Here is a 115,343-nt window from a genome sequence, read left to right as displayed (position 1 = left end):
GTCAGGATGCGCGCGTTATGCGCCTCGTTTTCAATAATCAGCAGGACGGCGTCGCCGGGATCGATGCTGTTGCGGTCGTCGGCGGCTTGATCGGAGATGCTATCGGCGCGCGTTGGGGTCTCCGGCGAACTCGATTGAGCGGAGTCCGGACCGTCGAACCGCGCGGACACTTGCGGCGCGGCATAGGCCAACGGCAGATAGAGCGTAAAGACGCTGCCCTCGCCGGGATTGCTGCGCAGTTGAATCTCTCCGCCGAGCAGATGCGCGAGATCGCGGCTGATTGCAAGCCCCAGTCCGGTGCCGCCATATTTGCGGCTGGTTCCTGCGTCGGCCTGCTGAAACGCCTCGAATATGATCCTCTGCTTTTCCGGCGGGATGCCGATCCCCGTGTCCGAAACTTCAAAGGCGACGACGCCTTGCGCATGCTGCAGCGAGACGTTGTCCGCGCTCCAGCCTTGCGTCGCCGGGACGACCGTCAGCTTGACTCCGCCCGAGCCCGTAAATTTGAAAGCGTTGGAAAGCAGATTTTTCAAAATCTGCCGCAAACGCTTGACGTCGGTCACGATGCTGCGGCCGAGCCCCTGCGCGGTCTCGACCTCGAACGTCAGCTCCCGGCTTTCCGCCTCGTGCCGGAACGGCCGCGCGATCGTCTGAAGCAGATGCGCGAAGGAAATCTCTTCCGCATCGACAGAGACCGTTCCTGATTCGATTTTGGAGAGGTCGAGAATGTCGCTGATCAGGTTTAGGAGATCGGTGCCGGCGGCGTGGATCGTTCGGGCGTATTCGACCTGCTTCGCAGACAGATTGCCGTCGGCGTTGTCGCTGAGCTGCTGCCCAAGGATCAGTATGCTGTTGAGAGGGGTGCGCAGCTCATGGCTCATATTCGCCAGAAACTCCGACTTGTATTTCGAGGTGAGCGCGAGTTCGCCGGCCTTTTCCTCCAGCGCGCGGCGGGCCTGCTCGATCTGTTGATTCTTCGCCTCGACCTCAATATTGCGCTCCTCGAGCTGTTGCGCCTTCAACTCCAGCTGCTCGTTGGTCTGTTGCAGTTCGGTTTGTTGCGACAACAATTCTGAGGCCAGCTGCTGCGATTGCTTCAACAGGCCTTCCGTCTGCATCGTCGCTTCGATGCTGTTCAGCACGATTCCGATGCCGCTCGTCAGTTGGTCGAGAAACGAAATCTGAAGCCCGGTAAAGGCGCTGAGGGAGGCGAGTTCGATGACCGCCTTGACCTGCCCTTCGAACAGAATGGGCAGCACGATAGCGTTTTTGGGCGCCGCCCGAAAAAGCCCCGAACGGATCGGAATCACATTATCGGGCAAATCGGAGAGCAACAAGCGGCGCGCATCCTTGGCGCATTGACCGATCAGCCCCTCGCCAAACTGAAGCCCGCGCGGATAATCGCCGCTTCCCTCGTCGGCATAGGCCGCAAGGAGCGTCAGCCAAGGCGCGCTTTCCCCGTCGACCTGATAGATCACGCCGTGCTGCGCGTCGATCAGCGAGGCGAGCTCGGACAACAGGAGCCGACCCACGGTGGTGAGATCGCGCTGGCCTTGCAGCAGGCTCGTGAAGCGCGCGAGATTTGTTTTCAGCCAGTCCTGCTCCGTGTTGCGGTCGGTGGTCAGCCGCAGGTTGCGGATCATCGTATTGATGTTGTCTTTGAGTTCCGACACCTCGCCGCGCGCATCGACCTGGATGCTGCGCGTAAGATCGCCCTTCGTCACGGCGGTCGCGACTTCCGCGATGGCGCGCACCTGTGTGGTCAAATTCGCCGCGAGAAGGTTGACGTTGCCGGTCAGATCCTTCCAGGTTCCCGCCGCGCCCGGCACATTGGCCTGGCCGCCGAGGCGGCCCTCGACGCCGACCTCGCGCGCGACGCTCGTCACCTGATCGGCGAAAGTCGCCAGCGTATGCGTCATATTGTTGATCGTCTCGGCGAGCGCGGCGACCTCTCCCTTGGAGGCGACGGTGAGATTTTGCTTCAGATCGCCGTTTGCGACCGCCGTCACCACCTTGACGATGCCGCGCACCTGCTCGGTCAAATTGGCGGCCATGACGTTCACTGTATCGGTAAGGTCTTTCCACGTTCCCGCGACGCCCGGCACCTGCGCCTGTCCGCCGAGCTTGCCTTCGGTCCCGACTTCGCGCGCGACGCGCGTCACTTCGCCGGCGAAGGCGTTGAGCTGATCGACCATCGTATTGATGGTGTTCTTCAGTTCGAGGATTTCCCCCTTCACGTCGACGGTGATCTTGCGCGACAGGTCGCCGCGCGCGACGGCGGTCGTCACCTCCGCTATGTTGCGCACCTGAGTCGTAAGGTTGGCCGCGAGCAGGTTGACGTTGTCGGTCAAATCTTTCCATGTGCCAGCGACGCCGGGCACGACGGCCTGCCCGCCGAGCCGCCCGTCCGTGCCGACCTCGCGCGCGACGCGCGTCACTTCGCCCGCGAAGGAGCGGAGCTGGTCCACCATCGTGTTCAGCGTTTCCTTCAGCAGCAGGATTTCGCCGCGCACGTCGACGGTGATCTTGCGCGACAGATCGCCGTTGGCGATCGCGGTCGCGACGCCGGCGATATTGCGCACCTGATCCGTCAGATTGCCGGCCATTGAATTCACGTTGTCGGTGAGATCCTTCCAGGTTCCGGCGACTCCCGGCACCTGCGCCTGACCGCCGAGCTTGCCTTCCGTGCCGACTTCGCGCGCGACGCGCGTCACTTCCCCCGCAAATCCGTTGAGCTGATCGACCATGGTGTTGATGGTGTTCTTCAGCTCCAGAATTTCGCCTTTGACGTCGACTGTGATCTTGCGCGAGAGATCGCCGCGGGCGACAGCGGTCGTGACTTCCGCGACATTGCGCACCTGCGCCGTCAGATTCGACGCCATGGAGTTGACGTTCTCGGTCAAGTCCTTCCAGGTTCCGGCGACGCCCGGCACCTGCGCCTGACCGCCGAGCTTGCCCTCGGTGCCGACTTCGCGCGCGACGCGCGTCACTTCGCCGGCGAAGCCGTTGAGCTGATCGACCATTGTGTTGATCGTCTCTTTCAGCTCCAGAATTTCGCCGCTGACATTGACGGTGATTTTTTTCGACAGGTCGCCGCTGGCCATGGCCATCGACACCGCCGCGATATTGCGGACCTGCGCCGTCAGGTTCGAGGCCATTGAGTTCACATTATCGGTGAGGTCTTTCCAGGTTCCCGCTACTCCCGGCACCTGCGCCTGTCCGCCGAGGCGCCCTTCGGTGCCGACCTCGCGCGCGACGCGCGTCACCTCGCCGGCAAATCCATTGAGCTGATCGACCATTGTGTTCATGGTCTCTTTCAGCGCAAGGATTTCGCCGGAGACGTCCACCGTAATCTTGCGCGAAAGATCGCCGCGGGCGACAGCCGTCGTGACCTCTGCGATATTGCGCACTTGGGCCGTCAGATTGCCGCACATGGCGTTGACGGAGTCGGTCAGATCCTTCCACGTTCCAGCGACGCCCGGAACGAGAGCCTGGCCGCCGAGCTTGCCCTCCGTGCCGACTTCCCTGGCGACGCGCGTCACCTCCGATGCGAAAGAGCGCAACTGATCGACCATGGTGTTGATCGCTTCTTTCAGCTGCAGGATTTCGCCGCGGACATCGACAGTGATCTTTTTGGACAGGTCGCCATTTGCGACGGCGATGGTCACTTCAGCGATATTACGCACCTGCGCCGTCAGGTTCGAGGCCATTGAGTTGACGCTTTCGGTCAGATCCTTCCAGACGCCGGTAACCTCGCGAACCTGCGCCTGGCCGCCGAGCTTTCCGTCGGTGCCGACTTCGCGCGCGACGCGCGTCACTTCGGAGGTGAAGACGCTGAGCTGCGCGATCATGGCGTTGACGATCGTCGCCGAGCGCAGGAACTCGCCTTGGAGGGGGCGGCCTTTGACGTCGAGGGGCATCGACTGGAGCAGGTCGCCCTTGGCGATCGCGGTGATGGTTTGCGTGACCGCCGTCGTTGGCCACAAGAGATCGTCGATCAGCGTATTGACCGAGCCTTCCATGTCGGACCAGGCGCCATCGCTCAGGCCAAAGCGAACGCGGGTCTCGGTCCGGCCTTCGCGGCCGACGGCTTGGCCGACGCGTTCGAGCTGCCGCGCTATCCGCTCATTGGCTCCGACGATATCGTTGAAAGCGTCGGCGATCTTGCCTTTGATGCCGGTTTCGTTGCGCGGCAGGCGCACGGAAAAATCGCCGCTTCGCATGGTCTGGAGCGCTTCGAGCAATTGATCCAGAACGACGGAGCAGGCCGAAGCATCAAGATCCGCGCTCTTTCCAGTCAATTGTCCGGATTTAGCCTTGGCGTCCTCTTTTGAAAACATCCTCGACATGGCGGCGCTCCCGTCTTCTGCCAGCAATGGCTCAGCAGCGTCAAAGTCTTGACTGTCCGAATATCGCCATTGTGTCGCAGCTTTCCGAGGTCAGCAAGGCGCTTATGCCCGCTCGCGCTTGCGCTCGCGGAGGGGAAAAATCAGGTTCGGGCGCGGCAGCGCTCGCAAGCGCGGGGATGACGCTCCTCATGTTTCTGCCGCTGGCGCGCGCCACCCCGTCCCGCGCAGCTCGGGCTGAGCGGGAGGCGCAAAAAGAGCGGCGCAAAAAGAGCGGCGAATGTCGCCGCTCTGTTCACCTGTCAGGCTTTTGTCGAATCACTCCGCCGCGAGCTGAACCCCCTGCTTGGCCAAAGCGGAGCGGACGCCGTCGCCATAGGCTTTGTCCGCCTTGTCGAAATGCGCAAGCTGGCGGTCGATGATGAATGTCGGCACGCCGGCCATCGCCTCGGCGATGTTCTGGCAAAGCTGCGCTTTCTGCGAATCCGACATCAGGCGGAAGAGATTGCCGGGCTGCGTATAATCATCATTCCCTTCGCGATGATTGTAGCGCGCGGCGGCGCCCGAGATCGGCAGCGGCGGCTCTTCGGCGACATTGGTCTGAACCGGACCATTGAAGGAGTTCGGCTCGTAATAAGCGTCGGGATTGTCCGAATAGTCGGACCGCATCGGACCGTCGAGGTGATAGGTGTTGACGGCGTTCTTCGGACGGTTGACCGGCAGCGATTCGTAATGGGTTCCGATCCGATAGCGATGCGCGTCGGCATAAGAGAATATGCGCGCCTGCAGCATTTTGTCGGGCGAGAAGCTGACGCCCGGGACGACATTGGAGGGCGAGAACGAGGATTGCTCGATTTCGGCGAAATAATTTTCCGGGTTCCGGTTGAGCTCGAGCACGCCGACCTCGATCAGCGGGAAATCCCCGTGCGGCCACACTTTCGTCAGGTCGAAAGGATTGAATGGCGTTTTATCGGCCTCCGCCTCTGTCATGATCTGAACGTAGAACCGCCATTTCGGGAAATCGCGCCGCTCGATGGACTCGAAAAGATCGCGCTGCGCGCTTTCGCGGTCCGTGGCGACCACGGCTTCAGCCTCGCGATTGGTCCAGTTCTTGATGCCTTGCATCGATTTGAAGTGGAATTTAACCCAGTGTCGCTCATTTTGCGCGTTGATGAATGAGTAGGTATGCGATCCAAAGCCATGCATGTGGCGCATGCCTTGGGGAAGGCCGCGATCCGACATCAAAATGGTGACCTGATGCAGGCTTTCCGGGCTCAGCGACCAGAAATCCCACATCGCAGCCGGCGAGCGCATGTTGGTCTTTGGATGGCGCTTTTGCGTATGGATGAAGTCAGGAAATTTCAAGGGATCGCGGACGAAAAATACCGGGGTGTTGTTGCCGACGAGGTCCCAATTGCCTTCTTCGGTATAGAATTTCAGCGCAAAACCGCGCACGTCGCGCTCGGCGTCGGCCGCGCCGCGCTCGCCGGCGACGGTCGAGAAACGCGCCAGCATCTCCGTCGTCTTGCCAATTTCGGAGAACAGTTTGGCCTTGGTATAGCGCGTGATGTCATGCGTGACCGTCAGCGCGCCAAACGCGCCGACGCCCTTGGCGTGCACGGTGCGTTCGGGAATGCGTTCGCGATTTTGATGGGCGAGCTTTTCGAGAAGCTTGTAATCTTCCATCAGTACAGGGCCGCGCGGTCCTGCGGTGATGGAATTCTGATTGTCGGAGACCGGCGCGCCGCCGGTGGTGGTCAGGATCTTGTCGCTCACAGGCTAACTCCTCAGTTGATGGAAACTAGGCTATAGAGGACGGCTCTCCGCGTCGAAGTGGTTGTCTCGATAGTCTCCATTGCCGCGGTCTATGGTCCGCGCCCCCGTGCAGACGGCGGTCCTTGCATGGAGCGGCAATGCGCGCCGCCCCTTTCCGGGCTCTCCGGCAAGGGTCAAGATAGTCCCTCGGTCTGCTGCATATTGTCGCGTTGGACGGCTTCCGGCAAGCGCGATTGCAGCGCCCCGCGCAGAGCCCCAGCTCCGGAGATGGTTGAGCTTGCATATTGCAATCGACAGCATAATTTGCTTTGTTGCCGCTCAAACTGGCGTTTTCGACGCGAGGGCGAGAAGCCGGACCGCGATGCAACCGGCTGAGATCTGCGCCGCCAACACCACGTCTTTCAAACCGCCGTGAATAAGCTTAATGGCGCCGCTCTTGCCAGATAGGCTGGCGCCGCTCGTTCATGACAGGGTCTTTGGAGTTTCACATGCGGGGCATTCGGTTTTCAGTTTCTCCTTTTGCGCGGGCGATCATTGTCTGCGGCGTCATCGCGGGGGTTCTCGCGGTCCCGCGAGGAGCCTTCGCGGAGGGACCGCCGCCGCCAGCCGTCACGGTCGCGCATCCGCTGGCCAAATCGGTGCCGCGCTGGGACGAATATACCGGCCGGTTCGAGCCGCTTCAGCAGGTCGAGGTGCGCCCGCGCGTGTCGGGGGCGGTCGATACGATCAACTTCGTCGACGGCCAGATCGTCAAGACGGGAGATCTGCTTTTCGTCATCGACCCGAGGCCCTATCAGATCGCCGTCGATAGCGCGCAAGCCGACGTCGCCAAAGCGCAGGCGCAAGTCGAAGTCGCCGCCAATGACGTGACGCGGGCGCAGCAGCTGGCCGAGACCCGGGCGATCACCTTGCGCGACGTCGATCAGCGCAAAGCCACTCTCGATGTCGCCCGGGCTCAGCAGCTCAGCGCGGAAGCCGCGCTGCACAACGCCGAACTCAATCTCGAATGGACGCAGGTGCGCGCGCCGATACCCGGCCGCGTCTCTGACCATAAGATCGACATCGGCAATCTGGTGCAGGGCGGCCAGTCGGGGGCGACCCTGCTCACGACGATCGTGACGCTCGACCCGATCCATTTCGTGTTCGACGCGTCGGAGGCTGACTACATCCGCTATGCCCGCCTCGCCACTGCGAAGGAGAGGCCTTCGTCGCGGCAATTCAAAAATCCCGTCATGGTCCGTCTCGCCGATGAAGTCGACTGGAGCCACAGCCACGCGGGCGTCATGGACTTCGTCGACAATCAGCTCAACGCCCGCGCCGGCGTCATTCGCGGCCGCGCCATCTTTGAAAACAAGGATCTGTTCCTCCTGCCCGGCACCTTCGGGCGGCTGCGGCTGTTCGGCGGCAACATCAATGCGCTCCTGATTCCCGATTCGACGATAGCGTCGGATCAGGCGAGCAAGATCGTTCTGACGGTCAACGCCGACAACAAGGTCGTGCCAAAAACGGTGACCCTCGGCGCCATGTATCAGGGCTTGCGCGTCATTCTCGCCGGGCTCTCCGAGAACGACCGCGTCGTCATCGAAGGCATCGCCAACCCCTTTGTGCGGCCGGGGGCGATGGTCGCTCCGAAGGAGGGCGCGATCACCCTTCCGGCGGAGGCAGCCTCGAACTGATGATCGAGTCTTGGTGATCGAGGCCTGACGAAGCGAAGCGCATGGCGGCTCGCTTCGGAGGAAATGCGGCAACATTGAAGGACGAGAGCATTTTTCCGACCGGAGAAGGCTCTGGCGTCAGCGGGCAAGGACGACCATGCGTTTCTCTCATTTCTTCATCGACCGGCCGATCTTCGCCGCGGTGCTTTCGATCATTTTGACGATCGCCGGCGCGATCGCGCAAAGGTCGCTGCCCGTTTCCGAATATCCGGAAATCGCGCCGCCGACGGTGAACATCACGACAATTTACCCAGGCGCCTCCGCCGAAGTTATCGCGGCGACCGTCGCGACGCCGATCGAGCAGCAGGTCAACGGCGTCGACGACATGCTTTACATCACCTCGCAATCGACGGGCGACGGGAAGCTCTCGATCAACGTCGTTTTCAAGCCGGGAACCAACGTCGATCAGGCGCAGGTGCTGGTGCAAAACCGCGTCGCGATCGCCACCCCGCGGCTGCCTCAGGAAGTCATCCGGCAGGGCGTGACCGTGCAGAAGTCCTCGCCCGACCTCATGATGGTCGTCCATATGATCTCGCCCGACGGCTCGCGCGATCAGAAATATATCTCGAACTATGCGACGCTCCATCTCAAGGACCAGCTCGCGCGGGTCGACGGCGTGGGCGACGTCCAGATTTTCGGCGCGCGCGACTATTCGATGCGCGTCTGGCTCGATCCGGGCAAAGTCGCGGCGCGCGGCCTCACCGCCGGCGAGGTCGTCGCCGCGCTGCAGGCCGCCAATCTTCAGGTCGCCGCCGGCGCTATTAACCAGCCGCCGGTGTCTTCGCCGGCAGCCTTTCAGCTGGCCGTTCAAACGCTCGGGCGCCTCAGCGATCCAGCGCAGTTCGGAGACATCGTGCTCAGATCGGACGGCGATGGTTACGTGCGGCTGCGCGACGTCGCCCGCATCGAGCTTGGGGCGCAGGACTATACGGTCAACGCCTATCTCGACCGTGACGTCGCAACGGCGATGGTGGTCTTCCAGCGGCCGGGGTCGAATGCTCTGGCGACCGCGGCGCTGGTCAAGGCCGCCATGGAGACGGCGAAAAAGGATTTCCCGCCGGGCATCGACTATACGGTCGTCTATAATCCGACGGAGTTTATTCAGCAGTCGGTCGATGAAGTCGTGCACACGCTTTTTGAGGCGGTCGGGCTCGTCGTCATCGTCGTCGTCGTGTTCCTGCAGACGTGGCGCGCCGCGATCATTCCGGTGATCGCCATTCCGGTTTCGCTGATCGGCTGTTTCCTGTTCATGAGCGGCGTTGGACTAACCTTCAACACGCTATCCCTCTTTGGTCTTGTGCTGGCGATCGGCATTGTCGTCGATGATGCAATCGTCGTCGTCGAAAATGTCGAGCGCTACCTTGAACATGGCATGGACCCGAAGGACGCGGCGCATAAGACAATGGATGAGGTCGGCGGCGCATTGCTCGCGATCGCCCTTGTGCTTTGCGCGGTGTTCATCCCGACGGCCTTCATTACCGGCCTGCAGGGCGCTTTCTACAAGCAGTTCGCGATCACCATCGCCAGCGCGACCCTGATCTCCGCCTTCGTCTCCCTGACCTTGTCTCCGGCCCTCGCCGCCATTCTGCTCAAGCGGCGCGACGGAGCGCCGAAGACGTCGGGGCTGATCTACTGGCTCTCGACGCCCCTGCGCTGGTTTTTCGCAGCCTTCAACTGGGCGTTCGAAAAGCTCAGCAATGGCTATGGCGCGTTGACGGCGAGGCTCATCAGGGTCGGCTTCGTGTCGCTGATTATCTACGGCGGCCTCATCTATTTCGCCTTCGACCTTTTGAACAAGACTCCGACGGGACTCATTCCGCCGCTCGATCGCGGCTATCTCATCGCCGCGTTCCAGCTGCCGCCCGGCTCTTCACTCGACCGCACCGACAAGGTGCTGCGCGACGCGACCGACATCATCCTGCACCGGGAGGGCGTTGAGCACGCCGTTGTTTTCGCCGGCTTCGACGGAGCGACCTTCACCAACGCCACCAACACCGGCGTTATCTTCGTCGGGTTGCAGCCCTTCGAGGAGCGCGTCAAGAAAGGTCTGACGGCGGCGAAAATCCTCGCCGACGTGCGCCAGCACATCGGCGTGCTCACGGACGCCTTCGCTTTCGTGCTGGAGCCGCCATCCGTTCCCGGCATCGGCACCGGTGGCGGCCTCAAGGGCTATGTTCAAGATCGCGCCGGCCGCGGCCTGCCGGCGCTGGAAAACGCGACCTGGGGCCTTGTCGGCGCGATCGCCGCCAATCCCGGCTTCGCTCAACCCTTTACGCTGTTCAATACGAAAACGCCGCAGATCTACGCCGACATCGACCGCACCAAGGCGGAGTTGCTCGGCGTTCCGATTTCGCGCGTCTTCGAAGCCCTGTCCGTCTATATGGGATCGGCCTATATCAACGACTTCAACATTCTGGGGCGCACCTATCAGGTCACCGCGCAGGCTGACAACCCGTTCCGGCTGACGACGCGGGACGTCGCGAATCTCAAGACCCGCAACGCCAGCGGCGATATGGTGCCGATCGGCTCGGTCGCGACGCTGAACGACACCACCGGACCGTTCCGCGTGACGCGTTACAATCTTTTCCCGGCGGCGGAAGTCCAGGTCAGCCTCGCCCGCGGCTTCTCTTCGGGTCAGGGCATTGCGGCTGTCGAGGCTCTCGCGAAAGAGAAGTTGCCGCAAGGCTTCGGCTTCGAATGGACAGAGATCGCGCTGCAGGAAAAGCTTGCCGGCAATACGGCGATCCTCGCTTTCGGCCTCGCCGTCGTCTTCGTCTTTCTCCTGCTCGCCGCGCTGTATGAAAGCTGGCTGCTGCCGTTCGCCGTCATCCTCATCGTGCCCATGTGCATTCTTGCGGCCATGCTTGGCGTCACCTATCGAGACCTCGACCGCAATATTCTGGTCGATATCGGCCTCGTCGTCCTTGTCGGTCTCGCGGCGAAGAACGCCATCCTGATCGTCGAATTCGCCAAGCAGGCCGAGGAGGAAGGCCACACGCGGTTTGAAGCCGCCGTCAGCGCCGCGCGGACGCGGCTGCGTCCGATCCTGATGACCTCCTTCGCGTTCATCTTCGGCGTGTTGCCGCTCGCCCGCGCCGAGGGGGCTGGCGCCGAGATGCGCCAATCGCTCGGCACCGCGGTCTTTGCCGGCATGTTGGGCGTGACTCTGTTCGGACTTTTGTTCACGCCGACCTTCTATGTCGTCGTGCGCGGCTTCGGGGCGTGGCTTGGCCGTTTCAGGAAAAAGCCGACGCCGGACGCGGGCGCGCGCGAGCGCTCCGCGCGGGGGGACGGTCATGGCAAAGCAAAGCAGGCGCCGACGGATGAAGTTCTGCCGGGGTAGACTTCGGAGACGCCGGCTCGTTCAACCAGCGCCGCCGATCGAAGCCGCTGATGCGCGCGGCGGCGCGCAGCGCGGCATTTCACCTTTTTTGCCCAACTGCGATTGTTCGTTCTCAAACGGCCAAATCGTAACTATCATGATGGAGGTGACTTAGACCGGCGGGAGCGAAGGGATTCAGGAAACGCCTGTTCAACGGTTCGGAGGATGCTCTCGGCCAATGCCCCGCGTTTCCAGACGCCGGCGGTGACGCAGATCCGCCGCCGTCCCACGGCCCCGCACGATCGCTTGCAACGGAAGCTTCGGGAGATGCCCATGGCCTACACAATCAAAGTCAATGGAGTGGAACGCACCGCCGATGTCGATGGAGACACCCCCCTTCTTTGGGTTCTGCGCGATGTTTTTGGAATGACCGGCACCAAATTCGGCTGCGGCGCTTCGCTCTGCGGCGCATGCACGGTGCATCAGGATGGAAACGCCATTCGATCCTGCATCACCTCGATCGACAGCATCGGCGAATCGTCGATCATGACGATCGAAGCCATCGGCGATACGCCGTCCGGCGCGAAAATTCAGAAAGCCTGGCTCGATCTTGAGGCGCCGCAATGCGGTTACTGTCAGTCGGGCCAGATCATGTCCGCCGCCGCGCTTCTCGCGGGCAACGCGCATCCAAGCGATAGCGATATCGACGAGGCGATGTCCGGCAATATATGCCGATGCGGCACATATTCGCGCATTCGGGAAGCGATCAAACTCGCGGCCGGCGAGAACGCCGTCAAGCAGGGAGGCTGACCCATGTTGCTCGATCATGTCATCATTTATGACGGGGACGCCGGCTCCGCTGCGTCCTCAAGCGGCCATTCGCGCCGGAACTTTCTGAAAATCGGCGCCGCGGCGGGCGGCGGCCTGCTCCTTGGCTTCCGTCTGTCAGGCTTTAGCGGCGCGGCCGCGGCGGCGGGCTCTGAAGATTTCGCGCCCAACGCCTATATTCGCATCGGTCGCGACAATGAGGTGACGCTGATTGTCGCGCAGGTCGAGATGGGCCAGGGCACGTTCACCTCCATGCCCATGCTGATCGCCGAGGAATTGGAGGTTGATCTCGGCCGGGTCCGCGTCGAACCGGCGCCTGCAAACGATAAGCTTTACGCCAATCCGTTGCTCGGCTTCCAGGCCACCGGCGGTTCGACTTCGGTGCGCGCGCTCTGGAAGCCGCTGCTGCAAGCAGGCGCGGCGGCGCGCGTCCTGCTGATCAAGGCGGCGGCCGAAACGTGGAATGTCGATCCGGCTTCCTTGCGCGCCGAGAAAGGCGAAGTCATCGACGCCGCGTCGGGCCGCAAGCTCTCTTATGGCGCGCTGGCCGACAAGGCGGCGACCTACCCTGTCCCGGACGCGCCCGCGCTGAAAGATCCAAAGGATTATAAGCTCATCGGCACGCCGGCGAAACGGGTCGACACGCCGAGCAAGCTGAACGGATCGGCGAAATACGGCATAGACGCGATGCTTCCCGGCATGAAATTCGCCGCCGTCGCCGCCTGTCCGACCTTCGGCGGCAAGCTCAAAAGCGTCGACGACAGCAAGGCGATGGCGGTGAAGGGCGTGCGCCAGATCGTCAGGCTCGACGACGCGGTCGCGGTGATCGCCGACCACAATGGCGCGGCGCGCAAAGGTCTCGCCGCTCTCGTTATCGCCTGGAACGACGGTCCGAACGCCCATGTGTCCCAGGCCGATCTCATCGAACAACTGAAGGAAGCCGCGAAGATGGACGGCGCCGTCGCTTCCAGGATCGGCGACGCGCAAAAGGCGATCAGCGGCGCCGCAAAAAAAATCGAGGCCGTCTATCAGCTGCCGTTCCTCGCCCATGCCGCGATGGAGCCGATGAATTGCACGCTCGATCTTCGCGAGGACGGGTGCGACGTCTTTGTCGGCACGCAGGTGATCACGAGAGCGCAAGCCGCCGTCGCCAAGGCGACCGGTCTGCCGCTGGACAAGGTCAAGGTGCACAATCATTTGATCGGCGGCGGTTTCGGGCGCCGGCTTGATGAAGACGGGATCTATCAGGCCGCAAGGATCGCCAAAGAGGTCGACGGCCCCGTGAAAGTGGTCTGGTCGCGTGAAGAAGACATCCAGCACGACGTCTACCGGCCCTATTATTACGATGTGCTCGCCGCCGGGCTCGACGAGAGCGGCGCCCCCATCGCTTTCAGCCATCGCGTCGTCGGCTCCTCCATCTTGGCGCGCTGGGCGCCTCCCCTGTTCAAGGGCGGCCTCGATTTCGACGCCGTCGAAGGCGCCGCGGGTCCGTACAGCTTTCCCAATGTTCTCGTCGACTATGTGCGTCACGAGCCGCCGCCTGGCATGACGACGGGCTGGTGGCGCGGCGTCGGCATGACCCACAACGCCTTCATGGTCGAAGGCTTCATCGATGAGCTGGCCGCCGCCGCCAAGAAAGATCCGGTCGAATTTCGCCGCGCGCTGCTCGGCAAATCCCCGCGCGCGAAAGCGGTGCTTGATCTAGCGGCGGAGAAATCCGGCTGGGGCTCGCCCCTGCCGGCAGGGCGCGGCCGCGGCGTCTCGGTCATCTTCGGTTTTGGAAGCTATCTGGCCCAGGTCGCCGAGGTCGCGGTCGACAAGGACGGAACGGTGCGCGTCGAACGCATCGTCGCCGCCTTCGATTGCGGCCGGCAGGTCAATCCGGACACCTTGAAGGCGCAAATTGAGGGCGGGTCCATCTTTGGCGTCACCGCCGCGCTCTACGGCGAGATCACGCTCAGGGACGGGCGCGTCGAGCAGGGTAATTTTGACACCTACCAATTGCTCCGGATCAATGAGGCTCCCAAAATAGAAGTCTATCTGGTGGACAGTGAGGAGGCGCCGGGAGGCGCTGGCGAGCCGGGGACGGCCGGAATCGCTCCCGCTATCGTCAATGCGATCTTCGCGGCCACCGGCAAGCGGTTGCGAAAACTGCCGATCGACGCAAATGCGCTGAAATCGGTGTAAAGGGATGCGGCACCCCGAAAATTAGCGCGTTGCGCTACCCGCGAAGGCCGCGCGGCCCTGTGGCGGGGGGAAAGCATCGCTTTGTGAGAGAATCATGCGCCGTAAGAGCTTTGAGACCATGGAATGCCCCATCGCCCGCAGTCTCGAAAGAGTCGGCGAATGGTGGAGCATTCTCATCCTGCGCGACGCTCTCAGCGGCATCACGCGGTTCGACGCCTTCGAGGCCAATCTCAAGATCGCGCCGAACATGCTGACGCGGCGTCTCAACGCCCTCGTCGAGGACGGCCTCCTGGAGCGCCGCCTCTATCATGAGCGTCCGAAGCGCTATGAATATGTATTGACCACAAGGGGGCGCGATTTCCTGCCGGTCCTTTTCGCTCTCGTCGATTATGGCAATCGCCAGTTCGCGACGGAAGGCGAAAAGGTTCAGATCGTCGATTTGGAGACAGGCCGCATCATTGATCCTGTGCTGGTCGACCGCGCGACCGGCGCGCCCCTGACGGGAGCATCGCGCTTCGGGTTCATCAAAAGCGCCCCTGATGGGGCTCCGCAAGCCTGTGAACGTGACGCCGCCACCCCGCTCCGGGCTTCGACGCGAGCTAGGGCATGACGCCGGAAAGTTGCAGATTTTTCGACATCTTGCTTTAAAACAAAGGCTTAATGAGCGGAATGCGATTCCGCCTGCGCGCATTCTGCTTTAAGCCCGTTCGTCGATGTCCCAGGTTGCGATCAGGTCCCGATGGGCGGGCGCCGGCGCGCGTTCGCCAAACAGCCGGCGTTTGCCGAGGCCGTAACGAATGAGCAGATTGGCGAACAGGCCCGGTCCGCTCGAGTAAATGCGCCAGCCCCCTTCGAGGCCGATCTCTCCCCTCCGGACGCGATCCCATTGCGCGCTGGCGCTTAAGCGATCGGCGAAGGCCGCGTCGCTGCTGCTGAAAAAAGCGTTGCGCTGGCGCGGCAACGCTTGCGCCAGCCTGTTTCCGACCGAGACTGGATTGACGATTTCGAGCGCCTCGAAAAGCGCGTCGAGATCGCCGAGCACAGCCACGGCCTCGCCATAGCGCAGATGCGAATGCGTATACATGAGGCCGATCTCGCGGCCGAAGAAAGAGGATGATTCGGCGCGCCGAAAGATCGTCTGCGGGCCGCCGCTATAATGCACCGGCCGGTCCATCAGCCTTGCTCCATCGGGAAAGATGAGATGATCACGGATAAGCCGCAGATGATGGCGCGTCTGTTCCGGCGTAAATAGACCGCCGATGATGCTGCGCGTCATCGGCAGCAGCGAATAGCTCAGGCCCGTGCGGGAATCGCTCGGATGCAGCAGCAGTTCGGGTTCGGAGCGTCCCGGGCCGAAAACGCCGTAACCCGCCACCGTCTCGTCGCGGATGAGATAGGCGTTGAAATCCGCCCGCATGGCCTCCGCGAGTTCGTCGAGCGGCTCGGCCTCCCACGCGCGGCTCGCCTCGCGCAGAACGCCAGCGTAGCGGCGCAGCTGCTGAAACAGGAGAGCGACCGTCCAGCTCGAGACCATCCAGTCCCGCATCAGAGGGTCAACGGGCTGAAGCGAATCGTTCCAGTCGCCTTCGCCATAGCGCACGAGATGCGTGCCGGGAATGAAGCGCAGTCGAACGGTCGAGATCAGCTTTTCAATATGCGCTGCGACGGTGTCCACGCGCTCCGTGTGTTCAAGCGTATCCTCGCGCCGCCATGCGATCTTCTCATCGAGAAAAGCGAAGTCTCCGGTCGCCTCGATATAATCATTCAGCGCCTTTAGGGGCCAGACGATGATGTCGCCATGGCTGACGCGGTCCTGGACGATCGCGTAAGGGTCGAGCATGAACCATTGCGGCCAGTCCCCGCTCGACTGATATTGCTGAGCGAAGACGAGGCGCAGAATCTCTTTGACGGGTTCGTCATGCTCCAGCGCCAGCAGAAACTCGACGGGTCCCTGACAGACGTCGCGCGCGCCCCAGGCGGCGCCGGTATATTGTTCGAGACCATGCGGCGCGGTGAGATGGATCATGGCGTTCTGCGCCAGCCACGGAAACAGGCAGTCGAGCGCGCTGTTCCCCTCGATGCGCAAACCGCGTGTGACCGAACGCCAGAAGCGCTCGGCTGGCGCCAGCAGATCCTCATCCGCGACGCCCCGCTCGAATTTTTCGGCGAGCGCGTCGGCCTCGGCCGCATCGGTCATGGAGCCGGCGACGGCGAAAGAGAAGTCGCGCGTCGGCCTCGTGCGGAGCGCCACGTAAGCGCCGCCGCGGAAACGGCCGTCCGTATAAAGCAGCTCATCGCCGCCGATCGCCTCGATGGCGTCCGGCGCGCTGCTCACAAGATGATAGACCGCATTCGGGTAGCGCTGGCCCCAGAGCCAGTTCGGATCGGGGCGCAGGCAAGCGCGCTTCGTCTCCGCGTTTACCTCGATCCGGCTTTCGTGGTCGAATTCGCGCTCGCCCAACGCCAGATGGCCGAAGACGAGAAAACGGCAGCGATCGCCTTCGACGTTGACGCGCCATTGCATCGCGGGATTTTGACCCGAAGCGATGGCGCTGATGGTGATCGTGCGTTTGCCCAGCGCATAGATCCAGCGGCAATGGGAGAGGCCGATCTCGAAGGCGGACGGGATCGCCAGCATCCGCCAGCCTTCGCCAAGGTCGGCCATGATCCGTAAACCGCTGGCGCGGGAAACGTTGTAAGGATCGCGCGAGACCGAAAACAGCTTGTGAAACGAGGTGTTGCCGATTGTGAGCTGGGCCCCGAAAACGCCGTGCATCCAGGCGGTGGCGCAAAGCGTCGCATCATCGGGAAGCATCGCCGCGCCGGAGCGCAGAAGCGCGCCATGACGGCGCGTTACTATCCGCTCCTTGTCGCGCAAGACGACATGAGAATTGTGCGGCGCGTTGGGGGTGAAAAATGACAGCAGGCGGCCGTCGGCCCGCTCCTCATGCAGCCGGTCGGGGAAGCGCCTGGCGATTTCGTCTTCCGTGAGGAGCGCCGCTTTCGCGGGGGCCGCGCCCTGGACGAGGCTGCGGACGGGCGTCGTCAGGGGCGGCGCTTCCAGCGCGACATCCCTCCACGCGATCGCGTCGATGCGCGCGAGATCCGCGTCGCCCGACGCGCGAGGCTGATCCGGCTCATAGAGGCCGAAGAAGCGCCAGGCCGCGCTTTGCCCGGGCGCCAGCGCGATGGGCGCGGACTGGATCGCGACGCAGGCCATCTCATGCTGCAGCCGCGCATTCGGCAGATCGACGCCGAAAGGAAAACTGAAAGCGGTGTCGTCACGAAAGGCGGGACCAAAAAGCTGCTTGCCGTCGGTCGCATAGCTTATCGCGCCATCGAGGCAGCCATGCATCACGAAGGGGCAGCGACCCTCTTGCGCCAGATTCTGCCGGCTCATCACCACGGGGCCGAAGCGCTCATGCTTCGCGGCGAAATGGTCGATATATTGCGAGACATAGGCTTCATTGTTCATAAGGAAGCCGCGCGGCCCAAGCCCGATGTCCTGAATCAAAATCGCATCCATGGCGCGAACGGCGCCGCGATTCTCGACGTCGAGCCGCCAGATCCAGGCGGCTTGGTGCGGCTGCGCAAAAAGCGTGACGCGATGGCGGACGCCCTGTGTTTCGCCCTCAAAGACGAAGCACTCTCGCCCGGCACCGAAACGAATGTCGGCGTTTGGCCCGACGACCTCGACCGGCGGCGCTCCCTCAAGGCGCAGATAGATGCGCCCGACGCCGCCGTCGATCGGGGACCCTAGCAGCTGATTGATCAGGATCGGGGCGGCGCCGTCGCGATGATGTTCGATCGAGAAGACGCATCCGTTCGGCAGCGCGCTGATTTTAAGGCCGCCGCCGTTCTCGATCCGGCTGAGGCCAAGGGCGCCGTCGCGCGGCGTCGTCCAATTGCGCGCCTTGAGGCCGGTCATCTTTTGTTCGCCCTCAATTGCGTGCAGGGAGCGCCGCCGCATGGCGCCGCAGGGGCGGCAACATAAAAGATGGTGCGCGCCGCCGCAAATCAGCCGGTCGGGATCCATCAAGCCCTTGCCGGCGTTGCGCGGGCGCGTTTCACTGCGTGTGTTTCGCCACTGAAACAAATCGCCTTGGCTGCGATGGAAGGGTTTGCGATGTCAGATCACGTTTATAAAGTCGTTGAGCTTGTCGGCTCGTCGCCCACGTCGATTGAGGACGCCATCAAAGGAGCGATCGAGCGCGCCAGTCAGACGCTCAGGAACATTCGCTGGTTCGAGGTGATCGAGACGCGCGGCCACGTCGAGGATGGCAAGGTGCATCACTTCCAGGTGATGCTGAAAGTCGGCTTTACCCTCGACGCCGAGTGACGCCTGCGGTTTCCGCCGACAGGTCGACTTTCGCGGCCGGGACGCGATCGGTTCAGGCGAGCGCTTTTTCGATTGCCTCCACGACTTCCGGCGCGTCGGGGGCGGTGCGCGATCCGAACGTCCCCGCGATCGCGCCTTTTTTGTCGATCAGATATTTATGGAAATTCCACTTTGGCGTCGCGGCCTCGCCAAGTTCGCTCACGACCCATTGATAGAAAGGATGCGCGTCGGGCCCGATGACGACTTCTTTCGAGGTCATTGGAAAGTCGATGTGGAATTTCACTGTGCAAAACTGCTTGATCTCGGCTTCCGTCCCCGGCTCCTGCTTGCCGAAATCATTGGCCGGAACGCCGAGCACGACGAGGCCGGCGCCCTGATATTTCCGGTAGAGGGCTTCGAGCGCCTCATATTGCGGGGTGAGGCCGCAGGCCGAGGCCGTGTTGACGACCAGCACGGCCTTGCCCTTGAACGTCGAGAGGGGCAGGGCTTCGCCGTCGATGGTCTTGAACGAATAATCATAGGCGCTCATCTCGTTCTCTCTCCTGTTTATTCCGGCCGCCGCGCGGCGTTTCCTGCCCCGCCCATGTCGCCTTGGGCGTCGCCGCGCTCAGCGTATCGCCCGAGCGCGTTTTGGATGGAGCCTTCGATCTTCTTCGGAGGAGTCAGGGGCGCGAAGCGGCGCAGAGGCGTCCCATCCCTTCCGATCAGAAATTTAGTAAAATTCAATTTGACGCTGCGCCCGAGCAGCCCCGGGAGCTTGGCGGTCAGCCAGGAAAAAAGCGGATGCGCGCTCTGACCATTCACGTCGATTTTCTCGAAGATCGGGAAGCTGATGCCGTAGTTGACGAGACAGCCGTCCGCGATCGCGGCGCTGTCGCCCGGCTCCTGATTGCCGAACTGGTTGCAGGGGAATCCTAAAACGACAAGTCCGCGGCTCGCATAGGCGCGGTGCAATTGCTCAAGCCCCGCATATTGGGGCGTAAAGCCGCATTTGCTCGCCGTGTTGACGACGAGAACCACTTGACCCGCATAGCGCGAGAATTGAATTTTCTCGCCGCGCAAGGTGTTGGCGGAGAATTGGTAAAACGCGCTCATGCTCGATGCTCCGATTGCAGTCGGGAGACGAAACTCTCAGGCCAGCACGACAGGGGCGCGCCAAAGAGCACGGCGCTTCCCGGGGCGGTCAACCCGGCGCGCGGCTCAAGATCATGATCGCGCCGGAGGCGCCATGAATTCCGGACCGACGGGGTTCTTGATCTCCTCGTGCAGAATGCGATCGATTTCGGCTTTGGCGGAGGCGTCGAGCGACCAGCCGAAAACGTCGTCGATGGGCTCCAACTGGCCTGGATGGCGCGCGCCCCATAGCGCCGAGGTAATGCCCTGGTCGAGCGCCCAGCGCACGGCGAGGTCGATGACTTTTTTGCCGAAACGCTCCTTCGCCAACTGCTCGAGGCGCGCGACGGCGGAAAGATACTGCCCGAAGCGGGGCTGCTGGAACTTCGGATCTTTGCGGCGCAGATCGTCTCCCTCGAAGACGGTGTCCGTCTTCATCCGGCCAGACAGAAGCCCGCGGCAGAGCGCGCCATAGCCGAAGGTCGCAATCTCATTTTTCAGGCAATAGGGCAGAATTTCCGCCTCGATCTCGCGCTCGAACAGATTGTAGGGGGGCTGCAGCACATGCAGCGGCGCGACCTTGCGGAACCGCTCCATCTGTTCGACGGAAAAGTTGCTGACGCCGATGGCGCGGATCTTGCCCTGATCGAAGAGCGCCTTCATCGCCTCCGCAGTTTCCTCGACGGGGACGCTCGGGTCCGGCCAATGCACCTGATAGATGTCGATATGGTCCGTCTTGAGCCGCGCGAGGGAGTCCTCGATCTCGCGGTTGATGCGCTCGCGGCTGGCGTTGCGGAAGACTTTTCCATCCTTCCAGTCGAGCCCGACCTTGGTCGCGATCAGGACGCGCTCGCGCAGCCCGCCTTCGAGAGCCTTGCCGACGACTTCCTCTGAACGGCCAAATCCGTAGACGGGCGCGGTGTCGATCAGCGTGACGCCATGGTCTAGAGCGGCGCGCAGCGTCGCGATCGACTGCGCGTCATCGCTGCCGCCCCACATCCAGCCGCCGATGGCCCAGGTTCCAAGCGCCACCCGCGAGACTTTCAGCGGCGTTCCTTTGATTTCGGCGAACTCGCCTTTGTCCGGCGCGAGAGCGGTCATTGGCTGGTTCCTTTGAAAATAAAATTGCGACCTGGCTTGTTGCGGCCTGGCTTCGCGCCAGCGGAAGCGGCGGCGCGCCGCGCTCAGGCTGAGGCCACCGTGACTTTCATGCCGTCCACCGCATTGGCGGGCGGACTGAGGATGATCTGATCGCCGGGCTTCAGGCCCGATTTTACTTCGACCGTTGCGCCATTGTCCAATTCGAGAACGATTTTGCGCATCTCGACCTTGCCGTTGCTGACGACGGCGACGCGCAGCCCGTCCTGGCCGAAAACCACCGCTTGCGAGGGAACGATAATGACCGGATTGATCCGCCGAGATTGCAGATGAATGACGCTGTAAAGACCCGCCGCCAGCTTGCCCTCCCGATTGTCGATATCCACTTCCATCAGCAGGGTGCGCGTCCCCGCGGCAAGGGCCTCGGCGTTGCGCGCGACCTTGCCGTGGAACACCTGGCCCGGCAGTTCCGATACCGTCGCGGTCGCGGGATCGCCATCCTTGAGGCCGAAGGTGAAAGCCTGCGGCACGAAGACCTGCACGCGCAGGACGTCGGTTCTCGCAACGGCGAACAGGGGCGTGCCCGAACTTGCATCGGCTGTGACAAGGTCGCCGACATCGACCAGCCGGCTGGTGACGACGCCGTCGTAGGGCGCCTTGATCTGCTCAAATTCGGTCAATTGCTGAAGCCGGTTCACCGCCGCCTGCTGCGCGACGACATTGGCCTTGGCGACTGCGACCGCCGCTACGCGCGAGGCAAAAGTCAGCCGGTCCGTGTCGCCTTGCTGTGCGCTTGACCAGCCTTGCGCAACAAGACGCGAGGTTCGCTGGTCGGTGACGCGGCCAAGATCGGCGTCCGCTTCCGCCTGTTGCACCGCGGCCTGGAACTGCACGAGCTGCCCCTTTGCCTGGGCGAGCTGCTGATCGAGATCAGGCGCGGCGATCACGGCGAGAACGTCGCCTTTCTTCAGCTTGGTTCCGATGTCGGCGTTGCGGACGCTGATATAGCCGGTGGCGCGCGCAAACAGCGTCGCGGCGTCGAACGCCGCCATATTGCCTGTGAGCTCGATCGTGCGGGGGGAGCTCTCCTCCTTGGCCAGCATGGTGCGCACTGTCGGCGCGGCGTTTTCTCGCGCCTCGACTTCCGCCTCAGCCTCGGCATTGCGGCTAGTGTGCGTCCACATGCCAAAACCAACGAGACCCGCGAGGACCGCGAGCGCGGCGAAGCCGGTCAGCCGCGCGGCGCTCCGCCGTTCGCCGTCGCCAGGTTTCGGATTGTGCGGCTCTCCACGCTCGTCCGGCGCCCGAAGATTTTGCGTTCTGAACGAAGGGTCTGGAGGAATGCTGTTCATGACGGCGATCCTTGATGGGTCACGCTCTCCGGGGTTTCGGCTTCGATGCGCTCAAACCGGCCGATAACGGAATAGAGGAAAGGCACGAAAAGCAAAGTCGTCATCGTGCCGACGATGACGCCGCCAAGCACGGCGCGCGCCAGCACCGCGTTCTGCTCCTCTCCAGGGCCGCCGATCGCCATTGGAATCATGCCGACGATCATCGCCGCGGCGGTCATCAGAACGGGCCGCAATCGCGTCGTGCCGGCCGACAGCGCGGCGTCGAAGGCGCTCATCCCCGCCTCGCGCTGTTCTCTGGCGAAGGTGACGAGCAGGATCGAATTCGCCGAGGCGACGCCGATCGCCATGATGGCGCCCATCAGCGAGGGCACGCTCAAGGTCGTGCCGGTGACAAACAGCAGCAACAGAATGCCTGCGCCCGCGCCCGGCAGCGCGAGGATGACGGCGAGCGGATCGAGGAAGCTCTGGTAGTTGACGACCATCAGCATGTAGACGAACACCGCCGCGAACAGCAATCCGAGCGTCAAATTCTGAAACGCCGACTCCATGCTGTCGATCTGGCCGCGGACGACGATGCGATTGCCCGGTTTCAGCTGCGGCTCGACTTCGGCGACGATCTTGCGGATTGCCGACGCCACTGCGCCGAGATCCTTGTTCTGGGTGCTGCCATAGACGTCATAGACGGCCTGAATGTTCGAGTGGTTGTACACGGATTGTACGCCGACGCGTTTCGACGTGGCGATGTTTCCGAGCACCGTCGGGATCGGCGTGCCGCTCGGATCTATGCCGCTGGTCAGGGGCGTATTGTCCAGCTGGTTCTTGCTGGCGATGCGATATTCGGGCGTTTGCACGGCCATGAAATAGGGGATGCCGCTTTTCGGATCGGTCCAGAAGTTCGGCGAGACCTGCTCCGATGAACTGAGGCTGATGTTCAGATTATTGGCGACGTCCTGCATCTTCAGCTGAAGCTGCTGGGCGCGCGTGCGGTCGACCACGTAATACATTTCCGGCGCGTCCAGCTCCTGCTGTATATGGGCGTCGACGACGCCTGGAACCTTGCTCATCTTCTGCTGCAGGAGAGCTGCGACCTTCTTGTTGTTTTCGCGGTCGCGACCTTGAATTTGGACGTCGATCTGGGTCGGAACGCCAAAGTTCAGCACCTGCGTTACGAGATCGGCGGGCTGGAAATAGAACAGGACGTCGGGAAAGGCGGCGGCCAGCTCAGCGCGCAGCTTCTTGATGATTTGCGCGGTCGGCTGGTGATCCTCGCTCAGCTCGATCTGGATGACGCCGTCGTTCACTCCGATGGCGCTGCCATCCGTAAAGGCGAGATTATAGAGCCGCTGCGGCAGGCCAATATTGTCGATGACGAGCTTTAGATCCTTGGCCGGGACCGAAGCGCGGATTTTGTCTTCGACCGCCTGAAAGATCTGTTCGGTCCGCTCGATGCGGGTGCGCGCAGGCGCCCGCACATGCAGCTGGATGAGGCCCGCGTCGACGCTTGGAAAAAAGTCCGATCCGACATGGAGCGACAGAACGCCGGCGCCGGCGATGACGAGCAGAGCGACCGTCGGCGTCAGGATCTTGCGCCGGAGAATCCCGGCGAGCAGCCAGCCGTAGAAGTCGCGGAAACGATCGAAGCGGGCGTTGAAGCCGGCGTGAAACCGCGCGAACCAGCCGGTCGCTTCGCCGTGCTGCTCGTGTTCCTTACGGATCAGAAGCGAGATCATGATCGGGGTCAGCGTGCGCGAGATGCCATAGGAGGCGAGCATGGCGAACACGACGGCCATGGCGAGCGGCGTGAACAGATAGCGCGCGGCGCCCTGCAGGAAGAACACCGAAATGAACACGCAACAGATGGCGAGCGTCGAAATCAGGGTCGGCACGGCGATGCCGGCGGCGCCCTCGAGCACTGCTTTGTCGAAGGGCTCTCCTTCTTCCAGCAGGCGATGGGTGTTTTCGATCGTCACCGTACTGTCGTCGACGAGAATGCCGACCGCGAGCGCCAGGCCGCCGAGCGTCATCGTGTTGATCGTCTGGCCGAGCGCCGACAGCACCGCGATCGAGGTCAGGATCGACAGCGGAATCGATACCATAACGACGATCGTCGAACGCCACGAGCCGAGGAAAATGAGGATCATGAGGGCGGTCAGCCCGGCCGCGATCGCGCCTTCGTGCAGCACGCTCTGGATGGCGTTCTGCACAAACACCGACTGATCGAAGAGCAGCTCGATGTTCATGCCGGGCGGCGCCGCCTTCTTGATCTCGGGAAGCGCCGCCTTGACCCGGTTGACAACGTCGAGGGTCGAAGCGTTGCCGTTCTTGATGATGGTCAGCAGGACGGAGCGCCGGCCCTCCGCGCGCACGATGTTCTGCTGCACCGCCCAGCCGTCGCGCACATGGGCGACGTCGGAGAGAAAGACGGTTGCGCCGCCAACCTGTTTGATCGGCACGTGATTGAGGTCTTCGATCGAGGGGGCGAGGCTGTTGACCTTCACGATGAACTGCTTGTCGCCCATCTTGGCGTCGCCGGAAGGCAAGGTCAGGCTTTGGGCGTTGACCGCGTTGACGATGTCGTTCGGCGAGATCCCGCGCGCCCGCAGAGCGTCGGGGTCGAGATCGATCATCACCTGGCGGTATTTGCCGCCATAAGGGGTCGGCAGCGTGATGCCAGGGATCGGCGCCAGCGCCTGGCGCATCTGATAGATGCCGTAATCATAGAGCTGCTGTTCGTTCAGCCGGTCCGAGCTCAAGCTCAACTGAAGCACCGGGACCGACGACGCGCTGTACTGGATGATGATCGGCGGCTGGATGCCCGCCGGCATGAGGGCGCGGATGGAATTTGAGCCCGAGACGATCTGGGCGATCGCGAGGTCAATGCTCACATTGGGCTGGAAATAGATCTTTTCGACGGCGATGCCGGAGAGCGTCTGGCTCTCAATGTTGCGCACGTCGCTCACGCTGGAGCTGATCGAATATTCGCTATAGGTGGTGACGCGCTGCTCCATTTCATCCGGCGTCAGGCCTGTATATTGCCAGATCACCGTGACGACCGGGATGTTGATGTTCGGAAAAATGTCTTTCGGCGTCGTGAAGATCGCCGCGCCGCCAAGGAAAAGCATCATAAAGGCCAGCACGTAAAACGTGTGGCGATACCGCAGCGCGAAGCCGACAATGCCCATAATGCTCTCCGGGGATTTGTCCTTGACGTATTGTATCGTACAGTACATATCAAGTGCATTATGCAAGTCTCACCTGCTTTTGAATGAAAACAGCCGCTGTAAAGGTTGACTTTTCCCAGGTTCCGGCAGGAAGCCGCCTCGCTGCGCGGCGTGCCGCCTTCCTGTCCGCGGCCCGGACGGTGTTCCAGGAGAAGGGCTTCGCCGAAGCGACGCTTGACGATGTGATCGCGCTATCGGGCGGATCGCGGCAGACGCTTTATTTGCTTTTTGGCGGCAAGAAGGGCCTTCTCGAGGCGCTCATCACCGAGACCGCCGAGACGATTTTCCGCGGCCTCACCCCTGAGAAACTGGCGCCGCAGCCGCCTGAACAGGTTTTGACCGAATTCGGCGTCCGCTACCTTGAGATCGTGACCTCTCCGGCGGCCTTGAGCATCAATCGCCTGATCATCGCCGAGGCCGCGCGCCTTCCAGACATCGCCGAACGCTACTGGCAATTGGGTCCTGGCCGCAGCCGGGATTTCCTCACCGATTTTTTCGACCGGCAAATCGAACGCGGGCGGCTCCAAATGCCCGATAGCCGCAGGGCGGCGGATCATTTTCTCGAAATGCTGTCCGGGACGCTGCGATTCCAGTGCCTGATCGGCGTGCGGACCTCCCCGGACAAATCGGAAATCGAGGAGATCGCAGTGGCGGCCGTGGCCCAGTTCTTCGTCGGCTGCGCCCGGCGCTGATCAGTCGCAGCCGATAAATGAAACGCCGGCGCGAGGGGCGCTTGTGGAAGCGCATTGGGGCGCGCTAAAACCGGCCGAAGCTCGGCCGCGCGGCGCGGGGACAATATCCGATCTCGCGAGACGGATGAAGGCGCAAGGACCGCCATCGAGCCGACACGAAGGGAAGAAAAGCCATGTTCACGAAAAAGAGCCTGACCCTTGCCGACGCCAAGGCCATCGCGGCGGCGGCGGAAGCCGAAGCGCTGAAAAACAACTGGAACGTCACGATTTCCATCGTCGATGATGGCGGCAACCTCATTTATTTGCAGCGTCTCGACGACGCAGGCATTGGCTCCGTCGCTGTGTCGCAGGAGAAGGCGCGCACCGCCTTCCTGTTCAAGCGGTCGACGAAAAGCATCGAAGAGGTTGTCGCCGGCGGCCGCGCGGTGATGCTGACGCTTCCGGGGGCGACGCCGATCCAGGGCGGCCTGCCTTTGCTCAACGAGGGCCGCGTCGTCGGCGCCATCGGCATTTCGGGAGTGCAATCCTCGGAGGACGAGCAGATTGCGCGGGCCGGGGTCGAGGTCGCGGCAAAGCTGTGACGTCAGGGCCCCTCGATCGCTAAGGCGCCGCTCCTCGCATCCATTTAAGAGCCGCGGCGTTTGACGGGCTTTCAACGTGTCTTTGGCCGGACGGAAATTGACAAACCGATTGGGGTCATCCACGACTTGCTTTCATAACAGAAGTCAAACGAGAACGTCGCTCGCAAGGGACAAAGGACCGGCGCGGCGACGGCATTGATCGGAGATGTAAATGGGTGAGGCGGATACCGGGCTGGCGGCAGCCAATCCATCAGTAAGAGCGGCGCGGGCGAAACGCGGCGGCCTGCTTGGCGTGATCTTCGCTTTTTCGGCTTCAGCCGCCTGCGCGCAGGGACTTGAGGGAACGCCTGAGGAGCGCGAGGCCTGCACGCCAGACGCGCTGAATTTGTGTCAGGCCTATATTCCGGACGCGGAGCGCATCAAGGAATGTTTGATCCAGCATGTCAGCGATCTCAGTCCTGCCTGTCGTGAAGTCTTCGAACCGAAGCAAAAGAAATCCGGGCTGGAGTATTTTACGGTTGCGCCGAACCGGAAAATTTCTCTAGCCTCTTATCCGATCCTGTTCTGACCAGGCGGCCCGGCGTCCCCTCGCATGAAAAGGCGCTGAGGCGGAGGCGGCCCGCGCGGTCGCGGGATAAATGCGATCTGAGCCGCTGGCCGGAGAAAGTTAAGGACACGTGCCGCCCTGGCCGCCGGTGATCGCCAACCATCCGCAGATCGCTGTCGCGATCGGAGCCCTTTTCGTCGCGGCGCTTTCCCTGCTCATATTATCCTTCCGGCGCGACGCAATGTGGCGGCTTGCCGGAAGGATCGGGCTTTTTATTGCGCTCACCGCCGTTCTCGTCAGTCAGGGAATCGAGCCTTATCTGCCAAGCGGCGAGCCCGCGCCAGGCGCGACGGGCCAGACCGGCGTTTATCTCCTCGAGATTTTATGGTGGGTCGCACTGGCGCGAAGTCTCGTCGGCATCGTCGACGCCTTTGTAATCTTTGAGCGAAGGCCGCACGAGAGCCGGCTGTTCCAGCAGCTGATCGCCGGCCTGATTTACCTCGGCGTTCTTTTGGCCATTGTCGGCAACGTCTTCAATGTTCCCGTCGGCGCGCTTTTCGCGACGTCGGGCGCCGTCGCCATCATCGCAGGTCTTGCCCTTCAGAGCACCCTCGCGGACGTTTTTTCAGGCATTGCGATCAATCTTGGACGATCGTATCGCATCGGCGACTGGATCATCATCGACGGCGGAATCGAGGGCAAGATCGTGGAAGCCAATTGGCAGGCCGTTCATTTCCTGACCGCAAGCCATGATCTTGCGATCATACCGAACAGCGTTCTCGCCAAAGCCAAGCTCATCAACGTCAGCTATCCCGACGAGGCGCATGTCGTCACAACCGCCGTGCGGCTCGAGCCGACCATTCCGCCCTCGCATTTCGTCGATATCGCCCTCGAGGTGCTGGCGAGTTGCAACGTCATTCTGCATGATCCCGCCCCTAACGTCGCGATCAAGTCGCTCAGCGCGTCCGCGATCGAGCTGGAGCTGAGATATCGCATTCCCAACCGGTCGGTTGTAGACGACGCGCGAAATGAAGTTCTGGATCGCGTCTTCCGGCACGCCGCGGCGGCTGGACTGAAGTTTGCTCCGGCCCTGGGGGACGTCGTGCCGCCTGCGACGGGCGCGGAGGCGACGCAGCCAATGCGGACGCCCGAGCGAATCATCAAGAATCTGCCGCTGTTCTCCTCGCTCGGCAATGAGCACATAACCTTGCTCGCCGAGAAGATGAAACGTACGGAATACGCGGCCGGCGAGCCTGTGATTGAGCGCGGCGCCGTGTCGCAAACGCTCGCCATCCTGCAGTCGGGCGCGCTTGCCCTTTATCATGAAGTGAACGGGCGCGAACATGAATTGGTGCGGCTCGCGCCCGGCGATTATTTCGGTGAAGGCGGTCTTTTGCTCGGAGAGCCGCAGCACGGCACGATCAGGGCGCTGACCCGCGCGGTCGTCTACGAAATCAAGGCGGACGATCTTGCTCCCGTTCTGCGTGAGCGCCTGACCCTTTCGCAGGAGCTGGGGCAGGCTCTGGCCCGCCGGAGCGCGATGCAGGCGGCGGACGAAGCCGCCGGGTCAGGCCGCGCCGAGCATTCCGCAAAGCGCCTGGCGGATCGCATCAGAGAATTGTTCCAGCTCGACCTGTCCTCCTCACGCTGAGGATGACAGGAGAAGCCTGCGCTGCCGATTACCGTGCCGGCGGCGGCAAGGCGAGCGGCTGCCGGAACCTGACGATCTGCCGGTTATCGTCTCCATCGACGATTTCGACGCTTGCCAGCGCTTCCTCTCCGGCGTCGACAAAAACATCGCGGGGCTTGGCGATCAGATGATCGATCCCATCGAGCGCGACTTCGATGATGTTATCCTTAGGGTCGTAGACGAGGCCGATGAGCGGCAGCCACGAGGCTTCAACCTGGTCGCCGAGCTTTAGGGATGCGACTTCGATCTCCGCCTGCGCGCCCTTCAGCGTCTTGCTCAGATGGTCGAAGTATGGACCCCATTCGGCTTTTTCGAGTTTTTTCGCGGTCATGACAATCTCCCTGACTGAATTATTCGATGCGTTTGATCCGAAGAACTTTTCGAATGTAGCGCCCGAAGCTCGCCCGCGTTTGCGATAAGACAAACCAACACGCAGACTAGCGCGCCAAACCGAGGCTGGCCAGCACAGGCTTGAGGTCGACGCCGCGTCATAAAAAGGGGAAAAATGAAGGATTGGGATTTGAGAGGCGCGCGCTCCGGGCGATAGTTGCGCGCCGCCATGAGTCCTGGGTGAAAACGGATGTTGCGCCGATGAAAGCGATGATTTTTGAAGGTCCCGGCAAACCCCTCTCTCTGAAGGAGGTTGCGCCGCCGCGGCCGGACGAGCATCAACTGCTGATCAAGGTGCGCGCCTGCGCCGTGTGCCGCACGGACCTCCATATCATCGACGGGGAATTGACGCGGCCGAAACTGCCGCTCATTCCTGGACACGAGATTACCGGCGTGGTGGCGGGCCTCGGCGCGAAAGTGACGCGCTTCAAGCTCGGCGACCGCGTCGGCGTGCCCTGGCTTGGCTGGACCTGCGGCGTTTGCGATTTCTGTCGGTCCGGCCGGGAAAACCTATGCGATAAGGCGCGTTTTACCGGCTACGACATCGACGGCGGCTTTGCGCAATTCACCGTCGCCGACGAGCGCTTCAGTTTTTTGCTGCCGGACGCTTATTCCGACGTCGCGGCGTCGCCGCTGATGTGCGCAGGGCTGATCGGCTACCGGTCTTTGCGACTTGCCGGCGAAGGGCGTCGCCTTGGCATTTACGGCTTCGGCGCCGCCGCGCATATCATCACGCAGGTCGCAAAGCATCAGGGCTGGGAGATCTACGCCTTCACCCGGCCGGGCGATGAGGCGGCCGAGGCTTTTGCCCGTGAATGCGGCGCGGTCTGGGCCGGCGGCTCCTTGACGGCGCCGCCCGCGCCTCTCGACGCCGCGCTGATTTTCGCTCCCGTCGGGGCGCTGGTTCCGGCCGCGCTGCGCGCGCTGGCGAAGGGCGGAACCGTCGTTTGCGGCGGCATTCACATGAGCGACATACCGGCCTTTCCCTATGCCGATCTCTGGGAGGAGCGGATGATCCGCTCCGTCGCAAATCTGACGCGGCGGGACGCTGAGGAGTTTCTCGCCCTCGCCCCGGAGGTTCCGGTCAAAACCTCGACCACCCTCTATCCGCTGGAGCGCGCCAACGAGGCGCTCGAGGATCTGCGCCATGGCCGCATTTCAGGCGCCGCCGTGCTCGCGCCGCCAGACATTTCCGCGTGAGACGCGAGCATGGATCATTCAATCATTGGCAGTCTCATTCGTCTCGTTCTGGTGAATTTCTCGAGCGTTCTCTTCATCGCCGCGCTGGCCTGCGCGGCATTGGATCGCAAAGGTCCGGCGGCGGAGCGCACGCTCTCCTGGCTGCTGCTTCTGCCGATCGGGATCGGCGGCTTGTGGAGCGCCTTCTTTCATCTCGCCTACCCAGAGATGACCGCCCGATTCATTGGCTGGGAGAACAGCCCTTTTCAGTTCGAGGTCGGCATGGCTGACCTTGCTTTCGGCGTCGCCGGCTGCGCCGCTTTTCGCGCCAGCTTCGGCTTCCGGGCCGCGACCGTGCTGGTCAATGCGATCTTTCTCCTCGGCGACGCCGCCGGGCATGTGCGGCAGATGATCGCCGCGGGAAATTTTGCTCCCGGCAACGCCGGCCCGGTCTTCTATCTCGACATTATCCTCCCGCTCGCCAGCATAGCGCTTCTTCTCATGTCGCGCCCGCGCCGTCCCGCCAAAGGGCAATAAAGCTCAGCTTGCGTCGGTGCGGTCCGCCATCGCGTCGAAAACCTCGTCGCGCGCGGCCTCAAGATGGGCGGTCTCTCCCCAGCTTAGCAAAAGCCAGCGGCCGTCCCGTCTCTCGATCCAGTTCAGCGCGGCGTTGAGCAGCGGGAAATCGCGTTTCGCCTGAAGCCCCTGGCCCGTCGCGAGCCGGCGCAAGACGTCGAGCACGCCGCCATGCGTCACGACAAGCACCGTCTCGCCGCGCCGCTGGTCAGCAGCGCTCGTGAAAGCCGCCTCGATGCGCGCTGAAAAATCGTGCAGGCTCTCGCCGCCGGGCGGAGCGTGGTCCGGTTCACGTGCGCGAAATCGGGCGTAATCGGATGGGTAGCGTGCTTGCGCCTCCGCGTGCGTCAGCCCTTGAAACGCCCCAAGACAGCGTTCCCGCAAGGCCGGCGTCGCCACGATATCGAGGCCAAGGCCCGGCGAAGCGTCCGTCGCCGTCTGCAAGGCGCGCGCAAGGTCGCTGCTGTAGATTGCATTAAAGCTCAGCGTCGCGAGCGTCCTTGCCGCCGCTTTTGCCTGCGCTCGTCCGACGTCGTTCAAGGGGATGTCCACATGGCCTTGCAACCTGCCGGCCGCGTTCCAAGCGGTTTCACCGTGGCGGATCAGGCAAAATCTGGTCGGCATCTAAAATTCCGTCTGACAGTGCTGTTGGATGGAGAAGGGCGTGTGTGAATTTGACTTTTCGCCAAATGAACTTTGGCTGAGAGGATCCGTTAATGCTATGCTGACTGCGTGTCGCTTCAATGGCCAATGCTCTAGCTGGAGCCGGGACGATCATGCTGATATTCGACTTTGCCTCGATCGGCGGTGACATCAGAATAGACGAGGAAGAGCCTCTCCGGCTGCGCGAATTGATCGCCGGCCTGCGGTCCGGGTCGCTGCCTGCGACGCTCATTCTTGATCGGGTTGAACCGGACCTTTCCGATGAAATCCGCGCCGTTGCAGCGCATAGAGGCGTCTCCGCCGAGAGTTTTATCGTCAACGCGCTGGTGAATTTCGCCTTGGACGCCGCTGATCAAGCCTGGCGCCGGATGTCGCGGCGAACCGCCCATTCCGAGGCCGATGGCGAAGCTGAGGCGTTAACCAATCTCCTTTCGGAAGCTTTGCGCCGGACTCTTGTTCGAGACCTTCGGATCGGGTCGGAGTGGCCTGCCGAGAAATCGGCCGCAACGCTCGGGCGTCGCGTCGGAACCGCCTGAGGCTGCTCCAACGGCCGCCGAATCTGAGCACCGCGAGCCGTGAGCTATCGTCCTCTTTCGATGAGGGGGTTGTCCGCTGTCATTCCAGCGAGAGCGCGGCTTCGGCGGGATGCGGCGGCTCATTCGGGAATGTCGACTCCCAGCCGCCGCCGAGCGCTTTGTAGAGCTGGATGAGATTGGTCGAGACGTTGGTCGTGCTTTGCGCAAGCTGCTGCTCCGCCTGAAGCAGAGTGCGCTCCGCGTCGAGTACGGTGATGAAGTCCGCGACGCCATTGTTGTAACGTGTGCGCGACAGCGCCAGCGCTTCGCGCGAATGATCGACCTCAGCCTTCAGGCTGTCGCGCCGCCGTTGTTCGGCGCCGTAGGCGTTGAATGCATTGATGACGTCATGCCAGGCCTGAAGCACGGTCTTGTGATAGTTGATGGCGGCTTCCTGTTCCTGGCTGGTGCGCAGCTGGAGGGTGGATTTCAGCCGGCCGCCCTCAAAAATCGGCAGCTCGACGGCTGGTCCAGCCATATATTGCAGCGAACTGCCTTTCCAGAGCGTTTTGAGGGAAAGCGCATTGAGTTCGATGTTGCCGTTCAATTTGACGCTCGGATAGAAATCGGCGACGGCGACGCCGATATTCGCGGTCGCCGCATGCAGCTGCGCCTCCGCCGCCCTGATGTCAGGGCGCCTGCGCGCCAGCTCCGAGGGAATGCCGAGCGGAGCTCGGGGCGGGGTCGGCGCCGCCGGCTTCACGCGGGCGAGTTCGCCCTTCAACGCGCCCGGCTGTTCGTCGAGGATCAGGCTGATCGCGTTGATATCGACGTCGACCTCGTTTTCGAGGCTGGGCAACTGCGCGCGGATGCTCTCAACGAGCGCGGCGGCGTTTTCGACATCGAGGCCGCTCGTCAATCCCTTGGCGGCGCGCGTGCGCGTGAGCCCCAGAATTTCGCTGGCGCTCTTCAGATTGTCGTTGGCGATGGCGATCTGCGCCTGCGCGCCGCGCAGCGCCACATAATCGCGCGCGACTTCGGCGAAGGCTGAAACGAGCACGTCCCGGCGCTGATATTCCGCCATCTCCACCTGCGCATCGGCCGCCTCCACCTGACGTCTGACATGGCCCCAGATGTCGAGCTCCCATGAGGCGTCAAAGCCGGTCTGCCAGACGCTCACGGGCGGTATGTTCAGATTGGGTCCGGCCAGGCTCAGGACGCCATTCTTGCTGTAGAGTTCGCGCTGGTAGGAGCCGTTGCCGTTGATCGACGGCAGCGCCGCTGAGGCGGCGACGCCACGCTGGTCGCGGCTCTCGCCGAGCCGCAGCGTCGCCGTCGCGACGTCAAGATTGGCGTCCGCGACGCGGTTGACGAGCGAGGTCAGCGTCGAATCATGAAACGTCTTCCACCAGGCGGCGTCGGCCGGCGCGCGGGCGGGGTCCGTCGTCGCCGCGTCGGCCGCTCTCTCTTCGGGACTGCGCGCCTCCGGCTTGCCGAAAAATGACGCGCGCGGCAGCAATGGATCGGGCGGCGTGAAATCCGGTCCGACGGAATAACAGCCGCTCGTCAAAAGAGAAGCCAGCGTCGCCGCCGCCAACCCTATGCCGTGTCTCTTGATCATAAAGGTCCCGATCATAAGGGTTCTGACGCGGTCCGCGCAGAAATCAAGTCCCGCCCGCATTTCTCTGCACTCAGAATGTCATTCATCATATCAAGAACGCGGTTTCGAAAAAGGGCGGCTTTGCCGCATTATCACAGCGATCAACATGAACTTCATTGTTGAAGCCGTCATGGTCTAGTGGACCGCGGCGGCCGGACCGCCGCCAGCCTTCTTGTTGGTCAGGAAGAAACAGAAGGGCACGACGCAGAAGGCGACGACGCCCACGTAAAGGAACACATCGGAATAGGCGAGGATCTGCGCCTGGACGCGGAAGGCCTGATAGACCATTCCGACCGCGAGGTCGTGCGCGGCGCCGGCCGCGTGTCCCATTCCGACAAGGGTTCTTTGGTAACTTGCGACCAGCTCGTTATAGGGTTGATGGAAGGGCGTCGCCCATTTCGAAAGCTGCGCCTGATGCGCTTGCGTCCGCTCGGTGATCATCGCCGTCGCGAGTGAGATTCCGACCGAGCCGAACACGTTGCGGAACATGGTGAACAGCGCCGTCGCATCACCGTTCAGGCGGCGCGGCAAGGTGATATAGGCGATCGTGCTGATCGGAACGAACAGAAAAGCAAGTCCCGCGGTCTGCGCGGCGCGCATCGTCACCAGCGTGAAGAAATCGATGTTCGGCGTCAGGCGGCTCGAATAGAAAAACGCCGCCCCCATGACAAAGAATCCGGCCGCGATGATGAGGCGGGTCTGAACGAAGCGCATCGCCACGCCGATGATCGGGATCAGCAGGATGATCGCTATGCCGCCTGGAGAGAGAATGAGGCCCGACCAGGTCGCGTTATAGTTGATCACCGTTTGGGCGAATTGGGGAATGACGACGGCGCCTGCGTAAAGAGTGGCGCCGACGGCGGAGATGCAGACGCACCCCATCGCGAAATTCTTGTCTTTGAAGACGTCGAGATTGACGATCGGATGCTTTGCGACCTTCAGCCAGACGATCGCGCCAATGATGCCGAAAATGGCGAGGCCCGCCATCACCTGGATGAAGGATGAGCTGAACCAATCTTCGTCCTCGCCACGGTCCATCATCACCTGCAGGCAGCCGAGGCCGAGCGTAATCAGAGCGAGGCCGATGACATCGATGCGCCGCGACATCCGTTTTGCCCAGGGCGGGTCCTCGACCAGAACGGAGACGAAGAACACGGTGATCAGGCCAACCGGCAGATTGGCGAAGAAAATCCAGCGCCAGTTGTAAGTGTCGGTGATGAGGCCGCCGAGAGTCGGTCCGAGCACGGGGGCGACGATGGTTGCAATCGCCGTCACGCCGAACGCGGCGCCGCGTTTTTCGGGCGGAAAGGTGTCGAGGATGATCGCCTGCTGGCTCGGCTGCATGCCGCCGCCGAAAAAGCCCTGCAGCAGGCGGAAGGCGACGAGCTGCGGCAGGCTGTCCGCGATGCCGCAGAGAAACGAGCACACGGTGAACATCGAGATGCAGATGATGAAATAGCGCTTGCGGCCGATGACCGAGCTGAGCCAGCCCGAAATCGTCAGAACGATGCCATTGGCGACGAGATAAGAGGTGAGAGCCCATGTCGCTTCATCGTTGCTCGATGAGAGGCTGCCGGCGATATGCGGCAGCGCGACATTGACGATCGTCGTGTCGAGGATTTCCATGAACGCCGCCAAGGTGACGACGACGGCGATCGCCCATGGATTGTGTCCCGGCTTCCATGCGGCCTCCGCCTCATGTCCGTGCGAATGGGCTGCCGCGCGGGACCTTGAGCCCTTTGCGCCAGCCTCGCGCGATCTTGCCCCGGGCGAGCCGGCGGCCCGCGCAACGGCCGCGCTCATTTTAGCTTCACCGTCGGCACGACGGAGACGCCGAGGGGAAGCGGCAGTTTTGGATCGAGGCCGCTGTCGATGACGATTTTGACCGGCACGCGCTGAACGATCTTCACGAAATTGCCGGTCGCGTTCTCCGGCGGGAAGGCCGTGAATTTCGATCCCGATCCGAGCTGAATGCTGTCGACGTGGCCCTTCAGATCAAGATGGGGATAGGCGTCGACTTCAATGTCGACCGGCTGGCCCGGACGAATGCGGTCGAGCTGGGTTTCCTTGAAATTGGCCGTCACCCATACCTCCGGCGAGACGATCGAGAAGATCGACTGGCCGGGCGTTACATAATTGCCGACCTCGACGTTGCGTTTGGTGATCCAGCCGTCCTGCGGCGCCCGCACGACAGTCCACTCGAGGTTCAAATTCGCCTGATCGAGTTTTGCCTGAGCCTGTTCGACCTGGCCATGGAGTTGGCCGACTTCCGCGTCGGCCTGGCCGATCCGTTGCGGCACGGGCTCTGCCTGCGCCACCTGCGCTTCCGCGAGCGCCACCTGAGCTTCGGCCTGGCGCAGCGCCGCGGTGGCGGCGTCGACTTCCTGCTGAGTTGTCGCCGGCTTCGGCAGGCTGCGCTGGCGTTGATAATCGGCTTGCGCCCTTGCGGCGGCGGCCTGCGCGGAGGCAAGCTGCGCCTGCGCCTGCTTCAATTGCGCGGGGAAATTCTTCCGCGCCACCTCGGCGCCGAGTTTGAGGCCAGCGAGCTGCGCCTTGGCGAGATCAAGCGCGCCCTGTGCGGAATCGCGATTCTGGATATATTGCCTCGGATCAATATGGATCAGCGCCTCGCCCTTGCGCACGAACTGATTGTCGCTGACATCAAGCGAGACGACGAGTCCCGAGATCTGCGGCGCAATCGTCACTGCGCGGCCGTCGGTATAGGCGTCGTCCGTTGATTGAATATCGCGCGTCGACAAATAGAGATAAGCGCCGCCCGCGACGAGCGCCGCGATGACAAGGAAACCGACAAGCAGGAAGGAGCGCTTCTTCTTGGGAGGCTGCGCTGTGTCTTCAGATTGGGTGTCGTCCTCTTCCTCTTTCGGACGATCCTCCTCGGCCAGTTCGGGGGCGTCGGCCTCGGGGGCCTTCTCACCGTATTCGCGCAACAGCTCAGTCTCTGATTGTCGATCCATCTTGCAATCCGTCGAACCTGGGGGATGCTGCTCAAACCAATAAGGCTTGCGCGAAGGGCCTATTCCGGTGCATAGCATCTATCAACCGAACTCTGTGGTACGGTTACAGCGTGAAAGCATGCAAGTCAACGATGTCCATTCTCTGTCAAGCAAAGCGGGTGCCGCGCGGCGACAAACGCCGTGACGAGATCGCCGCTGTTGCTGAAGATGTGTTTCTTGAGCGCGGTTATGCTGAGACGACGATGCAGATCATTGCCGCGCGCGCGGGCGCCTCAAAGGAAACGCTCTACAGGCACTTTGGCTCCAAAGAAGCGATGTTTTCCGAGGTCGTGCGGCGCCGCTCTTTGCGCATCACAGGCGGCGAGGAGAGCGAATTATCTGGTCGGCCCGAGAAGGTTCTCCTCGATTTAGCGCTGAACCTCCTGCGCTTCCTCAACAGCGCGGATTCGCTTTGTCTCTATAGGGTCGTTGTGGCGGAGGCGCCGAGGGAGCCAGACCTTGGCCGCATTTTCTATGCGCAGGGTCCAGGCCGCGTCCTTAATCGGATCACGGGCTATCTCGAGGCGGCGACCAAACGCGGGGAGCTGCGTTGCGCCGATGCCGATCTGGCCGCGAGGCTCTTTCTCGGCGCCGTCATCGCCCATCACCAATGTCTGAGCCTGGTTGGGGGGGCAGTGTTTTCCGACACGCAGCGGTCGAGCCACGCAAAAGAGGCCGTCGCTCTGTTTATGGCGCGCTATGGCGTCTGAATCGAGGCCCGCGCATCTATGATGATCGCGTGAAGAAACTTGGGGCCATGCGCGCCTCTGACGAGCGTCCCCTCGATGTCAGCCGTGCCGCTCGCGCCGGTGATGAGATTCACATTGCGAGGCGCCCCGGCGCCCTTTTCGGCCAGCGCATAATCTTCGAGGTGGAGGAGGATCCGCTCGCGTTCGATAACGCAGATGTGATGCAGCGGCAGGAAGGACAGTAAGGTCGCAGATGTGGGTCCCGAGTGGAACACGAAGGTTCCAGTCTCTGCGATGGCCCAGCGCGCCTTTGCGACGGCGAGCCTTTCATCGCCGGCGATCGCCGTCTTGAGGGTAAAGCCGCTCCAGTCGAGCCGCCGCAAATCCGGATCGGGCTGCAACGCCAGCGCATGTTCGAGGCCGTGAGCGTCACAATAGCGGGCGACCGCGGCCGGCGTGTCTTCAAGCTTGCCGATGCGATCGACGCTGGCGCCGACGACCTTGGCTGAGACGAGCCGCGCGGCGAAGGCGTCCACGACATCGCCGCCGGGAAGGCGGGGGCGGCTCTCGTTCGATTCCAGCGCCAGCGCAGCGGCCTGCGCCGCGATCTCGGCCGGGTCATTTGCTTCGCGGCGCAGGTTGCGCCGGATCGCCGCCAGAATTTCCTCCCTGACGCTCAAGAGGGAGTCTTTCGGCTGTGCGCGTGGTAGTCCTCAAAAAAGCTGCGCGCGGGCGGCTTGGGGAAATCGCGATAGCGGGTCCAGCCGGAAGCCAGGGGCAGTTTGCTGATCCAGCCTTCCTTGGCCAAGAGCCGGATCGCCCGGATCGCGAGCCGCGTTCCGATGCGGTAAAGGAACGGATAGGTGGCGGCGAACGCCCATAATCCGAGAAAGCTGCGCTGCGTCTTCGGCTCCAGCCCTTCGGCCCAGCTTTTTTCGCGCCATCCCCGCAGCATCGTCGGCAATGGAATGTCGACCGGACAGACTTCCTGACAGCGGCCGTTGAGGGTGCAGGCGTTCGGCAAATCGCGCGACTTCGCCAGGCCGTCGAGAACCGGGGTCAGCACCGAGCCCATCGGTCCCGGATAGACGCCGCCATAGGCATGGCCGCCGATCTCATTGTAGACGACGCAATGGTTCATGCAGGCGCCGCAGCGCACGCAGCGCAGCATCGCGGCGAGGCCCTGCTCGAGCATACGCGTGCGGCCGTTGTCGACGAGAACGATATGGAATTCGCGCGGTCCGTCGAGGTCGCCGGACTGCTTTGGGCCGCAATGGAAGGTCGTATATTGGGTAATGTCGGCTCCCGTCGCCGAGCGCACGAGCAAACGCAAAAGCACGAAAGCGTGGGAGAGGCTCGGCACGAGCTTTTCGATGCCCGCCGTCACGATATGGACGCGCGGGATGGTCGTCGTCAGCTCGGCATTGCCTTCATTCGTGACGGTGCAAACGGCGCCGCTGTCGGCGATGAGAAAGTTCGCGCCGCTGATCCCGACATCCGCGCCGAGGAAGCCGCCGCGTAATTCGCGCCTTGCGCTTTCGACCATGGAGCCGACGTCGTCGCCGTTGAGCGGCATGTGGTGATGCTCGCGAAACAGCGCCGCTATGTCTTCACGCTTGTGATGCAGGGCCGGCCAGATGATGTGCGAGGGCCGGTCATGGGCAAGCTGGACGATGTGCTCGGCAAGATCGGTCTCGACGCGCGTCAAGCCGGCTTCGTCCATCGCATGGGGCAGCCCAATCTCTTCGCCCAGCATCGACTTGGAGCGCGTCACTGTCTGCGCCTTTGCGTCCCGGCAAATGCTGATGACGATGCGGCAGGCCTCGTCCGCGGTCGCGGCATAATGCACGACGGCGCCGGAGGCGCGGGCGTTGCGCTCGAACTCGATCAGATAATGATCGAGGTTTTCGATCACGTGATCCTTGATGCGGCGGCCGAGATCGCGGGCTTTTGCAAAACCCGGCCAATCGGCGACGGCGGCCTCGCGCTTTTGTCGCGCCGTGCGCGTCGTGCGGTCGATCGCGATCTTGAGATTGGGGTCTGCGAGCGCGGCGTCAGCGCGCGCCTTGAAGGAATCGACGGATGCCGCGTGCGCTGGAGCTGACATTGTTTAGGCTTCCTCGCCGATCGCCGGACCATCGCCCATGCCGGCAAGGATTTCGGCGACGTGAAAAGCGCGGACGCGGGAGCCGCGCCGGTGCAGTTTCCCGGCCATGTTCATGAGGCAGCCGAGATCGCCGCCAAGAAGCAGGTCGGCTTCCGTAGATTCGATGTTTTTTGCCTTCGCTTCGACGATCGCATTCGAGATCGACGGATATTTGACGCAGAATGTGCCGCCGAAGCCGCAGCAGGATTGAACCTCGGGCAGCGGCGTCAGGATCAAGCCTTCGACGTCGGCGAGAAGAGCGCGCGGCTGCCGTTCGACTTTGAGTTCGCGCAGGCCCGAACAGGTATCGTGGTAAGTGGCGCTCGCCCGCAGGCTCACGCCCTCGGGGCGATAGCGGCAAATGTCGACGAGGAAGCTGATCAGCTCATATCCCTTCGCCGCCAGATTTTCCGCGCGCGGGCGCCACAGAGGATCGTCTGCGAAAAGCTCCGGATAATGCAGCTTGATCATGCCCATGCAGGAGCCTGAAGGGGCCACGACATAATCGAAATCCTCGAAGGCGGCGATGACCTTTTTGGCGATTTTGCGCGCGTCGGCCGAATCTCCCGAATTAAAGGCCGGCTGGCCGCAGCAGGTCTGAAGGCGTGGCGCAATCACCTCGCATCCGGCGCGCTCCAGAAGGGCGAGCGCGGCGAACGCCGTGCGCGGCCGGAACATCTCGGCAAGGCATGTGACGAAAAGTCCGACCTTGAGCATGGGCTTAATGCAGCATCATCCGCGTGAATCATAGGCCTGCGGCGTTGCGAGGCAAGTTTTCTCGCTTAATGAACCGGAATCATCCACGGCGTGACATACTGCTGCACCAACACGATGAGCCCAAGCAGCAGGGTCAGCACAATGCTGTGCTTGAAAGTGCGCGCGAAGACCACGCCCTCCTGCCCTTTAAGATCGGTCACCGAAGCGCCGGTCGAAATGTTCTGCGGCGAGATCATCTTGCCCATCACCCCGCCCGAGGAGTTGGTGGCCGCGATGAGCACGGGATTGAGGCCAAGCTGATTGGCCGCCACGACCTGCAAGTTGCCAAACAGGGCGTTGCCTGATGTGTCGCTGCCGGAGAGGAACACCGCGATCCAGCCGAGGAACGGCGAGACAAGCGGAAAGATGAATCCCATTGAGGCGACGCCAAGGCCCAGTGTGTAATTCAGCCCTGAGTAGTTCATCAGATAGGCGAGCCCCACGATCAGGGCGACGGTCAGAATGGCGAGTCGACTCTGCCGCCAGGTGGTGCCAATGCACCCGATGAACCGGCGAGGGCCGACGCCGACGAGGCCGGCGGTGAGGATTGTGGACAGCAGGATCGCGGTGCCTGTCGCCAGTGGCTGGAACACCCAGTTCGCGGCATAAGGCTTGTTATTGTAGAGAGTGATAAGCACCTCATTGTGCAGGCCGGGCCATGGAATCGACTGCTGGCCGATCGTGAACACCTTGAGATGGGTCCACACGATCACGACCGCCGAGACGATGAGCCAGGGCAGCCATCCTTGCCAAGCGGACATCTGACTTCCATGCGCTTTCGGGGCGAGATCGGCGCCGCCTGTTTGAACGATCCGGAGCGAAACCGAAAACTCCGGGTCGGGCGCGGGCTTCCAGACGCGGAGGAAAGCCAGCGTCGCAATCAACGCGGTGAGCGATGAGAGCACATCGGTCAGCGCATAGTCGAGATAGTTCGAGGAGACGAACTGGCCGAGCGCAAAGCTGCCTCCCGCGACCGCCAGCACGGGCCACAAGGCGCGCACCGAGCGCATCCCGCCGTAGATCGCCATGACGTAGAACGGCAGCAGCATCGCTATAAACGGCAGCTGCCGCCCGATCATGGCGCCGAGCGTCACCGGCGAGAGGCCTGTGACCTGGCCAAGCACCGTGACGGGCGCGCCGAGCGCGCCGAACGCGACGGGCGCCGTGTTGAAAATCAGCGTGAAGGTGAGCGCCTCGAGCGCCGGAAAGCCGACGAGGATCAGCAGCGCGCTGGTGATCGCGACCGGCGTGCCGAAGCCGGAGATGCCTTCGAGGAGACAGCCGAAACAGAAGCCGATGACAACCAGAACGATTCGGCGGTCATTCGGCAGGTGGTTTAGAACCCAATCGCGGAACGCGTCAAAACGGCCGGATATGACCGAAATATTATAGAGCAACAGCGCGTTAAAGACGATCCACATCACCGGCCATAGAGCGAACACCGCGCCCGCGACAATGCTGTTGAGGGCGAGCGGGACCGGAAATCGCCAGATGAGGACAGCGATGAAAAAGGCGACGACGAGTCCGCCCAGCGAGGCCTGCCATGCCGGGCGGCGCAACACGCCGAGCATGACCAGCACGACGACGATCGGCACAGCCGCGACCACAAAGGACAAGGCCAGGTTGCCCGCAACCGGCGTCAGCAATTGATGGAACATATTTCCTCCCCGTTTTATTTCTTGTCGATCGTCTTGTTACGTGCGCGGAGCAGTTCGGCAATTACGTGCGGCGCGGCGGCTCGCCGCGTCGAGTCGCCGCGCGAGACAGGTAGCGTCGCTCATGGGCGCTTCAAAACCCATTCCTGATGACATTATCAAGACAGAGCCAGCGTGTGCGCTGGTTTTGGCGAAGGAGAGTGACCGACCGGAGGAGAGAAAGGAATGGCGGCTTGGCGAGGGAGGGGCGACGCTACGGGGGCGCCGAAGGGATCACAGACCTGCCGCCACATTCGTGTTTCTCCGCCAGGGCGATAAGTTTCGACCCTTCGCCAGTTTCAGAAGCCGCCTAAGGACGGCCTCCCGCATCGTTTGTTCGCGCATCCCCGCAGGGCGCCTTTTGTGCGCGGCGCGCACGCGAAAGCAGCGTCAATTCTGCCGAAAGGATTGGCAGATAACTGAACCAGCGTGCATTTTTGGCAGGGGCGCGCGGCATGCGACGGTTTCAAGGTTATCGAAGGGAAGGTTGCTTGGCAAGACGCGCACTCACCTCGCTCGCGAGGCGCCATTTTTCGATCAGTCTGAAAGCGGATTTGGCCGCCAACGAATAATCATCTTGCCCTTGGATAGCCGCATCGGATAGAAACAGACAGAATAAATCCGAGAATTAAAATATATATCTGGATTTTTATGTGAAATCAGGACGGCGAACTTGCAACGCGTTGACCCCTCGAAGTTCCTAGGCCCCGGGCTGCTGAGCGCGCAGCAATGGGAGCAGCTCAATGCGCTCTCGGCGACTTTAAGCCCACGCCAGGCGCTTTGGCTCAGCGGCTATTTCGCCGGGATAGAAGCGGCCCGCGCCGAAACTTCGACGGCGCTCCCTGACGCGCCAGCGGCCTCGGTCGCGCCGCCTCCGGAAATGGCGCCTTCGACGGCCGTCGCCGCGCGCACGCTGACAATCCTTTTCGGTTCGGAAACAGGCAACAGCGCCGCTCTCGCGCGGACCGCCGCCGCTGAAGCAAAGGCCCTCGGCCTTGAGGCGAGCGTCGTCGACATGGGCGACTATAAGCCGCGCCGCCTCAAGGAAGAGCAGGATCTTCTCATCATCGCAAGCACTTACGGCGAGGGCGACCCGCCGCAGCCGGCAATGGCGTTCTTTGAATTTCTCGAAGGACGCAAGGCGCCGACGCTGGAGGGCGTGCGTTTCGGCGTGCTGGCGCTCGGCGATTCAACCTACGAGAAATATTGCGAGGCCGGCAAGCGGCTCGACCGCCGCTTTGAAGAGCTTGGCGCGGAGCGGCTTATCCCGCGCGTCGACTGCGACGTCGATTACGATGATCCGGCGGCCGCCTGGATCGCCGACGCGCTGGCGCGGCTTGCGCTGAGCGAGGGCAAATCGGCGCAGCACGCGATCACCGCCGCCCTGACGAGCGCAAGGCCGGCGCCGGCCGTCTTCGACAAGCGCAACCCTTTCGCGGCGACGATCAATGACAATCTGATATTGACCAGCCGCGGCTCGACCAAGGAAACGCGTCATATCGAAGTTTCGTTGATGGGCTCGGGCCTCACTTATGAGCCCGGCGACGCGCTTGGGGTTTTTCCTCGCAACGATCCGGCCCTTGTCGAGAAGATCGGGGGCGTCCTCGGCCTTGACCTTTCGGCGCCGCTTGCGTTGAAGGACGGCGAGGCGCCGCTCGCCGAGGCGCTCGCGGCAAAATTTGAAATCACCGCCGCGACGCCGCGGTTCATCGAACATTGGGCCGAGATTTCCGGCGCAACCGAGCTGAGCAAGCTCGCCGGCGACGATCACGCCGAAGAGCGCGCCGCCTATCTGCGCGAAAATCATATTATCGACGTCATCCGCGCCTTTCCGGCTCCTGGCGTTTCAGCCGAAGCTTTTTTGGCGGGCCTGAGGCCGCTGCAGCCGCGCCTTTATTCGATCGCGTCGAGCCTTGCAGCCAATCCCGGCGAAGCGCATCTCACCGTTTCCTCCGTGCGTTATATGCTGCACGGCGAGCCCCGCGCCGGCGTGGCGTCCGGCCATCTCGCCGATCGCGCCGCGCCGGACACGACGGCGCCGGTCTACATCCAGTCCAATCCGCATTTTCGGCTGCCGGCCGACGACGTTCCGATCATCATGATCGGCGCCGGCACGGGCGTCGCGCCCTACCGGTCCTTCATGCAGGAGCGCGAAGCGCGCGGCGCCACAGGACGCTCGTGGCTGTTCTTCGGCGAGCGTAATTTCCGCACCGACTTTCTGTATCAGCTCGAGTGGCAGGCCTATCTCAAGGACAAGGTTTTGTCGCGCATGGACGTCGCCTTCTCGCGTGATCGGACCAACAGGGCCTATGTGCAGCATCGGCTCGTCGAGGGCGGGCGCGAGGTCTTCGCATGGCTTGAGGAGGGCGCGCACGTCTACGTCTGCGGCGACGCGGCGAAGCTCGCGCCCGATGTGCACGCCGCTCTGATTTCCGTCGTCGAGACGCATGGCAGACGATCGCATGACGCGGCCGAGCACTATGTGCGCGGCTTGCAGAGCGATCATCGCTATCAGCGCGACGTCTATTGAGGATTTTGCGATGACGAAGAGCCTGCCCCATCCGGACCGCAGCCGCGATATCTCCCAGCCGCTCGACAGGCTCAGCCCCGACGAGCGCATGAAGGTCAGAAGCGATTATCTGCGCGGCACGATCAAAGAGGGACTTCTCGACGCGATCACCGGCGCCGTCAGCGGCGAGGACAACGCCAAGCTGATGAAGTTCCACGGCATTTACGTGCAGGACGATCGCGACCTGCGCGACGAGAGGCGCCGCCAGAAGCTCGAACCAGCCTATTCCTTTCTGATCCGCCTGCGGCTTCCCGGCGGCGTCTGCACGCCCGCGCAATGGCGAAAGCTCGACGAACTCGCGCGGGCCTATGGCAATGGCTCGCTGCGCGTGACGACCCGCCAGACGTTCCAGTTTCACTGGGTGTTGAAGAACGACCTCAAGGACACGATACGCGGCCTGCACGAGGTTCTGATCGACACCATCGCCGCCTGCGGCGACGTCGTGCGCGGCGTCATGGCCTCCGTCAATCCGGGCCTGTCTTCGCTGCACGCGGAGGTTTACGACGCGGCGAAGCGGCTCAGCGAACACGCCATGCCCAATATGCGCGCCTATCATGAGATCTGGTACGGCGAGGAGCGCGTTGCGACGTCGGAGCCCGAAGAGCCCTTCCTCGGCAAGCAATATCTGCCGAGAAAATTCAAGATCGGCTTCGTCATTCCGCCGATCAACGACATCGACGTCTATACGCAGGACCTCGGCTTCATCGCCATAGCCGAAAACGGCCGGCTTCAAGGCTTCAACATCACCATCGGCGGCGGCATGGGCCGCACCGATCAGGCGCCTGAAACCTATCCGCGGCTCGGCGACGTCATCGGATTCATTCCCAAGGACAGGCTGCTCGCGGCGACGGACGCGGTGATCGGCGTCCAGCGCGATCATGGCGATCGCGTAACGCGCGCCCATGCCCGCTTCAAATATACGATCGACGATCTTGGGCTGGATTGGGTGAAGGCGGAGATTGAGCGGCGCATGGGCTTCGCGCTGGCGCCGGCGCGCCCCTTCGCCTTTACAACCAATGGCGACGCCTATGGCTGGGCCAAGGGCGAGGATGGCCGCCATCATTTCACGCTCTTCGTCGAGAACGGGCGGATCGTCAATCGCGAGAATTTCGCGCTTCTCGATGGTTTACGCGCCATTGCCGAGGTTCATCAGGGAACGTTCCGGCTGACGCCCAACCAGAATGTCGTGATCGCCGATATTCCGGAGAAGGAGAAATCGAAGATCGCCGCACTGTTGAAGGCGTATGGGCTGGATCATCGCAATGACCAGAGCCTCTTGCGCCTCAACTCCATGGCCTGCGTCGCCCTGCCGACCTGCGGCCTCGCCATGGCCGAAAGCGAGCGCTATCTGCCCGCGTTGGTGACCAGGATCGAAAAAATCCTCGCGGCGAATGGGCTGGAGCAAGAACCGATCACCATCCGTATGACCGGCTGCCCCAACGGCTGCGCAAGGCCCTATGTCGCCGAAATCGCCCTCACCGGCCGCGCGCCCGGAAAATACAACCTTTATTTCGGCGGCGGCTTCTTTGGCCAGCGCCTCAACAAGATGTATCTCGAAAACGTCGGCGAAGAGGCGATCCTCGCCGCGATCAGCGAGATCGCCGCTCATTATGCGCGCGACCGCACGCCCGGCGAACATTTCGGCGATTTCACCATCCGCGCCGGCTATGTGAAAGAGGTGCGCGCGGGGCGGGAGTTCAATGATTGAGGGCTGCGTTTGGCGCGCCAGTAGCTCTCATCCTGTACGACCCGCGTTGATGAGCAGGGCGGCGCCTCCGCCTATCATCCCCCGAACGCCAGATAGGCTGAAATCGTCAGCAAGGATGCAATCGTCGAAAAGAGGATGACGGCGGAGGTCACGTCGGCCTCGCGCCGATAATATTCGGCGAGCATGAAAGCGCCGGTGCCGGTCGGCAGCGCCGCCATCAATACGGCCGTCCTGGCGGCGATCGGCGACAGGGCGAAGACGTATCGAGCCAGCAGCCACGCGAGCGCGGGCTGGCCGACGAGTTTCAGGACGATGAGAAGGCCGACGGCGCCGTCATCGCGCTTTTTTGGCGCACTCTTGCCGGCGAAAAACAGTCCGAGCGCGACGAGCGCGCAAGGAGAGGCCGCGCCGCCGAGCAGCTTGAAGAATATTTCCGCGTGATCTGGAATTGCAAAGCCGGAAGCGGCGACGAGGGAGCCGAGCGCCGGCGCGATCACAAGCGGATTGCGCGCCAATGATCTGGCGACCTTCAGCGCCAGAGGCCATATCCGTTTTTCGGCCTGCAGACCAATTTCAACCAGAATGATCGCGCCGCCGAAGAGGACGCAGGCGGTGAAGATCGTCGCGATGACGGCCCCGGTCTGGCTGGCCGGCCCTAGAGCCACAAGGCAGAGCGGAATGCCGATATAGCCGGTGTTGCCGTAAGCGGCGTTCAGCCCGTCGATGCTGGCGTCGGCGAGAGGGCGTCCCGCGCGCAGTCGAAGAGCGACGGTCACGGCGAAAGCGGCGGTACAGCTGAAGCCAAAGACGGCGATGAAGCCGGGCTGATACACAGCCGCCCAACTCGCATGGGCCATGATGTCGAATAGCAGCGCGGGCAGCGCCAGAAAAACAACGAAGCGGTTCAGTTCGCGCGAGGCGTCCGGCCCGAGCGCGCCGAGCCGCCGGCTGAGATAGCCGGTGAGGATCAGCGCGAAAATCGGAAAGACGACGCCGAAGGTAGAGAGCATGTTGCGCCTGGTCGGGAGCGAGGAGCCGCGACAAGGCTTAGCCGCTGCGGCGCAACAATCGAACGGCGATCAGTGGCGGGAATCGGATCAAATTCCGGCGCCGTCGTGGAAGTCTTCGCTGCGCACTTGCGCCTGGGAGATCGTGCTGCCGGGAGGCACGCTGCGGGTCAGCCAGACATTGCCGCCGATCGACGAGCCCCGGCCGATGGTGACGCGGCCGAGAATAGTCGCGCCGGCATAGACGACGACATCGTCCTCGACGATCGGGTGACGCGCCCCGCCCTTGACGAGCGCGCCATGCTCATCCGTCGGGAAGCGCTTCGCGCCCAGCGTCACGGCCTGATAGAGCCGCACATTCTTGCCGATGATGGTCGTTTCTCCGATGACGACGCCGGTGCCGTGGTCGATAAAAAAGCTCTCGCCGATCTCGGCGCCCGGATGAATGTCGATGCCGGTCGATGAATGCGCGATTTCGGCGATCATCCGCGCCAGCAGCGGCGCGCCGAGCTTGTACAGAACATGCGCGAGCCGATGATGCAGGATCGCGGTGACGCCAGGATAGCAGATCAGCACTTCGTCGATGCTGCGCGCGGCGGGATCGCCGTCAAAGGCGGCGCGGATATCGGTGTCGAGCAGCGCGCGGGCTTTCGGCAGCTCTTTTGCGAAAGCGGACACGACGCCGGCCGCAAGGTCGGATGGCGAGTCGATGATCAGGGCGGCGCCGGACGTGAACTCGAATTCGAGCCGAAGCTGCTCCAGCAATTCCGTCAGATTGACGTCTAGTGTATGGCCGACATAGAAATCGACCCCCTCGCAAGTGATCCTGCACGTGCCGAGGCGGTTCGGAAACAGCGCAGCGGCGAGGCCTTCCATAATGTGGATCAGGATCTTGCGTGAGGGCAGCTTGGCCGGTCCCTCGCGCGTTTCATGATCCTTGATCCGTATGTCGCGCAGCTCCGCGACGATCGCCTCGATGTTCCACGTGGGGCGAGCGCTCTCGCGAGCGCGCCTTTTTCTGATTTCCGGGTTCATCCTGCGACCCTCATTGTACGAAGTCCAACCGAATGCCTTGTCCGCGTTAAGCGCTTTTTAGGGCAGACAGTGAAGCTAGTCGATGGAATAAACGTCTCGTTCGGCGTCTCTCATTCAAGCCGGTCGGCGCGCCGTAACTCCGGAAAGCGCCAAGCCCAGAAGGCGACGACCAGAAGGGCGCCGACGCCGCCGAAGATCGCCGCCCCGGCGGCGCCGAGAAAGACCGCGGCGACGCTCGACTCGAAATCGCCAAGCTGATTGGAGGCTCCGATAAACACGTGATTGATGGCGCTGACGCGCCCTCGCATGGCTTCCGGCGTGCCGAGCTGGACCATGGTCTGGCGGATCACCATGCTGATCATGTCGAACCCGCCGAAGGCGATCATCGCCGTGACCGAAAGCCATATCGAGGTTGAAAATGCAAACACGATCGTCGCGACGCCATAGGCCGCGACGGACCATAGCATGATGGCGCCGACGCTCCGCCGCAGCGGATGGCGGGCGAGGATCAATCCGACAATGACGGCGCCCATGGCCGGGCCGCTGCGCAGGAGGCCAAGTCCCGCCGGGCCGACCTGAAGGATGTCGCGCGCGAAAATCGGCAAAAGCGCGGTGACGCCGCCAAACAGCACGGCGAAAAGATCGAGTGAAATCGCGCCGAGAAGAAAGCGATTGCCGCGCAGATAGGAAAACCCCGCCAGCAGGCGCTTGAGGCCCGTCGCCTCGTTCGGGTCGCGCCGCGCCGGCCGCGCTGTGACGCCGGCGATCAACAGCGCTGCGATGGCGTTGAGCGTCGCGGCGAGGCAGAACAGGGCGACGCCGTTCCAGGCGAGAAGCAGGCCGCCGACCGCCGGACCGACGATGGTGGCGGCCTGCAGCGAAGAGGTCGAAAGGGCGACCGCGCGCGGAAAAGCGTCAAGAGAGACGATGTCGGGCAGCAGCGCGGCCAGCGCCGGCTGGGAGAAAGATCGCGCGGAGCCGAGAGCGAAGACGATGGCGTAGATCGGCCAGACCTTTGGCGAGGCGCTGAAAATAACCGGCAAAAGGGCGATCGAAGCCAGAGCCTGCGCCACGAGGCAGACGATGACGACGTGGCGGCGATCGAATCGGTCGGCGGCGTGGCCGGTCGCCAGGATGAAAAGGATCGCCGGGAGGAACTGGGCAAGGCCGACGAGGCCGAGGCTCAAAGGGTCGTTCGTCAGCGCATAGACATACCAGCCGATGGCGACATTCTGCATCTGCATGGCGAAGGTCATCGCCATGCGGGCGCTGACGAAAAGCCGCAGATTTTGCCGCCGCAGAATCGGCGCTCCGGCCTGCAAAGGCGCGCTGGCTTGCGGAGTTTCAGCCGAGGCTTGCGTCATGTCGTCTCTTTAGGCTGTGGCGCGTGGTTAGAGCATATCCTTGTCGATCAGATCGGTTCGATCTGATCGACAAGGATATGCTCAAGTTTTTGAATCTGGAGCGATTTCTGATCGATCGAATGACGCCATTCGATCGGAAAGCGCTCTAGACGCGCCGAAGCGGCTTGGCCTTGAATATGGAGAAGCTGCGTCGATTGCTCAACGCAGGCTCCGAAGGCGGGTCGGGCAGGCTGGACGACGCGGCGACGATGCAGTGTGCTCTTTCGCCGCCGCCATCGTCTTTGCATTCGTCGGGCAAAACAAAAAAAAAGCATGATCGCGCCAATGCAGCGATCATGCTTGCCGGATTCGAGCGGGCCCGCGCCTCCGGCGCCGACCGATTAGTTGCGGGCGCCGGTCGCGGTCCGTCCCCAGTTCAGGATGTTGTTTGTCGCGCCTGTAATCGAACTGACCGCCGTGTCGACGAGGGCGAGCGGTCCGGTCGCCGCCGGGGAAGGCTTTTGCGGCGGCGGCTCGGCAGCTGGCGCCGCTTGCGCCAGCTGTGGCTCAGGCAAGCTTGCTGGCGCGCTTGTCTCGGCGACCCCGGCGGGGTTCGCAGCTTTGGTTTTGACGCCATTGTGGCTCGCGAGAGCCTTTGCGTGACCTTCGGATTCAACAGCGGCGGTCTTCGGCGCTCCGGCATGGGGCGCCTTCGCGGCGGTCTTTCCGATCACGCTCGGACGCGGCGGAGGAAGAGCCGCCGTTTTCACCGCGGTTTTCGGCGAGCCATCCTTGGCGAGCGCCGGTTTGCCATGCGCGGGCTTCCCCACCGCAGGCTGTGCAGGGGAGGATGGAGTTGTCGCAGGCTGGGCGACGGCCTCCTGAGGCTGAGTTTCCTGAGGCGCGGGGGGCGCGCCAATGAGCGCCGCGTCCTTCTTGATGAGACTGCCGTCCGGCCGCACGGCCGCCGTCTTCACCTTTTTTGCTTCGGGCGCGAGCGGCGCAGGCGGACTGGCGAGCGCTTGGCCGACAGCGGCGCCGCCCATGAGGGGAGGCGGAGCCAGAATATCCGGCGTGGCGCTCGCCGGGGCCTGTGGCGGCGCGGCATTGGCGGGATTGACGGCTTCGCTCAGCGAAATCACGCGGGGCGACGGTTCGTGCGCGGGCGCCGCGCTTGCCGCGTCCTCGGCGCTGGCCGAGGCCTGTTGCTGCGGCGCAGGCGCGGGGCTTGCGGCCTCCGCACTGGCCGTTGCGTTGGGCTTCGCGGCGGGCGTGGTTTCCTCGCTCTGCGCAACCGGGGTCTTCGAAGCCGCTTGCGAAGCTTCGGAAGCGCCATCGTGCCTGAAGCTGAAGCTTGCGCCTATGCCGGCGACGCCGGCGAAGACGACCGCAGCCATGAGATAGAGCGGGCGCCGGGATCTCTTTTCCTCGTCGGCCAAGGCGGCCTCGCCGGAGACAGCTGCGTCATCGACATAAACGAACCTGTCCAATTCCGCGCCCGCGCTCTCTAAAACAGTTTCGTCCCGGGTCGCGGACAGCGCTGCAGGCAGACTTTGCGGAACGCCCAAAAATTCCTCTGCGATGGCGGAAAAATGGCTCTCGACATAATCGTCCGGCGTGTCTTCCTCGTCGCGCAAGGCGCGCAACTCTACCGCCGCCGCCGGCTCAGGCGCCGCTACGGGTTCCGGCAGTCGGTCGGTTTGCCTCGCCGCGCGCAGCAGCGCCGCCTCAATCTCGGCGAAATCGCCTCCAATGACCGGCTCTTGCGAGTTGGCGTCGGCCGGCTCGAAAGCAGTCGCGCTTGCGTCTGTTTCGTGCTCCGGCTCGAAGCCGACCGCCTGACGCCCATCCTCGGTTTCGGCCGCCTTCTCGTCCGGGGCGCCGATGAGGCGCATGAGTTCGACGATAGCGGCCTCGTCGCTCACATGCGGGCTATCGGGCCGACGCATCCGCCGCTCAAACTCGTCCAGATCGATCAATGGCTGCCGTCTTGTAACTGGCTCGCTCATGTTTCTGACCCCTCACACAGTCCATCTGGCGGAACGCTGATCCCAAAGACAGCCTAAGCTGTGCCATAATGGTTAACAGACATTAAGAAAGTGCAATTGTGGCTGATCTTTGCCGCCCGACGCATAAGTTTGAAGTGGCGCGAGTCCTTAGCCCAAGGAACGAACGTCGACGCCACGCGCGAAACTAGATTACGCGGTTAAAATATTGGCGAAGATTTGGGTTGATGCGGATTTTTCGTCTGACATGCTTAATGTCGAGAGAATCTGCGAACGGCCCAGCGTTCTTGCATAAAATGATCATTGAAGCGCGAAGTTCAGGGAGAGCGATCGGGAGGGACGGGCATGTCGACCTATGAGACGCGTCACGATCAGATGTTTCCGAAACTTCAGGCGGCGGAAATCGACCGGCTCCGACGCTTCGCCGAACTCCGGCGCTTCGCGGCGGGCGAGCCATTGTTCAGCGTCGGCCAGCCGACGCCGGGCATGTTTGTTCTGCTCGAGGGCGTCGTCTCCGTCGCCTCGCGCGATGGTCTGGGTCACGTCATTCCGATCGAGGAGCTGGGACCTCGGCAGTTTCTCGGCGAAATCGCTCAATTGTCGGGCCGGCCATCGCTCGTCGACGCCGAAGCCAGGAGCGCAGTCGAGGCGCTTCTGATTTCGAGCGATAATTTGCGCGCGGTCGTGATCGCGGAGGCGGAGCTCGGGGAGAAAATCATGCGGGCGCTGATCCTGCGCCGCGTCGCCTTGATCGAAAATGGAGCCGGCGGCCCGCTCCTGATCGGCTCGGCCATGAGCCCCGACGTCATCCGGCTGCAAGGTTTTCTGGCGCGCAACGGCTATCCGCATCAGCTCTGCGACCCTGCTGAGGACCACGACGCGAAAGAGCTCGTCGATCGCTACGCCCCAGATCCGGCGGACCTGCCCCTGGCGGTCTGTCCAAACGGGGCCGTGCTCAAGAATCCGGGCGAAGTTGATCTCGCGCATTGCCTTGGAATGACGCCGGCGGATGATCGGAAGCGAATCTACGACGTCGCTGTTGTCGGCGCCGGTCCCGCGGGTCTCGCGACTGCGGTCTACGCCGCTTCCGAAGGACTATCCGTGATTGTTTTGGATGAGAGAGCTTTCGGCGGCCAGGCGGGAGCCAGCGCCCGTATCGAAAATTATCTTGGTTTTCCGACCGGCATTTCCGGGCAGGCCTTGGCGGGCAGGGCTTTTGTGCAGGCGCAAAAATTCGGCGCAGAGATCGCGATCCCCGTGGCGGCGACAAGACTCGATTGCGCTATGACGCCTCTTGTCCTCGGCGTGGCGGAAGGCCCCGACGTCAAGGCGCGCGCCGTCGTCGTCGCGTCGGGAGCGCGCTACCGCCGCCCTGACATCGCCAATCTCAAACAGTTTGAAGGCCGCGGCGTGTGGTATTGGGCCTCCCCTATCGAAGCGCGCATGTGCCGCAACGATGAGGTCGTGCTCGTCGGCGGCGGCAATTCGGCGGGGCAGGCCGCCGTCTTTCTGTCCGGCTTCGCGGCCAAAATATGGATGCTCGTTCGCCGCGACGGGTTAGCCGCCACCATGTCACGTTATCTGATCGATCGTATCGGGGCGACGGCGAACATCGAGCTCTTGACGGAGACGGAGATCGTCGCACTCGAAGGATTGACCGATGGCCGGCTTGCCCGCGTCAGATGGCGCCATCTTCGCTCGGGGCTTGAAACGGAAAAGCCTATCCGCAACATTTTCCTGTTCATCGGCGCCGACCCGGCGACGCTATGGCTTCGCGATTGTGGCGTCGCTCTCGATGGCAAAGGTTTTGTGCGGACCGGCCCCGAAGTTGCCCCCAGCGATGCAAGCGGCAAGGCCGCTCAGGCGCTGCCTTTGCAATCCAGCGTGCGCGGCGTCTTCGCCGTCGGCGACGTGCGCTCAGGATCAGTCAAGCGCGTTGGCGGCGCGATCGGCGAGGGCGCCGCGGTCGTCGCTCAATTGCATTTGTTTCTCTCCGGCGCTCACGGCAGCGTCGCGTAACGCTCCCCGAAAGGCCGTTTCGTGGCCGCAAACATGCGAGAAGCAGCAATGGTAAAACATATCAAATTATGGATCGTGGTGGCCGATGGCGAACATGCGCGCATCGTCGCTCCGCGCGAGGATGGCGTTCTCGAAACCCATGATCGCATCGATTCAGAGAGCGCCCACCTGCGCTCCAAGGACATTGGGAGCGACCGTCCGGGCCGGGTTCATGAAAGCGCGACGACGGCTCACCACAGCGCCGAGCCGCGAACCGATCCGCATGAGGCGGCGAAGGAGCGCTTCGGCAGGAACCTCGGGCACTGGCTGACGGAGCAGTCGAGACAGGGCGCGTTCGACGAACTCCTGCTCGTCGCGCCGAGCCATATTCTGACCGATCTGCGAGAGGAGCTCGATCGGCCGGCGGCGGAGAAGCTGCGCGGCGTTCTGGCCAAGGACCTGACAAAAACGCCGGACGACGAGCTGCAGCCCCATCTCAGCGAATGGGTGAGGCCGCCCCAGCGCGTGCGATAGAGATCCGCGGAGCCTGCGACCGTACGAGGCTCTCTTTAATCCTCTGTGACTCGCGCGCCGCCGCCGCAATCAACCACTTGCGGCGGCGCCGTTAAAGGATCACAGTAATCGCCGCTTGCCGCGCTCTCCTCGCGCGGATCGTCTGAGATTCAGAGCCTGCGCGCTGACGCTTGTCCGCGCGGGCAGTCGCGAGCGCTCAAAGGCCTGCGTGGGCTTGGGCTTGCGTGGCCGGACAAAGGAGACGATGCGGCGACGGCGCTAAAAATCACCCGGTCTCCATCTTGCATGGGCAATTCGCGGTTTCCTGACGGAGGCCTTTGGCCCAGCCTGACTGGACCCTGCATTTAATCCGACGTTGGAAACCAACTTGGGGGATCGCGCATGCTGGAGGAAGAACATGGGCGCCATGTCGGCGTCGTCACCCACCACGAGCTGAAGCAAAGCTTGACGACCCTGCAGCTTTGGGCGATCGCCGTCGGCCTCGTCATTTCCGGTGAATATTTCGGGTGGAGCTATGGCTGGGCGAGCGCCGGCACGCTCGGCTTCACCGTTACGGCGCTGTTCGTCGCCGCGATGTATACGACCTTCATTTTCAGCTTTACGGAGCTGACGACATCCATTCCGCACGCGGGCGGACCCTTCGCTTACGCCCGCCACGCTTTTGGCCCGGCAGGCGGCTATTTCGCAGGCGCCGCCACGCTGATCGAATTTGTGTTCGCGCCGCCAGCGATCGCGCTCGCCATCGGCGCTTATCTCAATGTGCAATTTCCCTCGCTCGACCCCAAGGTCGCCGCGGTCGGGGCTTATATCATCTTCATGTCGCTGAACATCATCGGCGTCGAGATCGCGGCGACATTTGAGCTTGTCGTCACAGTCCTTGCGATCTTCGAACTTCTCGTCTTCATGGGCGTCGTCAGTCCCGGATTCTCGATGGCGAATTTCGTCAAGGGCGGCTGGTCGGGCGAGGATCATTTCAGCGTCGGTTCGATCGCCGGCATGTTCGCCGCCATTCCCTTCGCCATCTGGTTCTTCCTCGCGATCGAGGGCGTCGCCATGGCGGCGGAAGAGGCGAAGGATCCCAAGCGATCCATCCCCATCGCCTACATCACGGGCATTTTGACGCTTCTTGTGCTGGCGATCGGCGTGATGCTGTTCGCGGGCGCCGCGGGCGACTGGACGAAGCTGTCGAACATCAATGATCCGCTGCCGCAGGCGATGAAATTCATCGTCGGTGAAAAGAGCGGCTGGCTGCACATGCTGGTGGCGCTCGGCCTGTTTGGCCTCGTCGCCTCGTTCCACGGCATCATCATCGGCTACTCGCGGCAGATTTTTGCGCTGGCGCGCGCCGGCTATCTGCCTCTCGTTCTGGCCAAGGTGCATCCCCGCTTCAAGACGCCGTGGATTGCGATTCTCGCCGGCGGCGCGATCGGCATCCTCGCGATCTTCAGCGACAATCTCATCGTGATCGGCGGCCAGCCGCTGACCGCGAACATCGTCACAATGTCGGTGTTCGGCGCGATCTTGATGTACATCATCAGCATGGCCGCCCTGTTCAGGCTGCGTCGATCGGAGCCTAGGATGCAGCGGCCATTCGTCGCGCCGCTCTACCCTTATTTTCCGGCTTTCGCTCTCTTCGCCGCAGTGATCTGCATGATCGCGATGATCTATTACAACTTTTTGATTTTTGTGATCTTCGTCGTCATGCTGGCATTGGGCTTCGGCTATTTCCTGACGACCGAGCGGCGGCGCGAGGCGGCTCCTATTGACGATTTGATCGAGTCGACCGAAGAACTGAAGGCCGAAGGGGTCTGAAGGAAGCATAGAGGCGAAGCAATGGCCTACGCGCACAGTGTAGGGGGGCGGACCTACCGCTTCCCCGATCTCAGGACGCTGCTCGCCAAGGCGAGTCCCGCGCGCTCCGGCGACTATCTCGCCGGCCTCGCCGCGGAAGATGATTCCGAACGCGCGGCGGCCCAGATGACTTTGGCGGACGCGCCGCTGAAGGTTTTCCTCAATGAAGCGCTGATCCCCTATGAGGATGACGAAGTCACGCGGCTGATCGTCGATGAGCACGACGCCGGCGCTTTCGCGCCTGTCAGCGGTCTGACCGTCGGCGATTTTCGCAACTGGCTGCTCGGGCCCGACGCTGACGAACTGGCGCTGACCAAACTCGCGCCCGGCCTGACGCCGGAGATGGTCGCGGCGGTCTCGAAGCTGATGCGCGTGCAGGATCTCATTCTGGTCGCGCGCAAGTGCCGCGTCGTCACCCGCTTTCGCAACACAATAGGTCTTGCCGGCCGGCTCTCGACGCGGCTGCAGCCTAACCACCCGACGGACGATCCGACCGGCATCGCCGCCAGCATTCTCGACGGCCTGCTTTACGGCAGTGGCGACGCCGTCATCGGCATCAATCCGGCCACCGACAGCACCGCCGCCGTATGCGCTCTGCTCGCAATGCTCGACGATGTGATTCACACCTATGAGATCCCGACGCAGGCCTGCGTGCTCACTCATGTCACGACGTCGATCGAGGCGATCAATCGCGGCGTGCCGGTCGATCTGGTGTTCCAGTCGGTCGCCGGGACCGAAGCCGCAAATCGCAGTTTTGGCGTCGACCTCGCCCTGCTGCGGGAAGGGCGCGAAGCGGGTCTGGCGCTGAAGCGCGGCACGGTCGGCGATAATGTCATGTATTTCGAAACGGGGCAGGGTTCGGCCCTATCGGCCAACGCGCATCATGGCGTCGACCAGCAGACCTGCGAGGCGCGCGCCTATGCCGTCGCGCGGAAGTTCAAGCCGCTGCTGGTCAACACGGTCGTCGGCTTCATCGGGCCGGAGTATCTTTATAACGGCAAGCAGATTATCCGCGCCGGCCTCGAGGATCATTTCTGCGGCAAGCTGCTGGGCCTGCCGATGGGCTGCGACATCTGTTACACCAACCATGCCGAGGCCGATCAGGACGACATGGACATGCTGCTGACCCTGCTTCCCGCGGCAGGCTGCAATTTCATCATGGGCATTCCGGGATCCGACGACGTCATGCTGAATTATCAGACGACGTCATTCCACGACGCGCTCTACGCGCGAGAGGTGCTGGGGCTGCGCATGGCCCCCGAGTTCGAGGACTGGCTGATCCGCGCGGGCGTTTTCGAGGGCGCAAAGAATTTGCATCCGCGCGAAGCCCTGTCGGCGCTGTTCCGCCCGGCGCTGGCGCGTATCGCCTGAAAGCTTAGAGCACCTTCATGAGCAATCTCGTCATCGTCAATCCCTGGGAGAGCCTGCGACGTTTCACGCAGGCCCGCATCGCACTTGGCCGCGCGGGCGTCAGCATACCAACGAAGCCGCAGCTCGACTTTCAGCTGGCACATGCGCGCGCGCGCGACGCGGTGCATCTGCCGATGGACCGCGAAGGCGTCTGCGCGCAACTGGAAGCGGCCGGCTATCCGGTGATCGAACTGCACAGCGCCGCCATCGACCGGACGACCTATCTGCAGCGGCCGGACCTCGGACGTAAACTCGATGAGCCCTCGCGGGAAAAACTCGGCAAGCTCACGAAGAAGGGGGCGCACGGCTTCGACGTCGCTTTCGTCATCGCCGACGGTCTTTCCGCCTTCGCCGTCAATCAGCACGCGCTGTCGATGCTGGAAGCCATACGCCCCAAGCTCAACGAGGCTGGCTGGCGCATGGCGCCCGTCGGTCTCGTCGAGCAGGGACGGGTCGCGATCGGCGACGAGATCGGCGAGATTTTCGGCGCTGAAATCGTGGTCATCCTGATCGGCGAGCGGCCGGGGCTGAGCGCGCCCGACAGCCTTGGGCTCTATCTGACCTACGGACCCCGCGCAGGCCTCACAGACGCGGCGCGCAACTGCATCTCGAACGTCAGGCCGGAAGGTCAGAGCTTCGCCGCCGCCGCGCACCGGTTGATCTATCTTTTGAGCGAGGCGCGGCGCCGCAAACTGTCCGGCGTCGATCTGAAGGACGAGGCCGAGATGCCGATTGCGCCAGCGCAGAGGTCCGTCTCACAGACCAATTTCCTCGTCAGCGGCGGCGCGTCCGTGCTCGAACCGCCGCGTTAGAGCGCTTTCCGATCGAATGGGGTCATTCGATCGATCAGAAATCGCTCCAGATTCAAAAGCTTGAGCATATCCTTGTCGATCAGACTGAACCGATCTGATCGGAATATGCTCTATAGGGCAGGCGGCTTCTTCGCTCGCGAAAAAATGAAGGCCAGCCGCGCGGTGGCCGCGATACGCGGCGTTTGCCGCAAATCCGGCGAAGCTCCAATTTAACCGATGCCTTTTCCGCCCTGTTGCGCTATGGCCTCGCCTGCCGGCAATCGCGCGCGCAGCAAAGCTTTGGCGCTTTTTCGGATGGACGGCTTCTCCGGCGTCGCCCTGACTCTCCTCAAGGTTGTCTACACGATGGCAGTTCGAGAAAAACCGATGACCGATCGCGCCGACCCCGCCCTCAATCAAGTCCAGAGCGGGGGCCTCCTCGGCCGGGTCGCAAGGGCGCTCGGACCCGGCCTCGTCACGGGCGCCGCGGATGACGATCCGAGCGGCATCGCGACCTATAGTCAGGTCGGCGCGCAATTCGGCTATCAGCTGTCATGGATCATGCTGTTCAGCTATCCGCTGATGGCGGTGACGCAGGCGATCGCGGCTCGCATTGGCCTCGTCACGGGGCGCGGCATTGCGCAGAATCTGCGCCGGCATTATCCGCGCTGGCTGCTGCGCGTCGTCGTGTTGTTGCTGCTCGTCGCCAATGTCGCCAACCTCGGCGCGGATCTTGGCGCCATGGGCTCGGCTGTTCAGCTCCTCGCCGGCGGCCCCGCCCTTGTCTATACGATCATGCTCGCCGGGCTCTGCGTTCTGCTCGAAGTTTTTATGAGCTACGCCACTTACGCCTCCGTGCTCAAATGGTTGACGCTGACGCTGTTCTCCTATGTCGTCGTCGTGTTCGCCGTCGATGTGCCCTGGGGCGCGGCCCTCAAGGCTACATTCGTGCCGGAAATCGTGTTCAATTCCCAGCACGCCATGGCCGTGGTGGCGGTGCTCGGCACCACCATCAGCCCCTATCTCTTCTTCTGGCAGGCCGCACAGGAAGTCGAGGAACAGGTGCGCCGCGCGACCTTGCCGCTCTATGTCATGCCGAGCGAAGCCGGGCTCGAAATGAAACGCATGAGCGTCGACACCTGGGTCGGCATGGGCATCTCCAACCTCATCTCCTTATTCATCATCATCGCGACGGCGGCCACTCTTCATGCCCACGGGATCACGGAGATCCAGACCTCCTCTCAGGCCGCCGAGGCGCTGCGTCCGATCGCGGGGCCTCTGACCTTCTTCATCTTCGCGCTCGGCATCATCGGCACCGGATTGCTGGCGGTTCCGGTTCTTGCCGGCTCCGCCGCCTATGCAGTGTGCGAGACGTTCGACTGGGTCGAGGGTCTCGATCACAAGGTGAAGGACGCGCGCGCTTTCTATGGCGTCATCGCGCTTGCGACCTTTGTCGGGCTTTGCCTCAACTTCGTCGGCATTGATCCGATCAAGGCGCTTTATTGGAGCGCGGTGCTGAACGGGGTTTTGGCGGCGCCCATCATGGCGTCGATGCTGCTGATCGCGGACAATAAAAAGATCATGGGCGATTTCGTGCTGCCCTGGCAGATGAGGGCCGGCGGCTGGTTCGCGACGCTCGTCATGGCGGTCGCCAGCATCGCCTTTATCGTGCTTTGAATTTGCGTCAATGCGCCGCCGCCTCTGGTTTGGGCGGCTTCTTGCCGGCGAGGCGCAGGGTGCGCACTTTGAGCGAATCATAGATCGGCCTGCTGCCGAGCATGGTGGCCAGCGCCATCGCGGAAAAGCAGGCGGCGAGCATCGGCAGCAGCGCGATCGAGCTTCCGGTCATCTCCGTCACGAGGATGATCCCGGTCAGCGGCGCCCGCACGACGGCGGTGAACAAGGCCGCCATGCCGACGACCGCGAACAAAATGGCGTGCGCATTCGGCCCAGTGAGATCTGGGTGAGCGAGTGCGCCGAAGAAGAAGCCCATCTGCGCGCCGAGCACCAACAGCGGCGCGAATAATCCGCCGGGAGTTCCCGCCGCATATGACGCGCAGCTGAGAAACAGGCGGATGACAAAGAGCAGCGGCAGCAACGAAAATGGCGTCGCGCCGTTGAGAAGGCTCTGCGTCAGGCCGTCGCCGCCGCCGACGAGAGAGGGCGCAAACCACGCCAGCGCCCCGATCATCGCGCCGATGAGCCCGGCGCGCAGTTCGACCGGCGCCCGCTTCATGCGGTCGGCGATATCGAGAGCGTCGAGCAGGAGATAATTATAGAGAGCCCCGAGCACGCCGGCGAAAAGACCGAGGCCGATGCAGAGAAGATTGTCCCGCGCGTCGGGATAGGGGAGAGCGGCGACCGCGAAATCGGGCTCGGCGCCCGTGAACAGGCGCGCCACGACGATGGCGCTCATGGAGGCGCCGAGAGCTGCGACCGCATTGCGCATTTCAAAACGACGCAGCAACTCTTCCAGCACGAAGGCGGCTCCGGCGAGCGGAGCGTTGAAGGCGGCGGCGAGACCCGCGCCCGCGCCCGCCGCCAGCAACGCCTGCCTGTCCGGCCAATCGCGGCGGAACAGAACGCCGACGAGATGAGCGAGCGTCGCCCCCATCTGGACGCAGGGGCCCTCGCGTCCGAGCGCAAGGCCGGACCCCATGGCGAGAACGCCGCCGATGAACTTGACCGGCAACAGAGCGAATGGCGCCGGCGGCAGCTCGACCTCGATCACAGCCTCCACATGGGGGATGCCGCTTCCTGCTGCGTCCGGCGACATGCGGCGCACCATGAAGGCGGCAAAGGCCGTCGCCACGGCGGCGATGCCGATCATCAGGAGACAGCCGTATGCCGGATTTCCGCTCCACGCCGTTGGCAAAGCCGTGCGCAGGTCGCGGACCATATCGAGGGCAACGCGGAACAGGCCGCAGATCAACCCCGCGCCGGCGCCGGCGACGACGGACAGCAGCGCCAGGGGCAATAGGCCCAAACGGCCGCGAAGGATCTGCATGCGCGCCCCTTAAAGGTAGCTGCCGCAAGCTACACCTTATCGAGCGCCGAGCAAACCTTCCGGCCCCGGACGATCAGTTCTGCCTCGGTCGCAATAGCGTCGAGAGGGATATCATGCGCCTCATCGGGGACGGCCTCGATTTCCTGACAGGCGAATGCGACGCCGAGCGCGAAGACGGCGTGCGTGGCGCGAAGCGCTGGGAGCGTGCGATCGTAAAATCCTGCTCCATAGCCGATCCGATAGCAGCGCCGGTCAAAGGCGACCGGCGGCGCAATGACGATATCAGGAACCACTTCGCTTGCGTCCGGCGCCGGTTCAGGAATGTTCATGCGTCCCTTTACAAGCGGATCGCCCGGCGCCCAGGCGCGAAAGGTCAGCGGGCGCCCCCAGTGCGGCGTCGCGGGCAGCGCAAGCGCTCGGCCCTCGGCGGCTAGACGATCGATGAGCTGGCCAGGATGCAGTTCGTCGCCAAATGCGGCGTAAAGCCCAATGATGCCGGGCCTTTTCCGCAATTCCTCAAAAGCGCGCTCGGCGATGGCCAATGTCGCGCGCCTGCGATCTTCGCCGGGCAGAGCATGGCGCGCCGCGGCGGCGATACCGCGCAAGGCTTTTTTCTGTGGCGTCGTCGGCACGGTCGCTCCCTTTCCACCTGATGCGAGCGCCGGAGTCGCAACAGCGCGGCGCCGCCGTGGGCTCCCGGCGCATGCCCATAAGAGTCAGCCGCGATGCATCTTAGAGATTGGTTCCTTCCCCACCAGGCCATATATACGTCACCAGGAGGCTTCCCGCCATGCGGCTCACTCGCTATTCAGACTATTCCCTGCGCGTTCTCATATATCTCGCGCTGAAGCCGGATCGGCTGAGCTCCATCCGAGAAATCGCTGAAAGCTACGACATATCGGAGACCCACCTCATGAAAGTCGTGCAGGGTCTTGGACATCTTGGCTATGTGACTACTCTGCGCGGCCGCGGCGGCGGCCTAAAATTGGCGCGGGCCCCGGACGATATCCGCGTCGGAGACGTCGTCCGGCAAACGGAGGAGGACATGGCGCTGGTCGATTGTTTCATCGAAGGATCGGCTTGCGCGATCACGGCGCCGTGCCGGCTGCGTCATGTGTTGAGGCAGGCGCTTGAGGCCTTTCTCGCCGTGCTCGACCAATATACCCTGGCTGACCTTCTCCGGTCGAAATCGAAGGCGTTGAAGGCGAGTCTTGGACTGACCTTGGCGGGGTAAGGAGCGGCGCGGCGCTTTTGGGCAATTGGTTCTATAAGATGTATGTTGACTGAATCTTATACGCAGCCGTATATAAGATGCATACAAAATACATCTAATGAGGTTCCCAATGGCCGCTGCTCTTTCCGCGAAGACGATTGCGATCGTCAAATCCACCCTTCCCGCTCTTCGGACGCATGGGCTTGACATCACGCGGCGGATGTATGAGCGGCTCTTCCAGGACGCCCCAATTCGCGCCCTCTTCAATCAGTCGCATCAAGGAACGGCGGCGTCGCAACCCGTCGCCCTCGCCAACGCCGTGCTCGCTTATGCCGAAAATATCGAAAATCTCGGCGCGCTGGCGCCGGCCGTCGAGCGTATCGCGCAAAAACATGTCGCATTGCGCATTTTGCCGGAACATTATCCTTTTGTCGCGGCCGCGCTGCTGGGGGCTATTAAAGACGTGCTTGGCGCGGCGGCGACCGAAGAGGTGATCTCGGCATGGGGCGAGGCCTATTGGTTTCTCGCCGATGTGTTGATCGGCAGAGAGGCGGTGATCAGCGCAGATCTTGCGGCGGCGCCTGGCGGTTGGACCGGCTGGCGCGACTTCGTCGTCGATCGGGTCGAGCGCGAAAGCGACGTCATCAAATCCTTCTACCTGCGTCCGGCGGACGGCCGAGAGGTCTTGCGCCACCGGCCCGGACAATATCTGACATTCGAAGCCGATATTCCAGGCAGCGGTTTGGTGAAGCGAAACTACAGTATTTCCTCCGCCCCTGACGATCGGCATTATCGCGTGACGATCAAGCGGGAAGCGGCGCCTGGAGCCCCGGCGGGTCTCGTTTCAAACTGGTTCCACGACTATGTCGGCATTGGCGACGCGCTGAAAATCGCGCCTCCGGCCGGCGATTTCGCGCTTGACGTCGCGGACGATCGGCCCGTCGTTTTACTCAGCGGAGGCGTCGGATTGACGCCGATGGTCAGCATGCTCGAGACGATTGCGCGCGATTGTCCCGACCGGCGCGCCTGGTATGTACACGGAGCGCTGAATGGCGCCGTCCATGCGATGGGATCGCACGTCAAATCGCTGGCGAAATCTTTCGGCGGCGCAGTGACGACATTCTACGCCGAACCTGCCACTACCGACGTGCGCGGCGTCCATTTCGACGAGCAGGGAATGATCAATGTCGATTGGCTTAAGACCAATACGCCGATCGCGGAGGCCGTCTATTATCTGTGCGGGCCGAGGCCGTTCTTGCGTTCTCTTGTGCGCGAGCTGTATGCCCTCGGTCTGCCGGCGGACCGCGTGCGCTATGAGTTCTTTGGACCGACAGAAGAGCTCCTGACGGCGTGAACGCCGCAAACCCTCGCTCAGGCTCTCAGCCGGTATCCCGTGCGGAAAATCCATGACACGATGATGAGGCAGAGGATCAGAAACACGACCGTCATGCCAAGGCTGACGCCGACGCCCACGTCCGAAGCGCCAAAAAAGCTCCAGCGAAATCCGCTGACAAGATAGACGACCGGATTGGCAAGGGTGACTGTCCGCCAGAACGGCGGCAGCATGTCGATTGAATAGAAGGTCCCTCCGAGGAAGGTCAGCGGCGTGACGATCAGCAACGGCACGAGCTGCAGCTTTTCGAAGCCGTCGGCCCATATGCCGAGGATGAAGCCGAACAGGCTGAAAGCGAACGAAGTGAGGATCAGAAAGCTTGCCATCCATACCGGGTGGGCGATGTCGAACGCGACGAAAAAGCGGGCGGTGACAAGTATTATGACGCCGATCATGATCGACTTGCTCGCGGCGGCGCCGACATAGCCGCAGACGATCTCGAACGGTGAGGCGGGCGCCGAGAGAATCTCGTAGATGGTGCCCGCGAATCTTGGAAAATAAATGCCGAAAGATGCGTTGGCGACGCTGAGAGTGAGCAGCGACAGCATGATCAATCCCGGCACGATGAAGGCGCCATAGCTGACGCCGTTGATCGCGTTCATATGCGGGCCGACCGCTCCCCCGAACACAATGAAATAGAGCGACGTTGAAATCACCGGCGCAACGATGCTTTGCAGCAACGTGCGCCATGTGCGCGACATCTCGAAAACATAGATCGCGCGAATGGCGTAAAGATTCATGGCTGCTTCCTTACGAGGCTAACGAAAATTTCTTCGAGAGAGCTCTCCTTCGTATTCAAATCGTTGAAGGCGATTTCGAGCTCTCCGAGCTTTTTCATCAATGCTGCAATTCCGGTCCCCTCGATTCCCGAATGGAATGAATAGACAAGGTTGCGTCCATCCGCCGAGAGATCGAGATTGAACGCTTTGAGTTCGTCCGGAATGCCCCTGAGCGGGTTTTGCAGGCAGAGCGTCAGCTGCTTTTTGCCGAGTTTGCGTATGAGCGCATCCTTATCCTCGACGAGGATGATCTCGCCTTGACGGATGACGCCGACGCGGTCGGCCATCTCCTCGGCCTCTTCGATATAATGGGTCGTCAAAATGATGGTGACGCCTTTTTCGCGTAATGATCGCACCATCTCCCACATGTCGCGCCGCAGCTCGACGTCGACTCCGGCCGTCGGCTCGTCGAGAAAGAGGATTTTGGGCTCGTGGGACAGCGCCTTGGCGATCATCACGCGGCGCTTCATGCCTCCTGACAAGGTCATGATCTTGTTGTCTTTTTTCTCCCATAAAGACAAATCGCGCAGAATTTTCTCGACATAGGCCGCGTTCTTCGGTTTACCGAACAGGCCGCGGCTGAAGCTGACGGTTGCAATAACAGTCTCGAATGCGTCCGTCGAAAGCTCCTGCGGCACGAGCCCGATCCGCGACCGCGCGGCGCGGTAATCTTTAAGAATGTCATGGCCGTCAGCGAGAACGACGCCGCTCGTTGGATTGACGATGCCGCAGACGATGTTGATGAGCGTCGTCTTGCCGGCGCCGTTTGGACCGAGCAGGGCGAATATTTCTCCCGCGCGAATCTCGAGGTTGATCCTCTTTAGCGCCGTAAAGCCGGACGCATATGTCTTTGTCAGATCAGAAATGGCGATGATTGGAGTCACGCGCGCCTCATTTGAAATTATCATGTTCAGGCAAAGGCTTCGATCATGAGCGTTTCAATGCGCCCTTCGGCGAAGCTTTTGCGCGTCGCTTCAACGGAGCCTTCGACGTCGATGGCCCGGCAGGCGTCCTCGATCACGACGGCCGAGAATCCATGCGCCTTTGCGTCCTCCGCCGAATAGCGCACGCAAAAGTCGAAAGCGAGGCCTGCGATGAAGATACGGCTAAATCCGCGTTCGCGTAGATATCCGGCAAGGCCTGTCGGCGTCATTCGGTCGTTCTCGAAGAACGCGGAGTAGGAATCGATTCCGCGCCGGAAGCCTTTGCGCAAAATGAGTTCGGCATGGGGAATATGCAGGTCCTTGTGGAGGGCGGCGCCGGGCGTATCCTGAACGCAATGGTCCGGCCATAGAATTTGAGGACCATAGGACGCCTCGATCATCTCGAAAGGCGCGCGGCCATGCGTCGACGCGAAGGAGAGATGCCCGCGCGGATGCCAGTCCTGCGTCAGGACAACATATTCAAAGCGCGCGGCGAGCCTGTTGATCAGCGCGACTGCCTCGTCGCCGTGCGGAACCGCAAGCCGCCCGCCAGGACAAAAATCATTTTGAAGGTCGACCACGAGAAGAACATCGCCGGCGGATGGTTGGATGCTGGGCCTCATAGCGCGAGAATCTCCGGGCTTGCCATCGCGGGTCCTTTCCGACTCGTTGAGGCCGAGCGTCATCGCTGGTTTTGCGCCCATTATCCCACGTCCCCGCCGAAACGCGGGCTGAGCGGAAGGAAGCGAGCGTCACATTATCCGCAACTCGAATTTGGAACAAACCGGCCGAAAGAGGTTATGCTGAGAGCGCTATATGCGCATGATCGCCGCGGCCGAGGCGGCGCGGAATTGGCTGCTGACCATTGGAGAATCCGCCGTGACGGATGACAAAAAAGAACGCACCTATTCGGATGAGGAAGTCGAAGCCAGGCTGAAGAGCGAATTGCCGCATTGGCGCCTGGAGGACGGCTGGATCCGCCGTAAATACAAGACGCATAGCTGGAAGGGCACGCTGATGGTGATCAATACGGTCGGCCATCTTGCGGAAGCAGCCTGGCACCATCCGGACATTACCGCCTCTTACGCCTGGGTCGAGGTGAGGCTCAAGAATCACAATGCGAGAGGCATCACCGACAAGGACTTTGAATTGGCGAAAAAGATCGAGGAAGTGGTGTCCTGGCAGCCGGGGAAAGCCGGCGGCGCGCTCGAAGGAACGCCGGAGAAAGACCCGCGCTTCGCCTATTTGAAATATGAAGATTAAAGCATGATCCCAAAAAGTTGCAGACTTTTTGGGATCAGATCGTAAGCGCGGGGCGGGCCCGCCGCCCTTCACCTCGAAGATCGCGCCTTAAGCCGGAAAGAAAACTTCGCCCTTGCCAAGCACGGCCGTGTCTCCGGCGAACCGGCGAAGGCGTTTTGCAAAAAGCTCGGCGGCGCCTTTGCTTTCCTTTCGAAGGAAACGGGAAAAGACGCCCGCGAAGCTTAACTCGTGAGCGCCGCAATCGACGAATGTCGGAGCGAGCGCGGGGGTTGCGCCGACGAGGATTGTTCCCCGGCGCATGAGATAGCCGGGGAGCAATCCGGCGCCGCCCACGGCGATCAGCGTTCCAGCGATGATGCGGCTGCCGAGATAGTCGCCGGCGGCGCCCTCGATGACGATCGTTCCGCGGCGCAGGCGGTCGCCGGCGCGATGACCGGCTTTTCCGCGTACTATCAACAGTCCGCCGGTCATGCCTTCCATTTCGCCGTCGAGGGGGGCGCCGAGAAAATCGCCCGCGTCGCCCTTGATCTCGAGGCTTCCGCCTGACAAGGCTGATCCTGCGAAGGGGCCGGCGTCGCCATTGATGACGAGGCGCCCGCCGCTCATCGCGCGCCCGGCCGCATGGCCGCAGTCGCCCTCAAGAATGATCTCGCCGCTCTTCAGGCCGTGGCCAAGATGATCGAATCGCGTGGAGCCGCCTTCGAAACGGATCGTCTCGACGCCGCCCGGCGTGATGTCGAAAATATCGCCGACGGTGCGCTTTTCGCGAGTCGTCTGCAATTCGATGGCTGCGATTTCGCTCGCCGATTTGCCCTCCAGCCCATGAGGCGAGAGAGGCGAAAGATCGAGCCGCTGATCGGGCTCCTGTTTCAGCGTGAGAACGAGGGTCACGGCAAAAGATCCTTCAAATGGAAGTGGAAGGGGCCGAGTTTGCCGCCATAATTGCCGGCGCCGACGCGCACCGCGCCGTCTTTGGGCCCGAGCTTCACAATGGCTGCGAGCCCGGCGCGCATCGCCTCGGCGACGGCGGCCTCGGTCAGGCCGTCGATGACGATTTCGAGGACGCAGCCGATGTCTTCATCAAGGGCGCTTTTCGTGATCCCGCGCAGCGTCGGGCAATAGGCGTCATTGGTCGAGGCCGGCACGCCGGCATATTTGGAGCCGACCTTTGAGCCCGATCGCACAATGCCGCCGGGGAAGGGCATGATTGCGCCATCGACGCCATTCATAGCCTCGATCGCATGTTCCGCGGCGTTGAGCGTCGTTGTGAAATTGGCGCCCATGATCAATAGATTGCCGCCGCCGACGGCCTTTTTGGTGAGGCCGGTCGTAGCCTCGCATAGAAACTCGCCGTCCATGCAGGGGATTCGCCAGAAGTGGCGATCGAGAAACTTCTTCGAGATCTGCCAGCCGTCGCCGAAGTAGCGCAGCGAATCGCCGATCGCCAGCCTGTCGGGACTTTCAAGGTCGGCGAAGCAGGCGGAGCCCGGCGAGGTCAGAACGCATTGCCCCGCGCGATTGACCAGCTGCGTCTGTAGCATGTCGGTCGACATGGAAAACAATAAAACGCGAACGCCGGGCCGGCCGTCCGGCGTTTGGTCGGCGGAGACCTCGCGATCGATTCCAGCCTCGACGCCGCAGCCGATGACGGACGTGGCGAAGCCTGTCATCGTTGTCGCCGCCTGCCGCGCCCACTTCAAATTTGGAGCGGTGAGGATAATCGCCGTGCCGCGCATCGGAAACGCTTCGGCGAAGGTCTCGTCGATGCGGACGCCATTGCTGATCATTGGGCGCATGCGACCTCCTTGAACGGATCTGTGCGCGGAAGAATATGAGCCGGGACCGCGAACATATTATATGAGACGCCATAATGGCTCTCATAATAGGCGCTGAGGCGCCGGTTGATCGCCTTGTCGAAGCCAGGGGTCACTTTCAGAGCTTTGCCCCAGCGATAATGGCTGATGCTGCCGTCGCGCACGACGAGATCGCCGTCCTTGAACACGAGATGAGCGTGGCGGAACATCTTCGCGATGTCATTGTTCGGGGCGTACACCGCGACATCCGCGACGGCGCCCTCGCCAAGCTGGCCGCGGTCCTTGAAGCCAAAGAGCTTCGCCGGCGACGCCCTCGTCATCGTCGCCACCTCATTGATGCTGTATTCGCGCGAGATCGACGGCAACGTTGTATATGCGAGCACGTCCTGCGGGATACGGGCCAGCACTTCCGCCCGGCGCTCGCGGCTCATCAGCAGTGCGAAGATGTCCGGATAGGTCGTGAATGGCGCGCCGTTCGGATGATCCGTGGTGAAGAAGACCCGGTGCGAATCATTGATCAGAAGGAAAAGCTCAAGGCCGCACGCCCATTGAATGGCGTTGACGAAGTCATTTTCGCGATAGGCGTAGGGCACGATGCCGCCCCCATTCGCGTCGCCGTCGACGATCACCGATTTGCGCGGCTTGGCGCCGCCAGAGGCGCTGAACTGGCGCAGCACGTCGGACGAAATCGTCACCGTTTGCCCGAACATCACCTGACCGATGTCCACGGTGACGTTCGGAGCGCCATTGACGGCCGCGGCGAGGATCGCGGCGGCGGAGGAGAACGCATGTTCGCCTTCCGAGCCGTAACCGTAGAATTGCAGATGAGCGAGGTGCAGCGGCAGGCCGCGCGCAGCCTCGATCGTCGCAAGGGCGGTCTCGACATTTCCCGGAACGCCGAGATTGTTCGTGTGCAGATGCAGCGGATGCGGAACTTTGAGGTCGATCAGAGCGCGCTGCAGCCCTTCGACGATCTTGCGCGAAGAGACGCCATAGAAAGGCACTACATCATCGAGACCGAACGTGCGCGCATTATATTTGAAAGCTTCGGCGCCGCCCGCGTTGATGCATTTGAGCCCAAGGCCGTTCGTCGCCGTCAAGGTCGCTGCGACATAATCGGCGATCGCAGCCGGGCTTTCACCGTCGCGCAGCAGGCTCAAAAGGAAATCATCATTCCCGAGGATCGTAAGCGTCGCCTTGTCGATGATCGGAATGTCGCAGAGCTCGAGATGCGCCTGCAGCGCCTGATGCGGCGCGACCGCCGGCTCGACCACGGTCGTAAAGCCCATGCCAGCGTAGATCGTGCCGGTCTCATAGGTGGACCATTTCGCGGTCCCGAGCGCCAGTTTCGGAGCGGTGCGGCTGCGGTGCAGCTCTGGCAGCAGCAGGCGCGCCGTATTCTCGTTGCCGCCTGCAATATGCGAGTGAATGTCGATGGCGCCCGCCATCACAATCTTGCCGGAGACGTCATGCGTCTGATCCGGCTGGCGTCCGCGCGGCGGCGCGACGATGCGGCCGTCCTCAATCCAGAGGTCCGCGATTTCATCGCGCTGATGATAGGGATCGACGATGCGGCCGCCCTTCAGAAGAATGAGCATTAGGCGTCTCCACCGATCTGTTGGGCGATGCTGGCGATGAAGGAGGCGACGGAGATCGCATTGGTCCGATGCGAGGCCTCACGCGCAACGATCGAGCTGACCTCCCGCGCGTATTCCGCCGAGTCATAATCGACGCCTGGCTGTCCTACGTCCACTCGAACCGCGGGCTCTTTCGAAAATTGCGCGCCCGCGGGGACGAGGGCGATAATGGGAATCTCTCTTTTCCATGGCGGCGCCGCGGCGCTATAGGCCGAGATCCAGAGAGCGGCGTCCGCCTCCCCGCTTTCGACCAGCCGGTCGGCGTCGAACCGCCAGCTGTCATGTTCGGGATAACCGCGGCCGAAGGAGGTCCGCACCGGGAACCCCGTCGACCAGCCGGACGTCTGCACCACCCCGAATGCATTGTCGCTCGTTCCGAGAGGCAGGCTCGTGAATCGCGTCGTCTTGTTGAGATCGAGGATAAGGCCGGTGACCATTTCGACGGACAGCCGGTCGAGTTGCCGCGGTCCCCAGACAGCGACGCCAAACCGCGCCTTGTTCAAGATTCCAGCGATCTCGTCGAGCTTCTGCTTCACCTCCTCGGGGGCGGCGATCGGCCGTCCCGCGACACGCGCGCGCAACGCCGCCAGCGTCGTGTGAAGGTCGCTTGTTTCCACTGTCTCGATAGCGACGCCCTTGATCGCGACGCCGTGCGGCGGCGCGATCCAGATGACCTTTCTTGGGCCGCGTTCAAGATCCAGCAGCGGCGATTCCGCGGGAGCGAGGCGCTCGATCAGCTCCGGCCAGATGGCCGTCAGATCATCACCGATGAAGACAAGCACGTCTGCCTGCAAGCGCGCGACGCTTGGCGTCGTCAGCATCGCGCCAGCCTGCCGCACGACGTCGAGATCCGTGAAGATTTCGTGCGATCGCAAATGATCGTAAACGCCGCGAATGCGCTCGGCGAGGAGGATCGAGACGCGAGCGCCTGCGATGTCGGCGCCAAGCCCGGCGATGACGGGGAGGCGCGCCCGCGAAAGAATCTCCGCCGACCGCTCAGCCGCCGCTTCAAGCGAAGCGGATTTTCCGTCTATCCGAGCGTCAACCATCGACCTTCCTCCAAGTGCTTGCCCGTGCGGCGCTTGACGCGCCCTTTTTGAGCGCGCGTTTTCCTGACGTCCCGCGCCTTAGCGGCGTTGTCGAGAAATCGCCCCGCTGTCATCCTTGCGCGCGGCGGCGGCGCGACCACCATGTCCACGCAGCCTTAGCCCGCGAGCGCGCCGTTTTGGCGCCGCCGCGTCCCTGTGACAAGACGAAAAGACGTTCCTCCATGACTGGGGACCGGTCGATCCCGGCGATGAAGGGGTCATGATCCTATCGGCTGCAATCGTCGTTGGCGAGGGCGTTTCGCGGAATTCGGACGAGCGCGGCGATTGACGCTGCGGGTCCCCCGAAACGAAGCGGATGCTACGTGAGGGGCCTAGCTGGCGCAAGACGACGCCGGCGCTTTTTTTTGGCGCGTTTGGCGGCGCCTCTTCGCCGGCTGGACCGGCGATTTGTCGCAAGCTGGCGATGAGAGTTGACGCCACGGGACATAATATGCATATGGAATTTTTGGACGTTCTCTCGGAAAGCGCGGTCTTGGCGACCCCCCCTGCTGAGCCGAAGGGAGTGCCGGAGGAAAAGTCCATGCTTCACCAAGCCGCAGCACCAAAGGATTCGATCTTCGGCGGGGCTTTTGCGCCGCACGCCGGTGGGGCGCCCTGCGTCCGGAGCTTCGAAGAAGCCGGCGGTCGTCGCATTCCGCTTCATGCCTACAAAGGCCGGCCGAGGCCGGCGGAGCCGCCGAAGGCTCCCGCCCCCGCTCCAAAAGAGGCGCCGAAACCGAAACAGGACGCGCCGCAGCCGTCTGAACCGCCAAAGCCAGCCAAATAAGGCGCTCGAACACAAAGATTTTGCCGCGGCCCCGGCCTGCGTTATGCATTATCGGCGGCGATTTAACGCACATGCGCATCAGCTGAGTCTCGGCAGGCGTTCGGCTGTTTGTATGGCCGTGGGCTTTGCGCAGGGCTTGCAGGGCCAATAGAGCGGCGCCATGTGGCTTTCAGCTCCAGCGATCGGCCGGGCGAAGGGAAGCCGCGACAGGCCGCGGCTGGAATGAAGGTTCACGGGCACACTCATGCATGTCATCGAAATCGATTTCGGCGACCCTGTCGAGGCAGCCTGGGCGCTCGCGGATTTGCCGTTTTTAACCTTTTTCGACAGTGCGATGGTCGATGGGACGCTTGGCCGCTACAGTTTCATCGCAGCCGATCCCTTCGCGAGGACTCAAGGCAAGGAAGCCGATGCGGGCTGGACGCTCCGGCTGAAGTCGATTTTGGCGGAATACAGGATGGACCCTGTGCCGGGCTTGCCTCCGTTTCAGGGCGGCGCCGCGGGGCTGTTTTCCTATGAACTCGGGCGCAGTCTCGAACGCCTCCCGGCGCCTTTGCGGGACGATCTCGCCTTTCCGGATCTGTCTCTTGGGCTTTACGACGTCGTCGTCGCCTTTGACGCCTTCGAGCGTCGCGCCTGGATCATCTCAACGGGCCTTCCTGAAAGCGATCCGGCGTCGCGCCAGAGGCGCGCGGTGGAACGCGCCTTCTGGTTTGAGGAAAAGCTAGCGCGCGAGCCGCGCGCGGGGGCCGCGGGGCATATCTCGCTTTCAGGCTGGACCAGCAACTTTACGCGGCAAACATATGAGAAGGCCGTTGCTGAAGTGATCGAGCGCATTCTCGCGGGCGATATTTTTCAGGCTAATCTTTCGCAGCGATTTGAAGCTCGGGTCCCGCCGGACTTCGATCATTTCGGCTTCTATCGCCGCCTGCGCCGGGTCAATCCGGCGCCTTTCGCCGCCTATCTCGACCACACAAACTTTATCATCGCATCGGCTTCGCCGGAGCGGTTTTTGCGCGTCGAGGGCGATCTCGTCGAAACGCGGCCGATCAAAGGCACGCGGCCGCGCTTCGCCGATGCGCTCGTCGACATGTTGCAGACCAAGGCGCTCGGCGAAAGCCGCAAGGATCGCGCCGAAAATGTCATGATCGTCGACCTGTTGCGCAACGATCTCTCGAAGGTTTGCAGGCCGGGCTCCGTGCAGGCGCCGCAACTTTGCGCTCTTGAATCCTATGCGACGGTTCATCATCTCGTCTCAACCGTTATCGGGCGCCTCGCTGACGGCTTTGGGCCCGTCGACGTTCTCGCCGCCGCCTTTCCCGGCGGATCGATCACCGGGGCGCCAAAATTGCGCGCAATGGAAATCATTACGGAACTCGAAGGCCATGCCCGAGGCCCCTATTGCGGCGCCATCGGCTATCTCAGCTTCAACGGAAGCATGGATTTGAACATCGTCATACGCACCGCGAGCTTTCGCGCGGGCGCCTGCGTCGTGCAGGCTGGCGGCGGAATTGTTACGGCCTCCGACCCCGCTTCCGAATATATCGAGACGCTCGACAAGGCGAGGCGCATTTTCGAGGCCTTCGGCGCCAAGGAATTCGCGCAATGATCCTCGTCGTCGATAATTACGATTCTTTCGTCCACACCGTTGCGAGCTACCTGCGCGAACTGGGCGAGACGCCGGTCGTGATCCGCAACGACGCCGCGCTGCCGGATGAGGCGCCGGAGGCGATCGTCATTTCGCCGGGACCTTGTACCCCCAACGAGGCCGGAATGTCGATGCAGCTCGTGCGCGACTACTCCGGGCGCGTGCCCATTCTCGGCATTTGTCTTGGTCATCAAGCCATCGGGCAGGTCTTTGGCGGCCGCGTCACACGAGCGTTGCGGCCGATGCACGGCGAGGCGAGCGCGGTGCGTCACGGGGGGCGCGGCATACTTAAAGGCTTGCCTGACCCCCTCAACGTTGGACGCTATCATTCGCTGATCGTCGAACTCGAGAATCCGCGAGCGCCGCTGGAGGCGACGGCTTGGTCGCAGGAAAATGAGATCATGGCGCTACAGCACCGCGAGCACCCGACGTTCGGCGTGCAGTTTCATCCTGAATCGATCTTGACGGACAAGGGCCATTTGCTGTTGCGCAATTTTCTCGGCTTGATCGAGGGGCGATCGGATCGGGTCCCGGTAAGCTCAAGCTCGGCGGCGTAGGCGGCGCGATTGCCTTTCCGGCTCGGCTGCCTATATAGTTTTGCGGTCCCACATTGCTGCGTCGAAGCCCGTTCGCAAGCCTTGGGTCGGCGGAGCGGAGTTCCGCCTGATCTTGGCGTGTTCTGGTTTCGCCTCATCATTTCATGATTTCATGGTGTTCAATATATTAGGGCGCGGCCGCACATTGAGCTCAGCCGCGGATGTCAGCGGCGCCGCCGCACCAAATTGCGCCGGGAGCGCGCATTGCGCTTCGAGAGACCGCAAAACCCTGTCGGGGAGAATGAACGATGACTTTGATGCTCGCGAGCGTAATCAACCGGGCCGAGGCGGAAGCGGCCCTGACGAGCGGCGTCGACATCATCGATCTCAAGGACCCGGCGAAAGGCGCCCTCGGCCCGCTTGATCTTGGCGCCGCGGCCGAGATTGTCGCGGCGGTCGGCAAACGAAAACAGATCAGCGCCGCGGCCGGGGATCATTTCGAGACGCCCGGCGAGGCGGTCAAAGCCGCGCTCGATCTGGCGGCGACCGGAGTGGATTACGTCAAGGTCGGGCTTTCCTCCGATGCGGCGGGAGCGGATCGCATTCGCGCGCTCGGGGCGCTCGCCGGCAAAGTCAAACTCGTCGGAGTGCTTTTCGCCGATCGTCAGCCAGACCTCGATCTTCTTGATCTCATGGCCGCGCAGGGCTTCGTCGGCGCCATGCTCGACACCGCGGCGAAGGGCAAAGGCCGTCTGCTGAATTATATGGATGTGGCGGCGCTGGCCCCTTTCGTCGATCGCTGCCGCGGCGCCGGATTGATGTCGGGACTGGCGGGTTCGCTGGAGGCGCCAGACGTGCCGCGTCTTCTTCCGTTGCGGCCGGATTACCTTGGGTTTCGCGGAAGCCTTTGCAAGAGCGGCGATCGGGAGGCTTCGATCGACCCGGCGGCCGTCGCCATGATCCGCGATCTCATTCCCCATGTCGCCGACTCTCAAACCTCCGGAGGCGAGACCGACGTTGACTGGCGCCTTCTTGGGCGAGGCTATGTTCCGGTCAATGAGATCACCGAGACCGATCGCATCTTCGTCCATGATCTCGTCATGCCGTGTTATATCGGGGCTTATGAATTCGAGCGCGCGAAGAAGCAGGACGTGCGCTTCAACATCGACGTCGATGTCGCCAGAGCCCGCATGCATTCCGATGACATGCGCGATATTTTTTCCTATGATCTCATCGTCGATGCAATCAAGATCATCACGGGTCGCGGCCATATCGAACTGATCGAAACACTCGTCAGAGAGATCGCGGATTCGGTGCTCAGTCATCCAAGCGTCGTCAGCGTCGTCGCGCGGGTCGAAAAGCTCGACGTCATTCGCGGCGCCGTGGGCGTCGAGATCAAACGCGAACGGGCGAAGGAGGCGGCCGCGCTCAATCGGCGCTTTGCGTCGGTCGACATAGCCGCGCCAAAACTGAGAGGCTCCAGAAGCCATTGAGCATTTTTGTCGCCAAGCTCGGCGGCAGCCTCGCCTTTTCGCCGCAGCGCGAAGCCTGGCTCGCCGCCCTCGCCGCATCGGTCCGCCCGCTGATCCTCGTCGCGGGCGGCGGCCCTTTCGCAGAAGCCGTGCGGGCCGCGCAGCCGCGCATGGGATTCGACGATGTCGCGGCGCATCGGCTGGCGCTGCTCGCCATGGAGCAATTCGCCGTCATTCTCGCCAGCCATTCCGACAGATTCGTCCTGGCCTCATCGCGCGAAGACATCAAGGCCGCGCTCGAGGCCGCGAGGATTCCGGTCTGGCTGCCCTCCGCGATGACGCTATCGGCCGCGCAGATTCCCGCAAGCTGGGATGCGACGTCGGATTCACTCGCCGCGTGGCTCGCGGGACTGGTCGGCGCCCGGCGCCTGCTGCTGATCAAATCCTTCGATCTCGAGCGGCCGGCGACTGCGGCCGAGCTTGCGGAGCGTCAAATCATCGATCCGCTCTTTCCGCGTTTTGCCGCGCAGAGCGGGGCTTTGGTTTCCGTCGCCGGGCCCGCCTCATTGCCTTTCGCCAGAGAGATCTTAAAAAGCGGCGGCGCGCCCGGCATGGTCGTCATGCGCGAGGCGGCCGACGTCCCGGCGCCGGCATGATCCTGTCCGGCCTTTGGCGCAGGCCCGCATCCGGCTGATCACGATATGAGCGAGCGTCTTCTCTTCGTCACCGGACACCTTGCCCATGCGCGGCTTGAGCGGCTGCTGCGGTCATTGGGGGAAACGCCCTTCGTCTGGGATATCTGCGACATTGGGGTCAAGGTCGCGGCCTTGATGACGGAGGCGATTCTTTTGCGCCGTCTGCCGCGTCCGCTGAATGTCGATCGCGTGATTTTGCCCGGCCGTTTTCGCGGCAATGTCGACGCCCTGTCCGCCGAACTGGGCGTCGCCGTGCTGCGCGGGCCGGATGAAATAAGCGACCTGCCGGCCTTTCTCGGACGCGGCGGCGAGGCGCCGGATCTCTCGCGCTTTGACATAAGGATCTTCGCCGAGATTATCGACGCGACGGCTTTGTCCGTCGAGGCGCTGCTGACGCGCGCGGAAAAGCTGCGCGGCGCCGGCGCCGATGTGATCGATCTCGGTTGCCTGCCCGACACGCCGTTCCCTCACCTTGAAGACTGCGTTGGCGCCCTAAAATCGGCGGGCTTCAGTGTCAGCATCGATTCCTTCAATCCAGACGAATTGAGGCGCGGCGCCAGGGCGGGCGCGGACTTTCTTTTGAGCCTCGACGAAAACAATCTCGACCTTGCGCAAGGTACGGCGGCGACGCCCATTCTCGTCGGCTCGCCTGTGCATGATCTTGATTCGCTGGTGCGCGCCGCGCGCGCGGCGGAGCAGCGCGGCATGCCTTACATCATCGACCCCATTCTCGATCCGATTCACTTTGGGTTTGCCGCGTCGCTGGTGCGATACGTCGAGGCGCGCCGGCGTCTTCCCGAAGCCGAAATGATGATGGGCACGGGCAATCTCACCGAGCTGACCGAAGTGGATTCAGGCGGCCTCACCGGCGTCCTCATCGGGCTCTGTTCGGAGCTGAAGATCCGCAACGTGCTCACTGTTCAGGTCAGCGCGCATACGCGGCGAACGATCGAGGAGCATGACGCCGCGCGCCGTCTCATGTTCGCCGCCGCCGCCGATGGCGCGTTGCCGAAAGGCTATGACGCGGGGCTTTTGCAATTGCACGACAAAGCCCCTTTTCCGTCGACAGCGGAGGAGATCGCGGAGATGGCGGCTGATGTGCGAGACGCCAATTTTCGCATCGCGACGGCGCCGGACGGGATTCACATTTTCAATCGTGACGGTCATCATATCGCGCCCGACGCCTTCTCATTATACCCGAAGCTCGGAGTCGAGGCCGATGGCGCGCACGCCTTCTATCTTGGCGCCGAACTGACAAAGGCCGAGATCGCTTTCGCGCTCGGCAAGCGCTATGCGCAGGATGAACCGCTCGACTGGGGCCGTGGCGCCGATCGCCCGGAGGAAGAGCGCGACCGTCTGCGCGAAGCCGGGCATACGCTGCGGCGGAAAGAGTGATCGCGCCATCTGTTGAGATGTCGTTGTTAGCCGGGTCCGCTTTGGCGTCGCGAAGAACGCCGTAACGAGGAGTTAGCAAGATGCCGATGATCCGTGAGGTCGTCGTCACCACAATGGACGCATCCGGCAATCCGCATATCGCGCCGCTGGGGCTTATCGAAGACGCGGGGGGCTGGATCATCGCCCCCTTTCGGCCGTCGACGACGCTCGACAATCTTTCGAGCGTTCCTTTTGCGACCGTCAATTATATCGACGATGCGCGCATCTTCGCGGGGCTCGTCACCGGGCGCCGCCAATGGCCGCTGGCGCCAGCTCGCCAGGGACGGCCGCCGCGCCTTCACGCGGCGCTCGCTCATGCCGAGCTGATCGTAAGCCATGTCGAGGATCATACTGAGCGGCCGCGATTTCACTGCAAGGTCGAGCGGGTCGAGACCCATGCGCCATTCGAAGGTTTCAATCGCGCGAAGAATGCAGTGCTCGAAGGCGCCATTCTGATCACGCGGCTAAAGCTTTTGCCGCGCGAAAAAATCGATCAGGAAATCGCCTATCTCTCCATCGCAATCGAGAAGACGGCGGGGTCGGAGGAGCGGGAGGCCTGGGGCTGGCTGATCAAGGCTCGGGATGATTTCTACGCTTTGAAGTGATGCGCGGCGATCAGCGCCACGGCGGACGCCGGCGCGCAATCGCAAGCCTTTTCATGCGCGTTCGGCGCCGCTTCGATCAGCTCGTCGAAGGCGACATATGGGCGCCCCATTCGCGTCGCGAGATCGGAGACCACGCCGCGCCCGACGCCGGCGCCTATGATGGGCGCCTCATTATCAAGGACGCCGCGGGACAGGATGAGAGCCGCCGCGTCCATGATCTCACGCAGCTGCGCCTCGGCGAAGAACCGCGCGAGCCTTGTCCAAGCGGCGTCCGATGCTTCATGCGCATCGCGTCCGATCATGCGAGCGAGCCGCGCGATGGAGGCGGCGGTGGTTTTCTCCCGTCCGTCCGAGGTATCCATCATGTCTGACCCCGGCGGCAATTGTCCGAGAATGCGATGCACGTCAGCCATGTCGGCGAACCATTCATTCATCAGCGCCGTCCATTGTCCGGCGAAGGGGACCTGCTTCGGACCGGCCATTAAAAAAGTGCGCACGAGGCCGGTGTAGACGAGTTCGCCATGCGTCAGCCGGTCGGCGTCGGTATAGCCGCTGCTCGCCGGCGCGCCGCCGGCTACGGGGATGATGTCCGTCGTCGTGGAGCCCATGTCGATCAACAGGGCCTCTCGCAGCTTGACGCCAGCAAGCGCGGCGCTGGCGTGCCAATTGGCCGAGCCTATGTCGGTCGCATGGGCGCTCGCATCGGAGCCGTCGACAAAGCCGGAGCGCGCGGCGTAAAACACGGCGCGATCCGGCGAGAGGAGGCGCTCGGCGATGGCGGCGACGCCTGCGACGCCCTCTGCTCGCGTGGCGAAGGCGTCGGACAATTCCCCGGTCATGGTGATGGCGTTCAGTGGCGCGGCGCCAATCCTCGCGCGCGCCTCACCGAAAGCGCGCTCGAGTTCACTAAGCCCGAGCCACAAAGGGCAGGCGATCTGTACGGCGTCCTTGATGATTCCGTTTTCCGCGCGCGCCGCTTTGAGATGCGCGCCGCCAATATCCCAGCCGATGATGTTTTGCATGTTGCAAAGCCTGAAGCGTTATTGAAAGGCGCCGCCGCCGGTAAGATGGAATGAGGCGCCGCCGCGTCGATCATGCTCGTTAGCTCATTGTCTCAATGCATGTTCTGATCCAAAAAGTCTGCGGCTTTTGGGATCATGCTTTATGCGCCCTTCGTCGCCGCCGCGGGTCGTCCGGGCGGCGGATGCGGATGTTTGGCATAAGATCCCACATAGAAACAGGGGCGCGCTGAATGGAAGTCATTCCGGTGATCGATCTCAAGGGCGGGGTGGTGGTTCGCGCTCGTCTCGGGCGGCGCGATTCTTATGCCCCGATCGACACGAAACTGGCGCCAACGAACGCGCCGGGCGATGTTGTCGCGGGACTTTTGTCGCTGCATCCGTTTCAGACGATCTATATCGCCGACCTTGATGCGATCGAGTCGCGCGGCGATCATGAAGAGATAGTCAGCGCGCTCAGTGAGGCCTTTCCACAGACGGCGTTCTGGGTCGATGCAGGCGTCGCCGACGCAGCCGGCGCGCGCGCATGGTTATCGCGTCATGGGCGCGAAACCCTCGTTCTCGGTAGCGAGTCGCTGACCGGCCCGGCCGCACTTCAAGAATTGGTCGGGATAGAAAGGCTCGTTCTCTCGCTCGACTTTCGCGGCGATTGCTTTGTCGGCCCGCAGACGCTCCTTGCAGCGCAGCATTGGTGGCCTTCACGCGTCATTGTCATGACGCTTGCGCGGGTCGGCAGCCATGCCGGACCCGATCTCGATCGCCTGAAATCAATCGTTGACCTTGGGGCGTCCTCATCGGACGATTTTGGCAGATCGTCTGTTCAGCCCCGCGTCTACGCAGCCGGCGGCGTTCGCGGCCCCGAGGATCTCGCCTCTCTGGCGAAGGCGGGCGTCGAGGGCGTTCTCGTTGCGTCTGCGTTGCACGACGGCCAGTTGACCAGCGCCGATCTCGACGCCGCCCGGACAATTTAAAAAGGGGGCCGGAGCCCCCTTTTCGATTTTGTCGTTTCGAGACGCTTAGAGCATGACCGCGATCAAGGGGTCATGCTCTTATCTCTTTGTTCAACCAGATGATCTTGTCCGAAAAGCCGAAAGCTTTCCGAAAATCATGCTTAGTTCGGCGCGAAAGGATGCTTCGCCGTGTTGCGCTCGGCGACGACGGTTTCGGGCGTCGGGTCGCCGTTGATGGCGCGAGCGATGGCTTCCTTGGTGGCCTGGTAGTTGTAGTCCTGGATCTTCTGATCGTCCTTGGCTTCCCAATGAATGAAAACGCCGACGGAGATGAAGATGTCGTTGGCTTCCTTGATCGGAATGACGCCATCGGCGACGCTGTCGGCGACTGCCTTGGCGACGCCGCGCTGCGCCGGACCGAACATCTGCACGGCCTGGGTGGCGTTCTTGATCGTCACTTTGTTGAAAAGGACGGTCGCGGGCTTGACCAGCAGGTTCGGAGCGACGACGGCGAGGAGGGTGGTGAAGCCGTCCTTGTTATTCGTCAGCGCATTGGCGAAGGCCGCTTCGGCGGCGCTGCCGCGCGGCCCAATGAGGAGGTCGATGTGAGCGACTTCGTTGCCTTCGCCGACGAGCGATTCGCCAACCAGCAATTTGTTGATCTTGGTCACGTTAAAAAATCCTCCCATGAGAAAACCCTTCGTAGACAGCTATCGAAGAAGTTAGACGGATATGAAGGTTCGATCCTTGTTGTCAGCACCCATCTTTTCGCCGGGTCGGTTAGCCGGATGAAAGCGGCGCTCGTCCGCTGGCGCGCACTCAACCATTATTGCGGCGGCGGATCAAGACAGGATTAGCCGATCCGCGAAAAGCGTTGCGACGGTGAGGTCGGCGCTGGTTCCGGGGTTCAGCCCCGTCGCCTTGAGGCGGCGATCGAAATCCAGAAGATCGCCCAGCGAATCGGCTGGATCCGTCTGCGCCATAAATCTTTCGCGAATGTCGATCGCCGCATTCTGGACGACCAACGCGGCGTCAAGGCCGTTCTTGCGCGTAATATGACTGTCAAAAATTCCTGCGAGGAAACTGAGATAGACGGCGACGACAGGCCACGGCGCCGGCCACGCTTTTTCGCGCGCGGCGGCCAGCGCGTTTGCGCCGATGGTGAATACGTCGGAAAAATCGCTGGCATATTGATAGGCGATCCGGTCCCGGCTGGCCGCCTCTTTCATCGCATCGAGAAGGGTCGTCTCGGCCGGCGCGCGAACGTCATGGCGCCCGGATTGTCCAAGCCCCGCCGGCGCCGCGCGAACGATCGCGTCAAAGGCCGATTGCGCGTCCTCGCGCGTCAACCCGCCCAGGATTCTTTTCAAGGATTGCCGAAACTCATCCTCCTGGTTTCTTTGCCCTGGCGCCCGCTCTGCGGGCGAAGCCGTTTTAAAATCCGCGGCCGCCGCCAGCGGCGCGCAGAGGAGAATAATGCCGAGATTGGTGTTGAGGCCGACGCTCAAAGCCGTCGCCTCGACAGCGCCGAGAATGCGGGCGCCGACGGTCGAAAAGGGACGGCACAAGGGTTCGGCGGCGACCTCCGCGCTGCGCAGGAAATGGTCGACCGTCATGCCATGCCCGTCGGCGAAAATATGCACATTGCCGGGTTTTGGCGCCTCGATCTCATCCCGGCAGGACGCGATGAAGGCTTTCGCGATCTCGTTAGGCTCAGCCTCGCTCATGCGACGGGCTCGGCCGCGGGATGGATGGCCTCTCGCGCGGGAGCCAGTCCGCTGCGCGTCAGAAAATCGCGCGCGAGGCGATCGGCGATCGAAAAAGGCGCGACTTTCTGCAAGCCGCGCCAGCCCGGCATGCTGTTGACTTCGAGCACCTGCGGCGCGCCGCGGGCGTCGAAGATCATGTCGACGCCCGCGAATTCCGCGCCGACCGCCGCCGCCGCGCGCAAGGCGAGGTCGACCATCGCGGCGCCCGGCTCCAGCCATTCCGGCCGTGCGCCAAGCTTGACATTGGTGATCCAATGCGCCGCGCGCCGCGTCATGGCGGCGATGACTTCCCCTTGCGAGACAAAAAACCGCATGTCCGCGAAGCCGTCGCGCTCCACGCCGACAAAGCGCTGCAGATAATAAACGCCCTCGACGGCCTCGATCGAAGGAAGGTCGTCTTCACCAGTAATCAGCTTCAGGCCAAAGCCCTGCGCGCCAAAAAGCGGCTTAAGCACAAGCGGACCGCGCGCCGTCTCGCGCCGTATGATTTTCCGCGCCGCTTCGCTTGATTGCACGGTCCATGTCGGCGGCGTCGGAATATCGGCCTGCGCGAGAGCGAAACTCGTCGCCGCCTTGTCGACGCAGATTTCGATGGCGCGCGCCGAATTGACGACGGGAACGCCAATATCGGCGAGGCCATGCAGCACGCTCAGCCGAAGCGTGACGCTTTCGAAGGAGCCGGATCCGATGGCGCGCACGAATACGGCGTCCGGCAGATCCGCGCCAAAACCATGAATGACGAGCCCGCTTTTGCGCTTTGTATCGAAACCGCATTGCGCCAGCCGGATCGGCGTCGCGACAGCGCCTGCGCGCGTGAAGGCGGCCGCCAAATCCCGCGCGTGCCAATCATAAAGATCGACTGCTATCGCGATTTTCGGTTGCGCGGAGACGGCTGGCGCGGCCCGCTTAGGAGAAACAGGCATCGAGACGAGCGTTGTCGATTCTGCCGGCGCGGAACGTTTCCCCCGTTTCAACAGCCGTGACGATGGCTTGCGCGGGGCTGAACAGCATCGGGTCGATCGCATAAAAATCGCCCTTGTACTTCTTGAAGATCTCCGCGAAGGGCTGTCCGTGGTCGCGCGACGTCGTGCTTGGTAATTGCTCCGCCAGAGCCTTGGCTTCATCCGCCGGTCCGGTCACAAACAGATGAGCCTGACCCGCATAAATGATCGCGTCATTGGTGCGGCCCATCGCATGGATAAAGTCCGGATGAGGCGGAGACAGCGGCGCAGCCGCGACGCCGTCAATGATGCGCTCGAGCGGAAATTTCAATTCGTGCGCCTTGTGCAAAACCACCTCAAGAACGCGCGAAACCACTTGAACGCCGCCGGCAAGGCTCTGCGTCGGCGCGAAGATGAAGGCGAGATTTTCAGGGCTTACGCCACAGGCGGCGGCAACCTTGTCGGTGACTTCCGGCGGCGGCGCGCGATCACTCTCCAGCACCAGCGTCGCCCGGCTCGCGTGGTCATGATAGGCGAGATCGTGGAACAGGGGCTCCTTGCGCGCAAGCGCGCGGCCGGGACCGGAGCCGAGCGCAAAAAACGCGCCCTTTCCTTCGCCGTGCGAGAGAGCCCAGCCGGCATATTGGCTGGCAAGACATGCGATGACGGGATCGGTGGCCCGGACCGAAATCTCGAACGGCCATTTGGGGTTGGAGCCGGTCGGCCCCAATTCCACGGTTCCAAGGCCGCCGAGGCAGATCTCTGCGATGCGCAAACCGGCGTCAATGCCGCCGCGCGCCGCTTTGCCGGCGTCGATAATCGTCTCGCCGCGTTCTCCCTTTGACACGGCAATGCGCAATTTGGCCGCGTCGGCGATCATGCGGTCAACAAGGTGCCCAGCCAGCGTGTTGATGCTCAGTGCCGTCTCGCTCAAGATGTCGCCTCCGTCTCGATATGGTCTATTCCGTCGAGAATCGAAGCGGTCCGTTCTTTTACGAGCTCACGCGCCCTCGAGGGATCCGCAGCGCTCGCTTTAATGGTACAGAGAGGATCATTCAAGCCCAGCGCGCTCTTTGGCTTTTGCCGGTCGGCGGCCCATTCCGGCCAGTCGAGCGCCGGCATGGCTGCGATCCGCCTGTGCGCATAGGCGATTCCCGCCGCGGCCGCGCCTTGAAACTCGAGCGGGAAATCCGGCATGCGGCCAAGGCATGCGTCAATATGCGCGGCGAAGATGAGGCCGCGGCTATCCTCGAAAATGTCGAGCGTTGCGCCAGGGCGCGGATTGATCTCGACGAGAACGAAAGCGTCGCCGTCGAGCAGGAAATCAAAGCTGTTGAGGCCGCGAAGGCCAAGTTCGACGGATAACGAGCTGGCGGCGCCGGTCAGCCGCCTTTCAACGGCAAGAGGCAAAGCGGCGGGCCGCGCGCATCCGCCGAAGCGGAACGGTTCGTCCCCGGTCGGGGCGGCCCATTGCCGGCTCGCTCCGAGCGCGATCATTCCGGCGCCATCGCCAAGGCCGAGGATCGAGACAGCTTCGCCCGGCGCGACGCGCTGGAAATAAATATCCTCGCCCTGCGCCCGCCACACGCCTGCGGGGGCGACATGGCCGCCGCCGGCGGCGCCGACGCTTTTGACCAGCCAGCCTTCGGTTTCCGCGGGAGCCGTCAGGCTGATGTCTGGATGAGGGACGCCGAGGAGTCGGCAAAGCTGCGCTAAAGCTGCTGGATTTTTCGCTTGCCGCACTGTCTCCGGCCGGTTGCCGAAGAGAGTCCAACGCTCTGCGATCTCATCGAGAAGCTCGACGCGATCTTCAAAACCCGCTCCGTATACGAGCCCGATAGGCGCGCGGCCCTCGGCGAGCCCGCCCAGCGCGCCGATCAAGGCCTCGCCGTCGAATCCCGTTTGCGGATCGCCGGCGAGACAGTTTGCCACGCAGAGAGCGCGCGTGTCCTCGTCATCGAAAAGGTCCGCGACGAGGGGCCGGTATCCGGCGCGCCGCGCCGCGGCGGCAAGAGCGCGTCCCGCCGCCGCCGCGATGAGAATCGCGGGGCCGTCTTTGAGTGTCTCTGCTTCAGACAAGCTCCCGCGCCAGCGCGAAAGCGTCGCGGAAGTCGATGGCGAGCGCCTTGCTCGACGTCGCCATGCGCTGGAACAGGCCGGATTCGGTCTTGTATTTAATGTCGCCGATGGCGAGCGGCCCGACGCCGAGGGCGCCCCCGGTCAATTCGGCCCCGTTGGCATGGAGATCGAGCCCCTCGATGCCAGCCGGCGGCACGGCGTTGACGTCGGCGGCGACGAGCAGCGACTTCGCGGCGGCGAGCGACTGCTTGGACAGAACCTGCACGCCGGCGGCGGCGGCGCACAAGACGACCTCGACGCCCTGCAGCGCCTCGAGCTTCTTCTCCTCGGTGCTGCCGTCGACGGCGCGAACCTCGACGCCGAAGCGTTTCTTGATGTCGTCGGCTTTCTGCTGCACGCGGGTCGGGCCGTCATAGCCGGCGAGCGCCACATCGGCGCCTTCCAGCGCGGCGATGACGCCGGCGGCATAGCCGACGACGCCGGTGGCGCCGAAGATCAAAATCTTTGTCTTGTCGAGACTCTTGCCCTTTTTGTCCTTCAGCAGCTTTTCGACGCAGGCGACCATCGCGGCGGCGGTGGTGAACGAACCCGCGGGATCGGCGAAAGCGGAAATCTCGAATGGTTTCAGAAGGGTGGCGCGGAAGCGCTCGAGCATGTCGAGCGCGAGCCCGGCGTCCTTGCCGGCGATGAATACGCCGGTGCGCACGGCGTCTCTCGGCGAGCGCGAAAACATCGCGTCCTGCACCAGAGCCGTCACCTCGTCGAGCGTGACGCCGGTGTAAGGCGTGACGGAATCATAGCCGGCGTCGAGAGCCATATTCACGTCGAAAGGGCTCATGTGCTTCAACGGGCTGAACATGTGCAATATATTCTTGGCCAAGCGGTTTCCCCCTATGTGTCGATTGTTGAAGGTTGACCCTTCACGATGGCGCCGTGATTGAGTCCTTTGCAGATCATGATGTCTACACCCAAAGCGGCGATTTTTGCGCGCAAAAGGTCGCAGAGGCGCTGGGCTTCGTCCGGATTGGCGGCGAAAGCAAAGCCGGTCGGCCCCCAGGAGGACTGTCCGATTCCCTTCGCGCCGTGATTCTGCAGTTCGCGCAGGGCTTCAGCCACGGCGGCGCTGGTATAGGACGAGCCGCCTTGCGCCGGAGCAAAATAAGTTCCGACAATTTGCTGTATTCGCGAAATCGCCGCGCCGAAAGCGTCAATATCCTCTTCAGCCAGAGCCGGAAGCGCCTTGATCAGAACGAGCCGGCAGATTTCCGCGGCGGCGTCGGCCTCAAAAGACCCGAGCGCGGCGAAGGACGCGGTTTCCTGCGGCCCGTGAATGCCTTTCATGCGAGGGTCGAGCACGACAATGACCCGCCAGGCTCTGGGGAAATCAAGGCGCGCAATGATCGGGGGCGTCACGGTATGTTCGCCCCGCCCGCCATCGACGACGACGCCGCCGCGTTGGAACAGCCCGGCGCCGACGCCAGAGCGCATGGTGCGTCGCAACAAAAGGGCGTCGTCCGCGAGATCAGGCTCGATGCCTTCAAGGCTCCGGAGGGCGCTCGCGAGGGCGAGGGCGAGCTGCGTTCCTGAGCCAAGGCCGACATGATCGGGAATGGCCTCGTCGATGGTGACGCGATAGGCCGAGGCGAGGCGAAAACGCTCGGTCAAGGCGCCGAGATAGGTTCTGACCCGCGTTTCCTCGGCGCCTTGGACAATGGTTCTTTCGGCGCGCGAGATCGTCAGCCTGGTCGCCGGGTGGTCGATCGCCAGTCCGATGCTGCCAAAGCGCCGGCCAAGCCCGCCATTGAGGTCGAGAAACCCGAGATGAAGCCGGGCTGGGGCTATGGCGGTGACGCTTTCGAACATGGGGCTTCTTTCGCAGGATTTTTCCGCGCGGCCCGCGTCAAGGCCATTCCGCGCTTTCCTGATGACTAAAGAGCTCTGGCGGGCGCCACGAGCCGGCGTGCTCCTCAAGGGAGTCGGGCTTTAATACTCAGGCCGGCCTTGGAGTTCAAGGACCGGCTGCTTTATCCGTCGAGTTCGCTATAATGGCGGAAAATGCCGGCTTCGTTGAAGGGGATCCGGCGATCGCTCGCAAGATAGGCCCGGATGCGCGGCCGCTTCGCCACCGCGTCATGCAGTCCGGCGACGAGAGGCGCCTTTGCAAGCGCCCGTTTCATGCCGTGCGGAAAAGCATAGCTCAAGCCCTCGACGATCTGGAAAAGGGAGAGGTCCGCGTAAGTGACGCCGCCGCCGACGAGATGGCTGTCGCTTTTCGGATTGCGCGCCAGAATGGTTTCGAACCAGGCGAGATATTTGGGAATTCGAGCCTCCCGAAACGTCCTGGCCCGGCGCAGCGCTTCCGGCTGCTGCTCTTCATAATAGAGATCGACGCTGATCGGATGGTGGGAATCATGCGCCTCGCCCACGATATCGGCGATGGTCAATTGAATCTGGTGGACCCACAGGCGCCCGGCTTCATCCCTCGGCGCAAGTCCGAGACGCTCGCCGAGATAGAATAAAATCGCGGCGGTCTGACCAATCACGACGTCGCCATCCTTCAGGAACGGCGGCGCGAAAGGCGGCCGTGCGACCTCGTCTCCATCCAGCACGGCCGTGAGGGCGTCCATGCCCTCGGGCTGGCGCGCGACGTCGACATAATCGGCGCCGGCCTCTTCGAGCGCCAGGCGGATGAATTCGCCGCGCCCTTGAATGCCGGGCCAATAATAGAGTTCGTAAGCCATCCGCCGATTTCCTCCCGCGGCTTGCGCCGCCATGAGCCATCAATGCTCACGTTCATCGCTCATTTGGCGACAAAGTAGAAGCTTTCTCCCGGCAGAGAGCCATAGGTGAAGGGCTCCTGCCGGTCGTTGGTCGCGGCCCTCACCTCGTCGCGGACTTGACGGAAAAGCATATTGATCTCGAGCTGCGGCCGGACGATGTTGCGCAGGAGAGCCTGCGTGAACGGACTGTGGGCGCCGTCGCCGTCCTGCGCGACCTGTCCGTCGCGCGCCGAATAGGCGACGAGCGTGCCGCCCTCAGGCTCGACCCGTGCGAAGCCCCGGCCGATCGAGCGCGACGCCATGGTGCGCTGCATGCGCGCGAGGAACGGATTGTTGCGGCATGCGTCAAGGATGACGAGACGGAGTTTTTTCGCTCGTTCCGTCGCCAGAAGAACGCGGTCGAGCGTGATCGCTTCATCCTGAACGTCGCGATCGGCCCTGAGTTTGGCGTCGACGGGAATCAGATAATTGACGCCGCCGATCTCGATTCCGTGCCCGGCGTAATAGACGACGGCCCAGTCGGCGTTCTCAGCCTTGTCCTCGAAGGCCCGCAGCGCGGCGAGAAACTTCTCGCGGGTCAGATCGCGCTCGGCGAAGACCGTCTGAAAGCCGACTTTGCGAAAGGCGGCGGCGACGGCTTCGGCGTCGCGTTCCGGATTGGGAAGCGTTGCGACCTCGCGATAATTGGAATTGCCGATGACGAGCGCGACGCGGTTGCCAGGCGGCGGAATCAGCGCGGCGGATTTCGCCTGCGCCGCCTCGACGACGGCTTTCGCCCGCGCCTCGACCTCCGCCTTAACCCGGGCCTCGAATTCAGCCTTCGCCCGCGCTTCGAATTCGGATTTCGCCTTGGCGTCGGCGTCCGCTCGGGCGCGCGCGTCAGCCGCCGCCTGCGTCTCGAGGCGAGCCTTGAAGGCGTCCGCCGCCGCCTTGGTGCGGGCCTCGACTTCGGCTTTGACGCGCGCCTCTATGGCCGCCGCTTCTTTCTCGGCGTCGGCTTTCGCGCGCGCGTCCGCTTCGGCCTTCGCTCTTGCGTTCGTGGCTTCGGTGACGGCGACGCCGGCCGCCATCTTGGCGTGCGTCGCCTCGGCCTCGGCCAGCGCCGCGAGCCGCGCCCGCGCCAATTGCTGCGCCGGCCGCGCTAATGCGACGTCGGCCTCGCCCGGCAGGCTGATCGCTTTTTCATAATCGGCTTTGGCTTTCGCGTCCGCGCCGGTTTTTTCATAGGCCTGGCCGCGGCCGGCGTAAGCCGCCACAAAGTCGGGCTGGATGCGCAGCGCCTCATTGAAATCGGCGACGGCGCGATTGGCGTCGTCTCCGGCCAGATAGGCGTCGCCGCGGAAATCGAGCGCAATCGCGGAGCGCGGATTGAGGGCGGTCGCCTTGTTGAGATCGGTCAAGGCGGCGGCGATATCTCCGCTCTGCCTGCGCAGCCTGCCGCGATTGGCGTAGGCAAGGTCATATTTGGGCCTCAGCAGAATGGCTTCGTCGCAATCGGCGATCGCCAGATCGAGCTTGCCCTGGTCGGCAAGCGCAAGCGCGCGATTGACATAGGCTTCGGCGGTCGCGTTGAGTTCGATCGCCTTGTTCTGATCGGCGAGAGATTTTTCAAGATCGCCCTGCAGCCGGCGCGCCTCTCCGCGATGACTGTAGGCTTCGCCGTTGGCGCCGTCGACACGGATAGCCGCGTCATAATCGCGGATGGCGCCATCGACGTCGGCCTTGGCGAGCCGGGCGTCGGCGCGCTGGATGTAGCCTTTGGGATCATTGGGGGCGAGACTGATGAATTGGTCGAAGTCGGCGATGGCTCGAACGAACTGGCGCTTCAGGTAGAGCGCCTGCCCGCGATTATAGAAAGCCTTGGCGAAACGCGCGTTGAGTCTGATCGCCTTGTCGTAATCGGCGATGGCGCGATCATATTCCTCTTTGTTGAGCAGCGCCGTTCCGCGGGCGTTGAAGAGATCGGGCGATTTGCCGTCGAGCCGGATCGCCTGGTTATAGTCCGCGATGGCGCCGTCGTAATCGCCCTCGATCTGGCGGGCGAGGCCGCGGTTCTTGTAGGCGTCGATCGAGTTCGGATTGCGGTCGAGCGCGCTTGTGAAGTCCTTGATGGCGCTGTCGAGATCGCCTTTGCGCACCTTGGCGACGCCGCGGTTGTTGTAAAGGCCCGGCGCGCTGGGGTCGTCCCTCTCGCTGTCGATCAGGCGCGTGCATGCCGGAATGCCGGCGTCCGGATCGTTCAGGGAATGGTTGCAAAGGTCTACGTCGCCGTCGGCGGCGCGAACCGGGCTGAGGGATCCGAGCAGCTGGGTGGCCAGCATCAAGCCCAGACTTAAAATGATGTGTCGGCCAACGACCATGTCCATGCTCCCCAACGGAAGACGAGCCGCGCGACAAGCGGTTAGGCCTCGCCGGCCGACCATGTAGCGGCGCCGCTTTCCGGTTTTCGAAGCTAAACACGGGCGGTGAATAAAACTGTGCGCCGCTGCACCAGACAGAAGGGATGCAACCGGTAAACATTAATTCATGATTGTTGCACTTACAACACAGATCACAAGTTCGTTATAGGCTATCCTTCGGCGCAAACGAGGGGGATTGCCATGCGGAATTCAAATCTGGCCGCGTTGAAGGGAGTGGCGTTTGGCGTCGTCGCAGGCGCGCTTTGGCTGGGCAATTCACCTCGCGCCGAGGCTTCGCCGTTTTGCCCCTCGATCGCGACGCAGACGATTTCCGTCGATGGCGAGCAGGTCCTGAAAGATTTTCCTGGGGTTCGTTTGCAGAATGGCGCCTGCACGAACAATGGCCTCGGACCCGACCCCGCGGCCCTGTCCGGCGCCGCCCTCGCCAGCCAGGCTCTGAGCGAGCTCTCGCAGTCGACGACGCAGGAGACGGCGCGAAGCGCTGAAAATTCGATCACCAATCGCCGCGATCAGGAAGAGCAGCGCTGCGCCGCCGGTTTTTCGAGAGTCAACGGAGAGTGCGAGCGCAACCCGCCTCCTGTCGCCGAGGAGACGGCGCCGCCCGAGCCGCCGCCAGCGCCGGAACGTCCTTCCAAAAAAACCAAGAAGGGCAAAGCCGGAGCGGTCGCGGCCAAGGAGACGAGGCCGGCTCCTCCCCATAAAGTCGTTTACGCCCGCAGGGAGCCGGTCGTGATCCCGCCGCCCGTGCCGGTGGAAGCGCCCTTCCGTTACGGCGTCTGGGGTCAGGTCTTCGGCGCATATGAGAAGCGGGACGCGACCGGGATGGTCGCGATCAGCGGCCCCGATTTCAACGCTGGCCTGCCGGTGCCGATCGACGTCAGCGTTCAGAGCCGTTCTGGCACGGTCGGCTTTCAGGCCGGCCTCGATCTGACGTCGCGGGGACTGATCGCCGCCAACGACGGTCTGATCACTGGCGTGCTGGTCGGCTATATCTCGAACCATTTGACTCTCAACACCGTTGGAACGTCGTCCAATCCAACCATCGTCGGCAACAGCACAAGCCGTCTCACGGCGAGCCTGTCGGGGCCCTCGCTCGGCATTTACGGCACTTACTTTTCGGGCGCCTTCTCGGCCGACGTCATGGCCAAGTTCGATATCCTCGGCCTCGATCAGGCCTCCACCCAAAACATGGCTTTCGCCGGTCCCTTCGGTCCGTTCTCTTTCGGCTATTCCGGCTCCGGTTCAACCAGCGTCCTCGACTCGACCGTCGCCGCCAATCTGAACTACCGCTTTGATCTTTATCCGAATTTCTGGATTGAGCCGACCGCGGGAGCGCAATTCACTGCTCTGGGCTACGGCGGCGGCGCCGCGGATCTCGGCCTCCAAAACGGCACGCAGGTGATGGTCCAGGGCGGCGCCCGCGTCGGAACGAGCTCCGTTTTCAGCAACAACATTCTGATGACGACGACCTTGACCGGGCTTGCCTATGACGACGTGGTCGTCAACGGGGGGTTCATTCCGGGCGCAGCCTACCAGGGTAATAATATTCTCGCGAACGCCGACCGCGGTCAGGTGCGCGGTCGCGGCATTCTCGCCTTCAATTTCGAGTTCGGCCAGGGCCTCTCCTCCTTCGTGCTGGGCGACGTGCATGGTGGTCAGGGCCTTTTCGGCGCCGGCGGCAAGGCGGGGATTCGCTACCAGTGGTGAGCCGCGGATGGCCAGCCGTCGGCCGGCGCGGGGCTGCCGTTTCGGCCTCGCGTTTCGCCGCCGAGCAGTCCTGATCGCCGCACTCCTCTTCGCCTCGACGCCAAGCCACGGCAGCGCTCCATGCAAGGGGCGCGATCTCTTTCCGATGATCGAAGCGCAGGAGCCGGCGGCCTTCGCCGCTATCGAAGCTGAAAGGGCCGCGACGCCCTTTCCGCATGGAACCTTGTTCCGGCTGTCGCGCGACGGCCAAACCTCCTACGTCTTCGGCACGCTTCATCTCGACGACCCGCGCGTCGCCTCGTTCCGGCCAGGCGTCATCGCGGCGCTGAGCAGCTCGAAAACGCTCGCGCTGGAATCGGTGGAGACGGGCGCGCGGCTACTCAGGTCGATCCGAAAAGACCCCGCTGCGATGCGCGCGGCCCTTCTGGCGCCGCAGGATCAGCGTCCCGACGTTTTGCTGGACGCGGCCGACTTCGCCGCGTTGCAAACCCTCGTCGCGGAGGCTGGTCTTGCCGCCTCATCCGCTGGCGCGCTGAAGCCGGCCGTGCTCGCGCTGCTGCTTGATCTGCCGGCCTGCGCACGGAAAAACGGCGTGAAGCCCTATGCCGACGAAGCGATCGCCGAATTGGCCAAGGCGCAGGGGGCGCGTGTTGTCGGCCTCGAGACGATGATCGAGCAGATCGACATTCTCGACGGCTTCTCGCCAGAGGTCGGGCGCGCGCTGCTGGTCGCAACTCTGCGCCAGGCCGGTCACGCCGAGGATGTCGTCGAGACGACGATCGCGCGTTATGCCTTGCAAGATCTCGGCGGTCTGCTCGCCTGGATGAAATCGCCGGAGCTGATCCCTGGCGTCGCCGGCGCGCAAACGCCGCCGGAATTTCTCGACCGGCTGATCACGCGCCGCAACCAGCGTATGCGCGACCGCGCCGTTCCGCTTCTTGAGAAGGGGGGCGTCTTCATCGCTGTCGGCGCCGCGCATTTGCCCGGCGAGCAGGGCCTTCTCAATTTGCTGGAGCTGGAGGGCTTCAGGGTCGAGGCCGTCGAATAGCGGCTAATCCGCGAGAGCGCGAAAGCGGCGCGGTTCGTAGCCGCGTTCGAGAAGCGACGCCAGCGGATAGACGTTGCGGCAGACGCGGCCGTTGCACCCGCCGGGCGAGGCTTCGAGAACCTCGGCCTTGCGGTCCGGCGTAAAGCCCATGAACAGCATGACATGTGATCCCGGCTTGTTCAGCGCATCGCCCGGTTTAAGGTCCCACGGATTTTGAACCAGCGACGCGATCGAAGGGATGGCGGCCGTGGTGAAATGCGTCGAGAGCCCCCAGGCCGCGCTGACGAAGGAAGAGCAATCGACCCCGATGACGTCATAGCGGGGCGTGTTGCGCGTGCAGACATTGCCGGCGAGCGCGCCGCGCGAAACCTTGCCGGCGAACTGATACAATGAACCCTGGCAACCCCAGCAATAAGGCACGCCGCGCACATTCTGCCCCGCGTGCCCGATGAGATAGCCAGGTCGCCGGATGCGGTTGAAGCCGTTGCATTGATTATCGGGATCGGCGCCATAGGAGCTTGGCGTCAGGCGCCATGTAAAGCTCTCGAAAGCGCGGCCCGTCTGCACGATGCTTTCGCGCGTCAGCGGCCGCACGGCGGCGATCGCGCCCTTGCCGCTTTTGGCGAGAGCGGCATAGTCTGGCTGTGGTCCGCGAACGTCGATCACCTGCCCGTTCTTCATCGGCCGGAAACCGACGCCGATGACGTCGACGACGCCTTTGCGCGTGCGCAGGAAATATACGTCGCCATCCGCCGACACGGTGACGAAGCGCCGCGACAGGGCGACATTCGGCGTCAGTGGCAACTCGTAGACGCCCTCGAATGCGCCGCCCGGACCAAAGCGCGCGATGAAAGTGGAAGCGCCGCCCGCGACATAAGCGGGGATGTTTTCAGCCAGAACGTACATACGGCCGGAATGATCGATTTCGAGAAATTCGATCGAGCCGAGCTTGTCGCGCACTTTCAGCTGCAACTTTGCAAACGCCGTCGAAGCGCCCTGCTGGCTAACGTCGATCCGCGCCGAAGTTCCGCCTTTATCCGGCGTTACCTCGACCGCGACGGGCCCTTTTCCGCGAGAGGCGACAAGCTGGCGCGTGCGCCCTGCCGAGGGAGAAACGGAGCGCGTTCCGGCGCCGCCTTCCGGCGTCTCCTCCGATCCCATCTGCGCGAACATGGATTGCGTCGTCTCATCGATCGCGGCCCCGTCCGGCGCGAGGCTCCGCGTCAGTCCGCCCTCGCGCGATTCGAGCGCGATCGGCTTGCCGTCCCAAACATAGATGTTGCCTTTGGCGACGATGAGGTCCGTCGGATCGACGCCCTCCGGCAGCGCCAGCGAGCGCGTGCGCTCGGCCGGCTCCTTGGCGTCGAAGCCGATGACGCGGCTGTTGACCTGATCGAGCAGAAAGATCTCGCCATTGTCGCCCGCATAAATGGCCTGCGGGCCAGCGATCTCCGTGTCCTCGCTCGCGTCAACGACGCCGACCGAATTTGGCCCGAAGCCCGCGCTGAATTCTTTCACGACGCCGTCCTGCGCAAGCAGCGGGGATGGCGCGGCGAACGCCAATCCGATCATGATGCGAAAGATGACGCTCCTGAATTTCATTGCGGCCACACACGAGATTTCAAACGGACTTACGGCCCTCGCCGACATTTCAATCGCCAAGCAGGTTGACGCCTTACAAGACCGCGCCGTCTATCTTGACCTTCGAGCCTTTTCCCTGCGGGCCCAGCGGGAACTTCTTTTCTTCGAACGACGCCTTCTCCAGAAAGAACACCCGTCCCTCTATTTCGGTGTCGGTCGGGGAAGGCTTCCAATCCTGCTGCATGCCGAAGGGAAAAGTGACAGTCTCTCCGGCCTTGGTCTTCAGCCTGGCGATGCGGCAGCCCATCAGCCGCGATGTTTTGGTCGCCTCTATGCTGAGGGTGGCGAAGGTTCCCTTGGGGCTGGCCAATTCGTCGATTGCGATTTTTTTCTTGAAGGTATGCGGAATGAGCCGCCCAATGTCGTCACGGTGAGCAAATTGGTCGGTGATGAGAACGTCCGTCGTCTCACATTCCTTCTGCCCTTTCGCGTCGGCCTTCGACGCGAAGAGATACCATCCGATCGACGTCTTATCCTCGTCGATCATGGCGAACACGACTCGAAGCTTCTTGTGAGCGCCACAATCCATTTCGTAGCCGGCCTGGCCGGTAAACCAATATTTAACTTCGCCGCTCATGACGCGTCTCCTTTCTGGCGACGAGCAGACCCCGGGCTTCAACAGCGCGGAGCCTTCGGCCGCATAGAGCTTCAGTCTGAACCACGCGGCCGCGCGGGGCGGTGCGCGCCGGCACGCGTCAATATTTTCCGATCAGCAATATCTTCAGATCTTGCGTCGGCGTGAAATTCTCGAGCCTCGCCTCGAATGCGGTTGGCGAAATCTTTTTCACATTATCGAAACAAAAGCTGACAAGCCGATCGGGCTTGCCCTTATCGACGACGAGACGAAAATTCTTGATGGGACCGGCCCAGTTTGCGCCGGTCTTCAACACATAAGAGATGCGGCGCTCTTGCACCTTGGCCGTATTGGCTGGATCGGCGCCAGCCAGTTTGTCGAGGCCCTTGAAGAAATCATCAGGCAGGCAGTAATCCTTGCGATAGCGCTCCACTGTCGCGCCCATGCCGTCGCTGTTGCGCAACCCTTTGCGAAGCACTGTGTCGAGGCTGGCGCCAAGGCTCGTCTTGTAGCGATGCTCGACGCTGACGGCTTGTCCTGGCGGAAACACCTGTTTGCGCGTGAAGGTCGTCGTCACACGCCACGCTGGCCCGTAAAGCTGATCGCCTTTTTCGTCTGAACCGACCGGAATGAGGAGGCCGCCCTCGATCAGGCTCGCGCGGGCCTCCGGCGTCAAAGCGGTGATATGCTGCTGTGTGTCGGCGCCGATCAGAGCAATCGGAAGCCCGGCGGCGCGAATGGCGGCGGTGACGTCCTTGCCGCCGAGCCGGGCGCGCTGAACAACGTCGAATTTGATGGGCTTGCCATCTATCTTCGTTTTGAAATCAACGAAATTGACGGGATCGTTGCCGGGGATGGCGTAGAGCACATCCTGATCGGCGAGGTCGATGTCGGGCAGCGGAAAGCCGACGGTCAAGGTCACCGGAAGCGTTGCCTGGTTGAGGAAACGGTAAAGGACGGTCACCGTATCGGGCGTGATCGTGAGGACTTCCTCCTCCATGGAGACGTCCGGCGATTGCGTGAAGGTGACGCCTCCGACGGCCATTTCGACGGAGCTGTCATTCGCCGACGCGGGAACGGCGCACGCGAGCGCGAGGCTGGCGGCGGCGAGGAAAATGCCCGTCGTGCGAATTCTTCTTTCGCCTGTGTCGCCTGTGCCGGTCATTTTCAATCCTTCGGCCCTTCGACGCCCCTGCCATTTAATCCTTGCCGCGCGCGCGCCACGGCGCCGTCAGCCGCCGATCATGACGGTTGGCAACCCGGTCACGATGACGCCGCCATGGGCTGTCAGGTCGCCGATGCGCGCCGCCATCAGGCCGCCGATGAACACTGATGTCGAGCCCATCACGATCATATCGGGGGGGCCGGCGCAGGTCGCGATATCGGTGACGCGCGCGGCCGGCAGGCCACCGATCAGAACCAGCGGACAGCCCGGCGAAACAATCGGGCCGCCGACGTGAGGCACGACTCCGGTCACTGCCGGACACGTATGCATATCTGTCAGACGGGCGGCGGGCGGCATGCGGCTTCATCTCCGGTCGAGGCGTGAAATCCTGTGGCAATTCGCTTCGCTTCGCAAGCGCCTGCTCAACGCCTGCGATCTATCGCCGGTTCGCGCTGGCGCCGCTGTGTGGGCGCGCACGGCGCTGGCGGCGAAATCGGCGTTGAGTTAATATAGTAAGGCCCGTTCAATACGTCGCGGTCTTATTACAGACCGGATTTTACGGATTGATCGTCATGACCAAGCTTTGGATGCATCGTGGTCGGCGGATATGCGCGAAAGCGCTGTGGCGAGGCGCTGCCGCTTGCGCCGTTTTTATTGCAGTGATCCCGTCAGCAACCGTGCCCTCCTTCGCCGACGCCTGTTCGTCGCGCATAGACGCCTTCAATCGCGCGGTCGACATCGCGCCGGATCAGGCGGCGCAAGCGCAGGTCGAGGCCATCGTCAGCGATCCGAATTGCAGCGGTTATGTCATTCCGGCGCAGCGCCGGCTGGCCGCCTCCCGCCTTGCCGCGGCGCAAAAACTGATGGCGCAGAACGCGCCCCTCGACGATTATCTGACGTTGATCATAGAAGCTGATCGCCCGGCTGTTCTCTGGCAGGCGGCGGCGACGCTGGCGGAAATCCGCTTCGGTCAACGCCAATTCGTCGAGGCGGCGCATGGATTCGACCGGGCCATAGACGTGGTGGACAATGATACATTGACGCCGCACGATCCCGGGCGCGCCGCCATCGAAGGCTTGCTGCAGCGCGCCGCCGCGGCTCGGCTGCTCGCCGCCAACGCCGGGACAGGCAAGGAAGGCTTTGTGGTGACGGCGACTCGTGGCGGCCGGCTTGGCGGCATTTTCGCGCCGCGCGTGCGAGGGGTCGTTCCGCGCGCCGTGCCAGTGCCGATCACCTTCGAATATCGCTCCGCGGCCTTGACTGAACAGGGGCGCCAGGCCGCGATGGAGCTGGCCCGCGCCATAAAGGAGCAGCAGCCTGGGAACGTTCGCCTCGTCGGCCACACCGATGTGCGTGGCGGTCCCCAATACAACAAAAAATTATCCGTCGCGCGCGCCGAGGCGGTCGCGGCGTTCCTGAAGGACAACGAAGTCGAGGTTCCGGTTGAGCCGGAGGGCGTCGGCGCTGATGAGCCGCTGCAATTGGCCGACACGCACGCGCTCACCCAGGAAGACATTTACGCCCTCAACCGCCGCGTCGAATGGCGGCGCGAATAGGCGCATTCAAACTCAAGGGCAAACATGTCGCTCCTTTCACGCTTTTCCATGCTGCTGCGGCATTGCCTCGTTGCAAGTCTCATCGGCGTCCCCGCGGCCTTCGCAGCGCCGCCTGCCGTCGTGGTCGAGAACCCCAAAGAGGTCCATGCGATCGTCGTTGGCGTCGATCAGTATCAGCATCTCGCGCGCCTCAAAGGGGCCGCAGCTGATGCTCGCGACATTGAAACTTCGCTGCGCGCCATGGGCGTGCAGGATGTCACAGCGCTCTATGACGACAAGGCGGACCGCGACTCAATTCTGAAAAACGTCGATGATCTCAGCGCCCGCATTCGTCCGGGCGATCTCGTGATCCTGTCGATCGCGGGGCATGGCGCACAGGAGCCGGAACGAGTCAAAGGATCGGAAGCCGATGGTAAGGACGCAGTGTTTCTGCTCGCCGGTTTCGACACGGCGGGCGCCGGCACGCGCCAGCGCATCCTCGACAAGGAATTCAACCACCTCATCAAAGCGTTTGAATCGCGCGGCGCGCGCGTGCTGTTCGTCGCCGACACCTGCTCCGGCGGCGGCCTCGCGCGCGAGGTCGATCCGCGCGGATCTGAAATGATCTATCGCTCCGTGCCCACCTATGCGATTTCGGACGATGAATTGAAGCCTGTTTCGACGCCCTCGGACGCTTTCGCCACTGAGCTTGATTTTACCCGGACCATCTTTCTCGCGGCTGTCGACAAGAACAGCAAGGCCCCGGAAATCAAGGTTCCCGGCGTCGACGGCTATCGCGGCGCCCTCAGCTATGCTCTCGCGCGCGCCCTTGAGGGCGCGGCCGACGCCAATGGCGATGGCAAAATCACGATCGAGGAACTTTTTGCCTATGTCCGCCAGCTGACTTATCAGCTCTCCGATCAACGCCAGACGATCGTGTCTGCGAGCGCGCCGAGGCTCGACGTCAATACTGAACCGGTCGTCGAATTATCCCGCTCCGTCACTTTCGTCACGCCGCCGGGCTCAGCGCCGTCAGCCGTCGCAGCCAATATCCCTCTCGGCGGCGCTGCGCGCGCTACGCCGGCAGGCGCCCCGCCGCCATTTCCTCCGCAACGTCCCGTGCGCGTCGCCGTTCTCGATGGCTCCAGCGCGCAACTTGCTGACGTGACCCCGCTCGAATCGAGGTTCGAGGCCGTTGCGCCAAACCAGAACCCTGAACTGATCTGGGACCCGAAATCCGGCGACGTGATCTCGGGCGGCGATGTGATCGCGCGGGAAGTCGGCAAGGATGAGCTGCCGGGCGTCATAGATCGAGCCGCCGCCGTGCGCGCCCTGAAGCAGATGGCGGCGCGATCCGTCCAGCCGATCCTGCTCCTGCCGGACAATAAGGTGCATCATCTTGGCAGCCAGGTCGAGGTCGCGATCGACCAATTGAGCAATCGCTCGCTGCTTCTCTTCAATCTCGCCGGCGACGGCACGGTTCAACTGCTTTATCCGCAAAATGAGTCGGAAGCTGAGCTGATGAACAAGCCGGAATACAGGCTCCCAATCAAGGTTCGCGGACCGTTCGGCGCTGATCAGATCGTCGCCATAACTGCGCCGGAGCGCATGCCCCAACTCGAACAGGCTTTGGGCAAGTTGAACGCGCGCCGCACCGCGGGGCAGCTTGTCAGGATCTTGTCGCAATACGCCGACGCCGGAATGAGGCTCGGATCGGTTGGCGTCTTCACGGCGCCGTAAAAGGCGGTTCATGGCCGGCAGTCCTTCTAACAGAGACAGGAATGGGCAATGGATTCAATCAAGAAGGCAGTGGCGTTCGCAGCCGTTCTGAGCCTTTCAAGCGCCGGGGCGTTCGCTCAGGGCGTGACGCGCAACGTCACGGTGGTCAATCCTTCGAGCCTCAGTGAAATCACCGCCGACAATGCCGCCGGCGTTGCGATCGACATTGTGCCCTCCGATCAATTCGCCATCGGCGCCAAGGTGGTGTTTCGCGTGACGACGAAAAAGCCCGGCTATCTGATCCTCGTTGACGTCGACGCATCCGGCAAAGTCACACAGCGCTACCCCAACCTCTACTCTATGGCGCTGCCGGCTGGCGCGAGCGAGAACGCCAATCTCGTTCAACCTGGAAAGCCCGTCGCCATTCCCGATCTTTCAAATCCCTTCGCGCATTTCGAATACATCGCCGAGGCGCCGGCGGGGCAAGGGTTGATCCTCGCGCTGCTCAGCCCAAAGCCGGTGCATGTGGTCGATCTCCCCGATGTGCCGCAGGAGATGATCGGCACAAACGCGGCGGCGAATTTTCTCTGTGACGCCGCGCGGCGTCTGCGCATAGCGGGCCGCGACGCCGGCGCGCCGCTGGCCGATCCGCAATGGTCTTTCGCCGTCAAATCCTATTCGATCACCCCTTAGGTTCGCGGGCGCGGACTGAAGCCTGCGGAGACGCGCGAGTGATGAATCCCTACGATCTCGTCCGCTACCCCAACTGGCCTGTTTCCGAGACGCACCCGACCAGTCTCGGCGCGTTCGCGACGCTTTTTGGGCGCGCCGCTGCGCCTTTCTCCGCCTGCCGCGTGTTGGAAGTCGGCTGCGGCGAGGGCGTCAATCTGATGAGCATGGCGCTAGGCGCCCCGAACTCGGAGTTCGTCGGCCTTGATCTGGCTGAAGCGCCGATCGCGGCTGGCCGCGACATGGCGCGCTCCGCGGGGATTGCCAATGTCAGCCTTGTTCAGCGCGATATCACGCAGGCGCATCTGGGGCTCGGAGAATTCGACTACGTCATCGCGCATGGAGTCTACGCCTGGGTTCCGCCCGCCGTTCGGGAGGCGTTGATGCGGCTCGCAGCGAGCTGTCTGCGGCCGGGCGGCCTTTTCTATGTCAGCTATAATGTTTATCCGGGCTGCCGCTTGCGGCAGGCGCTGCGCGATTTGCTGCGCGATGCGACGCGGCATATCGAAGATCCCGCTCTCAAGCTCGACGCAGCGCGAAAGGCCCTTGCGCGCTATATCGATTTGTGGTCGCAGGATGATCCGTTTCAAAGCGCATTGATTGAGGAAGCGCGTGACGCGCTGAAACGTCCTCCGGCGGTATTATATCATGACGAACTCGGCGATATTTACGCGCCGCAGCTCCTTGTTGACGTCGCGGCGGCGGCGCGCGCCGAAGGTCTCGAATATCTTTGCGACGCAAAGCCAAGCCTCAGCGCCGAAGCTCTGTTTCCATCCAAGAAATTTCTGAGCGAATCCAAAGAGGACTGGGCGCGCTTCGAGCAACTGCTGGATTTTGCCGACATGCGGCGCTTCCGTCGGTCGATCTTTTGCCGAGCGGGGAAAATCGATCGGCAACCGCGGCATGAACATCTGCGCGGCCTTTGGGCGAGCGCTGATCTAACCCCTCTCGGCGCAAGCGCCGATGAGATGGAAGGCTTTGCGTTCCGCGCTCATAATGGCGCTGAAATCGTTACTCAGGATCGGCGCTTCGCTACCGTCCTTACGAACCTCGGCGAAACTTTTCCCCAATGTGTTCCGCTTGACGCGATTGCGTCGGAGCCGACGCTCGCCGAGCCATTGCTCCGGCTTTTCGTCAGCCGGATCGTCGCGCTTCAAACGGAGCCGATGCGCTTCACGGCGGCGCCCGGCGAGCGTCCGATCGCCAGTCCGCTCGCCCGCGCGCAGGCCGCGCAAGGCGAGAGCTTCCTCGCCTCGTTGCGCCACAAGCCCGTTCAGATGGAGGACGCGGCTGTGCGCGCCTTCGTGACGTTGATGGACGGGACGCGAACGCGCGATGATCTTGCCCATGAAATGGCAAGGCGCACCGGCATAGCGCCCGCCGCCGCGACCGCGCGCACGGCGGCTGCAGTCGATGGGTTGGCGCGGCTCGGGCTGATGATGGCGTAATCCGAAGGCTACCCCCACGCATAGGCAAAGGCGCCGTTCTCCATCGTTACGCGCGCTTCCTTTAGTTCTTCCTTTGCCAGAGAGCGCTTCAGGAACTCGCGCGAGAGCGCCGGCAACAGCGTATTGGTGATGATGTTGTCGATGATGCGGCCGCCCGAATCCGGATCGTTGCAGAGCGACACGATATGATCGACCACCGCGTCGTCGTAGGTAAAGCTTGCGTTATGGTTGTCGCGAATGCGTTTGCCGATGCGGCCCAACTGGAGACGAACGATGCCGGAGAGCATCGCCGGAGACAGGGGATAATAGGGGATCGTCACGAGCCGGCCGAGAAGGGCGGCCGGAAACACCTGCAGGAGATCGGGGCGCAGCGCGGCCCCAAGCGCCTCCGCGTCATTGGCGTAGGCCGGATCTTTTGACAATTCCATGATGACGTCGGTTCCGACATTCGACGTCAAAATGATGAGCGTATTCTTGAAGTCGATCCGCCGGCCGGTTCCATCCTCCATGACGCCTTTGTCGAAGACCTGGAAGAACAGCTCATGCACGTCGCGATGGGCTTTCTCGATTTCATCGAGCAGCACGACGCTGTAGGGTTTGCGCCGCACGGCTTCCGTCAGCCGCCCGCCTTCGCCATAGCCGACATAGCCCGGCGGCGCGCCTTTCAGGGAGGACACTGTGTGCGCCTCCTGAAACTCCGACATGTTGATCGTAATCATGTTCTGTTCGCCGCCATAAAGCGCTTCGGCGAGCGCCAGCGCCGTTTCCGTTTTGCCGACGCCCGACGGTCCGCAGAGCATGAAGACGCCGATCGGTTTTGAAGGATTGTCGAGCCTTGCGCGATTGGTCTCGATGCGCTTGGCGATCATGCCAAGCCCATGCGATTGGCCGACCACGCGCTTGTTCAAGATCTCAGGCAGGCGCAGGACATTTTCGATCTCGTCCTTGACCATCCGCCCGACGGGAATGCCGGTCCAGTCGGATACGACGGCCGCGACGGACTGCTCATCGACATGCGCGTAGATCATGCGCTTTTCAGGGTTGACGCCTTCAAGCGCCGCAATCTTCTGCTTCAGCTCTTCCCGTCTGTCGCGGCCGTCCTCCTGCGCGTCGCCCGCGCCTTGGCGCAGCTTGACGATTTCGCCGATAAGCTTTTGCTCCTCGCTCCACTCGCCCTCAAGGGTCGATATTGTCTCCTTGAGTTCGGCGAGTTCGGCGTCAATCTCACTCACGCGCTCCTCATTCATGGCGCCGAGATCGGCGTCGGCGAGAAGGGCTGCCTTTTCGGCTTCGAGCGCGGCCAAAGCGACGCGCGCGTCCTCGACCGCGGCTGGCGTCGCATTCTGGCTGATCGCAACCCTGGCGCATGTGGTGTCGAGAAGGCTCACCGCCTTGTCGGGCAATTGCCGGGCCGGGATGTAGCGCTGCGAGAGATTGACCGCGGCGACGATCGCCGCGTCGGATATGCGCACCTTGTGGTGTTTTTCCATGGGCCCCAGAATGCCGCGCAACATGGTGCAGCACTTTGCAACGTCGGGTTCGTCGATCTGCACGGGCTGGAATCTGCGCGTCAGCGCGGGATCTTTTTCGAAATACTGCCGGTATTCGGCCCATGTCGTCGCCGCGATCGTGCGCAGCGTTCCGCGCGCGAGAGCGGGCTTTAAGATGTTGGCGGCGTCGCCCGTGCCAGCCGCGCCGCCCGCGCCGATCAGCGTATGCGCCTCGTCGATAAAGAGGATGACTGGCGTTGGCGAGGCTTGCACTTCATCGATTACCGAGCGCAGGCGCTGCTCGAATTCGCCCTTCATCGAGGCGCCCGCCTGCATAAGTGTAATGTCGAGCGCGAGAAGCTTGACGCCGCGCAAGGCAGGAGGCACATCGCCCGCCGCGATTCTTTGCGCGAGCCCTTCGACGACGGCGGTCTTGCCGACGCCGGCCTCTCCCGTCAAAATCGGATTGTTCTGGCGCCGACGCATCAACACATCGATGATCTGGCGGATTTCATCATCGCGGCCGAGGATTGGGTCCATCTCGCCGGTCGCGGCCTTTGCGGTGAGGTCTTGCGAAAAACGGTCGAGCGCGGTCGTTCCCTTGGCGCCTTGCGCTTCGGCGGCGCCAGGCGTGCCGGCAGCGCTGAGGCCGGAGCCGTCCATTGGCTGAAGATTTTCCTCCTCCGATCCGGTCCAGAGCGAGCGATGCTCATTGGTCGGCGCGTCGGCCGGGATCTTTGCAAATTCTTGCGAGATCGAGGTGAAGGCGCGCCGGAGCTCCAGCGACTTCATGGCGCCGGCGAGAATATGGCCGGTGCGAATCTGTGTTTCGCCGAAGAACAGCGTCGCATAATGCCAGCCGCGATCAAGCAGGTCGACCACGGTGTTGGAGACGCCCGGCATTTCGGTTTCGTTGCGGCGAAACCCGTCGATAGCGCTCGCGATGTCGCTTGCGAGTTTTGCCCGATCGAGCTTGAAATGATCAGCGGTGAGGGCGAGGTCGGAGCGCTCCTTCTGCAGGATATGGGCGAGCCAATGCGCCAGTTCGACGTTGCGGTTGCCGCTGCTTTTCGCGTGGCGAAGCGCCTGAATGAAGGTCTCGTATCCGACCCTGTTCAGCTTGCCGGTCACCGCCTCGAGACTGATGTCAGCCATGATGTGCCCCCGCCTTGCCTTGCGATGCCTTGGCGCGCTTTTCGCGCATTCTTTCGGCCGGATGGAAGCGCGCGTCGCGCCGATAGGCCTCCGCCGCGGTCCAATCTGGCGCCAGCCAGCTCGTCCAGCCAAGATCGCCGGAACGCCCGAGCCTGACGGGCTGAACCGATTTCGCCGGGATCGCAAGCTCGAGATCCCAATCGAGCTCCTCGCCGACATAGAAGTAAACCATATCGGCAAGCGGCTCGCAGAATTCGCCTTCCGGCAGGAAGCGGCGATAGGCCTCCATGTCAGGCACATAGATGCGGATGCGTATCTTGTCCTGCACGCTGTAAAAGCTCGCGCCGATAAGCGTATCGACGCCGAGCGAGGCCGAGCCGAGCCTTGAGCGGTCTGCTTCGTCGAGCGTGAGGCGCGAGCCCACGAACTCGACGATCTCCGCCTCGACATGAAAATGGCCCCGGATAAAGCCGCGCAGACGCGACGCGGATTTCGCCTGCGCTCCAAACAGTCCTGCAAAGCTCAGCTTGGCGCGGTCCTCGACGCTATCGAGGTTCCGGAACACCGGTGAGCCAAGGCCAGCCGCGGCGCCGACGTAGGTCTCGAAACGGTCCTGGTCCGGCCGGTCATGCTGTGCGATCGGCCGCGCGTCCGCCCAGGCGCGAAAGAACAATTGCAGAAAGCGATGATTGATGATGTCGAGGAAACGTGGAAAGGCGTCGTCCTGCGCCAGCAGCCAGCCATAGGCTTCCTCGGTCGCCGCCAATGGCAACGCGCCTTGCGGCCCGAGAAAGCCGAGGAATTTCGTCAATATGCGCGCGCTTTGATCGTCGAGCCGCTCGAATTTGCTCAGCGTCGAGGCGGGAAAATCCATGTAAGGATCTTGGCCCAGCCGGGCGTAATCCTCGCGCAGCGCGCCGGCGTCGCCAATGCGCGGCAAGTCCGGATGGCAGCGTTCGAGCGCGCGCAGCACGGCGAAGAAATCGAAGCGCCAGGGTTCTTCCTCGATGCCGGAAAAGCTCATAGCGGCCTCCGCAATCCGGCGCGCACCGGCCAGCGCATCACCTCGCCGCGATCGACGCTCAAGATCACGGTCTGGGTGAAATGATTGAAGCCCGCATATTCGCAATAGAAGCGATCGAGGATCGCGCCGATGAGGAAAATGCCATTGCCCTCGAAGGCTTTCTCGTCGATCGTCACGCTGACCTCGACGCCGCGTGCGACGCCAACGCCGCCCGCCTGGCGGATGCGGCGCACGATGGGCCGGCTGTCGACGCTGCGCAGCCCGCGAATGCGCCTCTCGGTGGCGCTGTCAGACAGATCGGCGAACATTGAGACGGTTTCGCGCAGCGCCTGCGCATTGCGGCCGGCGCCGCGTTCGACGAGGCCGAGATGATTGAGGCTCAAGAGATTGATGAGACGCCAGGTAACTTTGCCGGCATAGGCCGATTCGCCGCGGCTGCGCAATTGCGCGACGATCGGCTCACGCGGACGCGTTGGTCCGGCGACGCAATGAAGATCGATCGCGGTATTGTCAATGAGACGGAAATCCGCGCCGCCTTGCCCGACGGGCAATTGCTCGGTGAGGTGCCGATTGGAGCAAAGCGCGGTGACGCTGAGTTCGGCGACCGGCCGCTCTTCGCCGGGGGGCGCGACCAGCGCGATGAATATGTCGGTGCCAATATAATCCGAAGACAGTCCATATTTGTTTTCGCGCGCCGTGCGCCGCCGGGGCATGCGGCGGATCGCATAGGAGAGCCTGTCGTGTCCGCCCGCCTCGGCCTCGGCCGAATAGAGCGGGCGCACGGGAGCCGCGTCCGCGCCGCCGCGGTAATGGGCGACGACGCTGAGCAGCCGATGCGGCTCGTAGTCGAGATAGCGGCTGCGGTCTGGAACGACATGATATTCGTGCTGGTTGGATTTGACCTGAACGCGGTCGGTAGTTTTTTCAAAGAGATTGATCGCCGGCGCGGCGTAAAGGGCGAAGATTCTGGGCGTTACCGCGACCTGCAGGCGCGGGTTGATTTCCTTGAAGCTGATGATGATGTCGATGTTGCGCGCGGCCAGCCGCGCGAAGATCTGGCGTAGCCCAGTCAGGCGAAAGCCGAGGAATTTGCGCGGAAAAATGAAATATTCACGAAGCCATTCAAAGCCCGCGAAGATGCGATCATTTTTTGGAAAAAGCGCTTCGTCGTCGCGAAAGCCGAGCTGCTCGATCAGTTCTGGACCGGCCGGGATGACGATCGGATCGCCAAACGAATCAAGGCAGCGGAAATAGACGCCCTTGGCGCTGGCGAAAATCTGTTCGTAAAGCGCGATCGCATCCTGCTCCGGTCCCAGAAAATGAAACGGAAGCTCATTGACGCGGCAGCCGTCGAACCAGAGATCCGGGCGTTCGGCCGCCTCGGCGTCGCCTGGCTCATCTTCGATACGGTTCGCGCTGCGGTGGGTCAGCGAGATCTTCAGGCCCGCGAGCACGTCGGCGCCTACCGGAACGCCGAGCGCCTGCAACGGCGCGGGGGAGCCGAAATATTCGGCGCTGGTGATTTCAAAGGGCAGCAATGTAATTTTCGAGGTCAGGCGGAAGCGGCAGGCGACCTGTCGGTCCTGTTCGCGATAGACGGCCTCGAGATAGGAGCCGCGCGCAATTGGCTGTCCATCGCGCAGCGCCGCATCCTCGAAGGGGGGCTGCGCGCGCACGAGGATAACGGACGGCGTCGGGGCGAGATAATCAGGAACGAGCTGCTCGAGAAGATTGTTGGTGAATTCCGGAAACTCATGTTTGAGCTTCAGCTGCACGCGCGCGGCGAGAAAGGCCGCGCCTTCGAGAAGGCCGCCGATCATCGGGTCCATACGTTCATCGAGAAGGCCGCCGAGCCTTTCGGCGACGCCCGGATAATCCTCCGCGAATTCACGCGCCTGTTCGTGCAGCAGCTTCAGTTCGCGATCATAGTGATCGAGGAATTCACGGTTCATGCGCTCAGGCTTTCTTGACGACGACGCCGCCGCCGTCGAGTTCGACGTCGGCGATGAATTCCACCGGGACGTTGACGGGATTGCACAACAGATCGGCGCGCACCAGAAAGCGCACTTTGAGCTCGTCCTTGTCGACAGAGGCGTCGCGCGACACTTCAATGGTGCCAGCCACAAGGCGGGGTTCATAGCTTTGCAAAGCGGCGGTGATTTCGCCCTCAATATGATCGACGCCGGCTTCGTCGATGCTGCGATGAATGAGGTCGGGCAAACCATAGTTCAGGATGGATTTGCGGACCTCTTCGAACTCGGCGAGATCTTGCGTCGACTGAAGGGCCACCGTGTTGACGAGAGCTTCGAGGTCTCTTGCGACTTCACGGCGCAAATTTGGTTCGCTGATGGTCGTCCGGACGGCGGCGCGGCGCGCGGCGATGACGCGATCTCCGGCCTCGTCGCGAAGATCCAGCTTTTCGCGCGCATCCTTCTTGTCGAAGGCGCTGCGAAAGGCGTGCATGAACGGCGGACTGAGCCGGTTTTTTCGCGGTGTCATGGACATCCGACGACAATCCTGTGCGGTGGAGCGAGCCGGACGCCGGCGGCTGAAAAAGCTCCGGCGCTCCGGTTGTGATGCTGGAGCGCCGGCCATACCCATTTAGACTTTCTTGTTTTCCTTGATGTTCCAGCCCGTGGTGACGGCGCCGCCAAGGGTTCCGTCGGGCTTTTGCGGCTTATATTCCGTCTCGATCTTGGCGTAGGCGAGCGAGATGCTTTCATGCGCAAGATCGCCGCCCGCGGCGTGGTCCTGAAACGAGATCGACGACACCATGACGTCGGTGAGCGTGATCTTCAGATATTCCTGCTGTTCCTTGCCGGACTTGCGGAAGGTCAGGATCGCCGATTTGATGTGCTCGCCGTTGGCGCAGGCGAGAAACAGTTTCGGGCTGCCCTTGTCTACTTTCTTGGTCAGATGGATGTCCTGCAGATGGGCCTTGCCGACGCCGCCGCCGCCGCCATGAGAGAAGGATGTGGCGTTGGAGACGCCCCACGATATGGTCTCGATCTGCATCTCGTTCTTGTGCTTTGAATCTTCGCTTTCGCCTTCGATGCCGTCGAGCTTCAGAAAAAGGTCACCAGACATATTTCATCCCCTTTATTGAATTGAGCGCCTATTGATGCTGTCCAAAAACTGCATCCAAAGTAAATCTAGCTATTATTTCGTTCAAAAGAGGTGCTAGATCACACAATACTTGCTGGGGTTATTTTTGCACTGCGGGCAGCCGCGAGACGAGGCTGAGCCCGATATCCATCGCCTCGAGCTGATAATGCGGGCGCAAATAGAACCGCGCCGCATAGTAGCCGGGGTTTTCCTCATCGGGGAAAATGTCGACGCGCGCGTCCGCCAGGGGCTTCCTTGCTTTCACGGATTCCGATGAGCCGATGGGATCGCCGTCGACATATTGGGTGATCCATTCCTGCAGCCAGATGCGCAGCTCTTCGGTTTCCTTGGTCGCGCCGATCTTGTCGCGCACCATACACTTCAGGTAATGCGCAAAACGCGACACCGCGAACATATAGGGCAGGCGGGCTTTCAGATTGTCCGAAGCCGTCGCCTCGACGCCGTTCTTGCCTTCATATTTTTTCGGCTTGTAGACCGACTGCGCGCCAATGAACGCGGCCTTGTCGGTGTTCTTGCGGTGGATCAGCGGGATCAGACCCGACTTGGCAAGCTCATGCTCGCGGCGATCGCTGATCGCGATTTCCGTCGGGCATTTGAGGTCGACGCCGCCGTCGTCGGTTGGGAAAGTGTGGGTCGGCAGATTGATGACTTCGCCGCCCGATTGCACGCCGCGGATGCGCGTGCACCAGCCATATTCCTTGAAGGCGCGATTGATGTTGACGGCCATCGCGTAAGCCGCGTTCATCCAAGCGTATTTCTCGCCCTTGTGGCCGTCCGTGTCTTCCTCGAAAGCGAATTCCTCGACGGGCTCCGATTTCGCGCCGTAAGGCACGCGAGAAAGAACGCGGGGCATGCAGAGGCCGATATATTTTGAGTCCTCGGCGTCGCGCAGGCCTTTCCAGGCCGCATATTCCGGCGTGTCGAAAAGCTTCGAGAGATCGCGCGGATTCATGAGCTCGGTCCAGCTGTCCATGCCCATCAATGTCGGATCTGCGGCAGCGAAGAAGGGCGCATGCGCCGCTCCCGCGATCTTGCTCAGGTCGCGCATCAGCTGGACGTCGGCTGGCAGATGGCTGAACTCATAGTCGCCGATCATGCAGCCATAGGGCTGGCCGCCGAGCTGGCCGAATTCCGCCTCATAGATGCGTTTGAACAGCGGGCTCTGATCCCAGCGCGCGCCCGGATAGTTGCGCAAATTCTTGTAGAGCTCGGTCTTCGACACGTTCATCACGTGGATTTTCAGCTGCGCGTCGGTCTCCGAGTTGAAGACGAGGTAATGCAGTCCGCGCCAGGTGCTTTCCATCTGCTGGAAGGCCGGCGCGTGCAGAATGTCATTCATCTGCGCGGTGAGCTTTTCATCAAGCCGGGCGATCATCGATTCGATCGTATCCAGCACATCCGTCTTGATGACGCTCTGATCGGCGAGCGCCTGTTGCACGAGCGTTGAAACCGCGTTCTCGACTTCGGCCTCGGCGCGCTCGGTACGCGGCTTGAAGCTCTGTTTCAGAAGCGTTGCGAACTCATCGACGTCGCGCGTTTCGACGCCGGGCTGAGGTTGGGAGGATTGCCCCGCAAGATTGGTGTCGACTGCCATTTTCCCCTCCTAAAAATCAAGCGGCGCCTTCGGCGTTTCCGGCGGCGTCAGGCTCCGCCTCTTTCGAAGCGATGGCGCGATTTCTGAGCGCCGCCATTAATTCAGGATCGCTCAGCAACTTTTTGAGCCGGGTCTCGGCGTCGACCTTGCCGTCCATGTAGCGCAGGAGATTGGCGAGCTGATCGCGCGCCTCCAGCAATTTCGCCAAGGCGGGGACCTGCCGCGCGACCGCGGCTGGGCTGAAGTCTTCCATCTTTTTGAACCGCAGGCTGACGGAAAGCCTGGCGTCGCTATCCTCGCCGAGCCGGTCCGGGACGGTAAAAGACGTGCCGGGCTCTATCGCGCCCATGCGATTGTCGAAATTGTCCATGTCGATATCGACGAAGCCGCGGTCGGCGACCTCCGGCTTCTCGACGCCCGGATTTGGACCAGACAGATCGGAGAGCACGCCCATGACAAAGGGAAGCTCGATCTTGCGCTCCGCGTCATAGGGATCTTCATAGGCGATCTGCACCCGCGGAGGACGGTTGCGTCCAATAAATCTCTGCCCACTGTCACCTGCCATCTTACTCATCCTTCAATTTCCGGGTCGGTGCGACATGGCTCAAGCTGCATTATTCATTATATCAGGTTGAGCGCGAAAATGGACCAGGTCAATTGCGTATTGACCCAATCGAGTTCTATGAAGATTCATGTCACGGAAACGCCAATTCAAACGCTGCTAGACTATGGCTGAACCACGAGGTCGTGAATGTGTGGTTGGTCACAACAAGCGCTCGCTTAAAATTCAAAGGCGCGCGCCACGATTGGAAATACAACTTTTAAGCATTTCGGCATCACTGTGAAGCCATATTAATGACAAAAAAAAGATGTAAAATTGCCATTGTAATACCGGAGAGACTGAACTCTCTTCACTGGGGCGCTCCGGCGGGAAATCCACCCGATGGCTCCGCGCCTCGCTCCATCCTGGGCGAAAAGTCGCGTCTGCATCGCGACCGAGGCGATCTTGACCATCGCAGGATTGAAAATTTGGCTGCGTGCGCGGCGGCACAGAAGGAAGGGACGGCGACGCCGATCATCGGGCGCTGAGGATCGGAGCAATCCTGAGCCTATCCATTCGCGTGGTGATGCAAGATGGCCAAGTTTAAAACAAGGACGCCGATCTCGGATTTGACTCCGGACCTGTCGGCGCCGCATGGCGTGAAAATGCGCCGCGAACGCATCCAGCGAATCGGGCGCTCATAGCCGCTGCGTTCGCTTATTTTCCCGTATCGAGAGATTTCAGCGTATCCGGCGGAAGCATATCTTTGAGGAGCCCAAGAAAATCGCGCCCCGTCAGCGTGCGCGCGCGCTCGACCAAAAAGGAGATCGGGCTAGAAGGCTCAGCCTGGTGATAAAACGCACTGATTCTCGCAAGCAATTGCAGTGCACTATCCCTCGTTGTTACTTCAAATGTTTTGGAAATGGCATCGTCGGACGAATCTAGCTCTTCGACGGGGGCAAAATCTGATAATCGTTCGATCGGAAGGTTAAAAACGTGCGCGCGCCCAATCTGAACAGCGGTTTCTTCGACATGAGCCGGGATCAGCACCCGGATGACGTCGAGAAAGGATTTTCCGATCAGCTGCTCGGCCTGGCGCACCAGAAGCAGCGCCGGATTGGATGGCTCAAAGCGCATATAATAGGCGCCGACGGCATTGAGGGCCGCGGCCGCGTCCTTGAAATTCGCGACATCGCCGCTGCTCGCGGGCGCTGCGGCCGCTTCGCCGCTCTCCGCCGCCGCGGGAGCTGGAGCTGCGTCGCCGGCGGAGGGATCGCGCAGCACGACATAGGCATCGAGCAGCGCGCGCATGTTCTCGACCAGCGGCGCGAGCTTTGGGAACGCGACGGCGTTGACGAGACCGACATGCTCGACGAAGGCCGACTTAATGCGCGCCAGCGCGCGCCCGAGCGCTTTGAACTCGTCGCGGCGTTCGATCAGCGCAGCGACGTCGACCTCCTCGAAGGCGCGCTTGATGGAGCTGGAATCGAGCTTGTCCTCATCGCCGCGCGGCGCCGCGTCGCCCGCCGCGAGCAGATGCATGCGATAGGTGAGAAAACCGAATCGCTTGTGCTCGAAAAGCGGCGCGTAGTGCAACGGCAGAATGACTGGCGCCATATCGTCGAGCGATTGCACGGCGACCATGCGCAGGACAAAATCGCCGTATTCCCCCTGCGGATGCACAGCCTCCCAGCGTTCTTCCAAAAGCGTTGCGATCGCCTCGACCGCCGCGAGGAAGCCAGGAAGATCCTTGTCGAGGATGCGGAATTTCGCGAGCAGCACGAGAAGGCGAAGATCACGGCTGCGATCGTTCAGACCGGCGATCTTGGCGAACTCGCCAGCAAAATCCACCTGTGTCCGATCGAAGGGGGCGCCGTCGCGCTCCGAGTAGAAAGTCGCAGGCAGCAGGCCTTCGCCCGCCGCCATGAAGTTCATGTAGTCGGCGTCGCCAGCGAGATCGAGATCCGGGCCGCAAGGCTCCGCCTCAGACAGCGGCGCTGTCATCGCCTCGGGCGAAAGTGCGGCGTCGTGCGGAGCAATGGCCAAGGGCTCACATGCCTCTTCCTGCGGGAGGGGATATCCATTGAGACTTTACGGACAGGGCGAACGGGAACAACCTGCGGCGGTCTTGCGATATACAGTCTATTTCTTGGCGTTGCCGCCCGTACTGCCTCCAGAATGCAATAAATCACTCGTTTTTAATCGCTCGACTGTGCCCCCATAGTTGGGTATCGTCAAGCAAAACTGGGCAAGACCCCGAGGTTCGCATGGCTTCCGAGCTTACCCAAGACAGCCGCATCGCATCCCTTGAAACGCCTCTCGGCAAGGATGCGCTGGTCGCGGTTCGCTTCGACGGCTCCGAAGGCCTCAGCGAACTTTTCGAGTTCCGCGTCGAAGCCTTAAGCGAGCAGTCGAATGTCGATTTCGACAAGGCGATCGGCAATAATTGCTCGATGACCTTCAAATCCTATGCCGATCCCGATCGCATCTTCAACGGCGTGCTGGTGGAGGCGCAAGGCCTTGGCGCGCAAGCGGGTCTTTATCTTTACCGGCTGACGCTGCGGCCCTGGCTGTGGCTTTTGTCGCGCACCAGCGATTGCCGCATCTTTGAAAATCAGACGGCGATCGACATCATCAAGAAAGTCTTCAGCGACCGCGGCTTTTCCGATTATCGCGTGGCGACCACCGGCAATTTTCCGAAACTCGAATATTGCGTCCAGTATCGCGAGACCGATCTCGCCTTCGTCTGCCGCTTAATGGAGCAGCATGGCGTCTATTATTTCTTCGAATATCAAAAAGACAAGCACACGCTGGTGCTGGCGGACGCGAAATCCTCCCATAAGCCGGCGCCGGGCCACGCCAAAATTCCCTTCATCGCCGATGAAAAGCAGACGCGGCGCGACCAGGAGCACATCTTCAAATGGACGCCGGAGCGCCGTTTCCGGAGCGGCAAGTTCGAACTCAATGATTATGATTATCTGCAGCCGAACGCCGACCTCAAAAGCGACGCGCAGGGCTCTGCGTCCTACATGAAATCGAAGATGGAAATTTATGATTATCCAGGCAAATTCCAAAAGAAGAACGATGGCGAGACCTACGCGAAAATAAGACTGCAGGCGGAGCAGGCGATGGACAAGCGCCGTTACGGCGAAGGCGACGCGATCAGCCTCTTTCCGGGCGCGCTGGTCACTCTTGAAAAATATCCGGAAGGTTCGGAGAACAAGGAATATCTGATCCTTCGCGCCATGCATTCCTATGCGATGCAATCCTATCGGTCGGGCGGCTCCGCCGGCTCACAGCCCTATTCGGGCAACTATGAGTTCCTGCCGAGCGACATCAATTTTCGCGCGCCGCTGACGACGCCGCGGCCGATCGTCCACGGTCCGCAAACGGCGAAAGTCGTCGGCAAGGACGGCGAGGAGATCGACGTCGACGAGCATGGCCGCATCCTTGTGCGCTTCTATTGGGACCGCAAGAACAAGCAGTCGTGCCGCGCGCGCGTCGCGCAGGTGTGGGCCGGCAAGAGCTGGGGCGGCCAGGCCATCCCGCGCATCGGGCAGGAAGTCGTCGTCGAGTTTCTGGAAGGCGATCCGGACCGCCCGCTGGTCACTGGCGCTGTCTACAACGCCGACAATAAATTTCCCTATGAGATGCCGGCCAACAAGACGCAGTCGGGGCTTAAGTCCGATTCGTCGAAAGGTCACGGCGGCTACAATGAATTCATGTTCGAGGACAAAAAGGGCTCCGAGAAAATCAGGATGCACGGCGAGCGCGATCATGAGGTGGTCATTCGCCGCGCGCAGAGCGTCGAGATCGGCGAGATTTTTTCGGGCCGGGATGACCCCTCGCGCGAGACGACGCTGAAGAACGGCAGCGACAATCTCTCGATCGAGGCGGGCAATCAGAAGGTCGACATTCAGGGCAAGCAGGATGTCAGCGTGCTCGAGACAATCAGCATTGAGGCGATGCAGAAGATCACGCTGACCGTCGGGGCCAGCACGATCACCATGGAGCCGCAGCAGATCACCATCAACTCGCCGATGATCTCGCTCCAGTCCGCGATGAAGACCGAGGTCAGCGGCGGCATGATGATCAATCTGACCGCTGCGATGATCAAGATCAACTGAGCGCGACTTGGGGGGGCGTCATGCCGCGACTGCGTTTTGAAACCGCACAGGATCTTTACGAGACCTATCCGACCGCTCGCGGCGATGTCGGCGTCGCCGCGAGCGAACAGGGCAGCCTCGATTTTCT

The 115,343-nt window shown here is 62.5% G+C and carries 92 protein-coding genes and 1 pseudogene (2 of these 93 only partly in view); 41 read left to right on the top strand and 52 right to left on the bottom strand.

Annotated elements, in window-relative coordinates; translation table 11 throughout:
* Both SIN04_RS14000 and SIN04_RS13995 read right to left on the bottom strand, forming a co-directional pair.
* Positions 1 to 4,223, bottom strand: the 5' portion of a protein-coding gene (locus SIN04_RS14000) for a HAMP domain-containing protein (RefSeq protein WP_341264474.1). Its footprint begins 1,120 nt before the window's first position; only the first 4,223 of its 5,343 coding nucleotides appear in the window; the start codon lies at positions 4,221 to 4,223; the stop codon falls past the left edge of the window.
* 441 nt (positions 4,224 to 4,664) lie between these two features.
* Positions 4,665 to 6,122 carry a catalase gene (locus tag SIN04_RS13995; protein ID WP_134490140.1) on the bottom strand — a complete coding sequence of 486 codons (1,458 nt, stop codon included), beginning with the start codon at positions 6,120 to 6,122 and terminating at the stop codon, positions 4,665 to 4,667.
* Between the two features lie 488 nt (positions 6,123 to 6,610).
* On the opposite strand from SIN04_RS13995, the gene SIN04_RS13990 reads away from it, so the two are divergent.
* From SIN04_RS13990 to SIN04_RS13970, 5 genes are all read left to right on the top strand, one after another.
* Positions 6,611 to 7,798, top strand: a complete 1,188-nt coding sequence (locus SIN04_RS13990) for an efflux RND transporter periplasmic adaptor subunit (protein WP_134490138.1) — start codon at positions 6,611 to 6,613, stop codon at positions 7,796 to 7,798.
* Positions 7,799 to 7,934: 136 nt separating this feature from the next.
* Positions 7,935 to 11,180, top strand: a complete 3,246-nt coding sequence (locus SIN04_RS13985; protein WP_197731984.1) for an efflux RND transporter permease subunit — start codon at positions 7,935 to 7,937, stop codon at positions 11,178 to 11,180.
* 312 nt (positions 11,181 to 11,492) lie between these two features.
* Positions 11,493 to 11,969 carry a (2Fe-2S)-binding protein gene (locus tag SIN04_RS13980; RefSeq protein WP_134490136.1) on the top strand — a complete coding sequence of 159 codons (477 nt, stop codon included), beginning with the start codon at positions 11,493 to 11,495 and terminating at the stop codon, positions 11,967 to 11,969.
* Positions 11,970 to 11,972: 3 nt separating this feature from the next.
* A complete protein-coding gene (locus SIN04_RS13975) occupies positions 11,973 to 14,174 on the top strand; it encodes a xanthine dehydrogenase family protein molybdopterin-binding subunit (protein ID WP_341263992.1) in 2,202 nt (733 codons plus the stop codon).
* 94 nt (positions 14,175 to 14,268) lie between these two features.
* Positions 14,269 to 14,784, top strand: a complete 516-nt coding sequence (locus tag SIN04_RS13970) for a winged helix-turn-helix transcriptional regulator (protein ID WP_134490132.1) — start codon at positions 14,269 to 14,271, stop codon at positions 14,782 to 14,784.
* Positions 14,785 to 14,871: 87 nt separating this feature from the next.
* Here the strand turns inward: SIN04_RS13970 and SIN04_RS13965 are convergent, their stop codons facing one another.
* Positions 14,872 to 18,102, bottom strand: a complete 3,231-nt coding sequence (locus SIN04_RS13965) for a GH36-type glycosyl hydrolase domain-containing protein (protein ID WP_134490130.1) — start codon at positions 18,100 to 18,102, stop codon at positions 14,872 to 14,874.
* A gap of 198 nt (positions 18,103 to 18,300) precedes the next feature.
* Here SIN04_RS13965 and SIN04_RS13960 point away from each other — a divergent pair, with 198 nt between their 5' ends.
* Positions 18,301 to 18,513, top strand: a complete 213-nt coding sequence (locus SIN04_RS13960) for a dodecin (RefSeq protein WP_134492532.1) — start codon at positions 18,301 to 18,303, stop codon at positions 18,511 to 18,513.
* A 52-nt stretch (positions 18,514 to 18,565) separates the two neighbouring features.
* Here the strand turns inward: SIN04_RS13960 and SIN04_RS13955 are convergent, their stop codons facing one another.
* From SIN04_RS13955 to SIN04_RS13935, 5 genes and pseudogenes are all read right to left on the bottom strand, one after another.
* Entirely contained in the window at positions 18,566 to 19,042 is a 477-nt protein-coding gene (locus SIN04_RS13955) for a glutathione peroxidase (protein WP_134490128.1), read from the bottom strand.
* A gap of 89 nt (positions 19,043 to 19,131) precedes the next feature.
* Positions 19,132 to 19,608 (bottom strand): annotated as a pseudogene (locus SIN04_RS13950) (glutathione peroxidase); the annotation flags it as partial.
* A 111-nt stretch (positions 19,609 to 19,719) separates the two neighbouring features.
* The gene (locus SIN04_RS13945) at positions 19,720 to 20,727 is read right to left on the bottom strand and encodes an aldo/keto reductase (RefSeq protein ID WP_134490124.1); all 1,008 of its coding nucleotides are present in this window, start codon (positions 20,725 to 20,727) and stop codon (positions 19,720 to 19,722) included.
* An 83-nt stretch (positions 20,728 to 20,810) separates the two neighbouring features.
* A complete protein-coding gene (locus SIN04_RS13940; protein WP_134490122.1) occupies positions 20,811 to 22,076 on the bottom strand; it encodes an efflux RND transporter periplasmic adaptor subunit in 1,266 nt (421 codons plus the stop codon).
* Positions 22,073 to 25,258, bottom strand: a complete 3,186-nt coding sequence (locus SIN04_RS13935) for an efflux RND transporter permease subunit (RefSeq protein WP_341264473.1) — start codon at positions 25,256 to 25,258, stop codon at positions 22,073 to 22,075. The genes SIN04_RS13940 and SIN04_RS13935 overlap by 4 nt, the downstream gene beginning before the upstream one ends.
* An 83-nt stretch (positions 25,259 to 25,341) precedes the next feature.
* Here SIN04_RS13935 and SIN04_RS13930 point away from each other — a divergent pair, with 83 nt between their 5' ends.
* The 4 genes from SIN04_RS13930 (at position 25,342) to SIN04_RS13915 (ending at position 28,768) form a co-directional block, all read left to right on the top strand.
* Positions 25,342 to 25,989, top strand: a complete 648-nt coding sequence (locus SIN04_RS13930) for a TetR/AcrR family transcriptional regulator (protein ID WP_341263991.1) — start codon at positions 25,342 to 25,344, stop codon at positions 25,987 to 25,989.
* 173 nt (positions 25,990 to 26,162) lie between these two features.
* Positions 26,163 to 26,570 (top strand): GlcG/HbpS family heme-binding protein, encoded by a 408-nt coding sequence (locus SIN04_RS13925; RefSeq protein WP_134490119.1) that lies wholly within the window; start codon positions 26,163 to 26,165, stop codon positions 26,568 to 26,570.
* Between the two features lie 211 nt (positions 26,571 to 26,781).
* A complete protein-coding gene (locus SIN04_RS13920; protein ID WP_134490117.1) occupies positions 26,782 to 27,138 on the top strand; it encodes a hypothetical protein in 357 nt (118 codons plus the stop codon).
* Positions 27,139 to 27,247: 109 nt separating this feature from the next.
* Entirely contained in the window at positions 27,248 to 28,768 is a 1,521-nt protein-coding gene (locus SIN04_RS13915; protein ID WP_134490115.1) for a cyclic nucleotide-binding domain-containing protein, read from the top strand.
* 28 nt (positions 28,769 to 28,796) lie between these two features.
* Here SIN04_RS13915 and SIN04_RS13910 read toward each other — a convergent pair whose 3' ends face one another.
* A complete protein-coding gene (locus tag SIN04_RS13910) occupies positions 28,797 to 29,138 on the bottom strand; it encodes a DUF5335 domain-containing protein (RefSeq protein WP_134490113.1) in 342 nt (113 codons plus the stop codon).
* A gap of 260 nt (positions 29,139 to 29,398) precedes the next feature.
* Here SIN04_RS13910 and SIN04_RS13905 point away from each other — a divergent pair, with 260 nt between their 5' ends.
* Positions 29,399 to 30,397: a zinc-dependent alcohol dehydrogenase family protein gene (locus SIN04_RS13905; RefSeq protein ID WP_134490111.1), complete on the top strand. Its 999-nt coding sequence runs from the start codon at positions 29,399 to 29,401 to the stop codon at positions 30,395 to 30,397.
* A gap of 9 nt (positions 30,398 to 30,406) precedes the next feature.
* On the top strand, positions 30,407 to 30,913 hold the full coding sequence (locus tag SIN04_RS13900) for a DUF6790 family protein (protein ID WP_134490109.1): 507 nt from the start codon (positions 30,407 to 30,409) through the stop codon (positions 30,911 to 30,913).
* A 3-nt stretch (positions 30,914 to 30,916) separates the two neighbouring features.
* On the opposite strand, the gene SIN04_RS13895 is transcribed toward SIN04_RS13900, so the two are convergent.
* The gene (locus SIN04_RS13895; RefSeq protein ID WP_134490107.1) at positions 30,917 to 31,576 is read right to left on the bottom strand and encodes a histidine phosphatase family protein; all 660 of its coding nucleotides are present in this window, start codon (positions 31,574 to 31,576) and stop codon (positions 30,917 to 30,919) included.
* A 152-nt stretch (positions 31,577 to 31,728) separates the two neighbouring features.
* Here SIN04_RS13895 and SIN04_RS13890 point away from each other — a divergent pair, with 152 nt between their 5' ends.
* Positions 31,729 to 32,151: a hypothetical protein gene (locus SIN04_RS13890; protein ID WP_134490105.1), complete on the top strand. Its 423-nt coding sequence runs from the start codon at positions 31,729 to 31,731 to the stop codon at positions 32,149 to 32,151.
* 79 nt (positions 32,152 to 32,230) lie between these two features.
* Here the strand turns inward: SIN04_RS13890 and SIN04_RS13885 are convergent, their stop codons facing one another.
* From SIN04_RS13885 to SIN04_RS13875, 3 genes are all read right to left on the bottom strand, one after another.
* Positions 32,231 to 33,751: an efflux transporter outer membrane subunit gene (locus SIN04_RS13885; protein ID WP_341263990.1), complete on the bottom strand. Its 1,521-nt coding sequence runs from the start codon at positions 33,749 to 33,751 to the stop codon at positions 32,231 to 32,233.
* A 174-nt stretch (positions 33,752 to 33,925) separates the two neighbouring features.
* Positions 33,926 to 35,593 (bottom strand): DHA2 family efflux MFS transporter permease subunit, encoded by a 1,668-nt coding sequence (locus SIN04_RS13880; protein WP_341263989.1) that lies wholly within the window; start codon positions 35,591 to 35,593, stop codon positions 33,926 to 33,928.
* Positions 35,590 to 36,765, bottom strand: coding sequence for an HlyD family secretion protein (locus tag SIN04_RS13875; RefSeq protein ID WP_197731983.1), 1,176 nt, complete (start codon positions 36,763 to 36,765; stop codon positions 35,590 to 35,592). Before SIN04_RS13875 ends, SIN04_RS13880 begins: the two co-directional genes overlap by 4 nt.
* Positions 36,766 to 36,896: 131 nt before the next feature.
* Here SIN04_RS13875 and SIN04_RS13870 point away from each other — a divergent pair, with 131 nt between their 5' ends.
* On the top strand, positions 36,897 to 37,514 hold the full coding sequence (locus tag SIN04_RS13870) for a TetR/AcrR family transcriptional regulator (RefSeq protein ID WP_341263988.1): 618 nt from the start codon (positions 36,897 to 36,899) through the stop codon (positions 37,512 to 37,514).
* Here SIN04_RS13870 and SIN04_RS13865 read toward each other — a convergent pair.
* From SIN04_RS13865 to SIN04_RS13850, 4 genes are all read right to left on the bottom strand, one after another.
* The gene (locus SIN04_RS13865) at positions 37,502 to 38,173 is read right to left on the bottom strand and encodes a LutC/YkgG family protein (RefSeq protein ID WP_134490097.1); all 672 of its coding nucleotides are present in this window, start codon (positions 38,171 to 38,173) and stop codon (positions 37,502 to 37,504) included. The two genes, SIN04_RS13870 and SIN04_RS13865, sit on opposite strands and share 13 nt — an antisense overlap.
* Positions 38,170 to 39,600 (bottom strand): lactate utilization protein B, encoded by a 1,431-nt coding sequence (locus SIN04_RS13860; protein ID WP_341263987.1) that lies wholly within the window; start codon positions 39,598 to 39,600, stop codon positions 38,170 to 38,172. Before SIN04_RS13860 ends, SIN04_RS13865 begins: the two co-directional genes overlap by 4 nt.
* 3 nt (positions 39,601 to 39,603) lie before the next feature.
* Positions 39,604 to 40,356, bottom strand: coding sequence for a (Fe-S)-binding protein (locus SIN04_RS13855; protein WP_341263986.1), 753 nt, complete (start codon positions 40,354 to 40,356; stop codon positions 39,604 to 39,606).
* 65 nt (positions 40,357 to 40,421) lie between these two features.
* A complete protein-coding gene (locus SIN04_RS13850; protein WP_341263985.1) occupies positions 40,422 to 42,053 on the bottom strand; it encodes an L-lactate permease in 1,632 nt (543 codons plus the stop codon).
* Between the two features lie 709 nt (positions 42,054 to 42,762).
* Here SIN04_RS13850 and SIN04_RS13845 point away from each other — a divergent pair.
* A complete protein-coding gene (locus SIN04_RS13845) occupies positions 42,763 to 44,619 on the top strand; it encodes an assimilatory sulfite reductase (NADPH) flavoprotein subunit (protein ID WP_134490092.1) in 1,857 nt (618 codons plus the stop codon).
* Between the two features lie 10 nt (positions 44,620 to 44,629).
* Complete coding sequence (gene cysI, locus SIN04_RS13840) at positions 44,630 to 46,366, top strand: assimilatory sulfite reductase (NADPH) hemoprotein subunit (protein ID WP_134490090.1); 1,737 nt, start codon at positions 44,630 to 44,632, stop codon at positions 46,364 to 46,366.
* A 74-nt stretch (positions 46,367 to 46,440) separates the two neighbouring features.
* Here cysI and SIN04_RS13835 read toward each other — a convergent pair whose 3' ends face one another.
* The 4 genes from SIN04_RS13835 to SIN04_RS13820 all read right to left on the bottom strand — a co-directional run bounded on the left by SIN04_RS13835 (position 46,441) and on the right by SIN04_RS13820 (position 51,760).
* Positions 46,441 to 47,376 (bottom strand): AEC family transporter, encoded by a 936-nt coding sequence (locus SIN04_RS13835; protein WP_134490088.1) that lies wholly within the window; start codon positions 47,374 to 47,376, stop codon positions 46,441 to 46,443.
* A gap of 87 nt (positions 47,377 to 47,463) precedes the next feature.
* Positions 47,464 to 48,408: a serine O-acetyltransferase EpsC gene (epsC, locus tag SIN04_RS13830; protein WP_134490086.1), complete on the bottom strand. Its 945-nt coding sequence runs from the start codon at positions 48,406 to 48,408 to the stop codon at positions 47,464 to 47,466.
* Positions 48,409 to 48,518: 110 nt separating this feature from the next.
* Positions 48,519 to 49,772 (bottom strand): MFS transporter, encoded by a 1,254-nt coding sequence (locus tag SIN04_RS13825; protein WP_134490084.1) that lies wholly within the window; start codon positions 49,770 to 49,772, stop codon positions 48,519 to 48,521.
* Between the two features lie 380 nt (positions 49,773 to 50,152).
* Entirely contained in the window at positions 50,153 to 51,760 is a 1,608-nt protein-coding gene (locus SIN04_RS13820; protein ID WP_341263984.1) for a hypothetical protein, read from the bottom strand.
* A 342-nt stretch (positions 51,761 to 52,102) separates the two neighbouring features.
* Between SIN04_RS13820 and SIN04_RS13815 the strand changes: the two genes are divergently transcribed.
* The 6 genes from SIN04_RS13815 (at position 52,103) to SIN04_RS13790 (ending at position 60,018) form a co-directional block, all read left to right on the top strand.
* Entirely contained in the window at positions 52,103 to 53,776 is a 1,674-nt protein-coding gene (locus tag SIN04_RS13815; RefSeq protein WP_341263983.1) for an FAD-dependent oxidoreductase, read from the top strand.
* 48 nt (positions 53,777 to 53,824) lie between these two features.
* Positions 53,825 to 54,289, top strand: a complete 465-nt coding sequence (locus tag SIN04_RS13810) for a host attachment protein (protein WP_166795940.1) — start codon at positions 53,825 to 53,827, stop codon at positions 54,287 to 54,289.
* A 381-nt stretch (positions 54,290 to 54,670) separates the two neighbouring features.
* Positions 54,671 to 56,101 (top strand): ethanolamine permease, encoded by a 1,431-nt coding sequence (eat, locus tag SIN04_RS13805; RefSeq protein WP_134490073.1) that lies wholly within the window; start codon positions 54,671 to 54,673, stop codon positions 56,099 to 56,101.
* Between the two features lie 21 nt (positions 56,102 to 56,122).
* On the top strand, positions 56,123 to 57,511 hold the full coding sequence (locus SIN04_RS13800) for an ethanolamine ammonia-lyase subunit EutB (RefSeq protein WP_134490071.1): 1,389 nt from the start codon (positions 56,123 to 56,125) through the stop codon (positions 57,509 to 57,511).
* Positions 57,512 to 57,528: 17 nt separating this feature from the next.
* Positions 57,529 to 58,362, top strand: a complete 834-nt coding sequence (gene eutC, locus SIN04_RS13795) for an ethanolamine ammonia-lyase subunit EutC (protein WP_134490069.1) — start codon at positions 57,529 to 57,531, stop codon at positions 58,360 to 58,362.
* A 294-nt stretch (positions 58,363 to 58,656) separates the two neighbouring features.
* Complete coding sequence (locus SIN04_RS13790; RefSeq protein WP_341263982.1) at positions 58,657 to 60,018, top strand: Nramp family divalent metal transporter; 1,362 nt, start codon at positions 58,657 to 58,659, stop codon at positions 60,016 to 60,018.
* A 7-nt stretch (positions 60,019 to 60,025) separates the two neighbouring features.
* Here the strand turns inward: SIN04_RS13790 and clcA are convergent, their stop codons facing one another.
* Both clcA and SIN04_RS13780 read right to left on the bottom strand, forming a co-directional pair.
* Positions 60,026 to 61,348 (bottom strand): H(+)/Cl(-) exchange transporter ClcA, encoded by a 1,323-nt coding sequence (gene clcA, locus SIN04_RS13785; protein ID WP_341263981.1) that lies wholly within the window; start codon positions 61,346 to 61,348, stop codon positions 60,026 to 60,028.
* A 29-nt stretch (positions 61,349 to 61,377) separates the two neighbouring features.
* On the bottom strand, positions 61,378 to 61,980 hold the full coding sequence (locus tag SIN04_RS13780) for a 5-formyltetrahydrofolate cyclo-ligase (RefSeq protein ID WP_341263980.1): 603 nt from the start codon (positions 61,978 to 61,980) through the stop codon (positions 61,378 to 61,380).
* Positions 61,981 to 62,138: 158 nt separating this feature from the next.
* Between SIN04_RS13780 and SIN04_RS13775 the strand changes: the two genes are divergently transcribed.
* On the top strand, positions 62,139 to 62,582 hold the full coding sequence (locus SIN04_RS13775; protein ID WP_134490063.1) for an RrF2 family transcriptional regulator: 444 nt from the start codon (positions 62,139 to 62,141) through the stop codon (positions 62,580 to 62,582).
* 109 nt (positions 62,583 to 62,691) lie between these two features.
* On the top strand, positions 62,692 to 63,915 hold the full coding sequence (gene hmpA / locus SIN04_RS13770) for an NO-inducible flavohemoprotein (RefSeq protein ID WP_134490060.1): 1,224 nt from the start codon (positions 62,692 to 62,694) through the stop codon (positions 63,913 to 63,915).
* Between the two features lie 17 nt (positions 63,916 to 63,932).
* On the opposite strand, the gene SIN04_RS13765 is transcribed toward hmpA, so the two are convergent.
* The 3 genes from SIN04_RS13765 to pncA are packed head-to-tail and all read right to left on the bottom strand — an operon-like array spanning position 63,933 to position 66,279.
* A complete protein-coding gene (locus SIN04_RS13765) occupies positions 63,933 to 64,694 on the bottom strand; it encodes an ABC transporter permease (protein WP_134490058.1) in 762 nt (253 codons plus the stop codon).
* Positions 64,691 to 65,641, bottom strand: coding sequence for an ABC transporter ATP-binding protein (locus tag SIN04_RS13760; protein WP_134490056.1), 951 nt, complete (start codon positions 65,639 to 65,641; stop codon positions 64,691 to 64,693). Before SIN04_RS13760 ends, SIN04_RS13765 begins: the two co-directional genes overlap by 4 nt.
* A 2-nt stretch (positions 65,642 to 65,643) precedes the next feature.
* Complete coding sequence (pncA, locus tag SIN04_RS13755) at positions 65,644 to 66,279, bottom strand: bifunctional nicotinamidase/pyrazinamidase (RefSeq protein WP_134490054.1); 636 nt, start codon at positions 66,277 to 66,279, stop codon at positions 65,644 to 65,646.
* A 199-nt stretch (positions 66,280 to 66,478) separates the two neighbouring features.
* On the opposite strand from pncA, the gene SIN04_RS13750 reads away from it, so the two are divergent.
* On the top strand, positions 66,479 to 66,919 hold the full coding sequence (locus SIN04_RS13750; RefSeq protein WP_166796031.1) for a 4a-hydroxytetrahydrobiopterin dehydratase: 441 nt from the start codon (positions 66,479 to 66,481) through the stop codon (positions 66,917 to 66,919).
* An 87-nt stretch (positions 66,920 to 67,006) separates the two neighbouring features.
* Here the strand turns inward: SIN04_RS13750 and SIN04_RS13745 are convergent, their stop codons facing one another.
* From SIN04_RS13745 to SIN04_RS13730, 4 genes are read right to left on the bottom strand one after another with little or no spacing between them, the layout of a single operon-like run.
* The gene (locus SIN04_RS13745; RefSeq protein WP_134490052.1) at positions 67,007 to 67,810 is read right to left on the bottom strand and encodes a formylmethanofuran dehydrogenase subunit C; all 804 of its coding nucleotides are present in this window, start codon (positions 67,808 to 67,810) and stop codon (positions 67,007 to 67,009) included.
* Positions 67,807 to 68,715, bottom strand: a complete 909-nt coding sequence (fhcD, locus tag SIN04_RS13740; RefSeq protein ID WP_134490050.1) for a formylmethanofuran--tetrahydromethanopterin N-formyltransferase — start codon at positions 68,713 to 68,715, stop codon at positions 67,807 to 67,809. The genes SIN04_RS13745 and fhcD overlap by 4 nt, the downstream gene beginning before the upstream one ends.
* Positions 68,703 to 70,331 (bottom strand): formylmethanofuran dehydrogenase subunit A, encoded by a 1,629-nt coding sequence (locus tag SIN04_RS13735; protein ID WP_134490048.1) that lies wholly within the window; start codon positions 70,329 to 70,331, stop codon positions 68,703 to 68,705. The genes fhcD and SIN04_RS13735 overlap by 13 nt, the downstream gene beginning before the upstream one ends.
* Entirely contained in the window at positions 70,331 to 71,419 is a 1,089-nt protein-coding gene (locus SIN04_RS13730) for a tungsten formylmethanofuran dehydrogenase (protein ID WP_134490046.1), read from the bottom strand. The genes SIN04_RS13735 and SIN04_RS13730 overlap by 1 nt, the downstream gene beginning before the upstream one ends.
* Positions 71,420 to 72,489: 1,070 nt before the next feature.
* Between SIN04_RS13730 and pabB the strand changes: the two genes are divergently transcribed.
* From pabB to SIN04_RS13700, 6 genes are all read left to right on the top strand, one after another.
* Entirely contained in the window at positions 72,490 to 73,854 is a 1,365-nt protein-coding gene (gene pabB / locus SIN04_RS13725) for an aminodeoxychorismate synthase component I (RefSeq protein ID WP_134490044.1), read from the top strand.
* Positions 73,851 to 74,450, top strand: a complete 600-nt coding sequence (locus SIN04_RS13720) for an anthranilate synthase component II (RefSeq protein ID WP_134490042.1) — start codon at positions 73,851 to 73,853, stop codon at positions 74,448 to 74,450. The genes pabB and SIN04_RS13720 overlap by 4 nt, the downstream gene beginning before the upstream one ends.
* Before the next feature lie 296 nt (positions 74,451 to 74,746).
* Entirely contained in the window at positions 74,747 to 75,922 is a 1,176-nt protein-coding gene (locus tag SIN04_RS13715) for a (5-formylfuran-3-yl)methyl phosphate synthase (protein WP_341263979.1), read from the top strand.
* Positions 75,919 to 76,557, top strand: coding sequence for a uridylate kinase (locus SIN04_RS13710; protein ID WP_197731981.1), 639 nt, complete (start codon positions 75,919 to 75,921; stop codon positions 76,555 to 76,557). The genes SIN04_RS13715 and SIN04_RS13710 overlap by 4 nt, the downstream gene beginning before the upstream one ends.
* Positions 76,558 to 76,602: 45 nt before the next feature.
* On the top strand, positions 76,603 to 77,991 hold the full coding sequence (locus tag SIN04_RS13705) for a DUF6513 domain-containing protein (RefSeq protein WP_134490038.1): 1,389 nt from the start codon (positions 76,603 to 76,605) through the stop codon (positions 77,989 to 77,991).
* Between the two features lie 80 nt (positions 77,992 to 78,071).
* Entirely contained in the window at positions 78,072 to 78,635 is a 564-nt protein-coding gene (locus tag SIN04_RS13700; protein ID WP_166795939.1) for a DUF447 domain-containing protein, read from the top strand.
* On the opposite strand, the gene SIN04_RS13695 is transcribed toward SIN04_RS13700, so the two are convergent.
* Positions 78,620 to 79,657 carry a hydantoinase/oxoprolinase family protein gene (locus tag SIN04_RS13695; protein WP_134490036.1) on the bottom strand — a complete coding sequence of 346 codons (1,038 nt, stop codon included), beginning with the start codon at positions 79,655 to 79,657 and terminating at the stop codon, positions 78,620 to 78,622. The two genes, SIN04_RS13700 and SIN04_RS13695, sit on opposite strands and share 16 nt — an antisense overlap.
* A gap of 230 nt (positions 79,658 to 79,887) precedes the next feature.
* Here SIN04_RS13695 and SIN04_RS13690 point away from each other — a divergent pair, with 230 nt between their 5' ends.
* Positions 79,888 to 80,625, top strand: a complete 738-nt coding sequence (locus SIN04_RS13690; protein WP_134490034.1) for a HisA/HisF-related TIM barrel protein — start codon at positions 79,888 to 79,890, stop codon at positions 80,623 to 80,625.
* Between the two features lie 140 nt (positions 80,626 to 80,765).
* On the opposite strand, the gene fae is transcribed toward SIN04_RS13690, so the two are convergent.
* The 9 genes from fae to SIN04_RS13645 form a co-directional block, all read right to left on the bottom strand.
* Positions 80,766 to 81,275, bottom strand: a complete 510-nt coding sequence (gene fae / locus SIN04_RS13685) for a formaldehyde-activating enzyme (protein WP_134490033.1) — start codon at positions 81,273 to 81,275, stop codon at positions 80,766 to 80,768.
* Positions 81,276 to 81,446: 171 nt separating this feature from the next.
* On the bottom strand, positions 81,447 to 82,331 hold the full coding sequence (locus SIN04_RS13680; protein ID WP_134490032.1) for a triphosphoribosyl-dephospho-CoA synthase: 885 nt from the start codon (positions 82,329 to 82,331) through the stop codon (positions 81,447 to 81,449).
* Complete coding sequence (locus tag SIN04_RS13675) at positions 82,328 to 83,296, bottom strand: RimK family alpha-L-glutamate ligase (RefSeq protein ID WP_134490031.1); 969 nt, start codon at positions 83,294 to 83,296, stop codon at positions 82,328 to 82,330. The genes SIN04_RS13680 and SIN04_RS13675 overlap by 4 nt, the downstream gene beginning before the upstream one ends.
* A complete protein-coding gene (gene mch / locus SIN04_RS13670) occupies positions 83,280 to 84,194 on the bottom strand; it encodes a methenyltetrahydromethanopterin cyclohydrolase (RefSeq protein WP_244605983.1) in 915 nt (304 codons plus the stop codon). Before mch ends, SIN04_RS13675 begins: the two co-directional genes overlap by 17 nt.
* A gap of 50 nt (positions 84,195 to 84,244) precedes the next feature.
* Positions 84,245 to 85,393 carry an ATP-grasp domain-containing protein gene (locus tag SIN04_RS13665; protein ID WP_134490029.1) on the bottom strand — a complete coding sequence of 383 codons (1,149 nt, stop codon included), beginning with the start codon at positions 85,391 to 85,393 and terminating at the stop codon, positions 84,245 to 84,247.
* Entirely contained in the window at positions 85,386 to 86,273 is an 888-nt protein-coding gene (locus SIN04_RS13660) for an NAD(P)-dependent methylenetetrahydromethanopterin dehydrogenase (RefSeq protein WP_174510791.1), read from the bottom strand. The genes SIN04_RS13665 and SIN04_RS13660 overlap by 8 nt, the downstream gene beginning before the upstream one ends.
* 11 nt (positions 86,274 to 86,284) lie before the next feature.
* Positions 86,285 to 87,256, bottom strand: coding sequence for a beta-ribofuranosylaminobenzene 5'-phosphate synthase family protein (locus tag SIN04_RS13655; protein ID WP_134490028.1), 972 nt, complete (start codon positions 87,254 to 87,256; stop codon positions 86,285 to 86,287).
* Positions 87,257 to 87,417: 161 nt separating this feature from the next.
* Entirely contained in the window at positions 87,418 to 88,134 is a 717-nt protein-coding gene (locus SIN04_RS13650) for a glutathione S-transferase (RefSeq protein WP_341263978.1), read from the bottom strand.
* A 59-nt stretch (positions 88,135 to 88,193) separates the two neighbouring features.
* The gene (locus SIN04_RS13645) at positions 88,194 to 90,533 is read right to left on the bottom strand and encodes a tetratricopeptide repeat protein (RefSeq protein WP_197731980.1); all 2,340 of its coding nucleotides are present in this window, start codon (positions 90,531 to 90,533) and stop codon (positions 88,194 to 88,196) included.
* A gap of 240 nt (positions 90,534 to 90,773) precedes the next feature.
* On the opposite strand from SIN04_RS13645, the gene SIN04_RS13640 reads away from it, so the two are divergent.
* Both SIN04_RS13640 and SIN04_RS13635 read left to right on the top strand, forming a co-directional pair.
* Positions 90,774 to 92,300, top strand: coding sequence for an autotransporter outer membrane beta-barrel domain-containing protein (locus SIN04_RS13640; RefSeq protein WP_341263977.1), 1,527 nt, complete (start codon positions 90,774 to 90,776; stop codon positions 92,298 to 92,300).
* Positions 92,301 to 92,307: 7 nt separating this feature from the next.
* Positions 92,308 to 93,348, top strand: coding sequence for a TraB/GumN family protein (locus tag SIN04_RS13635; protein WP_134490023.1), 1,041 nt, complete (start codon positions 92,308 to 92,310; stop codon positions 93,346 to 93,348).
* 3 nt (positions 93,349 to 93,351) lie between these two features.
* On the opposite strand, the gene SIN04_RS13630 is transcribed toward SIN04_RS13635, so the two are convergent.
* From SIN04_RS13630 to SIN04_RS13615, 4 genes are all read right to left on the bottom strand, one after another.
* Entirely contained in the window at positions 93,352 to 94,950 is a 1,599-nt protein-coding gene (locus SIN04_RS13630; RefSeq protein WP_197731979.1) for a hypothetical protein, read from the bottom strand.
* A gap of 73 nt (positions 94,951 to 95,023) precedes the next feature.
* Positions 95,024 to 95,566, bottom strand: a complete 543-nt coding sequence (locus SIN04_RS13625) for a hypothetical protein (RefSeq protein WP_134490021.1) — start codon at positions 95,564 to 95,566, stop codon at positions 95,024 to 95,026.
* Between the two features lie 118 nt (positions 95,567 to 95,684).
* The gene (locus SIN04_RS13620) at positions 95,685 to 96,728 is read right to left on the bottom strand and encodes a DUF4424 domain-containing protein (RefSeq protein ID WP_341263976.1); all 1,044 of its coding nucleotides are present in this window, start codon (positions 96,726 to 96,728) and stop codon (positions 95,685 to 95,687) included.
* Positions 96,729 to 96,794: 66 nt separating this feature from the next.
* Positions 96,795 to 97,085, bottom strand: a complete 291-nt coding sequence (locus SIN04_RS13615; protein ID WP_341263975.1) for a PAAR domain-containing protein — start codon at positions 97,083 to 97,085, stop codon at positions 96,795 to 96,797.
* Here SIN04_RS13615 and SIN04_RS13610 point away from each other — a divergent pair.
* The 5 genes from SIN04_RS13610 (at position 97,084) to SIN04_RS13590 (ending at position 102,159) form a co-directional block, all read left to right on the top strand.
* Positions 97,084 to 97,236 (top strand): hypothetical protein, encoded by a 153-nt coding sequence (locus tag SIN04_RS13610; RefSeq protein ID WP_166795938.1) that lies wholly within the window; start codon positions 97,084 to 97,086, stop codon positions 97,234 to 97,236. The two genes, SIN04_RS13615 and SIN04_RS13610, sit on opposite strands and share 2 nt — an antisense overlap.
* A gap of 64 nt (positions 97,237 to 97,300) precedes the next feature.
* Entirely contained in the window at positions 97,301 to 98,284 is a 984-nt protein-coding gene (locus SIN04_RS13605) for an OmpA family protein (RefSeq protein WP_341263974.1), read from the top strand.
* A 24-nt stretch (positions 98,285 to 98,308) separates the two neighbouring features.
* Positions 98,309 to 100,003, top strand: coding sequence for a caspase family protein (locus tag SIN04_RS13600; RefSeq protein WP_341263973.1), 1,695 nt, complete (start codon positions 98,309 to 98,311; stop codon positions 100,001 to 100,003).
* Positions 100,004 to 100,051: 48 nt separating this feature from the next.
* Entirely contained in the window at positions 100,052 to 100,675 is a 624-nt protein-coding gene (locus SIN04_RS13595; protein ID WP_134490013.1) for a DUF4384 domain-containing protein, read from the top strand.
* Between the two features lie 41 nt (positions 100,676 to 100,716).
* On the top strand, positions 100,717 to 102,159 hold the full coding sequence (locus SIN04_RS13590) for a class I SAM-dependent methyltransferase (RefSeq protein ID WP_244605982.1): 1,443 nt from the start codon (positions 100,717 to 100,719) through the stop codon (positions 102,157 to 102,159).
* Positions 102,160 to 102,167: 8 nt separating this feature from the next.
* Here the strand turns inward: SIN04_RS13590 and tssH are convergent, their stop codons facing one another.
* The 8 genes from tssH to SIN04_RS13550 all read right to left on the bottom strand — a co-directional run bounded on the left by tssH (position 102,168) and on the right by SIN04_RS13550 (position 113,135).
* Entirely contained in the window at positions 102,168 to 104,804 is a 2,637-nt protein-coding gene (gene tssH / locus SIN04_RS13585; RefSeq protein WP_134490009.1) for a type VI secretion system ATPase TssH, read from the bottom strand.
* Positions 104,797 to 105,828 (bottom strand): type VI secretion system baseplate subunit TssG, encoded by a 1,032-nt coding sequence (gene tssG / locus SIN04_RS13580; RefSeq protein WP_134490006.1) that lies wholly within the window; start codon positions 105,826 to 105,828, stop codon positions 104,797 to 104,799. The genes tssH and tssG overlap by 8 nt, the downstream gene beginning before the upstream one ends.
* On the bottom strand, positions 105,825 to 107,780 hold the full coding sequence (gene tssF, locus SIN04_RS13575) for a type VI secretion system baseplate subunit TssF (protein WP_134490004.1): 1,956 nt from the start codon (positions 107,778 to 107,780) through the stop codon (positions 105,825 to 105,827). Before tssF ends, tssG begins: the two co-directional genes overlap by 4 nt.
* Positions 107,781 to 107,784: 4 nt before the next feature.
* Entirely contained in the window at positions 107,785 to 108,333 is a 549-nt protein-coding gene (gene tssE, locus SIN04_RS13570) for a type VI secretion system baseplate subunit TssE (RefSeq protein WP_134490002.1), read from the bottom strand.
* 96 nt (positions 108,334 to 108,429) lie between these two features.
* A complete protein-coding gene (locus SIN04_RS13565; protein ID WP_134490000.1) occupies positions 108,430 to 108,915 on the bottom strand; it encodes an Hcp family type VI secretion system effector in 486 nt (161 codons plus the stop codon).
* Between the two features lie 118 nt (positions 108,916 to 109,033).
* A complete protein-coding gene (gene tssC / locus SIN04_RS13560) occupies positions 109,034 to 110,548 on the bottom strand; it encodes a type VI secretion system contractile sheath large subunit (RefSeq protein WP_134489998.1) in 1,515 nt (504 codons plus the stop codon).
* A 16-nt stretch (positions 110,549 to 110,564) separates the two neighbouring features.
* Positions 110,565 to 111,113: a type VI secretion system contractile sheath small subunit gene (gene tssB / locus SIN04_RS13555; RefSeq protein WP_134489996.1), complete on the bottom strand. Its 549-nt coding sequence runs from the start codon at positions 111,111 to 111,113 to the stop codon at positions 110,565 to 110,567.
* 693 nt (positions 111,114 to 111,806) lie between these two features.
* A complete protein-coding gene (locus SIN04_RS13550) occupies positions 111,807 to 113,135 on the bottom strand; it encodes an ImpA family type VI secretion system protein (protein ID WP_134489994.1) in 1,329 nt (442 codons plus the stop codon).
* A gap of 221 nt (positions 113,136 to 113,356) precedes the next feature.
* Between SIN04_RS13550 and SIN04_RS13545 the strand changes: the two genes are divergently transcribed.
* Positions 113,357 to 115,216: a type VI secretion system Vgr family protein gene (locus tag SIN04_RS13545; protein ID WP_134489992.1), complete on the top strand. Its 1,860-nt coding sequence runs from the start codon at positions 113,357 to 113,359 to the stop codon at positions 115,214 to 115,216.
* Between the two features lie 20 nt (positions 115,217 to 115,236).
* Positions 115,237 to 115,343, top strand: the 5' portion of a protein-coding gene (locus tag SIN04_RS13540; RefSeq protein WP_134489990.1) for a DUF6931 family protein. Its footprint extends 436 nt past the window's final position; only the first 107 of its 543 coding nucleotides appear in the window; it begins with the start codon at positions 115,237 to 115,239; its stop codon lies off the right edge, out of view.

Origin of the sequence: Methylocella tundrae (assembly GCF_038024855.1) — a bacterium.
GTDB classification, from domain to species: domain Bacteria; phylum Pseudomonadota; class Alphaproteobacteria; order Rhizobiales; family Beijerinckiaceae; genus Methylocapsa; species Methylocapsa tundrae.
Note: the sequence above shows the minus strand (reverse complement) of the source record. Positions and strands in the feature narration are given on the sequence as shown.

Coding starts and splice junctions, on each gene's coding strand:
- SIN04_RS13715 (WP_341263979.1), top strand. CDS start 74,747: ATGCTCGCGAGCGTAATCAACCGGGCCGAGGCGGAAGCGGCCCTGACG.
- cysI (WP_134490090.1), top strand. CDS start 44,630: ATGACGAAGAGCCTGCCCCATCCGGACCGCAGCCGCGATATCTCCCAG.
- SIN04_RS13890 (WP_134490105.1), top strand. CDS start 31,729: ATGCTGATATTCGACTTTGCCTCGATCGGCGGTGACATCAGAATAGAC.
- SIN04_RS13705 (WP_134490038.1), top strand. CDS start 76,603: ATGAGCGAGCGTCTTCTCTTCGTCACCGGACACCTTGCCCATGCGCGG.
- SIN04_RS13815 (WP_341263983.1), top strand. CDS start 52,103: ATGTCGACCTATGAGACGCGTCACGATCAGATGTTTCCGAAACTTCAG.
- SIN04_RS13875 (WP_197731983.1), bottom strand. CDS start 36,765: ATGGATCGACAATCAGAGACTGAGCTGTTGCGCGAATACGGTGAGAAG.
- SIN04_RS13625 (WP_134490021.1), bottom strand. CDS start 95,566: ATGAGCGGCGAAGTTAAATATTGGTTTACCGGCCAGGCCGGCTACGAA.
- SIN04_RS13940 (WP_134490122.1), bottom strand. CDS start 22,076: ATGAACAGCATTCCTCCAGACCCTTCGTTCAGAACGCAAAATCTTCGG.
- SIN04_RS13680 (WP_134490032.1), bottom strand. CDS start 82,331: ATGAGCGAGGCTGAGCCTAACGAGATCGCGAAAGCCTTCATCGCGTCC.
- SIN04_RS13975 (WP_341263992.1), top strand. CDS start 11,973: ATGTTGCTCGATCATGTCATCATTTATGACGGGGACGCCGGCTCCGCT.
- eutC (WP_134490069.1), top strand. CDS start 57,529: ATGAGCAATCTCGTCATCGTCAATCCCTGGGAGAGCCTGCGACGTTTC.
- SIN04_RS13810 (WP_166795940.1), top strand. CDS start 53,825: ATGGTAAAACATATCAAATTATGGATCGTGGTGGCCGATGGCGAACAT.
- SIN04_RS13760 (WP_134490056.1), bottom strand. CDS start 65,641: ATGATAATTTCAAATGAGGCGCGCGTGACTCCAATCATCGCCATTTCT.
- SIN04_RS13700 (WP_166795939.1), top strand. CDS start 78,072: ATGCCGATGATCCGTGAGGTCGTCGTCACCACAATGGACGCATCCGGC.
- SIN04_RS13825 (WP_134490084.1), bottom strand. CDS start 49,772: ATGACGCAAGCCTCGGCTGAAACTCCGCAAGCCAGCGCGCCTTTGCAG.
- SIN04_RS13820 (WP_341263984.1), bottom strand. CDS start 51,760: ATGAGCGAGCCAGTTACAAGACGGCAGCCATTGATCGATCTGGACGAG.
- tssF (WP_134490004.1), bottom strand. CDS start 107,780: ATGAACCGTGAATTCCTCGATCACTATGATCGCGAACTGAAGCTGCTG.
- SIN04_RS13935 (WP_341264473.1), bottom strand. CDS start 25,258: ATGGGCATTGTCGGCTTCGCGCTGCGGTATCGCCACACGTTTTACGTG.
- SIN04_RS13765 (WP_134490058.1), bottom strand. CDS start 64,694: ATGAATCTTTACGCCATTCGCGCGATCTATGTTTTCGAGATGTCGCGC.
- SIN04_RS13850 (WP_341263985.1), bottom strand. CDS start 42,053: ATGTTCCATCAATTGCTGACGCCGGTTGCGGGCAACCTGGCCTTGTCC.
- SIN04_RS13990 (WP_134490138.1), top strand. CDS start 6,611: ATGCGGGGCATTCGGTTTTCAGTTTCTCCTTTTGCGCGGGCGATCATT.
- SIN04_RS13985 (WP_197731984.1), top strand. CDS start 7,935: ATGCGTTTCTCTCATTTCTTCATCGACCGGCCGATCTTCGCCGCGGTG.
- SIN04_RS13605 (WP_341263974.1), top strand. CDS start 97,301: ATGACCAAGCTTTGGATGCATCGTGGTCGGCGGATATGCGCGAAAGCG.
- tssG (WP_134490006.1), bottom strand. CDS start 105,828: ATGAGCTTTTCCGGCATCGAGGAAGAACCCTGGCGCTTCGATTTCTTC.
- tssC (WP_134489998.1), bottom strand. CDS start 110,548: ATGGCAGTCGACACCAATCTTGCGGGGCAATCCTCCCAACCTCAGCCC.
- SIN04_RS13675 (WP_134490031.1), bottom strand. CDS start 83,296: ATGCCTGTTTCTCCTAAGCGGGCCGCGCCAGCCGTCTCCGCGCAACCG.
- SIN04_RS13655 (WP_134490028.1), bottom strand. CDS start 87,256: ATGTTCGAAAGCGTCACCGCCATAGCCCCAGCCCGGCTTCATCTCGGG.
- SIN04_RS13615 (WP_341263975.1), bottom strand. CDS start 97,085: ATGCCGCCCGCCGCCCGTCTGACAGATATGCATACGTGTCCGGCAGTG.
- SIN04_RS13720 (WP_134490042.1), top strand. CDS start 73,851: ATGATCCTCGTCGTCGATAATTACGATTCTTTCGTCCACACCGTTGCG.
- SIN04_RS13910 (WP_134490113.1), bottom strand. CDS start 29,138: ATGACCGCGAAAAAACTCGAAAAAGCCGAATGGGGTCCATACTTCGAC.
- mch (WP_244605983.1), bottom strand. CDS start 84,194: ATGATCGCCGACGCGGCCAAATTGCGCATTGCCGTGTCAAAGGGAGAA.
- clcA (WP_341263981.1), bottom strand. CDS start 61,348: ATGCAGATCCTTCGCGGCCGTTTGGGCCTATTGCCCCTGGCGCTGCTG.
- SIN04_RS13970 (WP_134490132.1), top strand. CDS start 14,269: ATGCGCCGTAAGAGCTTTGAGACCATGGAATGCCCCATCGCCCGCAGT.
- SIN04_RS13790 (WP_341263982.1), top strand. CDS start 58,657: ATGGACGGCTTCTCCGGCGTCGCCCTGACTCTCCTCAAGGTTGTCTAC.
- SIN04_RS13600 (WP_341263973.1), top strand. CDS start 98,309: ATGTCGCTCCTTTCACGCTTTTCCATGCTGCTGCGGCATTGCCTCGTT.
- SIN04_RS13920 (WP_134490117.1), top strand. CDS start 26,782: ATGGGTGAGGCGGATACCGGGCTGGCGGCAGCCAATCCATCAGTAAGA.
- SIN04_RS13695 (WP_134490036.1), bottom strand. CDS start 79,657: ATGCAAAACATCATCGGCTGGGATATTGGCGGCGCGCATCTCAAAGCG.
- SIN04_RS13730 (WP_134490046.1), bottom strand. CDS start 71,419: ATGGTTGACGCTCGGATAGACGGAAAATCCGCTTCGCTTGAAGCGGCG.
- SIN04_RS13750 (WP_166796031.1), top strand. CDS start 66,479: ATGATCGCCGCGGCCGAGGCGGCGCGGAATTGGCTGCTGACCATTGGA.
- SIN04_RS13965 (WP_134490130.1), bottom strand. CDS start 18,102: ATGACCGGCCTCAAGGCGCGCAATTGGACGACGCCGCGCGACGGCGCC.
- SIN04_RS13930 (WP_341263991.1), top strand. CDS start 25,342: ATGAAAACAGCCGCTGTAAAGGTTGACTTTTCCCAGGTTCCGGCAGGA.
- SIN04_RS13900 (WP_134490109.1), top strand. CDS start 30,407: ATGGATCATTCAATCATTGGCAGTCTCATTCGTCTCGTTCTGGTGAAT.
- SIN04_RS13620 (WP_341263976.1), bottom strand. CDS start 96,728: ATGACCGGCACAGGCGACACAGGCGAAAGAAGAATTCGCACGACGGGC.
- SIN04_RS13640 (WP_341263977.1), top strand. CDS start 90,774: ATGCGGAATTCAAATCTGGCCGCGTTGAAGGGAGTGGCGTTTGGCGTC.
- SIN04_RS13860 (WP_341263987.1), bottom strand. CDS start 39,600: ATGTCAGCTCCAGCGCACGCGGCATCCGTCGATTCCTTCAAGGCGCGC.
- SIN04_RS13565 (WP_134490000.1), bottom strand. CDS start 108,915: ATGTCTGGTGACCTTTTTCTGAAGCTCGACGGCATCGAAGGCGAAAGC.
- SIN04_RS13775 (WP_134490063.1), top strand. CDS start 62,139: ATGCGGCTCACTCGCTATTCAGACTATTCCCTGCGCGTTCTCATATAT.
- SIN04_RS13895 (WP_134490107.1), bottom strand. CDS start 31,576: ATGCCGACCAGATTTTGCCTGATCCGCCACGGTGAAACCGCTTGGAAC.
- SIN04_RS13880 (WP_341263989.1), bottom strand. CDS start 35,593: ATGAGCGCGGCCGTTGCGCGGGCCGCCGGCTCGCCCGGGGCAAGATCG.
- tssE (WP_134490002.1), bottom strand. CDS start 108,333: ATGTCCATGACACCGCGAAAAAACCGGCTCAGTCCGCCGTTCATGCAC.
- SIN04_RS13885 (WP_341263990.1), bottom strand. CDS start 33,751: ATGATCAAGAGACACGGCATAGGGTTGGCGGCGGCGACGCTGGCTTCT.
- SIN04_RS13645 (WP_197731980.1), bottom strand. CDS start 90,533: ATGGTCGTTGGCCGACACATCATTTTAAGTCTGGGCTTGATGCTGGCC.
- pabB (WP_134490044.1), top strand. CDS start 72,490: ATGCATGTCATCGAAATCGATTTCGGCGACCCTGTCGAGGCAGCCTGG.
- SIN04_RS13630 (WP_197731979.1), bottom strand. CDS start 94,950: ATGAAATTCAGGAGCGTCATCTTTCGCATCATGATCGGATTGGCGTTC.
- SIN04_RS13925 (WP_134490119.1), top strand. CDS start 26,163: ATGTTCACGAAAAAGAGCCTGACCCTTGCCGACGCCAAGGCCATCGCG.
- SIN04_RS13835 (WP_134490088.1), bottom strand. CDS start 47,376: ATGCTCTCTACCTTCGGCGTCGTCTTTCCGATTTTCGCGCTGATCCTC.
- SIN04_RS13945 (WP_134490124.1), bottom strand. CDS start 20,727: ATGACCGCTCTCGCGCCGGACAAAGGCGAGTTCGCCGAAATCAAAGGA.
- hmpA (WP_134490060.1), top strand. CDS start 62,692: ATGGCCGCTGCTCTTTCCGCGAAGACGATTGCGATCGTCAAATCCACC.
- SIN04_RS13905 (WP_134490111.1), top strand. CDS start 29,399: ATGAAAGCGATGATTTTTGAAGGTCCCGGCAAACCCCTCTCTCTGAAG.
- tssB (WP_134489996.1), bottom strand. CDS start 111,113: ATGGCAGGTGACAGTGGGCAGAGATTTATTGGACGCAACCGTCCTCCG.
- SIN04_RS13610 (WP_166795938.1), top strand. CDS start 97,084: ATGCGGCTTCATCTCCGGTCGAGGCGTGAAATCCTGTGGCAATTCGCT.
- SIN04_RS13690 (WP_134490034.1), top strand. CDS start 79,888: ATGGAAGTCATTCCGGTGATCGATCTCAAGGGCGGGGTGGTGGTTCGC.
- SIN04_RS13980 (WP_134490136.1), top strand. CDS start 11,493: ATGGCCTACACAATCAAAGTCAATGGAGTGGAACGCACCGCCGATGTC.
- SIN04_RS13590 (WP_244605982.1), top strand. CDS start 100,717: ATGAATCCCTACGATCTCGTCCGCTACCCCAACTGGCCTGTTTCCGAG.
- SIN04_RS13800 (WP_134490071.1), top strand. CDS start 56,123: ATGGCCTACGCGCACAGTGTAGGGGGGCGGACCTACCGCTTCCCCGAT.
- pncA (WP_134490054.1), bottom strand. CDS start 66,279: ATGAGGCCCAGCATCCAACCATCCGCCGGCGATGTTCTTCTCGTGGTC.
- epsC (WP_134490086.1), bottom strand. CDS start 48,408: ATGAACCCGGAAATCAGAAAAAGGCGCGCTCGCGAGAGCGCTCGCCCC.
- tssH (WP_134490009.1), bottom strand. CDS start 104,804: ATGGCTGACATCAGTCTCGAGGCGGTGACCGGCAAGCTGAACAGGGTC.
- SIN04_RS13855 (WP_341263986.1), bottom strand. CDS start 40,356: ATGCTCAAGGTCGGACTTTTCGTCACATGCCTTGCCGAGATGTTCCGG.
- SIN04_RS13650 (WP_341263978.1), bottom strand. CDS start 88,134: ATGGCTTACGAACTCTATTATTGGCCCGGCATTCAAGGGCGCGGCGAA.
- SIN04_RS13635 (WP_134490023.1), top strand. CDS start 92,308: ATGGCCAGCCGTCGGCCGGCGCGGGGCTGCCGTTTCGGCCTCGCGTTT.
- SIN04_RS13960 (WP_134492532.1), top strand. CDS start 18,301: ATGTCAGATCACGTTTATAAAGTCGTTGAGCTTGTCGGCTCGTCGCCC.
- SIN04_RS13595 (WP_134490013.1), top strand. CDS start 100,052: ATGGATTCAATCAAGAAGGCAGTGGCGTTCGCAGCCGTTCTGAGCCTT.
- SIN04_RS13870 (WP_341263988.1), top strand. CDS start 36,897: ATGTCCATTCTCTGTCAAGCAAAGCGGGTGCCGCGCGGCGACAAACGC.
- eat (WP_134490073.1), top strand. CDS start 54,671: ATGCTGGAGGAAGAACATGGGCGCCATGTCGGCGTCGTCACCCACCAC.
- fhcD (WP_134490050.1), bottom strand. CDS start 68,715: ATGCGCCCAATGATCAGCAATGGCGTCCGCATCGACGAGACCTTCGCC.
- SIN04_RS13545 (WP_134489992.1), top strand. CDS start 113,357: ATGGCTTCCGAGCTTACCCAAGACAGCCGCATCGCATCCCTTGAAACG.
- SIN04_RS13735 (WP_134490048.1), bottom strand. CDS start 70,331: ATGCTCATTCTTCTGAAGGGCGGCCGCATCGTCGATCCCTATCATCAG.
- SIN04_RS13955 (WP_134490128.1), bottom strand. CDS start 19,042: ATGAGCGCCTATGATTATTCGTTCAAGACCATCGACGGCGAAGCCCTG.